This window comes from Actinoplanes sp. NPDC051475, from assembly GCF_040689425.1.
Classification (GTDB): Bacteria; Actinomycetota; Actinomycetes; order Mycobacteriales; family Micromonosporaceae; genus Actinoplanes.
Map to the genome: position 1 here is coordinate 1 of NZ_JBFAZZ010000013.1, position 113,827 is coordinate 113,827.

The following is a 113,827-nucleotide window of genomic DNA, read 5'->3' on the forward strand; positions in this document are numbered from 1 at the left end:
CGAACGGACCTACCACCGCCGCAGACGGCAGCGGTCCCTGTCCCGATTGACCCCTATCGACTACGAGACCATCATGACCCCACCGGCCAGTCAGGTCGCGTGACTGAAACTGTCACCTATCGGTGCAGCAGACCCAGCCCCAAAATTCGCGTCGCACGTGGCAACCGCAGCCAGGCTTAACGGCTGCCCGCCTCGCTTCGCGTCCTCGATCGCAATGGTCTGCCGCGCTCGGAACGGCATCCAACACGCCGCAGGGAACCAGTACAGCACTGAAGTACGGCAACCGTGACCACCGCGACGAACCCGTAGGCCCCTCGGCAGTCCCGTCTACCTCGCACGACGCCGCATCCGACCGGCTCGCGTCAACTTGACACGGAAGCGCCAGTCCGCCTTGGTCTAGAGACGGCAGAGTGGGACGTCGTCGTAGGCGAGTTGGCGGGCTGCGGCTCGGATCATCGCCGGCTCGTAGGTTCGCAGGCCAGCGACTTCACCGAGTCGGCGGAAGCTGATGAGTGTGGCGCCGTGTTCGGCTGCTCGACGTCGATGCGCGGTGATGCGGGCTTGGAGTTCCTCGGCAGTCGGTGCGGTGTAGGCAGTCTGTGCTAGTGCCGTTGCCTTCCGGCGCTCGTGGTTGAGCTCGGTTCGTCCGCAGACCTCTCGAGTGATGGCCTCCACGCCTGCGAAGGACCGAGAACCTACCAGGTGTTGGGCGACCTGGTTGAACGCGAAGACGGGCTGGCAGTCCGCTACGAGCAGGTCCGCGCTGGTGGCGTCGATGGGGACTAATGCTGCGCTGTCGCGGATCTCGGCGCGGCCTTCGATTCCCAGGGCTGCTGCGGAGAGAAGCGCGGTCGCCTCGGAGGGGTGCCAGTCGAGGGCGGAGATGTATGCCTTGACGTCGGCTGAAGTGACTCGGTGGGGACGGGCGTCGGCGTGGGCCATTCTCGCTCGTACGTAGGTGCTACTTAGTTCACCGTCGAGTCCGGGTCCGCCGACGGCGACCGTTCCTGGTATGGAGAGTCCTGCGACGGCCGCGAGGGCGAGTGAGTCGGCGAGCGGGCTGGACAGCTCGGGCTCGTACCCGGCCGCTGTGATGTCGCCGCCAACGTCGACGAGCGTGACCGCGGAGGCTGAGATCAGTTGGGTTAGCTCGGTTAGCTGCCGGAGCACTCCGTCAGCACCATCCGACGGGTCGAGGAGGAAGAAGCGGCCCTCGGTGCGTTGCGCGAGGATGGTGAGTCCTGAGGTTCCGCCTGCGCGGAGTCGGCTTGTTGAGGTCACCTCCCAGACATGCGGGGCGTGCTGGACCAGGCCGTCGAAGTCGTGAACTGTTCGAGGTCCGGGGGTGGGGTCGATGATGTATCGATCCCAGGAGAAGCTGGCCACGACCTGTTCCGACGTAGTTGTCGGATTCAGCGCGCGATCGGCGATGAGGGCTGCAAGGGCGTCGCCTCCGCCGCCTGCCGCGACAGTCAGTGTCGTAGTCACAGGGCTTACGGTACGGCGCTAAGCTACGGGTGGCCAATGGCCTATACCAAGTAGCGATATCTACCAGATTGCGTGCATCGTGCCGGAAATCAAGGTTGCCCTCCCTAAGTACCTGCAGATAGCCGGGCACATCCGCGATCAGATTCTGAGGGGTGATCTTCAGCCGGGCGACGAGGTGGACAGCGAACGCAAGATCGCGGAGTCCTGGAAGGTGGCACGGCCGACCGCGACTCGCGCCCTCGAAACGCTGCGGCGTGAAGGGCTCCTCGAGTCTCAGCAAGGTTCGGGCACCCGAGTCCGTGACGTTCGCGCGCACAGGCGCGCTTCGCACAGATACCACCGCTACCGCGCCCAGGGTGCACAGTACGCCCCGGATGAGTCCATGGAGATCCTCGGCGTCGGGATCGTTGACGCCCCCGATCACGTGGCCGAGGCGCTGAGCCTGGCTCGGCCGGCGCAGGCGATGAGTCGGCGGCGTCTGATCTCACGGGAGGGCACGGGACCCGTGGAGATAGCCACTTCGTGGTGGCCAGTAGCGCTGTCTGAACAAGCCCCGCGTCTGTTGGACCCGACCTCGCTAGGCGGCATCGGCAGTGTTCGCTACGTCGAGTCGACAACCGGTCGGACAGCTTCATACGCCCGGGATCGAGTCTCTGCCCGCCTCGCCACGAGTCAGGAGGCGGAACTCCTCCACCTTGAAGCGGTCCCCGCAGCGGTCCTGGCCTACCGGCACACGGTGTACGACTCGGCGGACCAGATCTTGGAGTATGCCGAGTCGATCTACCCGCCCGATGTGTGGAGCATCGAGCAGGAGTACCCGATCGAGGGGTAAGTCCTCCGTGTGGACGGGCCGTTTCCTCCTTCTGAAGCAAGTGGCATAGTCCACTATCCATCTCACTGGTATAGTCCACTTGCGGCGAGAGGAGGCGAAGGATGTATCGGAGCCCGTCTAGCAAGGACACGGTCGGGTTGGTGACGCTCGTGGAGCGTCCGATGTCGCAGTGGTACGCCCGGCGTGCCGGGGTCACGGCCCTGGTCGTGGGTTTGGCGTGCGATGCGCTGGTGACGGCGGTGTTGAGCGTGTTCTGCCCGCTGCTGTTGGCGGTGGTGCTGGGTGCGTTGGCCGGTGTCGTGTGCGCTCTGGTGGCGGCGGTGCTGGTGCGGGTTTGGCCGGTGTTGCGGACGCTGTGGTGGTGGTCGATCGAGATCGCGACCACGGTGGTCGTGGTGGGCGGCTGGGTCACGCTGGCGCACCTGACGACCTGGTGGATCGCTTCGGTCGTGCTGCTGGCGGTAGTGATCGCGGTGTTCGTGCCGCGTCGGCCGCGCCGGATCGTGTACGCGTGGTCGTGGTGCCTGGTGGTGCGTCATCGGCTGCGGCTGTCTTTCGCGACGTTGGTGCGTAGCGCGGCGCGGGTGTCGGGTGGTCGTCCGGCGGCGTTGCCGCTGCTGTTGTGGGCGCGTCCGACGCTCGCGGGTGAGCGGGTGTGGCTGTGGCTGCGCCCGGGCCTGGCGCTGGAGGACCTGGAGGGCAAGGCCGGTCTGATCGCGGTGGCGTGTATCGCCAAGCAGGTCCGGATCGCTCCTGCGTCGGAACGGTATGCCGCGTTGCTGCGCGTGGACATTGCCCGGCGTGACCCGTTGACGGGCCGGATTGATTCGCCGTTGGCGCTGCTGATCCCGAGCCTGCGCAACGCGGAAGCGGCGGATGTGCCGGTGTCGCCGGCTGTGCCGCCGGTCGGCCTGGAGTTGGCCGACATTGAAGAGCCTGCACCCGAACCGCCGCGTGGCGCTCGGCGATGAGTGCGGCGGACGGGTTCAGTTCCGGACAGCCCGCCATCGAGGTCGGCTTTCCGGCGGGATACGCGGGTTGGGGCGAGGTTCGCCTGACCACGAACTCCGCCCTACACATCTGGCTGGCCGATGTCGACCGGCTGTGGATGTGCCTGCACCGGGCGCGCCAACTGGCGTTCTGCCCGAAACCAGCAATCGATCCTGAGGAGTAAGAGCAATGGCTGGAGAAACCACGATCACCGTCGTCGGGAACCTGACCGATGACCCGGAACTGCGGTTCCTGCCGAACGGCACCGCGATGGTGAAGTTCACGATCGCGTCGACACCGCGCACCCTGGACCGCGAGTCCGGGCAGTGGAAGGACGGCGACCCGCTGTTCCTCAACTGCACCGCCTGGCGCGACATCGCCGAGCACATCGCCGAGTCCCTCGCGAAGGGCACCCGCGTCATCGCCTCCGGGCGGCTGCGGCTGTCGCGCTGGGAGGACAAGGAGACCAAGGAGAAGCGCTCCGCGTACGGGCTGGACGTCGACGAGATCGGCCCGAGCCTGCGGTTCGCGCAGGCCAAGGTGCAGCGGATGAACCGTTCCGGTGGCAAGGGCGACGGGTTCACCCCGGATGTGCCGAAGGACGACGCCTGGAGCATCGCCGCTCCGGCGACGGTCTAACGGGAGGCTGACTGATGCAGCCCGTCCTGGCCGCGAACACGGCACTCGGCCCGGTCAAGCCCGGCCTGCCCCTGTCGATCTTCGACCCGGTCCCGATCGGGATCGACGAGTTCGGCATGCAGGTGCTGATCCGGCTGATCTGGCGCAACCTGCTGATCGGCGGCGAGCCCGGCGCGGGTAAGTCGGCGTTGCTGAACGTGCTCGTCGCCTACGCGGCGCTGTGCGCGAACTGCAAGCTGATCCTGCTGGACGGCAAGCAGGTCGAACTCGGCCAGTGGCGCAAGTGCGCCGACGCGTTCGTCGGCCCGACCATCATCCAAGCACTGGTCCTGCTGAGCCGTTTGCAGACGATGATGGACAACCGGTACGCGTTCCTGCTCGACTGCGAACGCCGCAAGGTCGTCGAGAAGATCCAGACCCTCTCGCCGGTCACCGGCGAGATCAGCTGGGTGCCGGACGCGTTCCTGCCGTACGTGGTCGCGATCGACGAGATCGCCTACTACTCGGCCACGACCGGGGACAAGAAGCAGCGCGAAGAGTTCGCCGCGCTGCTACGCGACCTGGTCGCCCGCGGGCGGGCGGTCGGCATCATCGTCATCGCCGCCACCCAACGCCCCAGCTCGGACATCATCCCGACGTCGCTGCGTGACCTGTTCGCGTGGCGCTTCGCCGGACGCTGCACCAACGACTCGTCGTCGGACATCGTGCTCGGGCACGGCTGGGCGAACAAGGGCTGGTCCGCGAACACGGTCAGCCCGAACAACCCCGGCGCCGGTCTGCTGATTGCCGAGGGCGGCAGCCCGCAACTGGTCAAGACCGCCTACCTGGATGACCGCACCTGCGCGGCCATCGCCGCCTACGCGGCCGACATGCGCGCCACCAACGCCGACGATCGCCCGCGTCTGCGGCCGGTCCCGGCGGCGGCCTGACCGGCGCAACCCCGACCACCCCGCAAACCTATGCGGGCTGGAATCCATCCACATCTATCGAAGGAGATCGATCAATGAGCAAGCGTCTCCCGGACATTCGGCCCCCGGCGGTCCGGGTTGTGCACTACGTCGACCCGACCACCCCCGCCGAGCTGGCCTACCCGCTCAACCCCGCGGCCCAGCTCGCCGCCCGGCAGCGGCAGGAACGTCAGCAGCGCGCCCTCTACGCCCAGTGGAAGGCCCGCCAAGAAGTCATCGCCGAACGTGACCGCAAGCTGCGCCGGTTCTGGCTCGGCTTCGGCCTGATCGTCGGCCTGGCCCTGGTCGCCGCGCTCGTCACGGCGGGATGGCTGCTGTGGACCGGTATCGGCCTCGGCGCCCTCGCGGTGCCGGTGCTGATCGCCGTCGTCGCCGCGCTCGCGGTGGGCGGGCACCGCTGCATCACCGTCGTGCAGCACTGGCACTGACGGCCATGCGGCCACATCTGTCCTTGTCCCTACTACGGCAAGCCGACGACACCGGCACAAGCCCTGGAAAGCAGACCGGTGCCGTCGGCCCCAACCACTGATCCATCCCGCTAGGAGAGGAGTCAGCGTCATGCACGCTACCCAACCGCAGGGCGGAGCCTGCCCTGAACCCCGCGACACCGACCACGCAACGAACTTCTTCGTCGACCTGCTTGGCGACGACCAGCAGTTCCGCGCCTGGGTCGCATCGGCTGTCGGCATCGCCGCCAACCCGGTGACTCTGCCGGACAGCGCGGAGCCGGACGGCTACCCGTTGGGCACCTGCGAGATTTGCGGGACCGCCGGCACACCAGTGCGGGCTGACCCGGACCCGGATCCGCGCGTGCCGCACATCGTCTGTGTCGACCAATCCGCCTGTGCGGCCTGCTTCGCCACGGACGAGCCGACGGCAGCCCACCCGGTGATCCTGCCGGACAGCGCGGAGCCGGACGGCTACGTCGTCACCGACGCCGGACTCAAGGCCCTCGCCGATACCGGCGGGGCACCCGGCACCGTCGGATCGGTGCTGCGCTCGGCGGCGCTGTACCTGGAACGGCACGGCTGGGTCCAGGGCGCCTACTACGATCCGACCGCCACCATCTTCACTCCGGCGGCGGACATGGCCGGTGCGATCGGCATGGTCTGCTACGGCGGCCCTGTCGAGGCACCGGCGCAACACTTCGATGACCCCGGCTTCCTGGACTTCGAGGAGGCCGTGCTGCACCTCGACCGGTTCCTGCTGGCCGAGAACGGTAGCGAGTCGTACGAGTTCAACGACGCCAAGGGCCGCACCGTCGAGCAGGTCACCGACGTGCTCCGCCAGGCGGCGGCCCGCTCGGCTGAGGAGCTGATCGACGTTCTGCGTGCGCTCGGCACGTACGACGCGGACATGGCCGACAGGGTCAAGTTGCTCGTGCCCGGCGGCATCTGGGCCGAACCGGATGACGACCAGGGCGAGCTGAGCCTGCCCATCCTCTGGGCGACCCCGGACGACGACGGCCGGGGGCCGGTTGGTCACCTCGACCGGCCGCACCTGCCGGGCAACCTGTTCGGCTGCCCGACCTGTGAGGAGCGGTGCTTCTGCGCCGACCTGCCGTGGATATGCGTGCACTGCGCTCGCGCAGCCGCATGGGACAGCGCTGGGGGTTCGCAGGGCGGTGACGCCCGATGAGCAAGAACACCGTCAAGGCTGCCGTGACGCCGAAACCGCGTAAGCGGTCGCGGCGTGAGGTGGAGACCGCCGAGTTCGACGCGTTCGTGCGGCGGATCCTGCGCGCGTATGCCCGCCGGGTCGCCGCCGGTGACGTCGAGGCACTCCGCTCGCTCTCGCAGCTGTCCAGCGAGGTCGATGCAGTGACCCGCCTGGCCGTGGCCGGCCTCCGCGAAAAGCCCTATTCCTACTCCTGGTCCGAGATCGCCGACCGGCTTGGTATCAGCAAGCAGGCCGCGCAGCAGCGCTACGGCGACCGCACCGACCGCGGCGCCCTGGACCGCCGGCTGCTCGAAGCCGGGCAGTGCGTCACGGTGGCGACCCTGGTGCAGGTGTTCGCCGACCATCACCCCGGTGACCCGGCCGCTTCGGTGTGTCCGGGTTGCGGCTACCGCTATCCCGAGGGGCAGTGCGACTGCCCGAGCAACGCCACCGTCCGCCCGCTCCTGCGGCGACGGCGGCATGAGGACGACGCCGTGGTAGCCCGGCTGTCGCCTGTCCAGTTCGCCGACCTGATCGGCACCACCAAGCCCCGAACGCATAGGGCAGCGGCGGTCCGGCAGGCGGCGTACACCGCGCTGGTCCCGGACCGACCCGCAGCACTGTTCGACCTGTCCGGGAAGGAACCAGCCTGATGATCTCCTACTTCATCGCCTACAGCTTCGCCAACGAGACCGGGTTCGGCTTCGGTAACTGCCAGATCGATCTGCAGTATCCGATCCGATCCCAGAAGGACATCGTCGACGTCACCGACGTGCTGCGTCCGGAGGTCCCGGGCGAGCCGGTGATCCTGTCCTTCACCCGCTTCGAAGACGAAGCCGGGAACCGGGCGGCGCGATGAGCACCGACCGACCGGCGGTCTCCGTCCGGGCAACGTTCGAGCGGCTGACCGGCGAGTCCCGTAATCCGATGCTGCTCAGCGAGCATGCCGCGCACGCCAGGGTGAATGGCAGCTGGACCGCATCCGTGTCGTATCTGGACGGTCTCGAGGGATCGGCCGAGGTACAGCGATGCGAGCACTGCCCCTTCGTGTTCGTGGCCTGCGAGCACAGCCGGTGCTCGTGGGATGAGCACGGGATCGTCCTGACCTGCGACCTGTGCGGGAGGGACGTGACATGAGCGCCCCCCGGATGTCTGGCCGCTGGTGGGCGTACATCGGCGCCGTCCTGGGCGGCATCGTGTCGATCGCGGCGAACATCGCCCATTCCTACGTCCCGCCTGCCGGTGTGGCGCAGGACTGGACACCGCGTGGCGGCGCCGTGGTCGGTGCCGTGTTCTGGCCGGTGGCGCTGTTCGTCGCCACCGAGATCCTGACCCGGGTGGCGTGGCCGTCCGGGTGGACCTGGCAACTGCTGCGCTGGGCGGGCATGGTCCCGGTCGCGTTCGTGGCTGCCCTGGTGTCGTACCGGCACCTGTCCGGGCTGCTCGCCTTCTACGGCGAAGAACCCATCGTGTGCGTCCTGGGACCGCTCGCGGTCGACGGGCTCATGGTGATGGCCACCGGCGCGATCCTCGCCACCGGCCAGACCCAGCACACCACACCACACCCTGTGCCCGCCCCGGCCGTCCCAGGCTCTGTCCGGATCCCGGCCCCGACCCCGCCCGCCGTCCCGGCGCCCAGCACCACCGCACCGGCATTGGCGGACCCCATCAAGCCGCGCACGGAACCGGCGGCGACGCCGGAACCCGTGACGGCGACCCGGACCGATGTCGTTCCGACCCCGGCACAGGTTGCCGCCCGGGTCACCCCGAGCCCGACGACTATCCCGCTGCGACCGACCGCTACTCGGCCGGCTACCGCAGGCGCCTCGAAGCCCAAGCCCCGCAAGACCGAGCCGACCAAGACGGCTGAGCCGCTGGCCGCTCCCGCCACCGACACCCCTGTCACCGAGCCGGAGCCCGCACAGCTGCCCCTGCCGTACACCGTCGACCCGGCCCTGCTGGTCAAGGCCCGCGAGATCGCCGAGCAGTACCGCACCGAACACGGCGTTCCGATCAAGCCGGGACAGCTCGCCGCCCGCGCGCGGGTGAACTCCGAGCAAGCAGCTCAGGCCCTGGCCGTGCTCGACCTCGGCCCGGACAGCCCCACCACACCGATTCCGACCGTCAACGGCAAGCGCCCCTCGAAGGCGACCCGGTGACCGTCTCCACGTTGAGCGTCGTACCCGAAGCAGCCGCTTCGGGTACGGCCCCCTGCGCGGAGCCGACCTTCTACCTCGGCACCCACCAACCCCACTGGCTGCGACTCGGCGTGCCGCTGTTCGTCTCCGACCGGCGGCTACGCCGCTACCGCCGCCTGCCTCGCGCCGCCGCGTCGTGGGCGCTGGATTCCGGCGGCTTCACCGAACTCAGCCAGTACGGCACCTGGAACACCGGACCTACCCCGGCCGATTACGTGGCCCGGGTCCGGCGCTACCGCGACGAGATCGGCCACCTCGTGTGGGCGGCGCCGCAGGACTGGATGTGCGAACCGTTCATCGTCGCCAAGACCGGCCTCACCGTCGCCGAGCACCAAGCCCACACGGTCGACAACTATCTGCGGCTGCGCGGACTGGGCCCGGAGCTGCCGTTCGTGCCGGTGGTGCAGGGCCGGACCCCGGGCGACTACCTGCGCTGTGTCGACCGGTACGCCCGCGCAGGCGTCGACCTCAGCCGCAGCGGCCTGGTCGGTGTCGGGTCGGTGTGCCGCCGCCAGTCCACCACCGAGGTGGGTGACATCCTCATCGCCCTGCACCGGCACGGCGTCACCCGCCTGCACGGCTTCGGGTTCAAGACCCTCGGCCTGGCCAGCTGGGGTCACCTGCTCGCGTCGGCGGACTCGATGGCGTGGAGCGCCCAGGCCCGCCGTCAGCCCGCCCTGCCCGGCTGCCACACGCACCGCACCTGCGCGAATTGCCTCCGCTATGCGTTGCGCTGGCGCGACCGGGTCTTGACCACGATCGACGCCGCGACCCGGCAGCCGGCCTTGTTCGACATCGACCCGGCGGGGTGGTCGGCATGACCGTCGCCGCCACCGTGCCCTCGTGGTACCGGCACTCCAGCGACGTGCGCCTGCAAGCCATCGCCCGCGCCGCCCGCCCGGACTACGAGGCGTGGCTGTCGCACGTCAAGACCGCGTCGGCGTGTACGCGGCCGGTGCGGCTGGCCGGGACCATCGCCACCGTCGAGGCCGCGACCGGCCGCCTGCTGGCGGAGCGGTCCACGGCGGATATGCCGGACGGGGTGATCTACAAGCCGTGCGGCAACCGCCGCGAGTCGGTGTGTCCGTCCTGCTCGAAGCTGTACCAGCGTGACGCCTACCAGGTGGTGCGGGCCGGGCTGGTCGGCGGCAAGGGCGTCCCCGAACAGGTCTCCCACCACCCGGCGGTGTTCCCTACCTTCACCGCACCTGGCTTCGGCGAGGTCCACACCCGCGCCGTCAGGCGGCACACCTGCGCTAGGCGCAAAGACTGCGATTGCCGCCCTGAGCCCTGCCACGCCCGCCGTGACCTGAGCGTCTGCCCGCACGGCGTGCGCCTGGTGTGCTTCGCCCGCCACGCGGGCGACGATTCTCGGCTCGGGACGCCGCTGTGCCGTGACTGCTACGACTATGACACCCAGGCCGTGTGGAACGTGATGGCCGGGGAACTGTGGCGGCGTACCACCATCGCCATCAACCGCTACCTGCGGCGACTGGCCCGCCAGCGTGGCGTCCCCGAGTTCCGCGTCTACTACGTCGACAAGCAGGGCAGGCAGCGGTCCCGGCTGGTCCCTGCGTGGCGGCTGTCGTTCGGCAAGGCCGCCGAGATGCAACGCCGCGGTGTCGTGCACTTCCACGCCATCATCCGTCTCGACGGCTACCACCCCGACACCCCCGACACCGTCCTGGCGCCCCCGCCGGAGTTGGACGCGGCCGACCTGGTCGCCGCCATCGACCACGCCGCCGAGCAGGTCAGCTTCACCACTGACCCGCACCCGGCCAACCCCGGCGGCTGGCCGATCGGCTGGGGCGACAAAGGCGTTTTCACCAAGGTGATCACGGTGGCGGCGGAGGGCGAGGTGACCGATGCCCAGGTCGCGGCCTACCTGGCCAAGTACGCCACCAAGTCCACCGAGGTTACCGGGCACACCTCGGCCCGCCTCGACATCACCACGATCGGCCTGTACGCCGACCCGCACGGCAGCCACACCGAACGCCTGATCGCCGCTTGCTGGCGCCTCGGGCGGGCTCCCGAGAACGCCAGCACCGAGCACGGGCAGGGCTTACGCGCCTTCCGCGCGTACATCGGACCGCTCGACGCCACCTTCGGCCCTCTTCGCACCGACTCGGGTTGCGGCGGATGTACCCGCTATCGGATGTGCCCGACCTGCGCCGCGGAACAAGCCGCCGCAGCCACCGCCCGGCCGCCGTCAGAGCGCGTACGGGCGACCGATTCCGCCGCCCGGCTGCGCCGCTGGGCGCACATGCTTGGCTTCGGCGGCCACTTCCTTACCAAGTCCCGCCGCTACTCAGTTACCTTCGCCCTGCTCCGCGAGCAACGCGTCGTGTTCCGCCGCACCCAGAACAGCGGCCCCGAGACCACCGAGAGCGTGTCGGAGCCGATCACGCTGGTCGTCAACTTCCTCGAATTCGTCGGCGCCGGCTGGCACACCGCCGCCGACGCGTTACTCGCGAACACCTCCGCCGCGATGGCCCGAGAACACCAGCAGGCCGCCAGCCAGTACTTGTCCACAGTGGCCGCTTGAACGCCCGTCAACCGTCAAGCCGAGCTTGACGCCCAAATCGCGGAGGAGTCCCGAACCATGGACGGCGCACCGATGGCGCAGTCACAGCTCTACACGCCCGCTGAGGTGGCGTGTCGGCTGCGCTGCTCCGAATGGTGGGTCAAGGAGCAGGCCCGCCGACGCCGCATCCCGTTCTGCTGGATCGGCGGCAGCTACCGCTTCACCGAAGAACAGGTCGTCGCGACCGTGCGGCTTTTCGAAGTTCAGCCGGTCGAGCCACCGCTTGCGGTCGGTTCCGTCGTTCGTGCGATCAGCCGAGCAGCCCATTCCGACGAGGATGCATCCGGCCGCCTGCGGGCGCGGGCTCCGCGCCGGATGCGGGGCGCCGCCCCACCATCGACCACCGCAGCCTGAGAGGAGAAATAACAATGGGCTTCGCCGAAAAGCGCGGCGACTACTGGCGCGGCCGGTACAAGCGCAGCCCCGGTGTGTACGCCACGGTCACCGACGACCAGGGAAACACGATCAAATTCCGCACCCGTCGGGACGCGGAGCAGGCGGCGAACGACGCCGAGGCACAAGTGCGGTCCGGTGCCATGCGCGACATCGCGTCCGGGCGGGCGACGTTCGGCGAATACGCCAATATCTGGTACGACCGGCAGGACCTGGCCGCGTCCACGATGCAAAACTATCGGCGTCGTCTCGAGGAACACCTGCTGCCAACCTTCGAGGAGGACGCGCTGGCCGACATCACCCGGAAAGCGATCGCGGACTGGGTGAAGAAGGAACGGGCGGCCGGCTATGCGGCCGACAGCATCCGCTCGTGGCGTGCCCTGCTGCACCTGATCCTGGCCGATGCGGTGGACGACGGCCGGATCATGGTCAACCCCGCCGCACAGCGCAAGGGACGCGGCAAGCGGGGCGGGCGGTCCCAGCACCGGGGCGCCGAGAAGACCATCACCACCGCGCTCGGGGTGCTCCTGATCGCCGAGCGGGCCGCGTTGCTGTCCGGCCGTGACGATGAGTTCGCGGCCGTGGTCAGCGCGGGTTTCACCGGTCTGCGCTGGGGCGAGCTGGTCGGCCTGGAGACCAAGTACGTCCGGCCCGGCGCGCTCCGGGTGGAGTGGCAGCTCTACGAACTGGACAACGGCCAGTTCCACCGGTGCCCGCCCAAGGACGGCTCCCACCGGACGGTCGTGACGCCGGACTGGCTGACCGACCTGCTGATGGGACAGATCCGCCAGACCCGGCCGGAGCCGTGCCCATGCCACGGGTTCCGCTACGTGTTCCGGGGTTTCCGGCCGCCGAACCACGCGGCGCAGCAAACCGGGCCGAAGCTGATCGACGTCGCCCGCCATGCCGAGGTCGCGATCGGTACAGCGTCGGCCGTGCTCAACGACCGCGCGGTCGTGGCGGAGGCGACCCGGGCGCGGGTGATGGCGGCGATCGAGGAACTGGGCTACCGACGCGGCGGGCAGACCGGGATGGCCGCTCCGCACTGGCGGCGCAACGGATTCGCCATGTGGCTGTTTCGACCGGCCGCGACCGGTGGCTACCCGGCGAAGGCCCCGCGTCCGGCCCGACCGGTACCCGTGGAGGCTGATCCGTGGCCCGGCGTGCCGGTGCGAGGCCGCAACGCGCCGAGCCGAGCGGATGCCTGCTGGCTGCCGATCGCTCCGGGGCTGACTCCGCACGGGCTGCGGCACTCGTACAAGACCCTGATGATCGAGTTGGGTACACCGGCGACCCTGATGGACGCGCAGATGGGCCACGCGGACGGCTCGGTCCAGGCTCGCTACTCGCACGTCACCGATGGCATGACCGGGCGGCTGCTCGACGGCCTGACCGAGGTGTGGCGGGCGGCGTTGGACGAGCGCCGGAAGCTCAGTTCGCTGTCACCGGTGCCGCTGCTGGACCGGCTACTGGGAGAGGAGACCGGGCAATGATCGTCTCCCCGGTTCCAAGATCGTCTCCCAGATTTCTCCCAGAGCCGTCTCCCGACGAGAAACGGGTTTCGTCCCACCGGGACGAAACCCGTTCTGACCTGCTGTTTTGCTTGGTGGGCGATACTGGGATCGAACCAGTGACCTCTTCCGTGTCAAGGAAGCGCGCTCCCGCTGCGCCAATCGCCCTCGATCTAATGCCGAGGTGGAGACGGGATTTGAACCCGTGTACACGGCTTTGCAGGCCGTTGCCTCGCCTCTCGGCCACTCCACCGAGCCGGCCCCGCACGTAACCTGTGGCGGCCTCTCCGAGCGGACGACGGGATTCGAACCCGCGACCCTCACCTTGGCAAGGTGATGCGCTACCAGCTGCGCTACGTCCGCTTGTCCCTCCGGGTTCCCCCGGCGACGGAAGAAACATTAGCCGGTCGCCCCATGGCTTGCCAAACCGGGGTCCCCCGGCGCGTCGCATTTCGGCTGAGCCGCAGGTCACGGGCGACGGGCGGACGTTATCCACAGGCCGCGAAACTGTCGAGCGCCGACCGGCCGGGGCGGGTTGGATGGGGGCATGGAGATCCGACAGATCGCCGCCGACGAGCGCACCGACACGATGTTCCCCCTGCAGACGTACGCGTTCATGCCCTCGCCCTGGGCCGACGCCGAGCGGGAGACCTATGCCAAGCGGATGGTCTTCTACCGGACGGTGACCAGCCTCATCGCCGAGGAGGACGGGCAGACCCTCGCCGGGGTCGCCGCCTTCCCGATGCGGCAGAACGTGCGGGGCGTCGTGCACGACATGGCCGGTGTCGCATCCGTCTCCTCACATCCGGCCGCGCGGCGCCGGGGGTTGGTGCGTCAGCTCATGGGCCGGCTGATGCTCCAGATGCGGGATCAGGGCTGCGCCGTCAGCGCGCTCTATCCGTTCCGGCCGTCGTTCTACGGCAAGCTCGGCTACGTGGGGGTGCCGCGCGTGCGCACCGCCACCTTCGCGCCGGAGGGGCTGTCGCACCTGCTCAAGGCCGATCTGCCCGGCGAGGTCGATCGCCTCCACCTCTCCGAGGGGTTCGACGAATACGACGCCCTCACGCTGCGACAGCTCGAGGAACGGCACGGCTTTTCCGTGTACGACGAGACGCGCACCGCCGAATTCCGCGAGAGCCCTTCGTTGTGGGTGGCGATCGCCCGCGTGGACGGCGAAGTAGTGGGCGCCGTGACGTATCGGATCGATCAGTACGGCGGTGACCTCGTCGCGGGTGACCTGTTGACAACGGGCGCGTTGGGGCGCGCCCTGCTGTTGCAGTTCTTCGCGCGGCACACGGACCAGGTGGCGCGGATCGTGCTGAAGATCGGCACGGATGAGGTGCCCGAGCTGTGGGGTACGGATTTCGCCGTGCTCACGGAGGGCCGGGTGGAGCTCCCGCGCAGGGGCGCCCCGATGGTGCGGCTGCTGGCCATCGACGCCCTGAACGGGCTGCACGCCGGCGCGGAGGCTGCCGTCACCGTGGAGGTGGTGGACGACGAGCTGATCGGCGGCCGTTACCGGATCACCGGCGACGCGGGGAGGCTGGCGGTGGAGGCGACCAAGGACGAGCCTCAGGCCACGCTGACCTGCGCGGGGATCTCGGCGCTGGCCTACGGCGTGCTGGACCCGGTCGAAGTGGTGACGCGCGGGTTCGGCCGGGTGGAGGCTCCGGCGGTGGAGGCGCTCGGGGTCCTGTTCCCCCAGCAGATGCCGTACCTGTTCGCCGACTTCTGAGGTGCGGAGATGAGGTGGCAGGAACTCTCAGACCGCGGCGGGCAGCCCGGTGGTGGTGAACGCCCGCCCGTCGTCGGTCACCGCGGCCGAGTCGTAGCCCTCCGCCACCATCTTCGCGAGCCAGCTCAGCCCCGCCTCACCCATCGCCAGCGCCGCGGTCGCGTACGCATCGGCCAGGGCCAGATCCGGACCGACCACCGTGACCGACCGCAATCCCCGCGCCGGGGAGCCGGTGCGGGGGTTGAAGACGTGGTCGCCGCGTTCGTAGCTGCCCGATGTCGCCACCGCGCAGTCGGTGATGGACAGCACCCAGCTGACCTTGTCGGCTTCCCACGGGTGGCGGATGCCGACGCGCCACGGTTCGCCCTTGCGCGACAGGCCTCGGGCGCGGATGTCGCCGCCGGCGTTGATGCAGTGGTGGACCGAGCCCGCCTCTGCCAGCCGGGCCGAGGCGACCTCAACCGACCAGCCCTTCACGTAGCCGGACGGGTCCAGCGGGCCGCCGGCGTACGCGTCGAAGTAGCCGTCCGTCGACCGCCACAGGTCCGCGCAGGCCTCCAGGACGTGGCGCATGTCGTCCGAGCAGGCGGAGATGTCGATCTCGCCGCGGCGGAGGCGGCTGACCTCGCTGTCGTCGCGGTACGTGCTGAATCGCCGATCCACCTCGTGCAGCCACCGGCACACGTCGTCGATCATCGACTGCAGGGCCGGAGCGGGCAGCTCGTCGGCGAGGTCGATGCTGACGACCGTGCCCATCACGTGCTCGGCGTGGTGCATGCGCCGAACTTACGCGTTCGCTTCGTCGATGGCTGCCTGAAGGGACTTCACGTACGACTTGCTGGTGAACGTGGCGCCGGAGACCGCGTCCACGTCCGCGCTCTGGGCCTTGACGGTGGACTGCTTCAGCGAGGCGATGGCCGGCGGGTTGATGGTGGCGCTGTCATTCGTCGTCGGGTAGGTGGCGTCCGCAGCCGTGATCTTGCCGTCCTCGATCTTGATCGAGACCTGGATGATGCCGTACGGGTTCTTGACGGCCGCGCCCTTGTAGACGCCGTCCTTCAGGCCGCTGCCGCCGGCCTCACCCTGGGACGAGCCGCCGTCCGAGCCGGTATCCGAATCCGCGTCCGAGTCGCCGGAGGGCTTCTTGGCGCCGGGCTTCTTGCTCGGCTCGGGGGTGGCGTCCTGCCCCGAACCGGCCAGGTCGACGGCGGGCGGCGCGGCCGTCGGCACGGCCGGCGCGGAGACGCTCAGTCGCACGCCCACGATCAGGGCGGCGCCGGTCAACGTCCCTACGGCTGCTGCGGTGCTGCGTCGCATCAAAACTCCCGGACTGACAGATCGAAGCGGTCAACGGACTGGAACGGGTGGAAACGGTCCGGCGGGCGCCGGTCAGAACTCGAACGGATCCAGATGCATCTGGCTGTCGGGCACCTCGAGTTCCCGCAGCGTCTGCACCGCCGCGTTCACCAGGCCGGGGGGCCCGCACAGGTAGACGTCGCGCCGGTTCACGTCCGGCACCAGGCCGAGCAGCCCGTTCGCCGTGAACAGGCGGCGGGGGCCCGGGTCGTTCCGCGAGCCGACGATGTAGCGCACCCACGCGTCGCGGCGTTCCGCGAGATCCTCGAGCTCCTCCCGGAACACGAGCTCGTCGGGCCTGCTCGCCCGGTAGATCACGATGGTGTCCGGCGGCATGTCCTCGAGCAGGGCGCGGATCGGGGCGATGCCGCTACCACCCGCGATCAGCAGGGCGCGGCGGCGGGTGCGCCGCTGGGCGGTGAACGTACCGAACGGGCCCTCCGCCCACACCGGCGTTCCCGGCTCCATCTCCGCGAGCCTGGCCGTGTGGCCGCCGACCGCCGTCACGGTGAGGCGCAGCCACTGCGAGTTGGGCGCCGCGGAGAGCGAGAACGGGTGCGACTGCCACCAGCCGTTGCGGGTGAAGAAGCGCCAGCGCATGAACTGGCCGGCCTGCGCGGGCAGCTTGTCGAGGTTCTTGCCGTCGATGTAGATCGAGAACGTGTTGGTGCCCTCGGCGACCACCTCGGCGACCTCGAAGCGGTGCCGCACGTTCAGCCAGACCGGTTCGATCAGGCGCCCCCAGACCAGGGCCGCGATGACCAGGGCGCCGAGCGTCGGCCAGTAGAGGTCGGCGAAGTCGCCCGAGAGGTTGGCGCCCATCGCGATCTGGTGGCCGTAACCGAGCAGCAGCACCAGGTACGCGGTGAGGTGGATCAGATGCCACAGCTCGTACGGCATCTTGGTCCGGGCCGCCCGGATCGAGATGAGGCTGATGAACACCAGCAGCCCGGTGGCGACCGTGGCGCCTATCATGTCCGGGAAGGTGGTGATCATCGTCCAGCCCTGGTCGACGACGCCGGTCTCGGCGGTCAGCGCGTAGCCGTACACGATGAAGACGACGTGGGTCGCGACCAGCACGACCAGGGACGTGCCGAGCCAGCGGTGCCAGCGCAGCAGATCCCGGGCGCCGACCCACTCCTCGAGGAAGGAGACCCGGCTCATCATCAGCAGTTGGATGAACAGGACGTAGCCGCCTGCCAACCCGGTCAGCCGGCCGACCGCCATCAGCAGGGCCGGCGTGTCGTTGATCGTGCCGGCCTCGGTCTCGAAGAGCCAGAGCGCCAGGCTGGTCGCCAGGCCCGCGAAGAACAGCAGCACCGTGAGCAGCCGGTTGCCGGACGTGGCCTCGGCCGGCGGACGGTCGTCGGTGACGATCGCGGGGCCGGAGCCCTCCCAGCCGGTGGGGGCCCCGGGCGCCTCGGTGAGGATGTCGCCGCGCGGCACGCCCTCGTTGAGGTCGGGCTGCTCCCAGAAGTCACGGACCGGCCGCTGGTCCTCGAAGGTCTCGTACATCGTCGGCCCTGGTCGCGCCATCGGTCTCACCCGCTCGGCAGTCGTCTGTCCGTGCCCGGCCGTCACCCCCCGGCGACGGACGTGACGACCCGTCGGAGGAGGCCGTCGACGGGTACTACGCGGTTTCGCGGGCTAACGCTCAACGGAGCGACGAAAAACCTAGTTGTAACCGATCACCTTCTCGATCAGGCCGCTGCCCGGAAAGTCCAGCATGACGGCGCCGGTACGGGTCAGGCCGTGACCCTCGTTCAGGTACGTGAGCAGGAACGGATCCACCCCCTGCACCCCGAACGCCCCGCCCGCGACCTGCTGAGGCTGAGCGAACAGGCTCGCGCCGGAACCGAAGTTGACGTAGATCTTCGACGGGTCGCCCGCGTTGGTGGCATCGAGGAAACGCCGGACCTGATCGCGTTTCGTGGCAATGGCGCCGATGTTCGGTACCTGATAATTGTCCTGGACGTAGGTCGAAGACCCATCCGTCCAGGTAGCGAACTGGGCGAGGCCGTAGTGCTCGATCGGGCTCCCATGCGCGCCGTGCAGCACGGCGAGGACAACCTTGCCGCGCACCTGACCGAGCGTGGGCGTGGCCGCGGCCGAAGCCCGCGTCACCGAGGGCTGCCAGAACACCGGCGTCAGGTACGAGTCGAAGATGTCCGGAAAGCTTTTCTGGCCAGGTACGTCCGTACAGGAGCCGAGCTCGCCGGTGCACTCCTGCTTCAGGCGCATGATCACCGTCTCGGCCGGGTGGGCGGCGAGGAAGTCCGACAGCACCCGTACGACGTCGGAGAAGTTCGCGTTCTGATAGACGGCGCCGTGGTGGATCGTGAACGTGTTGCCGCCGTTGACCCGGGCGCGGATGTCGATCATGCGGATACCCGCGACGAGCTGCCGGGCCAGGGTGCCGCCGCTGTCGCCGAAGTCCTCCTGCGTCTGGGTGAGCCCCCCGCCGTGGATCGCCATCGTCTCGTGCGTGCCGGGGATCGAGAGGCCGGCCAGGCCGGTGCCGTCCGGCACCGAGCGCATCCAGTCAGGATGCTCAGCCGCGCCCAGCGTCCGGTAGGACGCGTCCGGAGCAGCGCGCCAGAAGGAGCCGGCAAGTCCGGAAGAGCCCGCAACTCGGGAGGAGCCGGCCAGTCGGGAGGAGCCGGCCAGTCGGGAGGAGCCGGCCAGTCGGGAGGAGCCGGCCAGTCGGGAGGAAGCGGCGGCGGGGTGCGGGGCGGCGGAGTCGGCGGCGGCGGTGGGGGAGGCGGCGAGGGCGGCGCCGGGGGTCACGACCAGGGTGGCGGTCAGGGTCGCGGTCAGGGCGGCAGCGGCGAGGGCGCGCTTCATGCAGTGAAAGATATCGATCCCCGGGGAGCGGCGGAAGGAGGCCGGTGGTCCGGCAGCTAACGTCACCGGCGTGACTGACAACCCCGCCGGGCTCACCGTGGTCGGCATCGGCGCCGACGGGTGGGCCGGTTTGTCGGGTACGGCCACCGCCGCGCTGAAGGCCGCCGACGTGATCCTCGGCGGTGACCGGCAGCTGGCCCTGCTCCCGGCCGAGGTGACCGGCGAGCGGGTGCCGTGGCCCTCGCCGCTGCTGCCCGCGCTCCCGGGGCTGCTCGACGAGCACCGCGGCCGCCGCATCGCGGTCCTGGCCAGCGGCGATCCGATGTTCCACGGCATCGGCGCCACCCTGTCGCGCCTCGCCACCACGCAAGGGACCACGGCCGAAACCCTGCGGGTCATTCCGCATCCGTCGTCGGTCTCGCTCGCCGCCGCGCGCCTCGGGTGGCCGCTCGCCGATGTCGACGTGCTGAGCCTGGTGTCCGCGCCGGTCGAGGAGCTGCATCTGCTGGTTCACCCCGGGCGCCGGATTCTGGTGCTGAGCCGGGACGCGGGTACGCCCGCCCTGGTCGCGGAGCTGCTGACCGGGCGCGGGTACGGCGACAGCACCCTCACCGTCCTCGCCCAGCTGGGCGGCGAGCGGGAGACCACCCGGACCGGGCCCGCCGCCTCGCTGGATCTGACCGGCGTCGATCCGCTCAACGTCGTCGCCGTCGAGTGCGGTCGCGGCGGTGCGGCGCGGCCGCTGACGCCCGGGCTGCCCGACGACGCGTACGACAGTGACGGCCAGCTCACCAAGCGCGAGGTGCGGGCCGTGACTCTCGCGTTGCTGGGACCGCAGCCGGGCGAACTGCTCTGGGACGTCGGCGCCGGTTCGGGCAGCATCGCGATCGAGTGGATGCGCAGCCATCGGGCCTGCCGGGCGGTCGCCGTCGAGTCGTCGCCCGAGCGGGCCGGGCGGGTGGAGGCAAATGCCGCTGCTCTCGGCGTACCCAAGCTCAAGGTCGTCGTGGGTCGCGCACCCGGCGGCCTGGCCGGGTTGCCGGCGCCCGACGTGGTCTTCATCGGCGGCGGTGTGACGCGCGACGGGGTCGTCGAGGCCGCGTGGGAGGCGCTGCCGGCGGGCGGCAGGCTGGTGGCTAACGCGGTCACGCTCGAGTCGGAGGCGGTGCTGGCCGCCTGGTACGCCAAGCTCGGCGGGGAACTGACCCGGGTCGCGGTCAACCGCGCGTCGCCGGTCGGCGGGTTCACGGGATGGAGAGCGATGATGCCGGTGACGATCTGGTCGGTGGTCAAGCCGTGACGGTGCGCGCAAGCGAGGTGGTCAAGCCGTGACGGTTCACTTCATCGGCGCGGGGCCCGGGGCCGCGGACCTGATCACGGTACGGGGACAGCGCCTGCTCGCTGCCGCGCCCGTCTGCCTGTACGCCGGCAGCCTGGTCCCGCGGGAGCTGCTCGACGTATGCCCGCCCGGCGCTCGCCTCGTCGACACCGCCAACCTTGACCTCGATCGGATCGTCGCCGAGATGGTCGACGCCACGAAGGCCGGGCACGACGTGGCCCGGCTGCACTCCGGTGACCCGTCGGTGTTCAGCGCGGTGGCCGAGCAGATGCGCCGGCTCGACGCGGCCGGCGTCCCGTACGACGTGGTGCCGGGGGTGCCCGCGTTCGCGGCCGCCGCGGCGGCGCTCGGGCGGGAGTTCACCGTGCCTGAGGTGGCGCAGACGGTCATCTTGACCCGTACGGCCGAGCGGGCGACCGCGATGCCGCCCGGTGAGGATCTCGCCACGCTGGGTGCGAGCCGCGCGACGATGGTGCTGCACCTGGCCGTCCAGCGGATCGAGGCGGTGGTCGCCGAGCTGCTGCCGAACTACGGTCCGCAGTGCCCGGTCGCCGTCGTGGCCCGGGCCAGCCGGGAGGACGAGCTGATTCTGCGGGGCACACTGGCCGACATCGCGGCGAAGGTCGTCGAGGCTGGGGTCAAGCGCACCGCCGTCATCGTGGTCGGTGCCGCGCTCACCGCTTCTCAGTTCCCCGACAGCCACCTGTACTCGACCGGTCGATGCCGGACCTGAGAGTTCTGGTCCTCGGCGGCACCACCGAGGGCCGGGCGCTCGCCGGCCGGATGCCGGTGATCAGTTCGCTGGCCGGGCGGACGTCCGCGCCGCTGCTGCCGCCGGGCGAGGTGCGCATCGGTGGGTTCGGCGGGGTCGACGGCCTGGTCCGCTATCTCCGGGAAGCACTGATCGACGCGGTGGTCGACGCCACGCATCCGTTCGCCGCGGCCATGACCGATCACGCGGCGCGGGCCTGCCCGGCTGCCGGGGTGCCGTTGCTGGTGCTGCGCCGCCCGGGCTGGACGGCGCGGCCCGAAGACGTGTGGCATCGGGTGCCGAGCCTGGCGGCGGCCGCGGATGTCGTGCCGGCGCTGGGCGAGCGGGTCTTCCTGACCACCGGGCGGCAGAGCATCGCCGCCTTCGCCGCGCTGGACGGGTGCTGGTTCCTTTCGCGATCCGTCGGGCCGCCGGCGCCGCCTGTGCCGCGGCGGCTGGAGGTGGTGCTCGACCGCGGGCCGTTCAGCCTGGAGGCGGAACGCGAGCTGCTGCGTACCCATCGCATCGACGTGCTGGTCACCAAGGACAGCGGCGGGGCGACCGCCAAGCTGGAGGCCGCCCGGGCGCTGCGGATCCCGGTGGTGATGGTGGACCGGCCGCCGCTGCCCGCCGGTGTGCCGACGGCCGCCACCGTCGACGAAGCCGTGCGGTGGGTCGGTCAGCTCGGGTAGCTGCGGGGGGTGAAGACCTGGGCCGAGCCGTCTCCCCGGGTCACCACGCGGGTCTGGCTGGACCCGATGATCAGCAGGCAGCGCATGTCGATCGTGGCCGGGTCCAGGTCGCCGAGCGTGGTCACGCGTACCGATTCCTGCGGGCCGCCCACGTCGCGGCCGACCACCACGGGCGTCTGCGGGTCGCGGTGCTCGAGCAGGAGGTCCCGTGCCCGGACGAGCTGCTCCTTGCGGCTCTGCGAGGCCGGGTTGTAGATCGCGATCACCAGGTCGGCGCTCGCCGCCGAGGCCAGGCGGGACGCGATCACGTCCCAGGGCTTCAGCCGGTCGGAGAGCGACATGATGCAGAAGTCGTGTCCCAGCGGCGCGCCCGCCCGGCTCGCCACGGCCTGTGCCGCGGTGAGTCCCGGCACGATCCGGATCGGTACGTCCTTCCAGTGCGGGTCCTCGCTGACCTCCAGCACCGCCGCGGCCATCGCGAACACGCCCGGGTCGCCGGACGACACGACCGCCACCCGGCGCCCGTGCTTGGCCAGGTCGAGGGCGAACGCCGCCCGCTCGGCCTCGACCCGGTTGTCCGACGCGTGCCGGCGCTGCCTCGGGTTGAGCGGCACCCGGTCCACGTACGGGGCGTAGCCGACCACGTCGTCCGCCTCGGCGAGCGCGGCCTGCGCCTCCGGGGTGAGCCATTCGCGCGCGCCGGGCCCGAGTCCGACGACTGTGACCTGCCCGGGGTGCGCGCCGGCCGGTTCGGCGGGGGCGACGAACGCCGCGGCGGCGGGGCTGGGGAGCAGGGCCAGGGAGAAGTACGGGACCGTCGCCGGGTCGATGTCCGCGACCCGGCCGTGGCGCTGCTTGTCGGTGGTGGCGCGCTCGACGTACCAGGCGTCGTCGAGGCGGCCGGCGCGGTCCAGGGCCTCGCGGACCCCCTCGAAGGTGCGGCCCAGCTTCATGATCGCGGCGGAGTCGGTGCCGGCGAGCTTGGCCGCCAGCTCGTCGGGGGGCAGCGTGCCGGGGAGCACGGTCAGCGTCTCGTCGCGTTCCATCAGCGGCCGCCCGAGCACCGCCGATGCGGCACTGACCGAGGTGACCCCGGGTACGACCTCAGCCTCGTACCGGTGCGCCAGCCGCTTGTGCATGTGCATGTAGGACCCGTAGAAGAACGGATCGCCCTCGGCCAGCACCACGACGTCGCGACCCGCGTCGAGGTGCGCGGCGAGGCGCTCGGCGCTCGCGGCGTAGAACTCGTCGATCGCCCCCTGGTAGCCACCGGGGTGGTCGGTGGTCTCGGTGGTGACGGGATAGATCAGCGGCTCCTCGATCTGCCCCACCCGCAGGTACGCCGCCGCGATCGCCCGCGCGTTCGAACGCCCGTGCCGGGCCGCGTGGTACGCCACCACGTCCGCGGCGGCGATGAGCCGGGCGGCCTTGACGGTGACCAGCTCCGGATCGCCCGGGCCGAGCCCGACGCCGTACAACCGACCCGCCACTGTCACTCCTCCTCCGAGGCGAGCGCGTTGACCGCCGCCGCCGTCATCGCGCTGCCGCCCCGGCGTCCGCGGACGATCAGATACTCGAGCCCGGACTCCGCCAGGGCGTCCTTCGACTCTGCCGCACCGATGAAACCGACCGGGATGCCCAGCACCGCGGCGGGCCGCGGCGCACCCGCGGCCACCAGCTCCAGCAGCCGGAACAGGGCGGTGGGCGCGTTGCCGATCGCGACGACGGCGCCGCCGAGCCGGTCACCCCACAGGTCGAGCGCCGCGGCGCTGCGCGTGTTGCCGATCGCGGCGGCCAGCTCGGGTACGGCCGGGTCCCGCAGCGTGCAGACGACCTCGTTGTCCGCCGGCAGCCGTTTGCGGGTCACCCCGGAAGCCACCATCGCGGCGTCACAGAGGATCGGTGCGCCCCCGAGCAGCGCCTTGCGCGCGGCCGTCACCACCCCCGGGCTGTACGCGATGTCGCGGACCAGGTCGACCATCCCGCAGGCGTGGATCATCCGAACCGCGACCCGCGCGACGTCGGCGGGCAGGCCGGACAGGTCGGCCTCGGCCCGGATGGTCGCGAACGACCGCCGGTAGATCTCCGCGCCGTCGCGCACGTACTCCATCTCAACCCTTCCTCAGGACGGCGATTACCGCCGCCACCTCGGCGACCGGCACGAGATCCGCCGCCCGCCCGTCGTCTTCCGGTTTGCGCGCCACGGCGTAGCCGGTGCCGGTGGCCTCGACCCGGACGTGCGGCCCCGCCGGGCTGCCGCAACCCCGGGCACATCCCACCCAGTGCACCGGCAGGCCGGAACCGGCCCGGGTCGCCGCATCGGCATCCGATCGCACGTCCGCGAGGGACTTCGCGCAGCCCGGCCGCCCGGCGCAGGCGGTGACGCCCGCCCACCGGGAATCCGCACCGACCTCCAGCCCGGCCCCGGCGAGCTTACGCATCCAGGCGTCGGCCTCCGCCGCTGGCAGGTTGGGGACGATCACGCCTCGCCAGGGGGTGATGACCAGCGCACGGGCCGTCTCCAGGGTCCGGAGCGCATCCCCGCCGAGCCGCCCGAGCGGCACGAGAGCTCCCACGGCCGTCCGCCCGTCGCGGTGCGGGATCGCCCCGATCGGCTCTCGCAGGGCCTGCCGGCGCACGGACGAATCGGATTCGAGCAGCGTGACGCCCAGGGCCGCGGCAGTGCACGCCGCCATGCGAGCGGGTCCGTCCGTCAGTTCCCGCACGCGCCACGGTCGCCGGCCGCTGGAAGACGCGTTCTGCTCGGCGAGAGCGAGGAACGCGTGGGCCGCGGCGAGCAGGGCGGGAACCGCCTGGCCGGCGGGCGCCCGCAGGCCCAGGTCGCGGCCGCCGAACAGGATCGTTCCGGACGGCAACGCCGCCACGTCGGCGGAGAAGGCCACGTCGCCGCTGCCGTCGTCGATGGCGAACAGGAAGCGTCCGGGCAGGGCCGCCAGGGCGGGATCCGCGCACAGCGCCGCGTCCAGCGCGGTGACCGGCGCGGGGTCGGTCAGCAGCGGCGACCCGGCGATGTTGCGGACCAGCTCGTGCGTCGGCGAGGGCAGAAGGCCGGCCGCCGCCAGCCGCTCCGCGAGCCGGGCGGGCGGCGCGCCGCCGAGAGCCCGAAGCTGGAGGTTGGCACGGCTGGTCAGCTCGAGATGCCCGTCACCCCACTCCTCGGCCAGCTCGCGCAGGGCGGCGAGCTGAACGCCGTTGACCCGCCCACCGGGGATGCGAACCCGGGCCAACGGCCCGTCGGCGGCATCGTGCAACCGCAGCGCGCCGGGGCAGGCGTCGGTCTCGGGGCGGGCGAGGGGGGAGGACACGGCCCGGATACTACGGATCGCCCCCGACACTTTCCCGCGGCCGGTCGGGATCGTCACATCCGCGCCCGCGGCGGTCAGCGGCGTCCGGTCGGGATCGTCACAACGCGTCACGTTGACTCGGCGTGCGGCGGTCGGCAGAGTGGAAGGCCACGTGCGGCGACGCCGCGGAGGAAGCCGGTGGAAGTCCGGCGCGGTCCCGCCACTGTCACCGGGTTCTGAGAGCCTGCCCGGGAGCCAGGAACTCCGGTCGCCGTCAATTCCTTCGACCCGGGGCGCGGACCCCGAGGGGAGAGCCGTGTTCCTGCTGCTGTCGACGTCCGACACCGACCTGCTCAGCGCCCGGGCCAGTGACCGGGAGTGGCGCCTGGGCAACCCCGCCCGGACCGCCGTCGCCGACCTTCCCCCGCTCACCGACGGCGTCGACCTGATCGTCGTAAGGATCCTGGGCGGGCGCCGGGCCTGGGAGGACGGGCTCGACGCGCTGCTCGCCGGGCCGGTCCCGGTCGTGGTGCTCGGCGGCGAGCAGGCCCCCGACGCCGACCTGATGAAGCTCTCCACGGTTCCCGCCGGCGTGGCGGCCGAGGCCCACGCCTACCTCGCGTACGGGGGTCCGGACAACCTCGCCGCCGTGCACGACTTCCTGTCGGACACCATCCTGCTGACCGGCAACGGCTTCGCGGCGCCCGTGCCCGCACCCGACTGGGGTGTGCTCGAGCGCGCGGCCGCCCCGGTCGACGGTCCGACCGTGGCGGTGCTCTACTACCGCGCCCACCACATGGCCGGCAACACGGCGTTCGTCGAGGCCCTCTGCCAGGCCGTCGAGGCCAAGGGTGCGCGGCCGCTTCCGATCTTCACCGCTTCTTTGCGTACGGCCTCAGCAGAGCTCCTGGCCGAGCTGCGCAAGGCGGACGCCCTGGTCGTGACCGTGCTCGCCGCAGGCGGCACGAAGCCCGCGACGGTCGGCGCCGGCGGTGACGACGAGGCGTGGGACGTCGGGGTGCTCGCCGATCTCGACGTGCCGATCCTGCAGGGGCTGTGCCTGACCAGCAGCCGCGAGGCGTGGGAGGCCAGCGACGACGGGCTGTCCCCGCTGGACGCCGCCACGCAGGTCGCGATCCCCGAGTTCGACGGCCGGATCATCACCGTCCCGTTCAGCTTCAAGGAGATCGACCGGGACGGGCTCTCCGTGTACGTCCCCGACGCCGAGCGCGCTGCCCGGGTGGCCGGCATCGCCGTGGCCCACGCGCGGCTGCGGCACGTGCCGCCGGCCGAGCGCCGGATCGTGGTCATGCTGTCGGCGTACCCGACCAAGCATTCCCGGATCGGTAACGCCGTGGGGCTCGACACCCCGGCTTCGACGGTACGGCTGCTCGCCGCGTTGCAGGAGTGCGGCTACCGGATCGGGCACTTCCCCGGCGTCGCCGAGCAGGACGGTGACGCGCTCATCCACGCGTTGATCGCGGCCGGCGGGCAGGACCCCGACTGGCTGACCGAGGAACAGCTGGAGAGCAACACGGTACGGATCAGCGGCGAGGCGTACGCGGCGTGGTTCGCGACGCTCGACGCCGACCTGCGCGAATCCATGGAGCGGCACTGGGGTCCGCCGCCCGGCGAGCTCTATGTGGACAAGGGCGACATCGTGCTCGCCGCGCTGCGGGACGAGAACACCGTGGTGATGGTGCAGCCGCCGCGCGGGTTCGGGGCCAATCCGGTCGCCATCTACCACGATCCCGACCTGCCGCCGAGCCACCACTATCTGGCCGCGTACAGGTGGCTGGCCGACGAGTTCGGCGCGCACGCGGTCGTGCATGTCGGCAAGCACGGCAACCTGGAGTGGCTGCCGGGCAAGAACGTCGGCATGTCCGCCGCGGACGGCACCGACGCGGCGCTGGGCGACCTGCCGCTGATCTACCCGTTCCTGGTCAACGACCCGGGCGAGGGCACCCAGGCGAAGCGCCGGGCGCACGCCACCCTGGTCGACCACCTGATCCCGCCGATGGCGCGGGCCGAGTCGTACGGCGACATCGCCCGCCTCGAGCAGCTCCTCGACGAGCACGCGAACATCGCGACCCTGGACCCGGCGAAGCTGCCGGCGATCCGCGCGCAGATCTGGACGCTGATCCAGGCCGCGAAGATGGACCACGACCTGGGCCTGGAGAACCGCCCCGGCGACGAGGAGTTCGACGAGTTCATCCTGCACGTCGACGGGTGGCTCTGCGAGGTCAAGGACGTGCAGATCCGCGACGGCCTGCACGTGCTGGGCGAGGCCCCGGCCGGAGAGGCCCGGATCAACCTGGTGCTGGCCATGCTGCGCGCCAAGCAGATGTGGGCCGGGCAGGTCGCGGCACTCCCGGGCCTGCGCGAGGCGCTCGGCCTGCGCGAGGGGGCCTCCACCGCCGACACGGACGCCGTCGAGGCCCGCGCGCGGGCGCTGGTGGCGGCGATGGAGGAGGCCGGCTGGCCCGAGGACGTCCCGGACATCACGGACGACGCGCAGGTCCGCGAGATCCTCGCCTTCGCGGCGCGGGAGGTCGTCCCGCGACTCGCGCGGACCACCGACGAGCTGACGAACGTGCTGCACGCCCTCGACGGCGGATACGTGCCGGCCGGGCCGAGCGGTTCGCCGCTGCGCGGGCTGATCAACGTGTTGCCGACCGGCCGCAACTTCTACTCCGTGGACCCGAAGGCCATTCCCAGCGCGCTCGCGTGGGAGACCGGCCAGGCGATGGCGGAGTCGCTGCTCAAGCGCTACCGCGACGACTACGGCGACTGGCCGAAGTCGGTCGGGCTCTCCGCGTGGGGCACCAGCGCCATGCGCACCGCGGGTGACGACATCGCTGAGATCCTCGCCCTGCTCGGGGTACGCCCGCTCTGGGACGCGGCCTCGCGGCGGGTCACCGGCATCGAGCCGATCGGCCTGGACGAGCTGGGCCGGCCGCGCATCGACGTGACCGTACGCATCTCGGGCTTCTTCCGCGACGCCTTCCCGCACGTGGTGGCGCTGCTGGACGACGCGTTCGGGCTGGTCGCCGGCCTGGAGGAGGCGCCGGAACAGAACTTCGTCCGTGCGCACGCGCTCGCCGACGCCGAGACGGGCAAGAGCTGGCGGCAGGCCACCACCCGCATCTTCGGCTCCCGGCCGGGCGCGTACGGCGCCGGCATCCTCCCGCTGATCGACAGCCGTAACTGGCGCGGCGATGCCGACCTCGCCGAGGTGTACGCGGTCTGGGGCGGCTTCGCGTACGGCCGGGACCTGGACGGCGTGGCGGCGCGTGCGGACATGGAGACCGCGTACAAGCGCATCGAGGTGGCGGCGAAGAACATCGACACCCGTGAGCACGACATCGCCGACTCCGACGACTACTTCCAGTACCACGGCGGCATGATCGCCACCGTACGGGCGCTGACCGGGCGCGCGCCGGCCGCGTACATCGGGGATTCCACCAACCCGGACGCGGCACGGACCCGCAGCCTGTCCGAGGAGACTGCCCGGATCTTCCGGGCTCGGGTGGTGAATCCCCGCTGGATCGCGGCGATGCGCCGGCACGGCTACAAGGGCGCCTTCGAGCTGGCCGCGACGGTCGACTACCTCTTCGGCTACGACGCGACGGCGGGCGTGGTCGCGGACTGGATGTACGAGCAGCTCGCGGCGGCGTACGTGCTGGACCCGGAGAACCAGAAGTTCATGACCCGGTCGAACCCCTGGGCGTTGCACGGCATCACGGAACGCCTGCTGGAGGCGGCGGACCGCAAGCTGTGGGAGGCCCCGGACCCGGACACGCTCGCCGCCCTCCAACAGGTCTACCTGGAGACCGAGGGCGACCTGGAAGGCGACGCCTAGCGGGCCAGCAGCTCGAGCAGGCCGGTGGGGTAGAGGATCGCCTCGCCCCGGGTGAACCGGCTCAGCGGCTGCCACGAGACCGGGCTGCCCTCGTCGATGATCCGGCCGACGTCGTCGCGCTCGTACAGCGACGGCTCGGCCAGGTCGGCGGCGTACACGAAGACGATCTCGTGGCCTTGCCGGCCGAACGCGGCGAAGATGTTCTCCAGCACGCCGAGCAGTTCCACTCGCGACAACTCCGCCGCGAGTTCCTCGCGCAGCTCGCGGCGCAGCGCCTCGACGGCCGGCTCGCCGAACTCGATGCCGCCGCCGAGCGGCCGGTAGAACGTCTCGCCCTTCGTGGCGTCGTGGCCCTCGAAGACGAGCAGGTCGTCGCCGCGCCGGACAGCCGCCAGCGCGATCGGGCGGATGGCCGTCACGGGCGGCGGCGGAGCAGGTACGTGTCCATGATCCAGCCGTGCCGCTCCCGGGCCTCGGCGCGGACCCGGCGGATCTCGTCGGCAACCTCCGCCAGCGGCCCGGAGATCAGCAGCTCGTCCGGGGTGCCGATGTACGCGCCCCAGTAGATGTCGACGTTCTCCGCGTCCACGGCGCCGAAGGTCTGGTGGGCGTCGAGCATCACGATCACGTCGTCGACGTTCGCCGGCCATTCCTCGGCGAGCCGGCGGCCGGTCGTCACCTGGAACGGCTGCCCGACCCGGTTCACGCCGATCCGGTGCTTGGCAGCGAGGGCCGAGACGCTGCTGATGCCCGGCACCACCTCGTAGTCGAAGTGCGTGTCGCCGCGGGCCAGGATCTCGTCGAGGATGGCGATCGTCGAGTCGTACAGGGACGGGTCGCCCCACACGAGGAAGGCGCCGGTCTCGTCCTCGAGCAGGTGCTCGCGGATCAGGGCCTCGGTCACCTCGGAGCGGCGGTGGCGCCAGTCGGCGATCGTGCCCTCGTAGTCGGCGGGGGTGCGGTTCCGGTCCGGGTCACGGCCCTCGGCGATGCGGCGGCCGGGTTTCCCGTACGCCTTGAGCACCCGGCGCCGGAGCTCGATCATGCTCTCCTTGGCCTCGCCCTTGTCCAGCAGGAAGAACACGTCGGTCCGGCCGATCGCCTTCGCTGCCTGCAGGGTCAGGTGGTCGGGGTCGCCGGCCCCTATTCCGATGACGTAGATCTTCCGCACGCCGTGCAGTCTGCCCCATCAGCCGGCGACGGCCGCCGCCCGGGCGTGTTCGACGGCCAGCTGCAGGGCTCCGGTGAGGGCGGCCTCCGTGCCGAGGGTGCCGTGCTCCAGCCGGAGCGGGCCGGGGAACGCCAGGCCGTCGCGGACCCGGGGGAGCAGCGCCGGATGGGTGCCCACCGGGCCGCCGAGCAGTACCAGGGCGGGGTCCACCACCGCCGCCACGGAGATGATCGCCCGTCCGACCGCCTCGGCGAGCACGGTCAGGGTGCGCTCGTCCCCGCGGTCCAGGGCCCGCAGCACCGCCGCCACGTCGTTGGACGGGGCGTCAGACCGGGCCAGGCCGCGCGATGCCAGGTCGCCCGAGAGCGTCGGGGCCGAGGCGCCGGGCAGGTAGCCGATCTCGCCGGCGAGCCCGTGCGCACCCCGGATCAGCTGGTCGCCGATGTAGAGGCCGACGCCGAGGCCGGCACCGACGTAGACGTACGCGAAGCTCGACGCCCCGGCGGCCTGTCCGGAGCGGTGCTCGGCCAGCGCGGCCAGGTTGACGTCGTTGTCCACCAGGATCGGGGCGGAGACCAGGTCACCGATCAGCTCCGTGGGGCTCAGCAGGCCCTCGGGGAACGGCGTACCCGCCAGCGGCACCGTCTGGTGGGTGACCGGGTCGACCGGGTTGGCGATCGAGACGCCGACCGCGCGCAGCGGGCCTTCGGCGCCGGTCACCGTGCCCACGACCGCCCGCAGGCTGGCGACCAGCGCGTCCACGTCGCCGGGTGGGGTCGGCGGCCGCCGCAGCTCGTCGAGGGTGCGCCCGGCGAGGTCGGCCGAGCGGGCGTGCACACCGGACTGGTCGAGCTCGAGCGCGAGCACCCACCCGGCCCGCGCCCCCAGCGAGTAGAACGTGCCGACCCGCCCGCGGCGCCCGGTCTCCTTGAGGCCGGTGGCGTCGAGCAGGCCGCCCTCGACCAGGCGGCGGACCGCCTCGGACACCGTCGGCCGGGAGTAACCGGTCACGTCGGCGAGCTCGGCGCGGGTGGTCCGCCCCTGCCGGATGGTCTCGTCGAGCAGTCGCCGGTCGGTGGCCTCGCGCAGCACGGTCTGCGGCAAAGCGCGGACAGTCACGCGTACCCACCCCTTGTGATCTTCGGCCTCCACCTCTTACATTAGGTCAAGGTTCTAGTTAGGTCACCTAATCAAATCTGCGAGAGGCAGGACGATGACCACCGCACCGGCCGACATCAGCGCCGCGATCCGCGACACCAAGACCACCCTGCGAGCCCGGATCGGCGACTACGCCGGTGCTTTCGCCCGCGCCGAGGAGCTGATGCGGGCCGAGGTCGCCGATCTCGTCGCCCGCCGCGACGCCGGCGAGGAGATCTGGCCGGTCGTGCAGTTCTCCGACGTCGCCGCCGGCACCGTGCCGGCCGAGCTGGTCGAGGCCGTCCGCCGCCGCGGGTGCGCGATCGTCAAGGGCACGTTCCCGCGGGAGCGCGCCGAGGCGTGGGACGGCGAGCTCGTCTCGTACCTGGACCGCAACGACTTCGCCGGGACCTACCGCTACGTCGACGACGGCGTCTTCGGAGGGCTCGCCGCGGGCAAGCCGTCGATCTTCCCGATCTACTGGTCGCGGCCGCAGATGGAGGCGCGCGAGGACGGCAACATGGTCGCCGTCCGTACCTTCCTCAACTCCTTCTGGAAGCACGAGTCCGAGGGTCGGGTGTGGTTCGACCCGACCCGTGACACCGCGTACCCGGACCGGGTCCGGCGGCGCGAGCCCGGCAGCAACTCCGCCGGCCTGTCGGCCCACACCGACTCCGGGTCCGTCGAGCGCTGGCTGCTCCCGGCCTACCAGAACGTGTTCCGGCACGTCTTCGGCGGCGACGTCGACGCGTACGACCCGTGGGACGGCGCGTACCGCACCGAGGTCGACGAGTACGAGTCGACGGTGATGTGCTCGGCCTTCCGTACCTTCCAGGGCTGGACCGCTCTGTCCGACATGGCCCCCACCGAGGGTGTGCTGCACGCGGTCCCGATCCCGGGCGCGATGTCGTACCTGTTGCTGCGCGCGCTCCAGGACGACGTCGCCGACGACGACCTCTGCGGCGCCGCGAACGGCCAGGCCCTGCCCGTCAGCGAGCGCTGGCACCCGGTGCTGATGCCGGCGCTGACCCCGATCCCCGCGGTCGAGCCCGGCGACACCGTCTGGTGGCACGGCGACATGATCCACTCGGTGGGCGCGGTCCAGGACCAGCAGGGCTGGGGCAACGTCATGTACATCCCGGCGAGCCCGTGGTGCGAGAAGAACGCCGCCTATGCCGCCGGGTGCGGCCAGGCGTTCCTCAAGGGAGTCAGCCCGAGCGACTTCGCGGCCGAGGACTACGAGGCGACCTGGGCCGGCCGGCCCGCCGCCGACGAGCTCAGCGACATCGGCCGCGCTCAGCTGGGCCTCTGAGGATCGCCGGGTCAGTCGGGCAGGATCGGCACCGACGGGTTCAGGTGGCGGCCCAGCGACGCCGCGCGGGTGACCGAGCCGGAGCCGAACCGGTCCCGGACCGCGTCGAGCGCCGTGTCGAGGCTGTCGTCGTGCGGATCCTCGAACGGCAGCTCGAGCTGCACGGCGCCGTCGCTGTCCAGATTGCCCACCGCGACCCCGACCAGCGTGATGCCGCGCTCCTCGATCAGCGGGCGGGCGGCCACCAGCAACGCCCGGGCGGTCTCCAGGATCGCCCGGGTCTGCATCGTCGCCTTGAGCAGGCTCCGGGAGCGGGTCGCCCGGGTGAAGTCGCCGAAGCGCAGCCGCAGCGTGACGGTACGCCCGGCCCGCTCCGCCGCCCGCATCCGCCGCGTGACCCGGTCGACCAGCGCCGCGAGCGTCGCGTCGATCTCCTCGAACGGGCGTGGCCGCCGCCCGAGCGCGCACTGCGAGCCGATCGAGCCGCGCCGGTGCCCGACGCGGACCCGCCGGGGGTCGCGGTTGTGCGCCAGGGCGTGCAGGTGCCGCCCGGCGTGCGCGCCCAGGATCGCCACCAGGGCCGCCTCGCCGATCCGGGCCACGTGCCCGACCGTACGGATCTGGCGCTCCCGCAGCTTGCCGGCGGTGATCGGGCCGACGCCCCACAGCCGCTCGACCGGCAGCGGATGCAGGAACGCCAGCTCCTGCCCGGGCGCCACCACGAGCAGGCCGTCCGGCTTGCCGACGCCGCTGGCCACCTTGGCCAGGAACTTGGTGCGGGCCACTCCCACGGTGATCGGCAGGCCCACCCGCTCCCGCACCTGTACCCTCAGCTCGGCGGCGATCGAGGGCGGCGCGCCCCGGATCCGCTCAAGGCCGCCGACCTCCAGGAAAGCCTCGTCGATGGAGATGCCCTCGACGATCGGCGTGGTGTCCCGGAACACCTCGAAGACCGCCTTGCTCGCCGCCGAGTACGCCTTCATCCGCGGCGGGACCACGATCGCCTGCGGGCAGAGGGCCCGGGCCTGGGCGATGCCCATGGGCGTCCGCACACCGAACGCCTTCGCCTCGTAGCTGGCGGCCAGCACCACGCCGCCGCCGACCAGCACCGGACGCCCGCGCAGGCCGGGGTCGTCACGCTGCTCGACCGACGCGTAGAACGAGTCGAGGTCGGCGTGCAGGATGGTCGCCCGGTCGTCCACGGCGCCATCTTAGAACACATGTACGACTGCTCGGGCTTCTGTGGGCGTCGAACAGCTCGCAGGGTCATGGTGTGACTGCGACCGTTGGTTGGCCATTGCAAGGCCTAGTTGGCCAGGGGGCGCTGAGCTCAAGTTTGTGTCAATACCTGCTGTGAGCCGCTGGGTGTGCCGATGAGGACCGCCTGTGTAGCCGTGCCTGGTGGGCCTCACGCACGGATCTTGTCGCGGGATTCGGCGAGGTCCGGGTGTTCAGGGCCCCGTCCAGGCCGACGGTTATCGACTACAAGCGGGGGGTGATTGTGTTCAAGGCGGTTTTCGGTTCGCGGCCGGCAAGTCGGCGTACCGGTGTCGTCGCAGCATGCGGTGCGGTCGCGATGCTGGCCGGGTTCGTCTCAGCGGCGCCGGCGCACTGGAACCCGATCAGCGGCTGGGCCGCCGCGCCACGGCCGGTCGGCTCGGGCCTGACGCTGCGCGGCATCATCGCGGCCGACGGCGCGAGCGCTCAATTCAAGCCGGCCCTGGCGGTCGACCTGGCACCCACCCCGAGCGACCCTGACGGCACCCACGAACTGGTCTTGCAGGACGCCGCGGGTGTGGTGTTGCACAGCGTGCGGTTCACCCCCGGGCACCAGGACGCCGACGCGGGGCCCGGCGGCGCCGGGGCCGGCCCGCAGGCGTCGCTTTTCAACGTCGTCGTCCCCGCCGACCTGACCGGCGTCGCCCGGGTACAGCTCCGCGCCGCCGACGGTCGCACCCTGGCCACCACGACCGCCACGACGGCCGCGCCGACGGTCTCAGTCGACGTCCCGGCCACCGGCAGCACCGAGCGGCTCACCATCTCCTGGTCCTCGCGCGACGCCGACGCGGCCTCGCTGGCCAACACCGTGCTCTACAGCGCCGACGGAGGCACCAGCTGGCAGGTCATCGGGGTCGACCTCACCGGCTCGTCGATGTCGGTGCCGCGGTGGTCGCTGCCCGGCAGCACCCACGCCCAGCTCAAGGTGATCGCCAGCGACGGAGTCCGCAGCACCACCGCGGTCTCCGAGACATTCTCGCTGCCCGACCTGGCGCCCATGGTCAGTGTGTCCGCCCCCGGCGCGGGGAAGGTGTTCACCGGCGAACAGGCCATCGTGTTCATCGCCCAGGCCCACGACGTCGAGGACGGCCACCTCGACGACACCGCGGTCCAGTGGTCCTCGGACCGCGACGGCCTGCTCGGCACCGGCGCCTGGCTGCCGTGGAACGCCGACCAGCTCAGCGAGGGCGAGCACGTCATCACCGTCACTGCCCGCGACTCGGCCGGCCACACGAGCACGGCCACGGTCCGGATCAGGGTGGTCTCTGCGTAGACCTTCAGCGGCTTCGAGGCGCCGGTGATGACTGCGGGGCCGACCGGCGTCAAGGCTGATAGCACCGTCCCGCTGAAGTGGTCGATCTCCGGTCCGGGCGTGAACGCCGGCACCATCACGTCGGCCAGGTTCCTGACCGGCGGCGCGAGCTACGCCGGATCGAGAAACACGCCGACGCCATCGTCGCCGCCGTTGAACTCGGCCTGTCCAACTCCGCCTCGAAGGCATCAACGCCAAGATCCGGCTGATCCAACGACGCGGCTTCGGCTTCCGAAACCTCGACGCCCTCACCGCAGCCATCTACCTCTGCCTCGGCGGAGTCATCCTGGATCTGCCCCTGGAAACCTGAGTAGTCGCACACATGTACGACTGACTGTCGCCTGCTCGTGACGTCAGCCGCTGACGTGGCGGAGGACGGCCAGGACCCGGCGGTTGTCGCTGTCCGAGGGCGGCAGGCCGAGCTTCGCGAAGATGTTCGCCACGTGCTTCTCCACGACCCCGGGCGTGATGACGAGGGCCGCCGCGATCCCGGCGTTGGACCGTCCCTCGGCCATCAGTGAAAGCACCTCACGCTCCCGGGGAGTCAGCGACGCCACCTCGGCCGTGTCCCGCCCGGCCCGCATCAGGTGGCCGACCACCTCCGGATCCAGCGCGGTGCCACCGGAGGCCACCCGGGTCAGCGCGTCCACGAAATCGGCGACGTCGGCGACGCGGTCCTTGAGCAGGTATCCGACGCCGGCCGGCCGGTCGGCGAGCAGGCGGGTCGCGTAGCGGGTCTCCACGTACTGGGAGAACACCAGCACGCCGACGCCGGGATGGTCGCGCCGGATGTCGATCGCGGCGCGCAGTCCCTCGTCGGTGTGCGTCGGTGGCATCCGGATGTCGATGATGGCCACCTCCGGTACGACCGCAGCGATCGCGGACCGCAACGCCTCCGCGTCGGCCACCGCCGCGCAAACCTCGAAGCCGCGGTCGGTGAGCAGCCGTACCAGTCCCTCGCGCATCATCGCGGCATCCTCCGCGATCACGACCCGCATGTCGTCGCCTCCGTTCACACGTGTGTGGGCAGCTCGATCTCGACCCGGGTCGGACCCCCGGCCGGACTGTGTACGCGCATCCGGCCGTCCACGACGGCGATGCGGTGGGCGAGGCCGGACAGGCCGGGACCGTCCGGCTTCGCCCCGCCGATGCCGTCGTCCTCGACGGTCACCGTCAGGTGTTCGCCGGATCGGACGACGCCGAGGTTGATGCGGGTCGCCCGGCTGTGTTTGGCCGCGTTCGCGAGCAGCTCGGAGGCGCAGAAGTAGGCGATGGTCTCGATCGCGGGTGCCGGACGGTCGGGCAGCTCGAGGTGGACCGCGACCGGGATGGCGCTGCTCGTCGCGAGCGTCGCCAGCGCGTCGCCGAGACCGTTGTCGAGGACCGGCGGGTGGATGCCGCGTACGAGGTCGCGCAGGTCGGCGAGGGCGTCCTTCGCTCCGCGGTGGGCGAGCGCGACCAGTTCGCGGGCCTGGGCGAGGTCGGGTGGCGGGCCGTCGGCACCGAGCTTCTCGGTGGCCATGCCGAGATTCATCGCCAGCGTGGCCAGCCGGATCTGCGCGCCGTCGTGCAGGTCCCGCTCCAGCCTGCGCATCATCGCGGCCGCGTCGTCGATCGCGCGGGCCCGGGTGACCTGCAGTTCGCGTACGCGCTCGGCGAGGCCGCGCGGACCGAGCAGCCGTCGCATCGCGGCAAGGTCAAGGGTCGTGCCGGCCCGCATCAACCATGGTGCGACCAGCAGCATGGCGAGGCCTGCCGCGGCTATGAGGAACGTTCCGGCGAACGTCCGCGTACCGATGGTGCCGAACGGCGTCAGCGCCCACACCGGCCCGAGGCGCGTCCCGGCCGGGTGGTTGCGGAACAGCGGCCACCACACCGGGTAGCTGAGGTTGACCACGCCGAACACGTAGCAGAACGCGCCGTAGCCCTGCGGGATGGCCAGCGGCACCTTGAGCAGGGCATAACCGACGGCGCGCCATCCCGGCCCGTCGGTGATCAGGGCCCGCCGGGGCGGAGGGGCGTCCATGTGCACGGAAAGCAGCCGCTCCGCGAGTCTGCGATGTACCGCTCCCATCGCCCGCCCGATCGGGGCGGCCAGGACGACCAGGAGCGCGATGGTCAGCGGGAACAGGACCAGGAACACCGGTGCGACGGCAGGTGCGGGCCGGCGGGACAGGGCCCCGGTCGCCCAGAGGAAGAGGACGCCCAGGGCCGGCACGACCGCGGGTACGGCCAGGATCGCGGCCGCACTGACCACGCCGGCGACGCAGTACACCGCCTGGCGCAGGGCCAGGGTGGTGAACGGCGCGCGCAGCGTGGTCATCGGCCCATTGTCGTCGGTCACGCGTCGCGACGGCGGAGCAGCATGCCGCCGCCCAGGATCGCCACCGCCGCGTAGCCGCACATCAACAGCGCGCTGATCCAGCCCGGGAACAGGCCGGGTACCGGCGAGGTCACCGCGATCGAGTTGAGCAGCATCAGCAGCGGGACGAAGCGGCCGACCTGGATCGCGCTCTCGCCGAACAGGCCGGCCACGATCATCGGGACGAACATCAGGGCGAACAGCGTGCCGATCGCGGCGCCCCCGTGCCGCACGATCGTCCCGATGCCGACCCCGATCAGCGCCGTGGCACCCAGATACACCCCGGTCAGCACGACCGCGCGCAGGATCGCCGGCTCCCCGAGGGACGCGGCCGGGATGGCGGTACCGCGGATCGCGAGCTGCCCGCTCAGATAGCCGGCGAAGCTCGCGAGCTGGCCGACGGTGAGAGCCGCGCCTCCGCACACGGCGACCTTCGCGGCCAGGACGATCCGGCGCCGCGGGACGGCGGCGAACGTCGACCGGATCATCCCCGTGCCGTACTCGCCGGTCACCACCAGGACGCCGAGCGCTCCGAGGAGCAGCTGGGCCAGGATGGCGCCGCCGAGGCTGTTGTTCAGGATCTGGGCGGCGGTGGGGACCGGGGCGTGCGACCGGTACCCGAGTCCCACCCCGGCCCCGGCCGTGGCCATCGAGACCACCGCCGCGATCGCCAGCCACCAGGTCGACCGGACGCTGCTCAGCTTGATCCGCTCCATCCGGGCCGCGTGCCGGAATCCGTACCCGTTCATGACGCTCCCGTTCCGCGATAGTCGGTGGCCTGCGAGGTGAGCTGGAAGAACGCGTCCTCCAGGCTTTCGGCGCCGCCGGCCAGTTCGGCGACCGTCGTCTCGGCCAGCAGCCGGCCGCGGCCGATGACCACCAGCCGGTCGGCGGTCAGCGCCATCTCGGCGATCAGGTGGCTGGACACGAACACCGTCCGGCCCTCGGCGGCGAGCCCGCGCAGCAGGTCCCGGATCCAGCGGATGCCCTCCGGGTCCAGTCCGTTGACCGGCTCGTCGAGCAGCAGGACGCCCGGGTCGCCGAGCAGGGCCACGGCGACGCCGAGCCGCTGGCGCATGCCGAGCGAGTACGTTCCGGCCCGCCGCGTCGCCGCGCCGGACAGGCCGACCATGCGCAGCACCTGCTCGACCCGGGAAGCGGGGATGTCGTTGCTCGCGGCCAGTGCGGCCAGGTGCGCACGCGCGCTTCGGCCGGGATGGAACGCCCCGGCGTCGAGGAGCGTGCCGACCTTCTTCAACGGCCAGTTCAGGTCCGGGTACCGGACGCCGTCGATCAGTGCCCGGCCGTGGTCCGGGGCGTCCAGGCCGAGGATCATCCGCATCGTCGTCGACTTGCCCGATCCGTTGGGGCCGAGGAAGCCGGTCACCACGCCCGGCTGGACCCGGAAGCTCAGCCCGTCGACGGCGACCCGGTCGCCGTAGCGCTTGGTCAGTTCATGAAGTTCGATCACAAGATCGACGCTAGGCGGCGCCGCCGGCGGTCAGAAGCCGGAAACCAACCGACTCCGCCTGGGGGTTTCCACCCCCGTCGCGCTATGGGGTAGACAAGGATCATGACGACCCGACCGCCGCTCGCCGAGGCCCTGGATCTGCGACCCCACCCCGAGGGTGGCTGGTACCGCGAGACCTTCCGGTCCGCGGTCGTCTTCGAACCGCAGGGGTACCGGGGCCCGCGTGCCGCCGCCACCGCCATCTACTTCCTGCTCCAGCCGGGGGAGTCCTCGGCGTGGCACGTGGTCACGTCGGACGAGCTGTGGCTCCTGCACTCCGGCGATCTCGAGCTGCGCCTCGGTGGCTCAGGGCCGGAACCGCGGGAGCCCGGTGAGGTCGTACGCCTCGACTCGCACGCTCCTCAGGCGCTGGTGCCCGCGGGGGTGTGGCAGAGCGCCCTGCCGGCCGGCGACGTACCGGTCCTGGTCAGCTGTGTGGTGTCACCCGGCTTCGACTTCGCCGACTTCCGTATGGCCTGAGGTCAGTGGCTGAAGGCGAAGTAGTTCAGGTTCAGGAGTTCGGTGCCGCTCTGGCTCGAGAACGTGATGAAGAGGGTGTGCATCCCGCTCACCGGCGTGATCACGGTGGACTGCGTCTGCCAGCTCTGCCAGCCGCCCAGATAACCCACCGTCAGGCCGCCGACCGAGGGTGCTGACGGGCTGTCGAGGTGGAGCACTAGCTGCCCGGTGACGCCGTCGCCGACGTCGGAAGCCACCCGCGCCGCGAAGCGGGTCGCCGGGGTCGCGCCGAAGTTGACCTGGTCGTAGCGCAGCCAGTCGCCGTTGTTCACCCAGCCGACGTTCCGGCCGCCGCCTTCGTCCTCGGTGTCCTCGTACTCCACGCCCTGTTGGTTGGTGGCGTTCTCCGCCTGGATCGTCGTGTACGCATCTGTCCCGCCCTCGGGGGCCGGCGGCGGCTCCGAGGACGGCGCCGCGGAAGGCGTGGATGCCGCGGCGGAGCCCTGCGGAATCGCGGCCGCGGCCGGGGCAGGATCGGCGGCACCGCCCTGGAGGCGGCCGATCAGATAGCCGAGCAGGGCGAGCGCCAGCCCGGCCGCGGCCAGCGCGGCCCGGTTGCGGGTGACCCTCGACCGGGAGGTGTAGACCCCCGGCGGCGGTGTGGCGGGCGTAGTCATCGGATCGAGAGGATAACCCAGCACGGTGATGATGAACGAGATAGCGCTCAGTGACCGGGCGCGAATTCGCCCGAATAATCCTCCACACTGGCCCTGAGCTGCACTGTCGTTCGAGAGTGCGAAACATTTGTATCTGTGATACGGGACGAAATGTATTGGTTGACATCTTTGAACCGCCATACGACAGTGGTTGAGAGCGCTCTCACAGCCGACGGCGATGCGGAGCGTGACGGCCAGGACGCATCCCCCTTCCCGTGTCCGCCTCCGAAGCGTTCCTGGCCGGTGTGGGATCCCTCTCGGCCCGGTGGCCGGGCCCGCGCCGAACCGGAGGCCGGACAGTGGAGTGCGAATGCGACTCAATCGGAAAACCATGCTGGGGCTGGCCGTGGCGGCCGTCGCCGTCCCCGCCGCCATCGCGGTCGTCCCCGCCGCCCAGGCGGCGACCGGACCGGACGTCCTCCCGCTGACGGTCACCAACAACTCCGGCCGCAACCAGGACGTGCACCTGTACGTGCTCGGCGAGTCCGGCGGCAAGCTCGGCTTCGTCACCGAATCGGGCACCTTCACCCCGTGGAGCGGCGGCGCGAACCCGCCCGTACCCGCTCCCGACGTGTCGATCGACGGCCCGGCGAACGGGGCGAGCAAGACCATCGGCGTCCCGCGGGGTCTCTCCGGGCGCATGTACATGTCCTTCGGCGACAAGCTCGACTTCAAACTCACCCAGGACGGCGGCCTCGTGCAGCCCGCCCCGTGGGCCGCCGGCGACGCCAACAGCGACGTGCTGTTCGACTGGAGCGAGTTCACGTACAACGACTCCGGGGTGTTCCTCAACAGCTCCCAGGTGGACATGTTCGCCGTGCCGCACGAGGTCAGCGTCACCGGCTCGAACGGGCAGACCCTGGCCACCGGCAAGCTCAAGCCGGGCGGCCGCGACGCCGTCGTCGACGCCATGCGGGCCGACGACGAGTTCAGCAAGCTCGTCCAGACCGCCGCCGACGGTACGGTGCTGCGGGTGCTCTCGCCCGGCAAGGGCGCCGACGGTGGCTCGTTCGACCCCGGGTACCTGGCGTCCTACATCGACAAGGCGTGGGTCACATATGTGACCACAGACCTGGTGGTGAAGCCGTTCGCCGAGCAGCCGGACAAGGTTTTCAAGGGCCGGACCGCCGGGGACGTCATGACCTTCACTGACGCGACCGGCGCGCAGGTCGCCACGTTCACGAAGCCGACCACGGCGAACGTCTGGGGCTGCGACGGCAACCTGGGCGCCCCGAACGACCTGGTCGTCGGCCCGATCGCGCGCAGCCTCTGCGCCGCCCTGCAGCGCACCACGCTGGGCACGCAGCCGGCGGAGCCGAGCACCGACTCGTCGACGTTCTACCGCAACGACCCGACCAACGAGTACGCGAAGGCGATCCACGAGCAGATGATCGACGGCAAGGCGTACGCGTTCGCGTTCGACGACGTCGCCAACCAGGAGTCGCTGGTGCACGACGGCAATCCGACGTCGATCGGCATCACGCTGACGCCGTTCGAGTAGGCGAGGCATCGGCGGCAGGGGCGGCCGGGAGGCCGCCCCTTTTCCGCGTACCGTCGTCAGATCTTCGGAATGAGGACCTTGGCGATCCGCTGGGCCTTGTCCATGTTCTCCTCGTCGCTGTCGCCGCGCGAGTAGACGTCGATCGAGACTGTGCCGTGCAGGACGTAGAGGTGACCGGCGAGCGAGAAGGCGTCCTCGCCGACGCCGTCCACCGGCTCGGCCTCGGCGATCTTGACCTGGAAGTCGGACTCGGTGGTCCGGGCGAGGAAGACCGCGAGCTGACCGCCCGGCTGCTGCCACTGGCAGAACCGGGAGACGTCACCGGCCTGGGCGCCGTCCTCGTCCCGCTGGCTGATGCCGCGGCCGGTGAGGTTCCTGACCTCGGCGTCGCTGAGCAGGGTGCAGGGATCCGGGATGTCGCCGGAGTCCTTGACGGAGTCGCCGAGCCCGGCGGCGGACGACGGCGTGGGCACGGACCCGCTCGCGGAGTCGGTGGCGGGCAGGACTCCGCAGCCGGTCAGGGCGGCGCAGGTGGCGAGGGCGGCGAGGAGGCGCTTCATGGACGTCAGGGTGCCGGGCGGCGGTGATCCCCCGGAAGAGTCGGCGACCCCGGCTGACACGTATGCGGGAGAAGATTCAGCCGTTCGGTGCCAGGGCGGTCAGAATCTGCTCGGCGCGTTCGCCAGCAGCGCGCGGGTCGGCATCCGGCGATCCGATGAACGGGTCCCAGTTGAGGTCGTAGAAGAGCTCGGTGACGCCGGCCTCGGCGTACAACTGGGCGCCCGCACGGATCTGCTCCCAGGTCCCGGAGAGCGGCACGGCGTCGTCCCGCAGCCCGGCGCGCACCACCCCGCGGACGACGATGCGGACCGAATCGGGATCCCGCCCGGCCTCCTCGGCGGCGCGGCGCACGATCTGGGCACCCCGGGCGATGTCCTGCAGGCCGGCCCGGCTGCTGCTCACCCAGCCGGCGGCGATCCGCCCGGCCCGGCGCAGCGCGCTGTCGGCGCTGCCACCCAGGAGGATCGGCGGCCCGCCGCGCTGCACCGGCGGCGGCCCCATCGTGCTCGGCGGCACCCGGTAGAACTCGCCGTCGAAGGCCGCGACCTCGTCGGTGAACAGGGTCCGCAACACCTTGAGGTATTCCTCCGTACGGCGGCCACGCGGATTCGGATCGGAGCCGGTCGCGGCGAACTCCACGTCGGACCAGCCCGTGCCGAGCCCGAGGTCGAACCGGCCACCGGAGAGCACGTCCAACGTGGTCGCCTGCTTCGCGAGGTACGCCGGCGACACGTACGGCAGGTTGATCACGGCCACGCCGAGGCGGATCCGGGTGGTACGGGCGGAGGCGTAGGTCAGGGCGAGCAGGGGGTCGAGGACGCTGCGGTAGACCGGCTCGAGGTCCTGGCCCGCACCGGCGAGCAGCCGCTGGAAGGCCCACATTCCGTGGTAGCCGAGCTCCTCCGCCCGCATCGCGAACCCGGTCACCGACAGGGGATCGGCCCACACCCCGGACACCGGACATCCGCAACTGGTCAACATCCGGTCACCGTACTGCGGCACCGCGCGCAGAGCCATCGATCCACATCGCATGCGGGTCCGAGGGCGGCTTCGGTCACGGGCGTGCGGTGATCTTGTGGTGACGGTGCGGCAGGTTGGTCCGGACTTCCTCAGAAGGCGCGGTTAACCGGGTGAACCGGCATCGCGGTCCCTCCGTGGGGGTACTCATGCGCCCCTCAATCGAGCCATCATCGGACCAACCGGTCCGATCCGACCCGAGGAGCACGACCGTATGACAGATCCGCCCCGCCCGCAGCGGCACCTTCCGCTCAGCGAGCAGGACGTTGCCGAGGGCGAGCAGTACGCCTCGGCGCATGATCCCGGGCCCGGCGAGCAGTACGCCGGTGACCCCGTTGCCGACCCCTGGGAGGAGGAACCGGATGGCCAACTGGATTCTGGTGCCGAGCCTGGTCTCACTCCGTAACGAGTTCAACCGGCTGGCGCCGAACCGGGACAAGGCCTCGGACGGTTCCATCGGCGACACGTCTCATGCGGCCAGTCCGTCGGATCACAACCCCGACGAGACCGGCCGGACGCCGTACGAGGACAGCGACCGCTCGAACGAGGTCCACGCGATCGACGTGGACGACGATCTGCGCAAGCCCGGCTGGACGATGACCAAGTGTGTGGAGATCATCGTCATCCGGCACCGCGAGGGCCGCGACAACCGGCTGCAGAACGTCATCTACAACCGCCGCATCTGGTCCCGGTCCTGGGGCTGGACGGCTCGCAGGTACACGGGCGCGAGCGCCCACACCGAGCACGCGCACTTCTCCGCGCGTTACACGACCGCCCAGGAGCGGGACACGCGTCCCTGGGGACTGCTGGAGGCAGACGACGTGACCAAGAGCGAGTTCAACGCCTGGATGACCGAGTGGGCGCGCAGCGCCGCCGGCCGGGAGGCCCTGGCCCGCGCGGTGCTGGCGTACGACCCCGGCAAGGACGCCAGTGGGAAGGTTCCCGCCGGAGGTATCGCCAATCCGGGGGCGGACGGCGCAGGGAACCCGACGGTCGGCGCCGCGTGGGCGCTGAACCGGGCTATCGTCGCATCGATCGTCGGCTACCAGATCAGGGACCGGGTCGACCACCTTCAGGCCGCGGTGGACGCCCTCGCCAAGGCCGGCCCCGTGCCGGTCGGGGAGCAGGTCAGCGCGCAGACGGCGCTGGATGCGATCGGGTCCGGGGGGCTGAGCCCCGAGGAGACCGCCGCGGCGCTGCGTGCGGCCCTCGGTGAGGATCGGGCCGCGAGCGTCGGGCGGCTGCTCGTGAAGTAGCCCGCGAGCGGGTCCGGGCCGGGCCGCCACCCGCCCGGGCCGGTGACGTCAGCCCTCGACCCCGGTCGCGGTGTGCGCCGTACCGACCGGCTTGGACTGCGAGGAGCCGCGTTGCCGCAGGTAGATGGCCAGGATCGCCATGGATGCGACCGCGAGCAGCTCGGACTGCCAGTTCTGCAGGGTCCGGTTCCAGAAGTCGGGCGCCATCAGGTACTGCCCCGGGCTCATCGGATCCTCGAGGTTGCGCAGCTGCTCCTCGTTGAAGGACGCCCGGCCGGCGATGAACTGCGCGAGCCAGGAGACCAGGAAGATCGCGCCCATGACGAAGCCCAGGGAGTTGGAGAAGAGGAAGAGCTTGAACCCATGGGCGCGGGCCCACTTCGGCGAATTCTCGTCGGCGTACGGGCCGACCTTCTGGTCCTTGTCCGATTCCCGGCCGACCTCGTCGAGCTTCTTCGACTCGGGGGAGCCCTTCTGGACCAGCCACACGGTCAGGAAGATGAAGAGGAAGAACTGCAGGTACTCCGACTGCCAGTTCTCCGCCACGTCCGCGGCGAAGCTCGCCGAGGTGATGTAGCGGCCGAACGAGATCTCCGGCAGTCCCGCGGTCAGCTGCTGCTGGTTGAAGTCGGCCAGCCCGGCGAACGCCTGGCCGATCAGCACGACCAGGAACAGCAGCCCGAACGTGAGTCCGAGGGCGTTCTCCTTGACGAAGCGCTTCACCGGTGCAGCACCCCCAGGGCGATGAAGTAGGCGAGCCCGGCCGTGACAATGACGAGCAGCAGGATGAACAGTGCGCGCATCGGTCAGCCTCCCTGCAGGGTGCAGTTGTACGGCTGGTCGCCACGGGACGTGCAGCCGGCCGCGACCACCCGCCATCCGCCCGGGAAGGCGGCGAGGAACAGGGTGTCGCCGGTGAGGCGGACCTGGGCCAGCTGACCGTAGACGTCGGTGCCGGTCACCGTGCCCGGCGAGGGCAGGTCCTCGTCGAGGATGGCCTTGTCGCAGGGCTGGCCGGCGGCTTCCTCCACCTCGGCGAGGGTGTCCGGGGCCAGCGTGGCGCAGGCGGCAGGCCCGTCGTCGCTTTCGACGGCGGTCAGGAGCCGCAGCGCCACGTCGTCGGCGGCGTCACCGCGGTCGCCGACCGACGTGCAGCCGGCCAGTCCGGCCAGCAGCATCGCGGGCAAGATTCGTTTGAGCACGTGGCGCGCTTTCCCCGCCATGACTGGTTTCAATCATCGGTCGCCGTCACCGCCCGGTCTCCGCTTCCTGGAGGAAGTGCTCGATCCAGCCGATGCGCTGCGGGCTCAGGCCGGCGTCGCGGGCCTGCTGCAGGGCCTGGCGGACGTGGGCCAGGCCCTGTTCGCGCAGCCCGTCGGCCAGCTCGGCGAGGCCCAGCGCCACCGTTCCCCCGGGGATCCAGCGCGGGTCGCCGAGCTCGGCGCGCAGGTCGTGGGAGATCTTGAGGTGGTGCAGGGCGAGATCGGACTGGAGGTCGCTCGTCGTGTGGTAGAAGCCGATGTGCCGGTGCACCTCCGAGCGCAGCAGCAGGTCGCCGTGCTTCTCCGCCAGCTCGAGGGCCTCGCGGTAGTACGGCATCGCCGCCGCCCAGTCGCCGCGCAGCACCTGGTGCACGAGGCCGAGGCCGAAGAGCGACTCCGCCGTGCCGTTCTCGTCGCCGATCTCCCGGCGGATGCTCAGCGCCTGCTCGAAGAGGCGCTGCTCGGTGTCGCTGTCCGCGTCCGCGAGGTCGCGCTCCAGCGCCTGGAAGTGCGCGAGCATGCCGAGCCGGTCCAGGGCGGCTGCCTCGAGTGCGCGGTCGCCGGACTCGCGGGCCTTCGCCAGCATGCCGGTGAAGGTCGCCTCCGCCTCGGCGTAGTCCCCGGTCCGGAACGCGGCCTCGTAGAGCGCCTCGTTGCCGCTCGTCAGTGTTTCCCCCGTTGTCCCCATAAGCGGAGGCTACTCACAGAGCGGCGATCGCGTCGGGGATGGGCGTCTCACCGCCGAATAGCTCGAAGGTGAGCCCGGTCGTCGCCGGCGTCGCCAGGACGTGGGCCAGCACCGCGGCCACGTCGTCGCGCGGCACGGGACCGCGGCCGCCGAGCTCGCGGCTGACCCGTACGAGGCCGGTGCCCGGGGCGTCGGTGAGCGAGCCCGGCCGCACGATGGTGGCGTCCAGGCCGGAGGCGCGGACGTAGTCGTCGGCCTCCGCCTTGGCCAGCAGGTAGGGCCGCATCGCGTCGCCCGCCGACTCCGGCCGGTCGGCGCCGATCGACGAGACCATGACGTAGCGGCGTACCCCTGTCGAGACGGCCGCGTCCGCCAGCTTGACCGCGCCGCCCAGGTCGACCGTCCGCTTGCGCTCGGGCCCGCTTCCCGGCCCGGCGCCGGCGGCGAACACCACGCCGTCCGCGCCTTGCGTGTACGCGTCCAGCGCGGCGTCCCGCTCGAGGTCTCCGAGCACGGGTACGGCACCCACGGCCCGCAGGTCGGCGGCGTGCTCGGGCGACCGGACGAGTCCGCGGGCGGTGTGGCCATGCGCGGCCAGGAGCTGGAGGAGGCGGAGCGCGACCCTGCCGTGGCCGCCGGCGACGAGGATGTCCATGCCCTCAGTCTTCACCCGTGCGGGGCGCGGTGAACGCGACGCCGGTCACGTCGGCCGCCACCTCGGTGAAGTCGGTGCCGTAGGCCTCCGGTTCCCGTACGCGCAGGACGAGGCAGAAGGGGCGCTGGTCGCCGTACGCCTGCTGGAGGTCGCGGTGGTGGTTCGCCAGGTGCCGGGCGGCCCCCAGGTTGCCGTCGGAGCTGAGCCCGCCGAGGAGGAAGACCGGCCGGACTGCGGACGGGGACAGGAAGCGAGCCAGGACGGCGTACCGGTCCTCCGCGGTGTTCACGTACTGCTTGCCGTCCGCGGTGAAGGAGAGTCCCTCGTAGGCGATGCCGGGCATGGCCGTGCGGAGGTGGACGGCCGTCCGCGCGTTGGCCGACGGGCCGCCGACGCAGAACTCCGTCATCCGGCCGAGCTCGTGCCGCAGATCGGTGCCGCCGACCAGGTCGGCGCGGGCGCCGCACTCCCTGGCCAGCGTGGTCAGCTCCACGAGGGCGGCGACGTCCCGGCGGTGCACGCTCTCGGTGCTGGGCGAGGCGAAGTGCCGGGAGGTGACCAGCAGGCACGTGGTGCCGTCGGCCAGGCCGAAGAAAGCGCGTTCCCGGTCGAGCCGGCGGCGCCGGATCGCGAACTGCGCGAGCCACACCGTGGCACCGGCGATGACGCTGGCGAGGAGATTGATCAGGAGGTCGCCCACGCAGTCATGGTGGCCTATGCCGTTCCGTGACGATCACGCGGACTCGCGGACCACCAGCGTGGGCTGGAAGGTGACCGACCGGGGCAGCCTGCCGGGCGAGGCGATGTGCGCCATGAGCACCTCCGCCATCTCGGCCGCCATCTCCTCGACGGGTTGACGGATCGTGGTGAGCAGCGGCCGGCAGTCCAGGGCCGCGCTGCTGTCGTCGAAGCCGACCACGGCCAGGTCGTCGGGTACGCGCCGGCCCAGGTCCTGCACCGCCCGCAGCGCCCCCTCCGCCATCAGGTCGCTGGCCACGAACAGCCCGTCGACGTCGGGGTGGTCGGCCAGCAGGCGCCGCGCGCCCTCCTCCCCGCCGTGCCGGGTGAAGTCGCCCTCGACCGACGGCACGCCGGGGAAACCCCGGTCGGCCAGGTACGAGCGGAACCCGTCCAGCCGGTCCAGGGCGGCCGGCATGTCCAGCGGCCCGCTGATCGTGGCGAGCCGCCGGCAGCCCCGGGCGAGCAGGCGATCGGCGGCGAGCCGGGAGCCGAGCCGCTGGTCCACGTCCACGAAGCTGGTCGCCAGCGGCGTCGCGGGTCGCGCCGACACCACCGCGGGGATGCCGAGGTCGTGCACCTGGCGGGGGAGCGGATCCTGCTCGTGGCTGCTGATCAGCAGGACGCCGTCCACGTGGCCCTGGCGCAGATAGCGCAGCACGTGGTGGTGGTCGGTCGAGTCGGTCGGGATGATCACCAGGTGGATGTCGTGCGGGCGCAGCGCGGCGGTCGCCCCGGCGGTGATCCGGCCGAAGTAGGGGTCGGTGAAGATCCGGTTCAGGAACGAGGAGTCGTACGGCCGGTCGGGCTCGGAGATGACCAGCGCGACCGAGTTGGACTTGCGGGTGACCAGCGAGCGGGCCGCGACGTTCGGCACGTACCCGGTCTCGGCGATGGCCCGCTCCACCATCTCGCGGATCCTGGCGTCGACGGTCGGTGCGCCGTTGATGACCCGCGACACCGTCGCCCGGGACACTCCCGCGGCCTCCGCGACCTGGTCCATCGTCGGATTCTGGCCGCCGCGACCGGCCCGGGTGCTCATGGGCTCTGTTATAGCATCGAGCTTGATCTCCTGGAGAGCGCTCTCTGGCCTCCCGCCGCCGGGGCCGCGCGCAGCCCCGGCGGCGGGAGCGGCCACGTCAGGGACGCCCGTCCGTGCCGCACTTCACGATGACGCGGATGCAGTCGTCGACCCGCCGGGCCATCTCCTCCACCGGCCACGCGTTGAAGAAGTCGCCGTGCATCGTGTAGCCCGCACCGGACGCGAGCCGGAACCCGGCCGGATTTCCGCTCACCGGATACCGCATGACCTGGCGCAGCTTCGGCACCACCACCGGGTGGGTGGCCGGGCAGGCGTTGTTCACCGGGTACGCCATGTGACTCTTGTGGTCCGCCGAGTCCAGGTGCACGCCGTCCCAGCAGTGCGGGAAGTCCAGGTAGGACTCCAGCATCGAGCCGGGCGGGCAGGTCACGAAGTCGTGCGAGGAGCCCACCTCGCCGGCGTGCAGGCAGGACCAGCGGGAGATGGTGTTGTCGTCGGGGCCGGTTGCCCGCGCGTTGCCGGCGACGATGCGCAGACCGAACGGCAACGGCTGGGTCTGGGCGATCAGCGCGTCGCTGACGCCCTCACCGAGGTAGTAGAAGACCCCCGTGGTCGGTTCGACCGGAACGTTGTTGTTGAAGAACGTCGGGATCCAGTACGACGACTTGTCGATGGACGGGTTGCAGTTGCTGTTGGCGTTGACGAGGTCGGTGACCGTCGTGGCGGCGTTGGTCACCTCGCTGCCGAAGAAGCTGTGCATGTGCGAGGCCCCGGGCATGTTCGGGAACACGATGGGGTCGTCGGGCAGCCGGTGGCTGAACGGGCAGTCGGCGAGGAACTCGGCCACGCGGACCGCGCCCGGCGGGATGGTCGGCGGGGGAGCCGAGCCGCCGCCCGTCCCGTACACCTGGAACTCGGTGAGCGACACACCCCACTGGGTGGCGCGGGCGACGGACTCGAGCCGCACGTAGCGGCCGGAACCGGAGACCGCGACCGTCTGCCGGCCGCCGGTGCCGGCGACGCCGGCCTTCAGATTCGTCCAGGTGCTGCCGTCGGCGGAGATCTGCAGGTTGAAGGTCTTCGAGTACGCGGCCTCCCAGTCGAGCACGATCGAGGAGACGGTGGCGGTGCCGCCCAGGTCGACCCGCAACCATTGCGGGTCGCTGAAGGCGCTGGACCAGCGCGTCCCGGCGTTACCGTCCACGGCGTTCGAGGCGGGGAAGGCGGCGGACTCGGTGGACGATGCGGTGGCCGTACGCCCCTGGGAGAGCAGGCCGTCCGCGGCGCTGGCACCGACTTGGGTGATGGCGAGGTACGCGGTCATGACGGCCGCCACCGATGCGGCGACGGTCATGCTCTTCTTGCGCATGGGGGAAACCTCACTGGTAGACGCGGACGTAGTCGACGAGCATCCGGGCGGGGAACGGGGTGGAGCCGTCGACGGGACCGGGGAAGTCGCCGCCGACCGCGAGGTTGAGGATGAGGTAGAACGGGTGGTCGAAGATCCACGGACCGCGGGTCGCCTCGACGGTGGCCTTGGTGGCGTAGAAGACCTGGTTGCCGTCGAGCAGGAACTTGATGCCCTTGCTGTCCCACTCGGCCGCCCAGACGTGGAAGTCCTGCGACAGGTCCACGGTGGCGTACTTCTGGCCGTAACCGCCGGCGCCGTTGTACTGCGGCGCGTGCAGCGTCGAGTACGCCTCACCCGTGTTGCGGCCCAGGACCTCCATGATGTCGACCTCGCCGTTGTACGGCCACGGGCGCCCGGTGAGGAAGTCGGCGCCCATCATCCAGAACGCCGGCCACAGCCCGTTGCCCTTCGGCACCTTGATGCGCGCCTCGACGCGGCCGTACTGGACGTGGAACTTGGTGCCGGTGTTCATCCGTGCCGAGGTGTAGTCACGGCCGTTGACGGCCTCCTTGCGGGCCTCGATCACCAGCTGGCCCTGGCCGTTCGTCTGCGCGTTGTTGCTGTTCTCGCTGTAGTACTGGACCTCGCCGTTCTGTGGGAAGCCCGGGTCGTACGTCCACTTCGCCGTGCTCGGCCTCGTGCCGGCCGGGTCGTTGAACTCGTCCTGGAACACCAGCCGGGTCGCCGGGAACACCGGGTCGGCGGGCCTGGCCGGCGGGGTGTTCGGCGCGCCGCCGGTGCCGTAGACGTCGAAGTCGTACAGCGAGTAGCCGTACGGGCCGGAGCGGGCGGTGCCGTACATCCGCACGTACCGTCCGGAGCCGGAGACCGTGAGGACCTCCTTGAAGCCCTTGCCGGTGGTCGTGGAGTAGATGTCGGTCCAGTTGCTCGCGTTCGGCGAGACCTGGATCCTGTACGCGGTCGCGTACGCCGGATCCCACTGCAGCTCGACCCGGCTGATCTGCGCGGTGGCGCCCAGGTCGACGTAGATCCAGCCCGGGTCCACCCAGCCGGTGGTCGAACTGGTGGCCCAGCGGCTGGCGGGGTCGAGGTCGAAGGCCTTCGCCGCGGTGCACGGGTTGCAGTTGACGTCGTTCTGCTCGCTGGAGGCCACGCCGGGCTTGTTGTACGAGAGCAGGGTCGAGTCGGTGGCGCCGCCGCCGGCGTACACCTGGAACTCCCACAGCGAGTAGCCGTACAGGGACAGGGCCCGCTCGGTGAGGTTGAGCCGCACGTAACGCGCGGTGCCGGCGACCGGGATGGTCTGCGCGCCCACGTTGCCGCGCAGGCTGCTCGTGGCGTTGGTGAAAGTGGTGCCGTCGGTGGAGAACTGGACGGTGAAGGCGGTGGCGTACGCCGCCTCCCAGTTCAGGTCGATCCGGCTGACCGCCATGGCAGAGCCGAGATCCACCTTGATCCATTGGCCGGCGGAGAACTGGCTGGACCAGCGGGTGCCGGTGTTGCCGTCGGTCGCGGCGGAGGCCGGGGTGCCCGCCCACTCGTCGGACGAGGAGGTGGTCGGTTTGCCCTGCGAGACGACGACCTCGGCCGCGGCCGCCTCGCCCACGATGGTCACCAGGAAGGTGCCGAGCAGGCCGAGCAGCGAGGCGCCGAGGGCTGCCATGCGCACGCGGCGGCGTCCTCGCCGGCCGCCACCTCGGAAGAGAGCTGAGCTCATGCGGAAGTCCTCCTTGCGGGGAATCAAGAAGTGAGGGGGATGGGGGATGCTGAGAAAGCGCTCTTTCGTACGCCACTGTGAACCGGCTTGTTAACAGGTGTCAATGCCTGGTCAGCGTCCGGGAAGCGCTTTCTTCGCCGCGTTCACCGCAGCGCTCGCTGTCTCCGCAGGTAGGCGCCATGAACCCGCCCGCCAGGTCCCCGGAAACTTCGACGCTCAGCGCACAGGCGACCGGGCGTCCAACGCCTCGGCGACGAAACCCGTGACGAGCCGCGTCCAGAACAGCGGCCGGCGCAACAACGCGTGGGTCTCGCCCGGCACGGGCACGAACGAGGCACCGATCCGGGCGGCGTACACCGCCGACGCCGCGGGACTCGTCACCCGGTCGGCGGCGCCGTGAGCGATCAGAACCTGCGCGCCCGGCCGCGGCTCCGGCTCCCCGGCCTTGAGCCACGGCGCCAGCGCACAGACGCCCACCACGTCCGGCTCCCCGGCCAGCCGCAACGCGGCCCGCCCACCCATGGAATGCCCCACCAGCACGACAGGAGCCCCCGGATGCCGCCGCCGCGCCTCGTCCAGCCCCCACCGGCCGTCCGCCACCGGATCCTCGGCGGAACCGTTCCATCCCCGTACGCGATACCGCAACAGCCAGGTGGCGACGTCGCGGCCGTGCAGTTCCGTCGCCACGGCCCGGACGAACGGCACCATCCGTAGGTAGGCCAGCCCTCGCCGGGCCGGGGCTTTGCTGGTCTCGCTGCCCCCGTGCAGGAACAGGACGACCGCGCGGGCATCGGCAGCGGGTCCGGAGACGGTGAGGCGGGGAGACGTCACGATCTCTTCCTTACCCGCTTCACCTGTGAACATCCCCTGGGGAAGCTGAGTGCAGGAGCAAAGGTGACGACGAACGTCAGGAGCCATCTTCCGCCGTGAGGGCCAGGTGGAAGCGGTCGTACGAGTCGAACGAGGCCACCATCGTGAACCCCAGCCGCCGGAGCAAGGCGACGGTGCGGTCGTTGCCGTGGGTCACCCCGGCGTAGACGTCGGTGGCAGCCAGCGTCCGGACGTGCTGCAGCGCGGATGCCACCGCCTTCGTCGCGTACCCCTGGCCGGTCGCATACTCGCCGAGCCAGTAGCCGAGCCCGTAGCGGGGCGGGTCGACGGGGATGAGGTCGATCCGGCCGATCAGCCGCTCTCTCAAGACGATGCCGTACCGCAGCGGTCCCGGCCCGGCCAGCCGTGCGGCGACCTCGTCCAGGGTCGCCGCCACCTCGTCGCGGTAATCGCCGAGCCGGGTCAGGTGGGCGGCGTTGCGTTGCACGAGGGCGTGGTATTCGGCCGCGTCCGAAGGCGTCAGGGGTCGAAGAACTGGTTCATCGATCACGACGCAAAAGCGTGCGTGCCGGCACCTCCGGCGGTCAACCGGGTTAGTACGAGTGCTTCTGCTGAGCGCTCATAGTGGGCCAATGCTAGGGCTCCTGAGCGGATTTCCGGGCGATCGGATCAGGCGGCGGGGCTGACGCCGGCGCCGTCCAGCAGCAGCCGGCCGGCCTCGCCGGCGGGTACCGGGCGGGAGAAGTAGAAGCCTTGGGCGAACGTGCAGCCCATCGCGCGGAGGGCGGCGAGCTGGCCGTACTCCTCGATCCCTTCGGCCACGGTGGACATGCCGAGACTCTGGCCGAGCTGCACGATCGTGCCGGCCAGGGCCGCGTCGTCGCCCTGCTCGCCGAGCCGCTCGACGAACGAGCGGTCGATCTTGAGGGTGTCCACCGGGAAGCGGCGCAGGTATGCCAGCGACGAGTAGCCGGTGCCGAAGTCGTCGATCGCCAGCGTCACCCCGAGCGCCTTGAGGCTGACGAGCTGGGCGAGGTTCTCCTCGGTGTCGGTCATCAGCACGCTCTCGGTCATCTCGAGGCAGAGCTTGTCGGCCGGCATGCCGGTCTCGGTCAGCACCTCGCGGACCACCGCGGCCAGGTCGATGCGGTCGAACTGGCGGACCGAGACGTTCACGGCCATCTTCACGGGCGGCTGCCCGCTGCGCCGGGCCCACTCCATCGTCTGCCGGCAGGCCTCGGTGAGCACCCAGCGGCCCAGCGGCACGATGAGGCCGGTGGCCTCGGCGAGCGGGATGAACGCCATCGGCGAGATCAATCCGCGGGTCGGGTGCCGCCAGCGCACCAGCGCCTCGAACCCGACGACACGGCTGTCCGCCATGTCGATCGTCGGCTGGTAGTGCACTTCGAGTTCGCCACGGGTCAGCGCCAGGCGCAGGTCGGCCTCGAGCTCGAGGCGCTCGACGAGGCCGGCCAGCATCTGCGGGTCGTAGACCGCGAAGCCGCCACCGCCGGTCGTCTTGGCCCGGTACATGGCCAGGTCGGCGTTGCGCATGAGCTGCTCGGCCGCGTCCTCGTGCCCGTCGCCACCGAGGTCCGTGTACGCCGCGAGCCCGATGCTGCCGCGTACGTGCAGCTCCCGCTCGTCGATGCGGAACGGCTCGTGCAGGGCGTCGACGATGCGCTGCGCCACGCCTTCGGCGTCGCCCGCGCCGAGCTCGGAGCGGATGAGCACGGCGAACTCGTCGCCGCCGAAGCGGGCCACGGTGTCACCCTCGCGGATCGCCTCGCGCAGCCGGTCGGCGACCTGCACCAGCAGCTTGTCGCCGGCGAGGTGGCCGAGGCTGTCGTTGACCTCCTTGAACCCGTCGAGGTCCAAGAAGAGCACGGTGACGTCGTCGGCGCCACGGTTCTCGAGGGCCTCGGCGACCCGCTCGCGGAAGAGCGCCCGGTTGGCGAGCTGGGTGAGCGCGTCGTGGTACGCCTCGTGCACCAGCTGCTCCTGCAGCTCCTTGCGCTCGCTGATATCGCGCGTGTTCAGCACCAGACCGCCGACGTTCGGGTCGGTGAGCAGGTTGGTGATGGTGATCTCGGCCTGGCGCTGCCGGCGGTCGCGGTGGCGCAGGGTCAGTTCCAGGACCGTGCTCGCGTACGGGCGGCCGCTGACCGAACGCAGGGCGTCGGCGAGGCGCGCGGCACTCTCCCGGCCGATGACGCTCGTGAGGCGGCGGCCGGTGACCACGTGCGCCGGGAATCCGAAGACGCGCTGCACGGACTCGCTCTGGTACAGCACCTCGGAGTCGATGCCCACCACGGTCACCACGTCGGAGCTGTGCTGGACGAGGGCCTGGAAGCGCTGCTCGCTGGCGTACAGCTCGGCGGTGCGCTCGGCGACGCGGGCCTCGAGGCCACGGGTCAGGTTGCGGTTCTCCAGCAGGGTGAGCAGTTGGCGGCCGACCATGAACAGCATCAGCGCGGACGACCCGTACGCGACGAACGCGCTGCTCTGCCCGGTCCGCGCGAACCACACCACGCTGGTGACCAGGGCGGCGAGCACCGCCACGTAGGGCAGCAGCACCCCGAAGGGCTGCCCGGTGTCGCCCGGCGCCGCGGTGCCGGTTCCGCCGCCGGCGAAGGGCCGGGCGGCGGCGAGCAGGATGAGGCAGAAGCCCGCGAACCAGCCGATGTCGGTGGCCCCGCCCGCGACGTAGGCATCGACGAGGTGCAGGTAGGCGTACATGATGTCGGATACGGCGAATGCCACGCTGCCGGCACCGACCAGCGCGAGGTGCGCGAAGTTGTGCCCGCGGCGGCGCTGCAGGGCCAGCATGTAGACGACGATCGTCACGAGGACCACGTCGCCCAGCGGGTAGGCGAGGCTCACGGTGAGGGCCAGAGCGCTGTCACTGCCGGCCGTGATGAGCGGATCCACGACGAAGATCCACGAGATCAGCATGAGCGCCGCGGCCACCATCAGGCCGTCCAGCACGCTCCGGGCGCGGTTGGCGGCACCCTGGCTGGCGACCGGAAGCGCCAGCAGGCCGGCCGGAGCCAGCACCACCATGCCGAGGTAGCCGATGTCCGCCGGCGAAGGCAGCGGCTGGAAACCGGCGAAGATGTACATCCAGACGCCGTACGCCTGGCCGAGGCCCCAGGAGAGGACGCCGAGGCCGATCAGTCCCCATCCGGCCCGCGTCCGTCCCCGCAGGGTGGCCGCCCGGACCAGGCAGACGATCGCGGCGCAGACCGCCGAGGCGCACAGGCCGAGGTTGGAGATCGTCTCGGCGGTGTGGGGGCCGCCCACGCCGGTGCTGAGGATCAGGCCGAACGTCGCCACCACCACGGCCACCGCGATGCACAGCCGGGCCCACAGGCGCGGCGCGTCCTTCGCCAGCGGGGTGGGGGCCATCGGCTGTCTCCGGTCTGCCAGCGCCGGCCCAGAGGTGGGACGGCCGCGTCTGCCGTGATCGGGTCGCCGGTGCCCGAACTTGAGGACTTCCGCCGCTCGAGAGACAGCTCAGCGGGCGGCGCATTGACACGGATCTCTGCGACGTGACAACGTTGTCACGGGACGATGACGTCGTTGACCGGAGGTTTCTTCCATGACCCGTCGGTTCCTTGCGGCCTCGACCGCCCTGCTCCTGGCTGCCGCGGTGCTGCACGCGAGCCCGGCGGCGGCCGCCGAACCCGCCCCGGTCGACCTCGTGCACCCCTTCGTGGGCACCCAGAACTTCGGCAACACCTTCCCCGGCGCGAGCGCGCCGTCCGGCATGGTCCAGGTCAGCCCCGACACCGGCGGACAGGGCGGCTACGACTACCAGCAGACCAGCATCTACGGCTTCAGCCAGACCCACCTCTCCGGCGTCGGCTGCGGGGTGGCCGGCGAGCTGCCCATGATGCCCACCACCGGCGAGGTGAGCACGGTCGACCCCAACGCCTACCGGTCGCCGTACTCGCACGCCGACGAGGAGGCGTCGCCGGGCTACTACCGGGTGGGCCTGTCGAAGTACCAGACCCGGGCCGAGCTGACCGCCACCCCGCGCACCGGCTGGCAGCGCTACACGTTCCCGGCCACGGCCGCCGCCAACGTGCTGTTCAACACCGGCAAGGCCAACCAGTCCGTCTTCGACTCCGAGATCCACGTCGTCGGTGACCGTACGGTCGAGGGCCGCGTCCACGCGGGCAACTTCTGCGCCGGGAAGGACGACCACACCGTCTACTTCACCGCCACCTTCGACCGCCCGTTCACCGCCTTCGGCACCTGGCGCGGCTCGGCGATCACCAAGGACTCGCGCGACGCGGCGGGCAGCGGCGGCAACGGCGCCTACGTCACCTTCGACGCGACGGCCGACCGCGACGTGGTGGTCAAGGTGGCGCTCTCCTACACCGGTGCCGACGGCGCCCGCCGCAACCTGGCCGCCGAGACCGGCGACTCGTACGACTTCGACGCCACCCGCGCGAAGCTGCGCGACACGTGGGTGGACGAGCTCGGCCGCATCGAGATCGACGGCGGCCCGGCCGACCGGCGCAGCGCGTTCTACACTGCGCTCTACCACTCCCTGTTGCACCCGAACCTGGCCGGCGACGTCGACGGCCGGTACGTCGGCTTCGACCGGCGGGTGCACGCCGCCGACGGCTACACGCCGTACCAGAACTTCTCGCTGTGGGACACGTACCGGCCGCAGAACCAGCTCCTGGAGCTGCTGGCGCCGGACGTCGCCCGCGATGTCGCGCTCTCGGTCGTCGCGATCGGGCGCGACGGCGGATGGCTGCCCCGCTGGGCCCTCGCGAACAGCGAGACCAACATCATGACCGGCGACCCGGTCACCCCGTTCCTGGTCGAGGCCTGGTCGAAGGGTCTGCTCGCCGGGCACGAGGAGGAGGCGTACGCGCTCCTGCGCAAGAACGCCACCGCCCAGCCGCCGGCGGAGTCGCCGTACAACGGGCGCACCGGGCAGGACTACTACGCCGACCGGGGCTACATCCCGTCCGGGCTGGTGCTGGGCAAGGACTGCGTGCACAAGGGCGGCGACAACGACTGCAACCACCCCGCGTCCGCGACCCTCGAGTACGCCGCCGCCGACGCCGCCCTCGCCCTGATGGCACAGGGACTCGGCAAGACGGGCGACGCGACCCTGTTCGCCGGGCGCGGCCAGTGGTACCGCAACCTGTGGGACTCGTCGATCAAGCAGTTCCGGCCGCGGACCGTCGACGGGACGTGGCTGACGCCGTACGACCCGGTCGCGGCGGGGGAGCAGTTCCACGAGGGCGGGGCGTACCAGTACCAGTGGCTGGTGCCGCAGGACCCGGCCGGGCTCGTGACGCTGATGGGCGGCCGGGCGGCCACGGAGAAGCGGCTCGACGACTTCTTCGTCTACGACAAGCTGCTCACCGACCCGGCGGGCACCGCGCGCACCGACTGGATCGCCAGCCCGTACGACTACTACGCCAAGGCCACGTACAACCCCAACAACGAGCCTGACCTGCTGGCGCCGTACATGTACCACTGGGCGGGTGACCCGGCGAAGACCGCGACCGTCGTGCGGGCCGCGATGACGCTCTTCACCACCGGCCCCGACGGCATGACGGGCAACGACGACCTCGGCACGATGAGCGCCTGGTACGTCTTCTCGTCGCTGGGCCTCTACCCGACCATGAGCGGCGCCAACTTCCTCGCGGTCTCCAGCCCGCAGTTCCCGGCCGCCAGGGTCCGGACCGGCGGCGGCACCCTCACGATCACCGCCCCGGGCGTCTCGGACACCAGCCGCTACATCCAGCGGGTCCGGCTGAACGGCAGGAACCTGGCCAAGAGCTGGGTCGACTGGTCGCAGATCGCCCGGGGCGGCACCCTCGCCCACACCGTCAGCACCACCCCGTCGTCCTGGGGCACCTCGATCGCCGCCCAGCCGCCGTCGGTGAACCAGGCTCCCGCGGACGGCCGTACCCATGTCGACGCGGCCCTTCGCCCGGCGAGCGCCGCCCTCCCCGCCGGCTCGGCCACCACCCAGAAGGCGACCTTCGAGGTCGACGTGGTCGCCCAGGCACCGCTCGCGATCGCCCCGAGGGTCACCGCGACGGCCCCGGCGGGCTGGAAGGTGACGGTGTCGCCGAGGCTGCCGAAGATCCTGGTGACCCGCCACCTGCCGATCGGCACGACCGCCACGGTCAGCGTGCAGGCTCCGGCCGGGACGGGCGTGGGGGCGTACCCGATAGAAGTGCAGGTCGGCGCCCCCGGAGCGAACACGGTGAAGCGAACCGCGACCATCGCGGTCGTGCCCCCGACGACCTGCGTCGCCGACGGCGACGTCTGCCGGATCGACCTGACAGCGGAACGCAACATCGACGGTACGGCCACCGTCGCGTCCCCGGCCGAGGGCGACTTCGACGGCGGCGGCTGGAGCTACGACGGCGACCTGCTGCCCCCGGCCGGCCCGGTGACTTGGGGCGGCGTGACCTACGAGGCGCCCGACCCGAGGGGCACGGCGAAGAACTTCGTCCAGGCCCGCGGCCAGTCCCTGCTGCTGCCGGCCGGCGACCACGGCACGGTGAAGCTGATCGCCACGACCCACAACGGACCGGTGACCGCGGCCCTGACCATCGGCTACACCGACGGCACGTCCGCCCCGGCGACGCTCACGATCGCCGACTGGTGCGGAAGCCCGGCGCCGGGCACGACGGCGGTGTTGTCCATGCCCCACCGGATCAAGGCGGGGCAGGGAGTGGACGGTCCGCCGGTGAGCCTGTTCGGGGCGTCGCTGCCCGTCGCCGCGGGCAAGCAGATCCGGTCCGTCACGCTGCCGGACGACCCCCGGTTCCACCTGTACGCCGTGACACTGGCCTAGATCTGTCCTGCTGGTCACGACGGGCCCACCTTCCGGCTCGCCGCCAAGCTGGACTCCGTCTCGGCGTCGCCATGACCGGCCCCGGCACGCCAGGGCGGTAAGGTCGGGGCGTGCAGAGGCTAGCCGGGGAAACCCTGACGGCGATCGGCCGCATGACCGTCGCGGCCACCGAGCTCGAGCACCTGCTCGCGTGGATCGGCGCCGACCGGGCCGGAGGCGACGCCGCGGCGGTCTTCGCCCACCCCGGCGAACCGTTGCGGGCCGCCCGCGGCTCGGCCGAGTTCGCCCCGCCGGCGCACCGGGACGAGTTCATCGCCCACATCGAGGGCGCCGCCACCCAGCTCGCCCTGAGCCAGGCCGCCCTGCGCGCGCTCTGGCGCGAGGACGGCGGCCGCCGCGACCCCGAGATGTACAACGAGATCGCCGGCCGGCTGCTCCGCTGCTGCGACGCCCTGCAGACCCTGCTCCAGGAATCCGTGGGGGGCCGCCGATGACGTTCGCGGTCAAGCGCGTCCATGAGGAGCCGTCCCCGGAGGACGGTTTCCGGGTGCTGGTCGACCGCCTCTGGCCGCGCGGCGTCTCCCGGCAACGGGCCCGACTGGACCTGTGGCTGAAGGAGGTCGCGCCGAGCACCGACCTGCGGACGTGGTTCCACGCCGAGCCCGGGCGCTTCGACGAGTTCGCCGCCCGCTACGAGGCCGAGCTCTCGGACAACCCGGCGGTGGACGAGCTGCGGGAGATCGGTGCGCGGCATCCGGTGGTGACTTTGCTGTACGCCGCCCGCGCCGCGCCCGACCGCAACCACGCCGCGGTGCTGGCCCGATTCCTGCTCGCTCCGGATCACGGCCGTGGTTGAGCGTTGCGCATCCGGATGTTGCTGAACTCGACCGAGGCCGCGACGACCGCGTCGACGTAGGGCCACAGGGACGGCGTCAGGCGTAACTCCACATCGTGCTCTGCCAGCGCGGTGAAGCAGTCGTCGACCTGACGCACGCCATGCACTCGCACTCTCTGCCCAGTCACCCAGTAGCCGGCGGTGGCATCGAGCAGCGTGAACCCGTGCGGTTCGAGATCGTGCACCTTGAGTCCGGCGGCGACCAGGCGATTCGCCCACGCGTGCTCGACGACCACGACGCGGGCGGCAGGCGAGCTGAGCACCCCTCGGCTGCCCGCCGGAGTGGCCCAGCACACCCGGGGACACTGCCGCGGCACGAGATAGTGCGGCAGGCGCCTCTCGTCGACGGCCCAGACCCACTCGCGTCCCTCGTACGGTGTCCCGGGCGGTGACGGGCGCGGGCTCATGATCGTGAGCGGACCGTCCTCGCTGACGTGGTACAGCCGGGGCCGGCTCGGGGCTGCCGGCCGGCCGGGCGGCCTCGTCATTCCGGTTTGCGGCCCCAGGCCGCGATCATCGGAGAGGTGGCGAGGTCCAGGATTCCCGCCGCGACGTTGCCGAGATGCTCATCGATCTCCTCGTTCGTGGCCAGCTCCGCCGCGACCAGCCGGTCCCGGATCTGGTGCACTGTGGCCTCTTCGAGCAGGTTGCAGGCCGGACCGGTGATCGGGAAGAAGGCGTCGGCCTCGACGTCGACGAGTTCCGCCTCCCGCAGCATCCGGGGCAACGTGCGGCCGTAGGCCAGGTCCACACCGCGCTGGGCCATCAGCGTGCGGAAGTCCCGCTTGAGCTTGTTGGCCAGCTGCTGGGGCCGGCCGGACTCGTCGGGGCAGACCAGCGGCTGCATCATCGGGTCGGCCTCCTCCACCAGCAGCCGGCCGCCCGGTCGCAACGCTGAGACCATCGCCGCCAGTGCCTGGGCGCGCTGGGGCACGTGGACCAGGACGAGGCGGGCGTGCACCAGGTCGAAGCCGCCGCCCGGCGGGGGATCGGCGCCGACGTCGTGGCGGCGGACCTCGAAGCCGCCGGCGGCGGCTGTCAGCCATGACACGTCGATGTCGGTGGCAACGACCTGTCCCGCCGGACCGACGCGCGCCGCCAGCCAGGACGGCACGCTGGGGCCGCCGGCGCCGACCTCCCAGCATCGCCAGCCGCCGGCGATGCCGAGCGCGTCGATGTGCCGGAAGGTGGCGGGGTCGAACAGCCTCGCCAGGGCGTCGAAGCGGGTTCCCGCTTCGGCCTGGTTGTTGTTCAGCAGGTAGCCGGAGTCTTCGGTCATGGGCGGGGTCAGGGCATCAGCCAGCCGTAGAGGCGCTCGACTTCCAGCCTCAGCACCACCCGCCCGTCGGCCACCATCGCCCGGCGGTAGTCGGCCCAGTCCGGGTGCTCCTTCCCGCCGATGAGGCGGTAGACCTCGATGAGCTCCTCGACCGTGGCGTCGTGCTCGTCCGCTGCGGCCGGCGAGAACGACGCCGTTGCCTCAGCGATGACGTAGCCGCCGCCCGGCGGACCGACCCGCAGCGTCGCGCGGGGGTCGCGGCGCAGGTTGTGAACCTTGGCGAGGGAGGCGCGGGTGGAGGTGCGCAGGACCCGGGTCGCCGGGTCGGCCGTGTAGTTGACGTCGGACAGCTGGGGCCGCCCGTCCTTCTTGATCGTGGCGAGAGTGCACAGGTCGGCCGCGACGACGGCGGCCCACAGATCATCGTCGGACATGTCTCCACCCTAGGTTCACGAAGGGAACGCCGCGGTCCCGGCGGGGACCGCGGCGCTCATCGGTCAGCGGATCGTAAGAATCACCCGCTTGGATCATTCATAGAATCGAACCCATGTTCGAATCGCCGTCAGATCCTGGCGCACTGGCCCAGGCGAACCCCGGTGCCGGTGGTGTGCAGTCCGTTGTTCACCGGCGCCGGCTGGTTGCCGGAGCAGGTGAGCGGACCGTTCACTGTGTCGGCCGCCACGACGGTCGCCGTGCGGTTGTTCAGCAGCGTCACAGGGCCCTTGATGGTGGACCCCTCCAGCAGGACCGGGCCCGAGCCGGTCACCGTGACCGGGCCGTTGACCGTGGCGTGCAGCAGCGACACCGTGCCCGCGCCGGTCGCGGTGACCGCCGCGCGCAGGGTCGCCCCGGAGACATAGAGCGAGGCGCCCTTGGAGACCGTCACCAGGCCGGTCACGGTCGCCCCCTCCTTGATGCAGGTGACGCCCGACTTCACCGAGACCGCGCCGACCACCTTGTCGGCGATCGTGGTGGTGCAGGCCGGGGCCGGCTTGCCGAGCAGTTCGATCTCGGCCAGCGTGGTGCTCGCCTCGCCGGTGTTCGCCGTGACGTCCAGCTTGTAGTGCGCATAGCGGCCCGGCTTGGCGATCTTGTAAGGCTTCGTCTGCAGTCGCCAGTCGAACGTCTGGTTCGTGCGCTCGTCGATCGTCGTCCAGGTCGTGCCGTCGTAGGAGCCGGAGAGCTTCCACGCTTTCGGGTCGCCGGCCACCGCACCCGAGGTGAGGGTGTAGTAGTCGGCCTGCTCGCCGCCGCTCGCGAACTGGTAGTGCCACGACGACGCGGGCGCGCGGGTGTTGGAGGTGTCGTCGACCAGCGCCGGGTCGGACGCCGTGCCCTTGCCCGGGCCGGTCAGATCCCGCAGCGGGCTCGGCACCGCGTCACCGGTGGTGATCGACGGCGGTGCCGCGTCGGCACTCGTGCCCCAGGAGGACGGTTCCGGACCCATGGCGAAGTCCAGGACCGCGCCGCCGGCGAGCAGCGAGTGCGGCAGCGACGTCGACGTGTAGGCCTTCCCGTTGACCTTCAGCGACTGCACGTAGACGTTCTTCGCGCTGTTGCCCGGGGCGTTGATCACGATCTTCTTGCCGCCGGGCAGGTTGATCGTCGCCTTGGTGAAGAGCGGGGACCCGATCGCGTAGGCCGGGCTTCCCATCTGCAACGGGTAGAAGCCGAGCGAGCTGAAGACGTACCAGGCGCTCATCTCGCCGTTGTCCTCGTCGCCGGGGTAGCCCTGCCCGATCTCGCTGCCCAGGTAGAGCCGGGACAGCGCCTCGCGGACGATCTTCTGGGCCTTGGCCGGCTGACCCGCGTAGTCGTACATGTAGGGGATGTGGTGCGACGGCTGGTTGCTGAAGCCCCACTGACCCATCCGGACGTCGCGGGCCTCGAGCATCTCGTGGATCGTGCCGCCGTACGAGCCGGGGAAGCCGGCCGTCTCCGGCGTGGCGAAGAACGTGTCGAGCTTCTTCGCGAGCTTGTCCTTGCCGCCGTAGAGGTTGGCCAGGCCCTGACCGTCCTGCGGCACGTGGAACGCCATGTTCCAGCCGTCGGTCTCGGTGTAGTCGTAACCCCAGACCCGCGGGTCGTAGGCCGACGGCGGGTTGCGCCAGTTGCCGGCGGAGTCCTTGCCCTGGAAGAAGTCCACCGACGGGTCGAACATGTTCACGTAGTTCAGGGCCCGGTTGCGGAAGTACTCGGCCTGCTCGGCGTACTCCTCCGCTTTGGGTCCGCCCTTCTTCGCCAGCGCCGCGGCCATGTTGGCGATGCCGAAGTCGTTGATGTAGCCGTCCATGGCCCACGACATGGCCTCGCCGGTGACGTCGCTCGGGGTGTAGCCCTTGAAGATCGACGTCGCCAGGCCCTTGCGGCCCACGTTCTGGTTCGGCGGGGTCACGGTCGCGTTCTTCACCGCGGCCTGGTAGGCCGACTCGGCGTCGATGTCCGGTACGCCCTTCAGGTACGCGTCGGCGAACGCGACGTCGGAGCTGGTGCCCACCATCAGGTTGGCGTACCCGGGCGACGACCACCGGGAGATCCAGCCGCCGTCCTTGTACTGCTGGACGAAGCCGTTGACCATCTCACCGGCCGCGTCCGGGGTCAGCAGCGAGTACGCCGGCCACGTGGTGCGGTAGGTGTCCCAGAAGCCGTTGTTGACGTACACCTTGCCGTCCTTGACCGGCGCGCCGGTCTCCGTCGGCGAGCTGGGCGGGCTGGTGACGGCCGACTGGACGGTGTGCTTGTAGGCGGGGTTCTCTGCGGTGCCGGTGTTCTCGTAGGCCGAGTTGGGGTAGAGGAACAGCCGGTACATGTTGGAGTAGAGAGTGACGAGCTGGTCCTCGGACGCGCCCTCCACCTCGACCGTGCCCAGCTTGGCGTCCCAGGCGGCCTGCGCCTTGTCCCGGACCGACGCGAGGGTGGCGTCGCCGGGCAGCTCCAGGTCGAGGTTGTGCTTGGCCTGGTCGACGCTGATCAGCGACGTCGCCATGCGCAGCGTCACCGTCTTGTCCTGCGCGGTGTCGACCTTGACGTATCCGGTCGACGGGCGGTTGCCGGTGGGCAGCATGCCGCTCGCGCTGATCGGGGCGTCGATGGTGGCGTAGAGGAACATCCGGGTCCAGCCGGCGGAGAGCCCGCCGCTGTTGATGTCCGACCAGCCGGTGATCGTACGGGTGGCTGCGTCGATGGTCAGGCCCGACCGGCTGTCGACGTTGTCGAAGACGAGGTTCGAGCTGTCCCCGGTGAACGTGAAATGGAACAGCGCCGCGTGATCGGTGGGCGCGAGCTCCGTCTTGATGCCGTTGTCGAACGTGACGCCGTAGTAGTACGGCTTCGCGATCTCGTTCTCGTGCCCGAAGGCGAGCGCCCTGTTGGCGCGGTTGGCGTCGGGCGTGCCGGTGGCGGCGGAGGGCATGACCTGGAACGTCTGCCGGTCACCCATCCACGGACTGGGCTCGTGGCTCGTCGAGAACGCCTGCAGCGCCGGGCGGTTGGCCGCGTTGTTCTGCCGGTGGTATTCGTACAGCCACGACGTGGAGCCGGCGTTGGTCACCGGGGTCCAGAAGTTGAAGCCGTGCGGCACCGCGGTCGCCGGGTAGTTGTTGCCGCGGGAGAACTCGCTCGAGGACTGGGTGCCGCGCCGCGTCTCGGCGTAGTCGGAGAGGTGGGCCTTGGGTCGCGCGGGCGCCACCGGAGCGATGGTGATGTCGTCGAACCAGGCGCGGAAGCTCGTCGGGCCGCCCGGCTTGTCGTAGCCGACCAGGATCCGGTCGATGGTCTTGCCCTCGGCGACAGCGCCGATCCGCGCGGTCCGCTTGTTCCACTGCGCGGTGTAAAGCGTCTTCGATGCGCCCTGCGCTGCGGGGCTGACCACCACGCCGTGCTGGTCCACGGCCTTGAGATCCGACAGGTACGTGCCGTCGGTGAACGCCAGGTCCACCGCCGTGTACGTGGCCGGGTTGCTCAGGTCGTCGCGGTTGAACTCGGGCAGCACCAGGTACGACAGCTCGGTGTCCCCGGTGACCGCCACGTCGACGTCGAAGACTTTGTTGTACGAGTACCCGTGGCCCTCGGCGGTGTGCCGCCCGGCGATCTGGAACGCCTTGAGCCCGGTGTAGCCCACGCCCGCCTTGGCCGTGGGGGAGCTGGCCGGACCGTTGCCGACCCGGCTCTGCATGGGCCCGGCGGGCGGCGTGGTGACGTTGGCGTCGGCGAGCTCGAGGTCCGCGAGCTGGGTGAGGTTGCCCGACGGGTGGCCGCTGATGCTCAGGCGATAGATCGGGAACGACGCCGGGTGCGCCACCGTGTAGGTCTTCGTCTGGAACCGCTGATCGAACGTCTGCCCGGTCTGCGTGTCGACCGTGGTCCAGTCCGTGCCGTCGGCAGAACCCTCCAGCGTCCAGTCCCGCGGATCCCGCTCGGGGGCGTCGTTGGCGGAGGTGAGGGCGTACTTCACCACCGTGGCAGGGGCGTCGAGGGTGTAGCGGGCCCAGCTGGTCGGGGTGTCGACGAGCCACTTCGTGGCAGCGTCACCGTCGTTGAGGTTGGTCACCCCCTCGTTGGGATTCGGCTCGGCGTTCGCCGCGATCGCGGTGACGTGCTGGCGCAAGCTGCCCGGCATGCCGACGACCACGGTGCCGTCGACGCCGCTGGTGCGGTCGCCCTCCACCGAGTCGGTCCAGGCCGGCTGCGGGTCGTCGGCCTCGAAGGACGACCGGAACGAGGCGGCGGCCGCCGCTTGGGCCGCGCCGCCTGTGGCGACGGCCGCGGCCGCCGCTATCAGGCTCACGGATAACAGGGCGACACCCCATCGTGGCCGGTGCATGCCGTCTCCTTCGCAGGGTGGGGGAAGTGGGCTCGGAACATCCGCGACACATCGTCACGTGCAACTGCATCGATCCGCAAGGCTTCCCTGACATCGATGTCATTCGCCGCCTCTCCGCCGCGTCTCCGCCCCGCTCGGCCGCCCCCTTCCCCGAGGCGCAGCCCTACGAGGGCGTCCACCCCGACTTCGTGCCGCCCCGCTCCGCCCCGCTCCGCTGTGCCGCCGTCTGGCCGTGCCGTGCGCCGTCGTCCGCCGTCCCGCTTCGCCGCCTTCGGCCCGAGTTCGTCCATCGGCCCGCCGTCTCGCCGGCCATCAGGCCGCCGTGCGCCGTGCCGCGGGCCGCCGAGGCGGGGCCGGATCGCCCCCAGGATCGGGTGGCACGCGACACGGGCTGGGTCCGATGGTCGAGGGATTGCGACCTGCCGGTGCGGGTCAGCGCCCGACCAGGCCCTCCTCGTACGCGACGATCACCAGCTGGATCCGGTCCCGGACGCCGAGCTTCGCGATCGCCCGGGTGATGTGCGTCTTGGCCGTCAGCGGGCTGATCACCAGCGTCCGGGCGATGTCCTCGTTCGACAGGCCGGTGGCGACCAGCCGGACGATCTCCCGCTCCCGAGCGGTCAGCACGGCCAGGCGCTCCCCGCCGGCGGGTGCCGGCGCCGGGCGGTGCGCGAACCGGGTCACCACGCGCCGGGTGACGCTGGGGGAGAGCAGCGCCTCCCCGGCGGCGACGACGCGGACGGCGTGCCGCAGGCCTTCCGGCTCGACCTCCTTGGTGAGGAAGCCGCTCGCTCCGGCGGCCAGCGCGGCGAACACGTACTCGTCGGTCTCGAACGTGGTCAGGATGACCACCCGGCAATAGGATGACCACCCGGCAATGCGGCAGCTGCGGATCGGCCACGATCCGCCGGGTGGCCTCGATGCCGTCCAGCCCGGGCATGCGGATGTCCATCAGCACCACGTCCGGCCGCAGGGCGCGGGCCGTGCGGACCGCCTCGTCGCCGGTGGCCGCCTCCCCCGCCACCACGATGCCCTTGTCCCGCTTCAGCAGGCTGCGGAACCCGGCACGGACCAGGTGCTGGTCGTCGGCGAGCAGGACGGAGACGGTCACGGCCGGGCCGCCACCGGGATCGTCGCGCGGACCGCAAACCCGCCGCGCGCCTCGAGGCCGTCGGCCAGAGAGCCGTCGGTCAGGAGGCCGGCGGAGAGGGTGTCGGCGGAGAGGGGGCTGGCGGACGGGGTGTCGGCGGACAGCGGGCCGGTGGAGAGGGGGCTGGCGGACGGGGTGTCGGCGGACAAAGGGCTGGCGGAGAGAGGACCGGTGGAGAGAGGGCCGGCGGACAGGGTTCCCCCGAGCGCGGTCACCCGTTCCCGCATGCCCACGATGCCGTGCCCCTCCGTAGCCTCCCCGCCCCTGCCGTCATCCACGACCTCCACCACCACCTCACCCGCCCCGTACCTCAGCATCACGGCCACCTGCGTGGCCCCTGAATGGCGGACGGTGTTGGTCAACGCCTCCTGGACGACCCGGTGGACGGCCGTCGCCACCGGTGCCGGCACCGAGACCCGGTCGCCGTGTTCCGTGAGGCGGACGTCGATGCCGGCGGAGCGTACCCGTCCCACCAGGTCGTCAATGCGGTCCAAACCAGGCGCCGGCTCCCCGCCGTCGAAGCGCAGCACGTCCACCAGCGCCCGGAGGTCGGTCATCGCGCGTCCCCGTACGTCCTGGGCGAGGCGTACGGCGTCCCGCGCCTCGTCCGGCTCCTCGTCGAACGCGTCCAGCGCCACGTTGAGGTGCACGCCCACCACGGCGAGTGTGTGCGACACGACGTCGTGCAGGTCCCGGGCGATGTCGACGCGCTCCTCCGCGCGGCGCCGGCGGGCCTCGAGTTCCTGCTGTTCGAGTGACTGGCGCAGCCGTGCGGCGACCTCGTCCTGCCAGCGGCGGGTGCTGCGGTACGCGTGCGCCAGCCCCACCACCGCCGCCAGCCACAACGCTTCGCCGCCGACCCGGCCGATCGCGTGGTCGAATGTGGACGTCTCGACGAAGTAGTCCCAGATGAAGCCGTACCAGAGGACCAGCGTGCCGGTGACGACGGCCGTGCGCACCCGCCCGGCCAGTACGACCGCGACGAAGGCGGCGGTCGCCGGCCACACCCAGCCCGCCCCGATGAGGTCCGCGCCTCGCAGGGCGGGCGACCCAGCAGACCGAGACGATGAGCACCGTCACCGGCCACCGCCGGAGCAGCAGCGTCAGCAACGCCAGGGTCCAGGCCAGCGCCCCGGTCACCGCGGTGTCGACGTTCCCGCCGGTGAGGGCCAGGCCGGCCGGCACCCCGATCAGGGTGAGCCCGGCGGCAAGCCACAGCATGGATCCGCGCACGACGTTCACCTCCCACCCGTCGCGGCCCGCGCCGCGCCGCCGAGCCGCAGGGCGGCGAAGGTGAGCCAGCCCGCGGCCGTCCACAGCATGATGCGGGCGCCCGTCGAGGGGAGCGTCTCACAGGGGTCGATGCCGAGGCACGGACCGGTCAGCACGCCGAGCCGGGCGACGGTGAGCAGGGCGAGCAGGCCGAGCGCCGTGGCGGTGGCCAGGCGCAGCATCACGACAAGAGTTCGCATGCCTCGCAAGCTAGGCGCGGACAAGGCCGTTGCGCGTCGTCCCGCAGGCGTCTCTGCCGTCTGCTCTTTCCGGGTACGGGACTACGCCGATCGGTGTACGCCGGCGCCTAACCGAGGGCCGTGGCGACGGCGTCCACGAGCGGCGTGAGGCCGACCTCCGGCGGGACGTGGTCGGGGTTCACCTCGGTCAGCGTCATGCCGGCGAACTGGGGGCTGGCCACCAGTACCGACAGGGTCTCCACCAGTTCCTGGAGGGTCAGCCCCGCCGGCTCCGGCACGTCGGCGAACGGCGCTTGCGCGAACGCCAGCACGTCGACGTCGACGTGCACCACGAAGCTCGGCGCCAGGGCCTCCGCGGTGAACCGGGCCCGGGCCGCCGCCTTCGCCGGGCCGGTACGGACCTCGTTGCCCGGCACGTACGTCATGGGCAGGCGGTCCACCAGGATCCGCTGCGGGTCGCCCGGCGGCAGGTCGAAGCCGTACGCGACCACGCGCTGGGGTGGCAGCGAGGCGATCGACGCCACCAGCGGGTCGCAGCCCGGCAGCCCGACCAGGTGGGCCAGGACCATCGCGTCGAGGTTGCCGTGCGGGCGGGTGTCGGGGGTGTGGAGGTCCGGGCCGCCGGCGATGTAGATCAGGGCCGGGCTCCCGGTGGCCGCCACGAGGCCCAGCGTGACGGTGCAGTCGCCGCCGAGCACCAGCGGGACGCCCGGCGCCGCCGCGACGACCTTGGCCACGTCGGTCGCCACCCGGGCCACTGCGGCGGCGTTCTGCGCCGTGGGGCGTGACGGGTCGGGACGCCAGCGGAACCCCGGTACGTCGCCGAGATCGTGCACCAGCAGGCCGCGGTCGTCGAGCGCGGACAGCAGGCCCGCCGCGCGCAACGCCGCGGGGGCCCGCTCCACACCGGGCGTGTGCGCGCCGGCACTCGACGGCGCGCCGATCACACTCCACCGGGGAACCATGCGCCCATGCTGCCTGATGGGCCGCGGGAATCACACCGGCACGACGTCGGCGACCACGCAGGCCACGTTGTCGGGGGCGCCGGCGGCGTACGCCTCGTCGACCAGCCGGGTCACCGTCGCCTCCGGATCCGCTCCCGCACGCAGCGCCCCGGCTAGGTCGGGCACGGTGGTCCACACACCGTCCGTGCAGAGCAGGTACCGGTCGCCCGGCAGTGCCGTCCGCAGCGAGAGGTCCGCCTCGCCGCCGGCGCCCAGCGCCCGGACCAGGAGCGGCCGCTGGGGATGCGCCGGCAGGTCCGCGGCGGCGAGCTCGCCGGCATCGACCAGCTGCTGCACGTACGTGTGGTCGTCGGTGAGGCGGGACAGCTCGCCGCCCCGCAGCAGGTACGCCCGGCTGTCGCCGACGTGCGCCACACCGATCCGCGAACCCGACCACACCAGGGCGGTCAGGGTGGTGATCGGGCGCTCCTCGCCCGCGGAAGGCAGCGCCCGCACGGCTCGCTCCGCGTCACGGACACCACCTTCCAGCGCGCGAAGCAGATCGGTGCCGCCTTCCAGAGGGCGGAGCAGGTCGGTGCCGCCCGTCAGCCCGCGGAAGACCTCCACGGCCGCGGCCGCGGCGCGGTCACCGCCCGGCCCGGCGCCATCCGCGACGGCGAGCAGGGTGCTTCCGGCGTACGCGAAGTCCTGGTCTGTCTCGCGGACCTTGCCGATCGCGGACCGCGCGGCGAATCGCAAACCCAGGGCGGGTGCGTGCTCGGACATGGGTGTCCCCTTTCCGGTGAGGTAGTCGGTGAGGAATCCGGCGAGCCGGCCGCGGGCCTCGAGTTCCGCCTCGAGCTCCGCCATGTACGCCGTGACCGCCTTCGCCGCGGCCGCGCCGGACAGCTCGCAGGTCGAGCGGATGCGGTCCAGCGGCATGCCGAGGCGGCGCAGCCAGGCGACCAGGCGGGCCCGGCCGAGCTGGCCCGGGTCGTAGTAGCGGTAGCCCGAGTCGGCGTCAACGGCCGCCGGGCGCAGCAGCCCCAGCTCGTCGTAGAGCCGTAACGCCTTCGGCGACAACCGGGCGGCACGCGCGAAGGCGCCGATGGTCAACATGGTTACGTAGCTTGGGGCTTCACCCAGGGTGAAGGTCAAACGGTCGCCGCGGCGTGAGCCCGATCCGACATCGATGTCATACTTTTGTCCTTCACCTCTGCAGAACTCGGAGCACGATGTCCGCATCCCGGTCCGCCGACGCCGCTGTCGACGGGGCGAACCTGCGCCGTCCCACGTTGACCCAGGTCGCCGCGATGGCCGGCGTGAGCCTCAAGACCGCGTCGCGGGCGCTCAACGACGAGCCCAACGTCGCCGAGGCCACCGGCCGGCGTGTCCGCGAGGCGGCGGACGTGCTCGGCTACCGGCTCAACGGCATCGCGCGGGAGCTGCGCCGCGGTGCCACCTCGGCGCTCGTCGGCCTGATCAGCGGGGACCTGACCAACCCGTTCTACAGCGCCGTCGCCAGCGGCATCGAGCGTGAGTTGCGCCAGCACGGGCTCCAGCTGCTGACCGCCAACAACGACGAGGACGCCGAACTCGAACGGGCCCTGGTCGACGCGTTCCTGCAGCGGCGGGTCCGCGCCCTGCTCGTGGTGCCGAGCGGCGACCGCCACGAATACCTGGCGGCCGAGGCCAACCACGGGGTCCCGTTCGTCTTCCTGGACCGGCCGCCGGACGGCCCGGCGGCCGACGCCGTGCTCATCGACAACGCGGGCGGCGCCCGTGCCGCGGGCGCGCATCTGCTCGCCGGCGGCCACCGGCGCATCGCCCTCGTCACCGACCTGGCCCGGATGGCGCCGCAGCGCGACCGCTACGACGGGTTCGTCCAGGCGATGGCGGCGGGCGGGAACGACGAGTGGCGGCCGTACCTGCGGACCGACGTGCACGACGTGGGCCGGGCCGAAGAGACCGTGCGCGAGCTGCTCGCGCTCGACCCCGCCCCGACCGCGCTGTTCACCACGAACAACCGGCTCACGACCGGCGCGCTGCGGGCGCTGCGCGGGCGCCCCGGCGCCCCCGCCCTCATCGGCTTCGACGACTTCGACCTGGCCGACGTGATCGGCACGACGGTGGTCGCCCACGACCCGGTCGCCATGGGCCGGGAGGCCGCGCGGCTCGCGTACGAGCGGATCAGTGGTTTCGCCGGACCGGCGCGGACGGTGACGATCGGCACGACTCTGATCGCCCGCGGCAGCGGAGAGCGACCCCCGGCCGCCCCGGAGGAGTGACCGCTCGACGGGCGACGGCGCGCCGCCTCCCCTAGAGTGCTTCTCGTGACGCTGGAGATCGAGCGGTCGCCCCTGACCCGCGGGAACATGGTGCATCGGACCGCGCAGGAGGTCCGGGAGGACCGGCGGGCCGCGGCCCGGCGCGCCGAGGCCGCGCTGCACATCCTGCTCGTCACGCTGCTCTGGCTCGTGTCCGTGCCGTTCCTGCTCGGTTGGGGGCTCCTGGGCGCCGAGCCGCAGCCCGGCACGCTGTTCCTCGCCGCCCTGCTCGCGGTGGTGCTCCCGTTCGTCGGCGCGGTCATCGCCACCCGCAGCGCCCTGTATTTCACCGGTGGGTGTTACGCCGTGCTGACCCTGGTCATGGTGCTTCCCGCGATCAGCATGGTGCGGGCAGGATGAGGCCATGGCGGCGGAGAAGGAAGAACGCGACGGCGTACCCCTGACCAACCTCGACCAGGAGCTCTTTCCCGGCGCCGGCGCGACCAAGCGCGACCTGGTGGACTACCTCGACGCGGTCCGCGACCGGATCGTCCCGGTGCTGCGCGACCGGCCCCTGTCGGTGGTGCGCGTGCTGCGTGGCCAGGACAAGTTCATGCAGAAGAACCTGCCGAAGTACACGCCCGAGTGGGTGCCCCGCACCAAGGTCTGGGCCGAGGCGTCCCACCGCGAGGTCCTGTACGCCCTCTGCAACGACCGCAGAACCCTGCTGTGGTTCGCCAACCAGCGCGCGGTCGAATACCACCCGACGCTCATGACGACCACCGACCACGACCACCCGACCCACCTCATCATGGACCTCGACCCGCCGGAGGGCGGCGCCTTCACGCTGGCGGTGCAGGCCGCCCGGCTGGTCCGGCAGGCCCTCGCCGACGCCGGGATGGACGGCGCGGTGAAGACGAGCGGGTCCAAGGGCGTGCACGTCTTCGTTCCCCTCGACGGCACCGCCGCCACCTGGGACGTGGCCGCGGCGACCCGGGCGGTGGCGGCCCGCGCCGAACGGCTCGACCCGGCCCTGGCCACGACCGCGTTCATCCGTGAGGACCGCCACGGCAAGGTCTTCCTCGACGCCACCCGGTCCGGCGGGGCCAGCGTGGTGGCCGCGTACAGCCCGCGGGTACGGCCCGGGGTGCCGGTGTCCTTCCCGGTGGCGTGGGACGAGCTCGACGGGGTCACGCCCGCGGACTTCACCGTGCACACCGCGCCCGGCCTGCTCGGAGACGGGGACCCGTGGGCGTCGGCGATGCCCGCCCCGCAGAAGCTCGACGCCGGGCTGGTCGAGGAGGGGCACACGATCCCGGTCGCCCGGGTCGCGGCCATGCACGAGGGCAAGCGCCGGGCGCGGGCGCGGCGGACGGAAACGCCCGAGTCGCCCTGACAGCGGGATGCGCCACATTCGGCGCACTTGTCGACCGAACGGGGTACGCCAATCGGGCTATAGCTCCTGGTCGATGCCCTTGGCGAGAATCATGTTCATGACCGCCCCGGCAAACGACGCCCTCCTGATCACGCTCCTCGCCTCGTTCACCGCCTGTGCCGGGTACGCGGCGGGCCGCCTGCACCAGTGGTACCGGACCGGTCTGGACCGCGACGAGGCGTACCGGGACGGCTACGACACCGCCACCCGCAGCGTGTTCAGCATGGCGGCCCGGTTGATCGGGCCCCGCCGCGCGGTCCGCGGTACGGCGGCCGTCACGTCGGCCGTGATCACGACGACGCCGGTGGTGCCGGGCGGCGAGGTCGTGCCCGGCGGGGAGGTGGTGCCGGGTGGCGAGGTTGCGCCGGGTGGCGGGCGCCATCTCGTGCCGGACGAGCTGGTGCAGGGGCCCACGTATCGCCTCACGCCCGACCGCGTCGCCCGGGCCAAGGTCCGCGACATCGAGGCGGCCGACGAGAGTGAGCAGCAGACGACGAGGCTGCCCTCGGTGCCGCGCCCCCGCTCGTCCTGACGGAGTGAGTGTCATACCCCCGCGTTAGCGTCCCGGGCATGGTGACGGTCGAACAGGTGAGGGCGGTGGCGCTCCGGCTGCCCAGGACGACGGAGCATCTGATCCGGGACAGGGTGAAGTTCCGGGTGGGGAAGATCGTCTACGTGGCGTTCTCCCGGGACGAGACGGTGATGGGCTTCGGATTTCCCAAGGTGGAACGCCAGGGGCTGGTCGAGGCGCGGCCGGACGTCTTCCACCTGCCGGGCGAATCCGACATGCGGTTCCAGTGGGTGCAGGCCCGGATGTCGGCCCTCGACCCGGAGGAGATGGAGGAGCTCGTCACCGACGCGTGGCGCATGGTCGTCCCGAAACGCGTGGCGGCCGCATATGTGGCCGGCCTGCCCGACCGGCCCGCTGTGCTCAGGCCGGACTGATCAGGCGGTAGCCGTCCTTCGCCAGGTGCCGGCCCTGCTCCTCGTAGGCCTCCGGACGCTGCGGTGCGACCGTCGCGAGCCCGTCGACGTAGCGGTTGTACATGCAGAACGCGGCCGCGATCAGCACGGTGTCATGGATGGTGCGGTCGTCGGCGCCCTGCTTCCGCGCGGCCTCGACGTCGGCGGCCGTGACGGTGCGGCCGTCCACACGCACCTTGTCCGCGATGGCGAGCAGCGCTTGCATCTTCGGGTCGCTCTCGACGGTGGCCGGCGTCCGCCCCTCGTCCTCGAGGAGAAGGTGCGCGACCGCGGCGTGGCTTCCGGTGCAGAAAGTGCACTGGTTGCCCCGGGAGACGTGGGCGGCGATGGTCTCCCGCTCGCCCGGGGTCAGCGGGGACGGCGCCCGGAGCAGGGCCTCGGCCAGGTCGTTCAGGGGCCCGCCGGTGTGCGGGTAGCGAGCCAGCGGGCCGACGATGCCGGGCAGGTCGGGAAGCTCGATGTGCGGCATGGTCCTCATCGTCCTCGCGGCCGGGACGCCGGGCCACTCCGTCCGTGCGACGAGGCCGCCGGGCTATGCGGGTCGTCGTGGCGGGCCGGCCTCGATCCGGTGGCGGATCTCCCGCATGCGTTCCGGCGTGTGATGGGGCATCTCCCACCTGGTCTCCATCCACCAGGTGCAGCCCGCCTCCGCCCAGGGTTCGACGTGCTCCCACGCCGCGGCCGGGTCGCCGGCCGGCGTCTCACCCTCGGCGAGGATGTCCAGGCCGGATGGCGCGCCGCGCTCGGTCAACCACGCCCGCATCGCCCGCATCTCCTCGGGGCCGCCGCCGTGACCGGGGATGACGCCGTCGCACTTGAGCACCCGGCGCAGTGACTTCGGGCGGGGCCAGACCGCCACCACCCAGATCGGAATGCGCTCCTGCACCGGCCGGCCCACCTCGGCCAGGTCGTCGCGGTCCACCCGGTAGTCGTAGTGGGGCCCGTGGTGGCTCGTGCCGCCGGCCCACACCGTACGCATCAGGTCGATGGCGTCGTCCATCATCGCGGCGCGCTGCCGCAGATCGGTGACCTCCCCGGTCTCCGGCAGGTCGGTGGTCAGGGCGCCGACGCCGATGCCCAGCACGGCCCGGCCGCCGGAGAGCTGGTCGACGGTGGCCACCTGGCTCGCCACCTTCCAGGGCCGCCGCCACGGGAGCGGCGTCAGCATGGTGCCGAGCCGGATCCGCGTCGTCCGCGCGGCGACGGCGGCGAGGAGGCCCCAGGCGTCCACCCCGGACGCCGCCTCCCAGACGAAGACGCCGTCCCAGCCCGAGCGTTCCGCGAGGACGGCCTGGTCGAGCTGCTCCGGGGCCGTGCCGCCGGGAAGGATCACGCCGTAGCGCATGGGCGGGGCGCCGTTCGAAGGGGCCATGGTGGAACGTTAGCGGGGACGCCGTCCGAGCAGGGTGAGGATGCGGTCGAGCGGCCCGCTGCCCGGGTCCGGGAGGCCGGGTGCGAAGGCGGCACCGGGCGCGAGGCGGGCTTGACCGCCGGGCACTGCCTGCGCGATCGGGAGGGCCGCGGCGAGGAGGTCGTCGTCCAGCTCGTACGGCACGCCGATCGTGCGGGCGACGTCCCAGCCGTGCACCACGTAGTCGATGAAGTGGAAACCGATCGCCGTGTGCCCCGGTATCGGGCGCGGACCGATCTCGGGCAGGTCGAACGGGGCGTCGAGGCTGCCGGGTGCTGCGAAGGCGCTGATCACGGCCTCGGCGGCGGCCGCGTACACCGAGAGGTCGGGCGGCCCCGGCACCCAGATCTTCCGGTCGCGGCCGTTGCCCTCGGCCGCCGCCGCGAAGCCCCGGTGCTGGGCGGTCATGTGGGCGAGCAGCGCGCCGAGGTCCCATGCCGAGCACGGCGTGGGCAACGAAAGGTCGGCCGCCGAGACCTGAGCGACGACGGTCACGGTCGCCCGGACCGCGCGGGCGTCGAAGGGTCGCAGATCAATGGTACGCATGAGCTTACGATCTGCCTCCGCGTACGGTAAGTCAAGCGGTATCGTCCCCGCCGTGCCCGACCGCCCCGACCTCGCCGCGATGATGGTGCGGCTCTCGCGTGCCCTCGTGGCGGCCGAACGCCCGGTGCTGGAAGCGCACGGGGTGTCGATGTGGGGATACATCGTCCTGAGCGCGCTGGCGGAGGAGCCGATGCGTACCCAGGCGGCGCTGGCCCGGGCGATCGGCGCGGACAAGACGCGGATCATCGCGGACCTCGACGACCTCCAGGAGCGGGGCCTGATCGAGCGCGAACCTGACCCGGCGGACCGGCGCGTCCGGCTGCTGCGCCTGACCGCGGCGGGACGCGAGCTGCACGCCGCGGTCCGTGGGGCGATCCGCGCCGAGGAGGACCGCCTGATGAGCGACCTGCCGGCGGCGGACAGGCGGCTCTTCCTGCAGATCCTCCAGGCCCTGGACCCGGGCGCGCCCTGACGGTGGTCAGCGGGCGGCCAAGGCCTCCTGCAGGCCCCGGGCGGCGAGACGGTCGGCCCGCTCGTTCTCCGGGTGCCCGGCGTGGCCCTTCACCCAGTGCCACTGCACGTCGTGGCGGCGTACCGCGGCCTCGAGGCGCTGCCAGAGGTCCACGTTCTTGACCGGCTGCTTCGCCGAGGTCTGCCAGCCGTTCGCCTTCCACCGGGGCAGCCACTTCGTGATGCCGTCACGCACGTAGATGCTGTCGGTGTAGAGCAGGACGGAGAGGGGCGCGCGGGTCAGGCTTTCGAGGGCCCGGATCGGCGCCATGAGCTCCATCCGGTTGTTGGTGGTCGGGGTGGCCTCGCCGCCGCAGAGGTCCTTCTCGGCGGTGCCCCAGCGCAGCACGGCGCCCCAGCCGCCGGGTCCGGGGTTCGGCACGCAGGCGCCGTCCGTGAAGATCTCCACCGCGGTCACCGAGCCCGTCATGGCCAGCACCCTACCCAGGCGCCGCGGGGTGGCAGCGACGGCCCGGTCGCCTGCGTGACGATGCAGGCTCCGGGGGGAACCGGTCCGGGCCGACGGCCTGCCCCCGCGATCCCGGGGCGCTTGGGAGCGCTCCCAGAAGGGTGAGCGTAGCAGGACGCAGGTCACAGCGGCTCGGCCAGTACAGTTTCGGCATGGTCGAGGCCGCCGTCGAAGTGCAGGACGTCGTCGTCAGGTACGGCGCCGTCACCGCCGTCGACGGGGTGTCGCTGACCGTGCCGCGCGGCTCGATTCTGGCCCTGCTGGGCGACAACGGGGCGGGCAAGACCAGCCTGTTGCAGGTGTGTGAGGGGTTCCGCGGGCCGGACGGCGGCTCCGTCCGGGTGCTGGGGCTCGACCCGATCGCCGACCACGACGCGCTCATGCCCCGGCTGGGGATCATGCTCCAGTCCGGCGGCCTCTACCCGTGGGCCACGGCGGGGGAGATCCTGCGGCTGTTCGCCTCGTACGCGGCCCATCCGCTCGATGTGGACATGCTGCTCGACCGCCTCGGCCTGCGGAAGTTCGCCAAGACCACCTTCCGTCGCCTCTCCGGCGGGGAGCAGCAGCGGCTGTCCCTCGCGGTGGCGCTGGTGGGCCGGCCGGAGCTGGTGTTCCTCGACGAGCCCACCGCCGGCATGGACGTCGGCGCCCGGCAGACCACCTGGCAGCTCGTCGACAGCCTCCGCGCTGACGGCGTCACCGTGCTGCTCACCACCCACCTGCTCGACGAGGCGGAGAGCCTCGCCGATCACGTCGTCATCATGGACGGCGGCGTGGTGGCCGCCACCGGCACCCCGGCCGAGCTCACGGCCGCGGCCGGCATCGACCTCCTCCAGATACGAGCGGAGCCCGGCCTCGCCCTCACCGGCCTGGCCGCCCGCCTCGACGCGAAGGTCGCCGAGGAGTCGCCGGGCGAGTACACGGTGGCGGGCGCCCTCGGCACGGAGTCGATCGCGGCGGTGCTGGCCTGGTTCGCCGAGTCCGGCGTCCACGTCACCGCGGTCAACACGCGGCGCCGCACCCTGGAAGACGTCTACCTGGCCCTGACGGCGGGAGTCACCCGATGAGCACCGGCACCTTCGCCCCCGCCCCGGGCCGCGCCCCCATGCGGACCATCCTGCGCCGGCAGGTCCGGATGGAGCTGATCCTCACCGCCCGGCGCGGTGAGGCGGTCGTCCTGGCCATGGGCGTACCGCTGCTCGTCCTGCTCGGCGCGGGGCTGACGAAGGCGACCAACGTGCCCGGCGACGACCGCCTGGGCTACGTCGTCCCCGGCGTCCTCGCGCTGACCGTCATGTCCACCGCGTTCACGGGACAGGCCATCACCACCGGGTACGAGCGCAGCTACGGCGTGCTCAAGCGCCTCGGCGCCTCGCCGCTCACCCGGCCCGGCCTGCTCTTCTCCAAGACCGCGGCCGTCCTGTGCCTCGTCGCCGTCCAGGTGCTGGCGCTGGCGCTGGTCGGCGTCGCCGCGGGATGGCGCCCGGAGCTTTCCCAGGTCCTCCCGGCGATCGGCGTGACGGTCCTGGCCACCGCCGCGTACTGCGGGCTGGCCCTGCTCATCGCCAGCCTGCTGCGACCGGAGACGGTGACGGCCATGGCCACCCTGATCTACGTGCTGATGCTGGCGGCCGGTGGGATCATGTTCGCCGCGCCGGACCTCGGCACGGCGGGCTACTTCGTGCTTCCCCTGGCCGCGCACGCCGAAGCGCTGCGCGACACGCTGACCGGCGGCTCGGCCGTGCCCGGCGCCGTCTGGCTGAGCCTCACCCTCTGGGCCGCGGTCGCCCTCACCGCGGCCGCCCGCACGTTCCGCTGGGAGTAGGCGTCCACCGATCGGTGGACACCGGCTGACCCTCGCCCGGTCGTCCCGCCGGCACCCTCCCGCCCGCGAAGCTCTTTCCCATGACAGCGATCCACGTACGCGGGCTCCGCAAGACCTATGGCGACCACCTCGCCGTCGCGGGCGTCGACCTCGACGTCGCCGAGGGCGAGGTCTTCGCCCTCCTCGGCCCGAACGGCGCCGGCAAGACCACCACCGTGGAGATCCTCGAGGGTCACCGGCGCCGCACCGGCGGCGAGGTCCGCGTCCTCGGCGAGGACCCGCAGCGGCCCTCCCCGGGCTGGCGGGCCCGCATCGGCATCGTGCTCCAGTCGGCCTCCGACGCCTCCGACCTCACCGTCGCTGAGATCGTCCGGCATGTGGCCGGGTTCTATCCGGATCCACGCCGCCCCGCCGAGGTCATCGACCTGGTCGGGCTCGGCGACCGGGCGCGGGCCCGGGTCGGCGCCCTCTCCGGCGGCCAGCGCCGGCGGCTGGACGTGGCGCTGGGGATCGTCGGGCGCCCCGAGATCGTCTTCCTGGACGAGCCGACGACCGGGTTCGACCCCGAGGCGCGGCGCCGGTTCTGGGAGCTGATCCGGGCGCTGGCCGGCGAGGGCACCACGATCCTGCTGACCACCCACTACCTGGACGAGGCCGAGGCCCTGGCCGACCGGCTCGCCGTCGTCGTGGGCGGCGTGGTCGTCGCCGAGGGGACGCCCGCGACGCTCGGCGGGCGGGCCGGCGCCGGGGCCGTCGTGCGGTGGGGCGCGTCCGAGGAGGCCCGCACCGCCGATCCGTCCGCTCTCGTCACGCGGCTCGTGGCCGAGGGCGCCGATCTCAGCACCCTCACCGTCACCCGCCCGACGCTCGAAGACACGTACCTCAGCCTGATCGGAGAGAACCGATGACCAGTACGCTCACGATCGGCCGGCGACGCGGTGGCGTGGAGATCCTGCAGTTCGTCCGCGACCGCACCGCCATGATCTTCACCTTCTTCTTCCCGGCGCTGTTGCTCCTGCTCTTCGGCACGATCTTCGCCGACTCCTACGACCACCCCGGCGTGAGCGCGGCCCGGGTGTTCTCCGCCAGCATGATCGCGTACGGGATCGTGTCGACCGCCTTCATCACGATGGGTGTGGGGATCGCAACCGACCGCGAGGACGGGACGCTCAAGCGGCTGCGGGGCACACCGGTCAGCGCGTCGGCGTACTTCCTCGGCAAGCTGATCCTCGTCGGCGCGCTGGCCGCCGCCGAGGTGGCCGTGCTGCTGGCCGTCGGGGTGCTCATCTTCGACGTGCCGCTGCCGTCGGACGCCGGCCGCTGGCTCACGTTCGGCTGGATGTTCCTGCTCAGCGTCGTCGCCTGCGGCCTGCTCGGCATCGCCGCGAGTGCGCTGGTGCGCTCCGCGCGTACGGCCGGAGCGGTCCTCAACGTGCCCGTGGTCGCCCTCCAGTTCGTCTCCGGGGTCTTCATCCACCCGATCACCCAGCTGCCCGGCTGGATGATCACCGTGGCGTCGTTCTTCCCGGTCAAGTGGATGGCGCAGGGCTTCCGCTCGGTGTTCCTGCCGGACTCCGCGGCCGGGCTGGAGGCGGGCGGTGCCTGGGAGCCGGGGCGGACCGCCTTGGTGCTGGGTGCCTGGTGTGTGATCGGATTGGTGCTGTGCCTGGCGACGTTCCGGTGGACCGACCGCCGCGACTCATGAGTGACCGGTCCCTCTGGGACGTGTTCTGCGCCGTCGTCGCGGCCGCGGTGGCGGCTGCGGTGGCGGCGCAGGACCAGCCCGGCCGGCCGTACGCACTCGCCGCCGTCGCGGTGGTCGCCCTGCTCTACGCGGTGTGGGGACGCCGGCTCGGGCGGGAGGACTGGCTGAGCGTCGCGTACGTCGCCGCCACCCTCGCCGTCTTCGCCGCCGGGACGCTGGCCGACTCCACGGTCAGCTACCTGCTCTTCGCGATCTGCCCGGTGGTCTTCCTGGTGCTGCCGTTGCGCCGGGCACTGGCCGCGGTGGTGCTCGCCAACGCCCTGCCGGTGGTCACCGGGGTCGCCGGCGGCGATCACGACCGGTGGCACCTGGCCCACGACGGGCCGATCTTCGTGATGGGGGCGGCCTTCTCGTCCCTGTTCGGCGTCTGGATCACCCGGGTCATCCGGCAGAGCCAGGAACGCGCCGACCTCATCACCGAGCTGGAGAACAGCCGGGCGGAGGTGGCTCGGCTGTCCCACGAGGCCGGGGTGGCCGCCGAGCGGGCGCGGCTCGCCGGCGAGATCCACGACACCCTGGCCCAGGGCTTCACCAGCATCATCACCCTGCTCCAGGCCGCGGACCCGGCGCTCGCCGACGAGCGGCTCGCGCTCGCCGTGCGTACCGCCCGGGAGAACCTGGCCGAGTCGCGGGCCCTGGTCGCGGCCCTCGCGCCGTCCGCGCTGGGGTCCGGGTCCCTGCAGGATGCGGTACGCCGGCAGGCGGCGCGGATGTCCGAGGAGACCGGGGCGACGGCCTCGTTCCGCACGTCGGGGCAGCCACGGCCGCTGCCGACGGCGGTCGAGGTGGTGCTGCTGCGGGCCGCCCAGGAGGCCCTGACGAACGTACGGCGGCACGCGGGAGCCCACGAGGTGGGGGTGCTGCTCGCGTACGGTGAGGAGTCCGTGCGCCTGGTGGTGCGCGACGACGGTTGCGGCTTCGCCCCCGGCCGCTCGCGCGGTTTCGGGCTCGAGGGCATGCAGGCGCGCGCCGGCCAGGTGGGCGGGACGCTGGCGGTGCGCAGTGTCCCGGGCACCGGTACGACGATCGAGCTGGAGGTGCCGGCGTGATCCGGATCCTGCTGGTGGACGACCACCCGGTGGTGCGGCACGGGCTCCGCGGCATGCTGGAGGCCGAGCCTGATCTGACGGTGGTGGGTGAGGCCTCCTCGGGCATCGAGGGCGTCGCGAAGGCGGTCGAGCTCGTCCCCGACATCGTGCTCATGGACCTGCGCATGCCCGGCGGGGACGGCGTAGAGGCCACGGCCCGGATCCTCGCCGAGGCTCCCGGCGTACGCGTGATGGTGCTGACCACGTACGAATCGGACCGGGACATCCTGCGCGCGATCGAGGCCGGTGCCGGCGGCTACCTGCTCAAGGACGCGTCGCCGGCGGAGCTGGCCGGCGCGGTGCGGGCCGCCGCCCGGGGTGAGACCGTGCTCGCGCCGAGCGTCGCCTCCACTCTGGTCCGGCAGGTCCGCAGCCCGGCGCCGCCGAGCCTGTCGCAGCGCGAGGCGGAGGTGCTGCGGCTGGTCGCCCGCGGTCTGACCAACGCGGACATCGGCCGCGAGCTCTTCATCTCCGAGGCCACGGTGAAGACGCACCTGCTGCGCGCGTTCCAGAAACTCGACGTCGCCGACCGTACGGCGGCCGTGACCAGGGCGATGTCCCTCGGCATCATCTGACGGCACACCCGGGGGTGCGGTGTCAAGCCGCCGATCGACGGGCGTGCCTCCCGATCCGCCCGTCTGTCCAGTACGGACAGATGGGACGAATCGATGATCACCGCTGCCCCGTGACCGCACCGCGGGGTGGTCGTGTTACCGTGCGACGCCGGAGATTACCCGGTTGGGCAAATCACGGACGCCAATGCGTGAAATTCGGGCATACGGCCGCTGGGGCGGCAAGTCTTCCGTTACTCGCGGTGCAGCTGATACTTTGTCCGATGTGGACCTGAGTTCACCCGAATTGAGGGTGGATGCCGCCCGCACCGACATCCGAAAATCCGCGGAGGCCGGAGTAAAGATTGCGACACGCGGGGTCGGCTTTAACCTGATCCTCGTCTAGCGTTCACCCTCGGGCGTCCTTGCGCTTGTTTGTCGTGGGCCAAGGGGTGTGGGGGGCTGGAAAGAGTGGTGTGCGCGGAATTGCCGTGTGGGCGTGGGGTCTCACCGGAGGCAGAGGCGTCGTGACAGCGACGGGAACGGCGGGAAACGCCGATACGCAGGACATTCCCAAAATTGCAGATTCTCCGGACGTCGCCGACGGGGATCTCGGCGGCGGCTGGGGGCGTGGCCACGCGGACCGCTGGGTCTGGGAGGCGCGCTACGTCAAGCTGCTCCTGGGGGTCGACTTCGGAGCGACGCTGGTGGCCACCTTGGCCGCCTTCGTGCTGCGCTTCCAGGGCGCGGCCTACGCCGACTGGTATCTGGCCCTGTCGGGGCTCGTCCCGCCGGTGTGGGTGGGCGTGCTGGCGCTGACGCACGCCTACGAGCGCCGGGTCCTGTTCGTCGGCGGCGAGGAATACCAACGGGTCCTCCGAGCCGGCGTGCGCCTGACCGTGGCGATGGCGCTGGCGTCCTACGTGGCCAACGCCGACCTGGCCCGCGGCTACCTGCTCATCGCCCTGGTGCTGACCACGGCGCTGTCCCTGGCGGGGCGGTTCGTGCTGCGCAAGATCCTGCACCGGGCCAGGCGCCGCGGCGCCTGCATGCACCGGGTGCTGGTGCTCGGGCACGCGCCGGCGGTCGCGCAGATCACCCGGCAGCTGCACCGCCGCCGCCATCACGGCCTGCACGTCATCGGCGCGTGCCTGCCCGCCGGCCAGCTTGCCGACGCGGCGCGGACGGTCGACGTGCCGGTGTTCGGGGCGCTGGGAGCGGCCGCCAACTCGGCGGCGGCGGCCGGTGCCGACACGGTGATGGTGCTGTCCTGCCCGGAGCTCGACGGTGCGATGCTGCGCCGGCTCGCGTGGGAGCTGGAGCGCGACGACATCGACCTCATCGTCTCGTCGTCGCTCGTGGACACCGCGGGGGACCGCATCACGGTGCGCCCGGTCGACGGGCTGCCGATGATGCACATCGAGCACCCCCGGCTCTCCGGCGGCCGGCGGCTGATCAAGTCGGTCTTCGACGTCTCGTTCGCCGCGCTGCTGCTGGTGCTGCTGGCCCCCGTCTTCCTGGCGATCGCGCTGGTCATCAAGCTGGATACCGGCGGGCCCGTTTTCTTCCGGCAGGTCCGGGTGGCCCGCGGGGGAGAGCTGTTCCGGATGGTCAAGTTCCGGACCATGCACACCGACGCGGAGGCCCGGATCGCCGCGATGCGGGAGCAGAACGAGCACGCCGGGGTGCTGTTCAAGATCCGCGACGACCCGCGGGTCACCCGGACCGGCCGCTACCTGCGCCGGTACTCGCTCGACGAGCTGCCGCAGCTGGTCAACGTGCTGCTGGGCGAGATGTCGCTGGTGGGCCCGCGCCCGCCGCTGCCCAGCGAGGTCGAGCAGTACCCGCAGGACATGCGCCGTCGGCTGATGGTGAAGCCGGGGATGACCGGGTTGTGGCAGGTGAGCGGACGGTCGGATCTGTCCTGGGAGGACTCGATCCGGCTGGACCTGCGGTACGTGGAGAACTGGTCGCTCACCTTCGACCTGGTCATTCTCATGCGGACCGCGATGGTCGTCATGCGGGGCGCAGGCGCGTACTAGACGCGCCGCGGGGTCAAGGGAATCGTGCGGTCGGGACACCGCTCGGGAATATGGGGACGGTTCGGTGGTAGTGCTGTATTTCGTGGCGGCCTTCGCGGTCGTCGTGCCGGCCGTGGCCGGTCCGCTGCTCGCGTACGGGCCGGGCCGCAGGCTCGCCGGCGGCCGCCTGGTGGGCAAGACCAGGGAGGCCATCGCAGGGCTGGTCACCACGCTCGGCCGGCCGCTGACGGCCCTGGTCTTCCTGCTGTTCTGGGCTGCCCTCGTCATCGCGGTCTTCTGGCCGGTCGGGCTGTTCGCCCACAGCCTCGAGGACGCGGTCGACTGGCCGGTCCTGCTCTGGGTCACCGACCGCCGCCACCCCGGCTTCGAGGACTTCAACTGGTTCTACACCGCCCTGGGCGACCGTGATCCGCTGAAGAAGATCGTGGTGGTCGGCGCGGTGGTGTTCGCCGTGCTCTGGCGCAAGCGGTTCTGGATCCCGCTGACCGCGATCCTGCTCAGCTTCCCGCTCGAGCAGTACGTCCAGGCGATCCTCTCCGCCATGGTGAACCGCGGGCACCCGCCGACCGGGCTGGGGTCGTACCCCTCGGGCGGGATCGCGCGGATCGTCATGACCTTCGGGGCGATCGCCCTCTTCGCCGCCCTCACCTGGAAGCTGAGCCGGCGCTGGCACGTCGTTCTGGGCACGGTCGTGCTCGTGCTGGCCTGCTACGAGGGCTACTCGCGGCTCTACGTGCAGAAGCACTGGCTCACCGACGTCATCAGCGGCATCTTCTTCGGCCCGGCCCTGTTCCTGGGGTACGCGATCGCCGTGTGCATCCTCGCCGGCCGTTACCCCCGCGAGGCCGAGGCCGCCCCGGCCGCGGAGGCCGCGCGGAGCCGGCGCGCCAAGGCGGTGCCGGCGGCGTGACGACCCTGCTCGTCGCCTCCACCGGCGGCCACCTGGCCGAGCTGCACGACCTGAGGCCCCGCCTCGGGATCGGCGCGCGCCGGTGGGTGACCTTCGACAGCCCGCAGAGCCGCTCCCTGCTCGAGGGCGAGGACGTCGTGTTCGTCCCGCCCACCACCAGCCGGGACGTGCCCGGGGTGCTGCGCGACCTCGTCATCGCCCGGCGCATGTTCAAGGCGGAGCGCTTCGAGCACGTCATCAGCACCGGCGCCGCCGTGGCCATGGCGTTCTTCCTGCCGGCCGCCGCGTCCGGCGTCCGCTGCTCCTACATCGAGAGCGCCACCCGCACCGGCGGGCCGTCGCTGACCGGCCGGCTCGCCGCGCGGGTGCCCCGCATGCGGCTCTACACGCAGTATCCGGCCTGGGCGGGCGGCGCGTGGCGGTACGGCGGGTCCATCTTCGACGCTTTCGAGGCCGAGGCCCGTACTGAGCTTTCGCCGATCTGCAAGGTCGTGGTGACCCTGGGTACCCACCAGCGGTACACGTTCCCGCGCCTGCTCACGCACCTGATCGGGCTCCTGCCGCCCGAGTGGGACGTCCTGTGGCAGGTCGGTGCGACGGTCATCGATAGGATGCCCGCCGGCGCCCGCAGGCAGGTGCCGGCCGCCGAGATGCGGCAGGCGCTGGCGGAGGCCGACGTCGTCATCTCCCATGCCGGGGTGGGCTCGGCGCTGGCGGCCATGCAGGCCGGCAAGCGCGCGGTCTACGTACCGCGGCGCAGAGTCCACGGAGAGCACGTCGACGACCACCAGGTCGAGATGGCTCGGGAACTGGAAGGCAGGAAACTCGTCGTGGCCCGCGAGGTGGAGGACCTCACCCTCGCGGACCTGGAAACCGCCGCAGCATGGTCGGTGCGGGCCGCCCCCGGTGTCGCCCCGTTCCGGCTGGCGCCCTCATGAACCGCCGGAGTCCGGTGCCCGTCCTCAGTGCACTCGACGCGGTGGCCGATGGGCGTCTTCTGTAGTCCGTACGGTCGATAGCGAACCGCCCGGCACCGCACCAGGCTGCGTCAAATCCCTGAAATTCCGATTAGGAGGGCTCGTGTCCTTGAAACGTCGACTCCGGCCACGGCCGCTCACCAGAGTCCTGGTGCCGGCCGCGGTGACGAGTCTGACGGTCGCTCTGACCGCCATCCCGGCGAGCGCCGTGTTCGTCCCGCCGAGCGAATCGGCCTCCATCGTCACGGCGAACCCCGCGGACAACACGCCGCACGCCCAGAACGGCAGCATGCGCGCGTTCGCGCAGATCGGTAACACGGTCTACGCGGGCGGGTCGTTCTCCGGCGTCAAGGCGGCCGGCGCCACCGCCTGGTCGCCCGCCGCCAACCTCATCGCATACGACGTCAGCACCGGTGCGATCAGGACCGGCTTCACCCCGGCGCTCGACGGCGCGGTGCAGACCCTGGCGGTCAGTCCCGACAACAAGCTGATCGTCGGCGGCAGCTTCGGCACCGTGAACGGTGTCGCCCGCAAGAACCTGGTCGAGCTCGACCCGGCGACCGGCGACACGGTCACCAGCTGGGCGGGCCGGGGCGACGGTGGCGTGGTCCGCCGCGCGATCGTGCACGGCAATCAGCTCTACATCGCCGGCGCGTTCCACTGGGTCAACGGCACCGAGCACTCGCTGCTGGCGCGACTCAACGCCACCACCGGCGCCGTCGACCCGGGCTTCCAGGTCGACGCGAGCGGTGCCCGCTCGTACCCGAACTCGACCGAGCTGGTGTGGGGCCTCGCGGTCGCACCGGACGGCGACACGGTCGTGGCGGTCGGCAACTTCACCGACGTGAACGGCGCCAAGCGCAACCAGGTCGTCATGATCGACACCGTGGGTACGCCCACTGTCGCGGACTGGAACACCGACCGCTACGTCGCCGGCTGCTACAGCGACTCGTTCCCGTTCTACGCGCGGGACGTCGATTTCTCCGACGACGGTGACTACTTCGTCATCATCGCTGACGGGGGCCGCGGGGACGCGTACTGCGACGCCACCGCGCGCTGGGAGACCGCGGACCGTGGGTCCAACGTCAAGGCGACCTGGGTGGACTTCACCGGTACCGACTCGGTGACCTCGCTCGAGGTGGCCGACGGCATCGTCTACGTGGGCGGTCACTTCCGCTGGCAGAACAACGCCAACGGCAACGACGCCCAGGGTGCCGGCGGCGTCAGCCGGTACGGCATGGCCGCGCTGGACCAGCAGAACGGCGTCCCGCTGAACTGGAACCCGACCCGCTCGCCCGGCAGCCAGCTGCCGGCCGGCGGCACCAACTGGGGCCCGATCATGTGGGAGATCTGGAAGGGGCCGTCCGGCCTGTTCATCGGGCAGGACTCCGACGGTCTCGGCAACGAGTACCACGGGCGCATGGGCTACTTCCCGAAGTCCGGCGGGCGCACCATCGGCGTCCAGGACGCCCCGCAGGCCGCGTCGGGCTACCTCTACCTCGGCGCCGGCAACGGCCAGGTCACCAAGGTTGCGTACGGCGCGGGAGAGCTCGGGACGCCGGCGACGGTCAGCCAGCCGCAGCTCACCAACGCCAAGGCGGCCTTCGCACTGTCCAACAAGGTCTATTGGGCGAAGACGGATTCCTCGGCGCCGAGCGGAAGCGTGCTGAACGTCTCCACGCTGACCGGGGGCACGATCGGCGCGCCATGGGTCGGCAGCGGTTACAACTCGTGGTTCACGGCGGCGAGCATGACCGGCGCATTCTTCCTGCAGGGTCGTATGTATTACACGACCTCGAGCAGCAATTCGCTTTTCTATCGATATCTCACGCCGGACGGTTCCGTCATCGGCTGCACCGCATTCACGTTGCCTACGTCGGGTATTGACTGGCGTACTGTCCGTGGTCTTACCTGGGTGGCGGGGAAGCTCGTCTATGGTTCCACGAACGGATCGCTGCGCACGGTCGACTTCGACCCGGCCGCGGCCACGGCGGTCAACGGTTCCACGGCGACCGTGGTGGCGACCGGCACAGCGGCGGCAACCTGGAACAACCCCACGCTGTTCTTCGCCACCTCGTAGCGGAGAACGTCGGACGCGTCGGCGTCCCCGGCCGGGCAGCGCAGCCCGGCCGGGGGTGTCGCGGGAGAACCGGAACACAACTGCAGACGTCGGGGAGAGACGACACATGGACGTGACTGATTCCGTCGCCGCGAGCCGGCAGCGGGTCGTCGGCTTTGCGGACGTCGTACGGATACCGTTGCGCCGCTGGCGCATCGTGGTGACCGCCACCGCGGTCGTCACGACCGCCGTGCTCGCCTACCTGTTGTTCTTCCCAGCCACCTACCGGGCCACCACGGTCGTCGTGCTGCGGCCGGTGGTGACCGACCCGTTCACGCTGCCCTCCAGCGGCGCGGACCGGGCCATCAACATGACCGCCGAGAACGGCATCGCCCTCGGCAACGACGTCATCGACTCGACCGCGCGCATCCTGAACCGCGATCCCGAGGACGTCCGCGAAGCGCTCACCACCGAGGTGCCCACCGGCGGTCAGGTGCTGCGGTTCCAGTACGCGGACGACACCGAGGACAGCGCGATCACCGGCGCCAACACCGCCGCCGAGACCTACCTGCGGGTCCGTGAGGACATCTACAAGCAGCAGCGGGCCGCGCTGATCCTGTCGTACGACAACACCGTCAAGTCGGTGACCGCCCAGCGCCTGTCCGCCCAGAAGGAACTCCCGTCGAACTCGTCGTCGGATTCGGACTCCGTGTCGCCGCGGACCCAGGCCATGCTCGACCAGGTCAGCGCGCTCAACGACCAGATCGCCCAGCTCGCGAATGCCCGGGCGAAGGTGGCCTCGGCCGACCTGACCCCCGGCTCGATCGCCGCCGCGGCCCGGGCGCCGGTGCCCTCCAGCCACGACGCCGCGGTGCTGTACCTGGCCGCCGCCGTGCTCGGCGGCCTGCTCCTCGGCATGGTCCTCGCGCACGCCCGTGAGGCGCTGGACCGCCGCATCCGCTCCATCGACCAGGCCGCCGACATCATCGGGGTGCCGGCGCTCGGCGTGGTCCGGGCCGCCGGCCGGCACCACGAGGCGGGCGCCGCGGCCGACGCCCGCTACGTGTCCCTCGCCGTGCTCAAGTGGATCGACCGGCACCCGGACCGCTCGCTCGTCGTGCTCTCCGTACGCGACGACGAGGGCCGCACGACCGTGAGCGGCAACCTCGCGGTCGCGCTGGCCGAGGCCGGCCAGGACGTCACGATGGCCGCGCCGGTGGAGGCCCAGGAGGAGCTGAAGCGCATCCTCTTCGCGGCACAGAAACGTACGCCGCCACGGCCGAGGACGGTTCCGGCCTCCGGCGCGGGGCTCAACGGCGCCGCCACGGCCGGCGGCGCCGGTCGCGGCCCGGCCGGCGGGGGCACCGTGGCCGCTCCCGGCGTGACCCGGATGCCGGGGTCGTCCCTGCGCCTCGCCGAGGTGAAGGCCACCTCCGAGGATCCCGAAGCCACCCTGATCATGGACACGACGAGCGGGCGTGCCGTTCCGTCGCCCGTCGTCACGCAGGCGGTGCGGTCCAAGGCCGATCCCGACGGCCGCGCGCCGCTGGTGGTGCTCATCGGCGGCGGCGTGGTGCGGCTCTGCACGCTCGGCGAGGAGCCGGACACCGGCGTCGTGGTCGTCGACGCGCCGCCGTCGGACACCGACGAGCGGGGGGTGCGAGCCGCGCAGACCGGCGTCGCCGTCCTGGTCGTGGCGCGCGACCGCACCCGCAACGCCGAGCTCGGCCGGCTGGTGGACCGGCTGCGGTCCGCCGGCGCCCAGACGGTCGGGTTCGTCCTGACAGGAGGCCGTAGTGCCTGACAGCTACCCCGTCGTCAGCGTCATCGTCGCCACCCGGGACCGCCCCGGCCTGCTCGAGCGCGCCGTCGCCAGCATCCTCCAGCAGGACTATCCCGGCGCGATCGAGTGCATCGTCGTCTACGACCACGTCGACGTGCGGGACCTCGACATCGAGGCCGGGCCGGACCGGTCCCTCAAACTGATCAACAACACCCACCGGCAGGGCCTGCCGGGCGGCCGCAACAGCGGGGCCGACGCGGCCACCGGCGACCTGCTCGCCTTCTGCGACGACGACGACATCTGGCTGCCGGCCAAGCTGCGGCGGCAGGTGGAGTTGCTCGCCGACCCCGCGATCGGCGCGGTCAGCTGTGGCCTGCGGCTGCGCGGTCCCGGCATCGACAAGGAGCGGGTGCTCGACCGGGACACCGTGACGCACGAGGAGTTCCTCGCCGACCGGGTGATGGAGGTGCACTCCAGCACCATGCTCGTGCGCCGCACCACCTGGGAGGCGGCCGGCGAGGTCGACGAGCAGATCCCCGGCGGCTACAGCGAGGACTACGAGTGGCTGCTGCGCGTCTCGGCGCACACGCCGATCGCGGTCGTGCGCCAGGCCCTCGTCATCGTCGACTGGCACGGCGGCTCGTTCTACTTCGGCCGGTGGGCCACCATCGTCGAGGCCCAGCGCTACCTCATCGCCAAGCACCCGGACCTGGGCCGGAGCCGCGCCGGCCTGGCCCGGCTCCGGGGGCAGATCGCGTTCGCGCTCGCCTCCGGCAACCGGCGGACGGAGGCGGTGCGGGAGCTGGCGGCGGTGGTCCGGCTCAACCCGCGGGAGAAGCGCGTGCTGGTGACCGTACCCGTGATCCTGCGGCTGATGACCGGTGAGCGGGTCCTGCGGATGGCGCAGAAGCGCGGCAGGGGGATCTGAGGTTGGCCCGGACGTCCGTGCGGCCGAGGGCACGAGCGACCGCGCCGGCCCGGGCGCGGGCGGTCGCCGCCGTCGAGCCGGGAGTGCTCGACCCGCGCGCCTGGCGGATACGCACCGCGAAGCTGCCGGTCTGGCCGCTGGCCGGCATGTTCGCGCTGATGCCGCTCTGGTGGGGGCTCGGGGTCTGGTACTTCGCCTGGCCGTTCTTCGGGGTGGTCCTGCTGGCCCTGCTCACCACGCGCGGCGACGTACGGCTGCCGACCGGGACGTGGCTCTGGCTCATCCTGCTCGGCATCATCGCGATCAGCGCCACCCGGCTGGAGCGCGTCACGTCGCTGTTCGTCTTCGGCCTGCGGCTCGGGCACCTGTTCACGGCCCTGATGGTCGGCATCTACGTGTACAACCTGGCCCGCGACCGGGTCTCGTGGGTCCGCATCGCCAACCCGCTCGCCGTCTTCTGGCTGGCCATGGTGGTGCTGGGCTGGCTGGGCGTGCTCGCGCCCAAGTTCAGCACGGCGAGCCCGTTCCAGATGGTGCTGCCGCACAGCGTGCAGGGCGAGCGCTTCATCACCGACATTTCGCGCCTGGACGCCACCGAGTTCAACCCGTTGAGCCGCAACCCGATCTACCGGCCGGCGGCGCCGTATCCGTACACGAACAACTGGGGCACGGCGTACTGCTTCCTGGTGCCGTTCGTGCTGTCGTATCTGACCTCGGTGCGGCGGGGCCGGATGCGGGTGGCGCTGCTGGTGTCGCTGCCCCTGTCCATCGTGCCGGCGTTCCTCACGCTCAACCGTGGCATGTTCATCGGGCTCGGCGCGGGGGTGCTCTACCTGCTGGGCCGGGAGATCGCCCGCGGCCGGGTGCGGCTGCTGCTGCCGATCGCCGGCATCGTGCTGGCCGGCTGGGTGGTCACCCTCTTCATCCCGGTCGTCGACCTGATCACCAACCGCACTACGACGACGGACACCACCTCGGACCGCTTCGACCTGTACGTGCAGACGTGGGCCGCCGTCCTGCACTCGCCCCTGCTCGGCTTCGGCCAGCCCAACTCGGTGGACACCACGCACGCCGCCGAGCCGCTCGGCACCCAGGGCATGATCTGGCAGCTGCTCTACAGCCACGGGATCCCCGCCACGGTGTGCTTCTACGTGATCCTGCTGGTGCTCACGCGCCGGCTCGCCGCCGCCGTGACGCCCACCGGGCTGTGGCTCAGCTGCCTGCCGGTCATCGCCGCGATCGTCACGCCGTTCTACTCGTACATCGATCCCAACATGTCGGTGCTGCTCTTCGCCGTCGGCCTCGGGCTGGCCGCGGTGGACGGACCCGTCAACCGCGAACCGAAGGAGTCCCGTTCATGACGGCGGTCACCGAGGTGCGTCGCAGCACGCGCAGCGGCGCGATCGGCCTGGCCGGAGCGGCCGTCAACGGTGCCTTCGGCTTCGTGCTCACCACCGTCATCGTGCGGACGTTCGGCGCGGACGGCTCCGGCGCCCTGTTCAGCGTGATCGGGCTCGTCACGATCGTCGGCGCTATCTGCTGCCTCGGCGCTGACACCGGGCTGATGTGGGCGCTGCCGCGCCGCCGGGCGGGCCGTGACGGCGACGCCGCCCGCCTGCTTCCGCTCGCCGTGCTGCCGACGTTGGGGCTGGCCCTGGTGGTCGCCATGGGCGGGATCGCCGCTGCCGGGCCGATCTCCCGGGCCCTGCTCGACGAACCGGCCGGCACCGCGCTGGTCCGGCTCGCGTTCGCGGGCGTACCGGTCATCGTCGCCGCGACGGTGCTGCTCGCGGCGGTCCGCGCGACCCGGCCCGTGTCGGCGTACGTGGCCGTGCAATTCCTCTTCGTGCCGATCGCCCGGCCGGCGCTGATGATCGCCGGGGTGGTGGCAGGCGGCGGCGTGCTGCTCGGCTTCGGCGGCTGGCTGCTGCCGATGGCGGTCGCACTGCTCATCGCGCTCGCCCTGGTCGCCGCGCCCCTCGGGATCGGGGCCGGTGCGTCGCTGCGGCCCGAGTCCGCCGACTGGCGCTGGTTCTGGGGATTCGCCCTGCCGCGGGCCGCGTCGGTGGCCGTCGACGCCAGCAGCATGTGGGTCGGCGTCCTGCTCACCGGTGCGCTGGCCACCCAGGCCGAGGCCGGCGTGTTCGCCGCGGTCGGCCGGTACGCCCTGGCGGGCCTGCTCATCATGCAGGGCCTGCGCGTTGCCGTCGCCCCGCAGCTCTCCCGCCTGCTGGGCGACGGGCAGCGGCACCAGGCGGCGCAGGTCTACCGCCGGACCACCCTCGGGATCGTGCTGCTGTCCTGGCCGGCGTACCTGATGCTGGCGGTCTTCGCTCCGGCCTTCCTGGCGCTGTTCGGGGCCGAGTTCCGCTCCGGGGCCACGCCGATGGCCGTGCTGGCGGTGGCCATGCTGGTCAACGTCGGCGTGGGGCTCGTCCAGACGGTCCTGCTGATGAGCGGCAACAGCCGGGGCCACCTGCTGGCCACCCTCGCCGGGCTGACCCTCAACGTCGTCGCCTGCCTCGTGCTGGTGCCGCGGCAGGGTGCCCTGGGAGCCGCGATCGCCTGGTCGATCGGGATCGTCTGCGAGAACGTCCTGGCCGCCGTGCTCGCCCGCCGGGCATTGGGGGAGGCCCTGTTCGGCCGTACCCTCGTCGTCTCCGCCCTTGCCGTGACCGGCGCGACCGGCGTCGCCGCCGCGATCGGCACTCTGGTCGCCGGCCGGGGCCTGCCCGGCCTCGCCGTCGCGCTCGGCCTCGTCGCCGCCGGCTGCCTCGCGATGCTCGCCGACCGCCGGGTCCGCGCGGCCATCGCCGCCATCCGTCACCAGCTCAAGCCCGCGAGATGAGAAGGATCGCCATGACCGTGAAGGACCGGATCAAAAGCGTCGCCCCGCGGGCCGCCCGGGAGCAGGTCCGGGAGCTGATGGTGCGCTACGGCGAGCGGACCAGCGACCATCGGCCACTGCCGGACTTCCTCGTCATCGGTACGAAGCGCGGCGGCACCACCTCGCTCTGGCGCTACCTGATCCAGCATCCCCTCGTGCCGCGGCTCTTCCCTGCGTGGAACACCAAGACCTCGCACTACTTCGAGGAGAACTGGTCGCGCGGCGAGGCCTGGTACCGGTCGCACTTCCCGACCCGCAGGCAGCGCGCCGCGCTGGAACGCAAGCACGGCGGACCGTCCAAGGTGGGCGAGGCCGCGCCGCTGTACATGTTCCATCCGCTGGTGGCGGGCCGGGTCGCCGACCTCATACCGCAGGCCCGGATGATCGTGCTCCTGCGCGACCCGGTGGAGCGGGCGTACTCGCACTGGAAGGAACGGCGCGGCGAGGGCGTGGAGCCGCTGGACTTCGCCGACGCCCTGGCGGCCGAGGAGAGCCGTACGGCGGGGGAGCGGGAACGGCTCCTTGCCGATCCGGGCTACCACTCCGAGGCGTACGACTGGTACACGTACCGGGCGCGAGGCCGCTACCTGGAACATCTCGAGCCGTGGCTGGACCGCTTCGACCGCTCCCAGCTGCTCTTCGTCGCCAGCGAGACGCTGTACAGGCGGCCGGCCGAGACGTACGCGCAGATCCTGAGATTCATCGGCCTGCCGTCGTACGAGCTGCCCGCGTACGACGTCTTCAACGACCGGCCGAGCAAGGGCATGGACGAGGACGTACGAGCGGAGCTGAGCGCGTACTACAAGCCCTTCAACGCGGCGCTGGCCGACCGGCTGGGGATGACCTTCGACTGGTCCTGAGCCGCGGCGTCGACGAGCCGGGCCAGGTGGAGCATCTCGCGGCTGTCCGGGTAGCTGCTCCACGGCCGCTGTTCGAGCTCCTCGATGGCGTACGTGAGCATCGATTGCTGCACCGAGGTGAGCGTGCCGCCGGAGGACAGCACGGCCAGAGCGCTGGCCCGCACCCGGGCGGCCGCCGGATCACCGCGGGTCAGCAGGCGCGCTATTCGTTCCCGGTACCACCTCTCGACGGCCAGCAGCGCACTCATCGGGGCAGGCGGGTGGCGAGCACGTCGAGCAGCGCCGGGTGCAGCTTCGGGTTCCAGCCCGCGCCGCCGCCGGACAGCTCGTATGTGCGCAGCCACAGCTCCACCAGGTAGGCATCGGCCACGAAGCGCTGCCCCGCCGCGTCCAGTCCCAGCGCCGGCCCGTGCTCGCGCAGCGCCTCGTCGACCGCCACCGCGCACTCGGCCGCGGGCCGCCGGTGGGTCGACAGGGCCGTCTGGAACGCCTGGTGGGCGAGGTCGAAGCCGACCGGTACGCCCGCCGCCCGGTTCTCCCAGTCCCAGACCAGCAGCCGTCCCCGGTGCCGGGCCATGTTCCACGGCACCCAGTCGCCGTGCCAGTCCCCGAACTCGAGCTCCTGACCGGTGTCCAGCGCGTCGATGAAGGCGTGGATGCGAGGGTCGGCGCCGGTCGCACGCTGCCGCCAGGCCGTCAGCAGCTCGGTGACCGGGCGCGGGGGAGTGGCCGGTCCGCCGCGCCGGGCGACCGCCAGCATGGCCTCCAGGCGCGGCCGGTCGGGCCGCCGGATGCGCCGGACCGTGCGCGGCATCGGCTCGATGATCGCGATCTCGCGGCCGTGCCACTGGGTGTGCAGGACGAGCCGCGGCGCGGGCGGGAAGCCGCCACTTGCCGGCAGGTCGGCCAGGGTGGCGGCCTCCGCCCGGACCATCGCGCGGGTGCCGTCGTTCCAGCCGATCTTCGCGTAGCCGCGGGGCCGGCCGCGGTCGTCGAAGAGCTGCAGGGTCGGCTTGTGGTGCGGGTCGGGCGGGCGGATGCCGATGGCGGCGTGCAGCCGGTCCACGCCGAGCCGCTCCGCCAGGAAGGCCGCGAGGAGCTCGCGCGGCTCCCGGGCGTGCACGGACAGGATCGGTGCCTTCGTGAGGCCCAGCAGCCCGAACCGGGCGAGCATGCCCACCGCCGCCCGGCCCGCCCGGACCTTTGGCGGCCGCAGCGCGTTGTACGCCAGCAGCGACGCCGCGGTGACCCGCCTCGACGCCAGCGGCAGCAGGAACCGGGCACCGGCCAGCGACGGGATCACGGCGTACCGGACGGTCGCGGAGGGATCATCGCCCACCGCGACCGTCACACCGGGGTCTCCGAACACGGCCCGGGTGACCCAGCCGAGCCCGTCTTCGAAAACCAGAGACTCTTTCAGCACGCCCTAGACCATAGGTGAGCGTCGTTCAGCGTTGATAGACCCGTACGTAGTCCACGAGGAAGTCCGCCGGGAACTGCGTGCTGCCGTCCGGGTCGCCGAGCCAGCCGCCGACCTGGAAGTTCAGCCGGATGTTGTACGGCTTGTTGAACGCCTTGTCGTACCACGGGGTGGTGCTCCGGTCCCGGGTCCAGACCAGCTTCCCGTCGATGTACCACTTCAGCGCGGTGGCGTCCCATTCGGTGGTGTACGTGTGGAAACCGTCCGCCGGGTAGCCGCCGGTGGGCAGGTTGATGCGGGTGTCCTGCTTGACCGGGGTGTAGTCCCAGAAGATGGCCGCGGTGGACTTGTCGTACCAGTCCTCGCCGCCGGGGAGCTCGGTGACGTCGATCTCACCGTTGCCGCCGTCGTCGGGGCGCAGCCAGAACGCCGGCCACAGGCCCTTGGACGTCTCCGGCTTGTTCGGGGACTTGGCGCGCATCTCGAAACGGCCGTACTTCCACGACGCCTTGCCGATGGTGTCGAGGTACGACTGCGTGTACTGGCGGTTCTCCGAGCTGCAGGAGGAGTTCTCCCGCAGGGCGCGCAGCGTGAGGTTGCCGCCGCCGACGAAGGTGTTCTTCGCGTTGTCCACGTTGCAGCCGGCGTCGATGTCGCGGCCTTCGCCGTCGCGCAGATTCCACTTCGACTTGTCGACGCTGCCGCCGTTGAAGTCGTCGCTCCAGACGAGCTCCCAGCCGGCCGGCGGCGCCGGTGCCGTGGTGGCGGCCGGCGGCTTGCTGGTCGGTGCCGCGGTGGTCTTCGTCGGCTCCGCGGGTTTGCTCGCCGGCGGCGTGGTGGCCGGTGCCGTGGTGGGCGGCGGCAACGCGGTCGCCGGCGTAGTGGGCGCGGCCGTGGGCTTGCCCTGCGTCTCGTACGCCAGCACGAGCTCGGGGTGCAGGTTCTCCTTGGAGTTCTCCCGCGACGCCCAGTAGACCCGGGTGTTCAGGTTCTCCTGGGAGAGCGCGAACGTGTAGGTGCCGTTGCGCTGCACCGACGCGGAGACGTCGAACTCGTTGTAGCCCTGCTTGACCGTGTCCAGCGCCTGCACGCTGCCGGCCGTGGCGAGCTGTGCCGGGGTGCTCGCCGCGGTCAGGTCGCCGGGCAGCGTGCGGGCCAGGATGCGGGCGGCGACGTCGTGCCACGCGTACACGCGCAGGGTCGTCTTCACTTTGGTGGCGTTGACCGGCAGCTTGTCCACCGCGAACTGCAGGGTGGCGTCCCGCCGGCCGTGCGCGTTGTTGTCGCAGAGCGAGGGGCAGCTCGCCAGCGTGGTCTTGACGTTGTTGTCCCCGTCCTGCGGCACCTGGGTGATGGTCGTGTCCGCCACCGGGTGCAACGTGAGCCCGTCCTCGTCGCCGGCGAAGACCGGCACGAGCGTCGCGGCTGTGACAGTCACCACGGCGATCCCGATGACCGTGAGCGAGCGGGTGCTGCGGATCCCCCGTCGCGGTGCCGGTGCGTGGGCCGGCGCGTGCGCCCTGCGCAACATCAACTCTCCTTTGTGGTTCGTCGATGTCGGAGCGTATAGGTGCGGGCACATAGATCACAGCCGCACAAAAGGCTCGCTAATGCTGGCTTAAGGCGGACCTAATGCCAATCCTCCGGTGGCGGTGGGTTCCTAGGCTCGGCGCATGCTGCGCAGGATCGCCGCCGTCGTGGTCACCCTCATCGCCCTGGTGGCAGGGGTTCGCCTGGTCACGGCCCCCGACCCCGCGGGGGTACGCCGGCAGCTGACGTTCCTGCGGGCGGCCCTCGACGACGACGCGGCCACGGACGCCCAGCAGCTCTTCCCCGAGGGCTACTTCTTCTTGTACGCCCTCTACGGTCTTGCCCGGGTGGACCTCGGCGACGAGCAGGAGGCCCGCTGGGCGCTCGAGCATCTGGAGACACCGGAGGGCCGGGCCCCGTTCAGTGCCGGCCTCACCCCCGCGTACGGCGTCTTCTACCAGGGGTGGACGAACTGGCTGCGCGGCGGCATCCTCTCGCTGCGTCCCGACCCCTTGCTGCGCGAGCGGTTCGAGGCCTCCTCCGCCGCCCTCGCCTCGGCCTTCGACGCGGCGCCGACGCCGTACCTCGCCGCCTACCCGGGGCAGGCGTGGCCGGTGGACTCGACCGTGGCGGTGGCCTCGCTGCGCCTGCACGACCGTCTCCTCCCTCCCCGGTACGGCGCCACGGTCACGCGGTGGCTGGCCGGCGTACGCGTGCGCCTGGACCCGGCGACCGGGCTGATGCCGCACACCGTCGACCCGGTCTCCGGGGCGCCGACGTCGGGCGCCCGCGGCTCGTCGCAGAGCATCATCCAGCGCTTCCTCACCGACATCGACCCCGCGTTCGCCCGCGAGCAGTACCAGCGCTTCCGCTCGCTGTTCGTGACCCGGCCGCTGCGCCTCGGGCCCGCGGTCCGGGAGTATCCGCCCGGTGTCTCCGGGGCCGGTGACGTGGACTCCGGGCCGCTGGTGCTGGGAGTCAGCCTGTCGGCCACGGCCGTCACGCTGGGGGCCGCCCGGGTCCAGGGAGACGCGACGCTGGCGCGGGCGCTGGAGAACTACGGGGAGCTGGTCGGCGTACCCGTGACCACGCCGTGGTCGAAGCGCTACGCCGGCGGCCTGCTGCCGATCGGTGACGCCTTCCTGGCTTGGTCGAAGACGGCTCGGCCGTGGGTCTCGGACCCACCGGCGCCGCCGGAGCGGGAGCTGACCCGCTGGTGGCGGGTGCCGCTGGTCGCGGTGCTGGCGTTGGCCGTCCTGTTGTCCTGGATTCCGGTGGCCCGCGCGGCCTCTTCAAGAAGGGAACAGCAGCGCCAGCGCGCGCCGGGCCAGGTCCTCGACGTCCTCCGGTGACTCCTGGAACGCGCCCCCCAGCGCGAGCGAGGCGATGCCGTGCACCAGCCCCCATGCGGCGATCATCGCCGCGGTCGGGTCGCCGGTCCCTTGTGCACGGATGCCGTCGCGCAGCGGCGCGATCGCCGTGGCACGTGTGGCGATCACCTCCGGGTCGTCGTCATCCAGCAGGTCGGTGCGGAACATGACCGTGAAGTGGCCGGGGTGGTCGAGGGCGAACCGCACGTAGGCGACTCCCACGTCGCGGAACTCCCCGGCGCCGGCCGCCGCGGTCAGCTCGTCGGCGAGCCACCGGTTGCCCTGCACCGCGAGCCCGTCGAGCACGCCCTCGCGGCTGCCGAAGTGCCGGCGGAAGGCGGTGTGGCTCACTCCGATGTCTGCGGCGATCGCGCGCAGGCTGAGCCCGCCGATGCCGTCCCGCGCGATGGCGGAGGCGGCCGCGGCAAGGATCGCATCCCGCAGGTTTCCGTGGTGATAGCCGGCCACGCGCGGATGTTACCGCCGGACACTTTTAGCCGTCAGATTTCCCGTGAATGTCGGACGAAAGATTGATCACCGGCGACCCGAGTCGGCACAAAACCGCGCTGACAGGGCTATCCGACCTAAAAGTCCATTTCCGGTACACCGCCCCAAATCCGTGGTTACAGTACGACCGGCGCAGTTCCCAAGTGCGAGCTTTGTCCCCGTGCTTCCGACCGCGCCGAACCGGCTTCATGGCCGGCGCTCCACCCGCCGTCGCGTGCGGCACCGAGAAAAGGCAAACCCGTCGAAAGGCGGGGACGCAAAGCCAGGGACCTCCCGAGCGGGAGGCGGCCCAGCCGCCGAAGGAGACAGAAGTACATGCGCTATCAACCAGCCCATGCAGCCAAGAGCGGCTCGGTACCGTTCATGCTGCGTGGACCCAAGTCGGTCCGTACGGTCCTGTCGGCCGCCGTCGCCGGCGTCGTCGGCCTCGTGCCGACCGTCCTCGTCGCGTCGCCCGCCATGGCCGCCGTCACGGCTGGCACCTACTCGATCGCCGACGCCTCAGGCGCCGAGGGCGGCTCGGTGACGTTCACCATCACCCGCACCGCGCCCTCCGTCGGTAACACACTCGGCGAGGAGACCCTCACCTGGGCCACGTCGGACGGCGATGCCACTGCAGGCGCCGACTACACGGCCGTGACGACCGGGAGCATCACCTTCCCCGCCTACACCAACACGGCCAGCGCGCAGACCCGGACGATCACGGTCCAGACGCTGCAGGACACCACCGACGAGGCGGACGACGAGGACTTCGTCGTCACCCTCAGCAAGCCGGGCGGCTCGCCCATCACCCTCTCCGACGCGACCGCCACGGGCACGATCGTCGACGACGACAACCCGACGTTCACGCTCGCGGCCACTCCGAACCCCGTCAACGAGTCGCTGGCGAGCGACGCGGCCCGTCAGGCGACGATCACCGCGACGCTGTCGAAGACCTCGACGTCCACCATCACGATCCCGATCTCGACGTCCAACGGCACCGCCACGGCGGGCCAGGACTACACCGCGGTCGACGACGTGATCACCATCGATCCCGGTGACCCTTCGGGCACCATCAAGGTGCCGGTCCTCGACGACGAGGTCGACGAGCCGGCGATCCAGAGCTTCACCGTCAACACGACGGCGGGAGCGAACGTCGCGGGCACCCAGTCGGCGACCGTCAACATCGCCGACAACGACGCCGCCCCGGTGATGAAGATCGCCGCGGCCGGTAACGTCACCGAGGGCGGGACCCTCACCTTCGCCGCCACGCTGGTGGGTACGTCGGAGAACACCGTCACCGCTCGCTGGGACACCAAGGACGGCCCAGTCGTCGCGGACGACACGCACGGGATCGCCAAGGCCGGCGACGACTACACGGCCGTCGCCAGCGGCACGGTCACGTTCGCCGCGGGCGCCACGACGCCCACCACGCCGATCACGGTCAAGACCCTGACCGACAACGTCGACGAGATCGACGAGGACCTGCAGGTCAAGCTCTCCGAGCCGTCGAACGCCACGCTCTTCACCACCTCGGCGGCGACCGGCACCATCCAGGACAGCGGCACCACGCTCGGTCCGCAGGTGACGCTGGCCCCCACCGAGATCACCGAGGGCAGCGCGACCACCAGCCGCGCCCGGACCTTCAAGGTCACGCTCTCCAAGGCGTCCGGTCGCGAGCAGCAGGTCGGCTACGCGGTCGCCGACGGCACGGGCAACGGCGGCACCATCGGCGACGCCGAGGACGGCAAGGACTTCGCCGCCACCACCGGCACGCTGACCTTCGCGGCCGGTGAGACCGAGAAGACCTTCACCGTCGACGTCATCGGCGACAACGTCGACGAGGCCAGCGGCGAGAACATGCTCGTCACCCTCACCGATGTGGGCGGCGGCCTCGCGGCCGGTCTGTCGCTGGGCGGCAACCAGGTGACCATCACCGACGACGACGCCAAGCCGATCATCAGCCTGAACAAGACCGACATCACGATGCCCGAGGGCGACGGTCCGTCCGCGGTGCTGTTCGAGATCAAGCTGTCGAACCCGAGCGCCAAGGCGATCGACTGGACCGCCACCCGCTCCAGCACCCCGGCGGGCACGGCGGCCGAGGTCGGCGACGCCGGGTCGGACCCCGGCGACGACGACTACGAAGAGCTGACGGCCCTGACCGGCACGTTCGATGCGGGCACGACCTCGCAGTACGTGCTGTTCGTGGTCAACGGTGACGAGGTGTTCGAGCCGGCCGAGACGATCCGCTACACGATCGTGCGCGACGGCGTCAACGAGGACGAGGCGACCGGCGGCCCGCTGACCGCACAGGTCACGCTCACCAACGACGACGCGGCGCCGCAGCTGGAGGTCACCTCCGCGGACGCCACCGAGGGCAAGGCACTCACCCTGAACGGCCTGATCACCGGTGTCGCCCAGGGCGACACGCCGCTGAACCTGACGCTCGTCGGCAAGGCGATGGACGGCAAGGCGGCCGCCTCGGCAGCCGACTTCACCCCGACGTCGTTCACGATCACGATCCCGGGCGGTACGGCCACCGGCACCAACTGGGCGATCGGCAGCGTGACGATCGCTGACGACGACGCCGCCGAGCCCGCCGAGACGATCCTCGTCAGCGGCGTCGGCTTCGGCAACACCGGTTCGGTCAAGGACGGCGTCATCACCATCGCGGCCAGCGACACTGACGCGCAGCCCGGTGACATCTCGCTCAAGTCCTCGGCCAGCTACCGGCTGGGTGTCGGCTCCCTCAAGCTGAGTGGTACGGCCCTGGCCAGCACCGAGCTCAGCCTGATGGGCAAGCCGATCGGCGCCGCCGATGACGCCGAGTGGGAGAGCCTGGGTACCACGACCTCGGACGAGGACGGTGCGTACTCCTTCTCGCCGAAGTTCACCACGACCGGCTGGTGGTTCAAGGTGACCGACGGCGACAACGAGTCCGACGCGATCAAGGTGTACCTCAAGCAGGACCCGGACTTCTACGTCCGGTCCTCCAGCAAGGGCGCCGCGACGCTGTCGGTCTTCGGTGACCCGCGGGTCGCCGGCCTCTCGGTCCGGCTGCTGCGCGCCAACAGCGACGGCACCTGGAGCACGGTCGGCACCGGCCGGCTGAACTCCGAGGGCAAGTACATCCGGACGCTGACCGGACTCAAGTCCGGCAAGTCGATCCTCTACAAGGCGACGGTTTACGGCGACGGCGACGTCGGCATGCTGACCAACACCTCGCATAGCGCACGCGTCACGATCCGCTGAACCACCTGGCAATGACGAAGGGGGCGGCCCACCGGGCCGCCCCCTTCCGCTTGTTTCCCCTGGACTAATCCACCTCGACGGCCGCCTGGGCGAACTGCGCCGAGTACAGCCGGGCGTACGCCCCGCCGGCCGCGATCAGCTCGTCGTGGCCGCCCTGCTCGACGATCGCGCCGTCCTCCATCACCAGGATCACGTCGGCGTCGCGGATGGTCGACAGCCGGTGCGCGATGACGAACGACGTGCGGCCCGTGCGCAGCGTGTTCATCGCCCGCTGGATCAGCACCTCGGTGCGGGTATCCACCGAGCTCGTCGCCTCGTCCAGGATCAGGATGCTCGGCTCCGCGAGGAACGCCCGGGCGATCGTGACGAGCTGCTTCTCGCCGGCGGAGACGTTGGAACCCTCCTCGTCGATCACCGTCTCGATGCCGTCCGGCAGGGACCGGACGAAACGGTCCACGTGGGCCGCCTCCGCCGCCGCGGCGACGTCCGAGGTGGACGGATCGTCCGCGCCGTACGCGATGTTGTCGGCGATGGTGCCCCCGAACAGCCACGTGTCCTGCAGCACCATGCCGATGTGCTCGCGCAGCTCGGCCCGGGGCATCGTGGCAATGTCGACGCCGTCCAGCGTGATCCGGCCCGACGAGACGTCGTAGAACCGCATCAGCAGGTTGACCAGCGTCGTCTTGCCCGCCCCCGTGGGCCCGACGATCGCCACGGTCTGGCCGGGCTCGACGCTGAACGACAGGTCCTCGATCAGCGGCTTGTCCGGCAGGTAGCGGAACGAGACGTGCTCGAAGGCGATCCGGCCCTCCACCCGGCGTGCGCCCGCCGACGCCGGCTCGGGCGACTGCTCGGCGGCGTCCAGCAGGGCGAAGACCCGCTCCGCCGAGGCCACCCCGGACTGCACGAGGTTGGCCATGCTCGCCACCTGGGTCAGCGGCTGGCTGAACTGGCGCGAGTACTGGATGAACGCCTGCACCTCGCCCAGCGACAACGAGCCGGAGGCCACCCGCAGGCCGCCGACCACGGCCACCAGCACGTAGTTGATGTTGCTGATGAACAGCATCGCCGGCTGGATCAGGCCCGAGATGAACTGGGCGCGGAAGCTGGACGCGTACAGCTTGGAGTTGTGGTCGTCGAAGGTCTGTGCCGCCTCCCGCGAGCGACCGAAGACCTTGACCAGCGCGTGGCCGGTGAACATTTCCTCGATGTGCCCGTTCAGCCGGCCCGTCGTCGCCCACTGCGCGACGAACTGCGGCTGCGCGCGCTTGCCGATGCGGGTGGTGACCCAAACCGAGATCGGCACGGTGACCAGCGCGATCAGCGCCAGCAAGGGCGAGATCCACAGCATCATCGCGAGCACGCCGACGATCGTCAGCAGCGACGTGACGAGCTGGGCGAGCGTCTGCTGCAACGTCTGCGCGATGTTGTCGGTGTCGTTCGTGGCGCGGCTGAGCACCTCGCCCCGGGCCTGCTTGTCGAAATAGGACAGCGGCAGCCGGGACAGCTTCGCCTCCACGTCCTGGCGCAGCTGGTACACGGTCGCCTGGACGACGCGGGCGGTGAGCCGGCCCTGGAACACGCCGAAGACCCAGGCCGCGAGATAGATCGCCAGCACCCACAGCAGGATGTGGCCGAGCCGGGTGAAGTCGACGCCCTGACCGGGGACGAAGTCGATGGCGGAGAGCATGTCGGCCCGGTTGTTCTCGCCGCGGGCCCGCAGCTGCTCGACGATCTGTTCCTTCGAGACGCCGGAGGGCACGCTCTTGCCGACGACGCCGGCGAAGATGACGTCGGTGGCGTGGCCGAGGATGCGGGGGCCCACCACCGACAGCGTCACGGCGGCGATGCCGAGCAGCAGCACCGCGCCGACCAGCATCCGCTGGGGCCGCAGCATGCGCAGCAGACGTTTGCTGGAGCCCTTGAAGTCCTGCAGTTTCTCGGTCGGCATGCCGCCGCCGCCCATCATCGGCCGGGGCCCGCCCATGGGCGCCCCTCCCGGCCGGCCACCAGGAGCCGTCACGCTGCTGCCTCCTGCTCCGTGAGCTGGGAGAGAACGATCTCCCGATACGTTTCGTTGGTGTCCATGAGTTCGGTGTGCGTGCCGGTGCCGACGACCCGGCCCTCGTCGAGCACGAGGATCCGGTCGGCGTCGCGGATGGTGCTGACCCGCTGGGCGACGATCACCACGGTCGCGTCCGCGGTCTGCTGGGCGAGTGCCGTCCGCAGCGCCGCATCGGTCGCGTAGTCGAGCGCCGAGAAGGAGTCGTCGAAGAGGTAGATCTCCGGCCGGTGCACGAGGACCCGTGCGATCGCCAGCCGTTGCCGCTGACCGCCCGAGACGTTCGTCCCGCCCTGCGCGATCCGCGCCTTGAGCCCGCCCTCCATCCGCTCCACGAAGTCGCGGGCCTGCGCCACCTCCAGCGCCGCCCACAGCTCCTCGTCGGTGGCGTCCGGGTTGCCGTAGCGCAGGTTCGACGCCACCGTGCCGCCGAACAGGTACGGCTTCTGCGGCACCAGGCCGACGAGCCGCGACAGCAGCCCGGGGTCGAGCCGGCGTACGTCCACGCCGTCGACGAGAACCTCGCCACCGGTCGCGTCGAAGAGTCGCGGCACGAGGTTGAGCAGGGTCGTCTTGCCCGAGCCGGTGCTGCCGATGACGGCGGTGACCTCGCCCGGCCGGGCCGTCAGGTGCACGTCGCAGAGCACCGGCGCCTCCGCTCCCGGGTAGTGGAAGGCGACGTCGCGCAGCTCGAGTTCGCCGTGCCGGGTCAGCTGCGTGACCGGGTTCGCCGGGACCAGAACCGACGTCTCGGCGGCCAGCACCTCCTCGATGCGCTCGGCGCACACGTCGGCCCGCGGGATCATGACGAACATGAACGTGGCCATCATGACCGCCATGAGGATCTGCATCAGGTAGCTCAGGAACGCGGTGAGCGCGCCCACCTGCATCGCGCCGCTTTCGATGCGATGCCCGCCGAACCACAGCACGGCGATGCTGGAGAGGTTCACGATCAGCATGAGGCTGGGGAACATGACCGCGATCAGCTTGCCGACCCGCAACGAGACGTCGGTCAGCTCGTCGTTGGCGGCGCCGTAGCGGGCCTGCTCGTGTTCGTCGCGGACGAAGGCGCGGATGACCCGGATGCCGGTGATCTGCTCGCGCATGATCCGGTTGACCTTGTCGATGCGCACCTGCATGCGGCGGACAAGCGGGCGGATGAGGCGGATCAGGATCAGCACCACGATCAGCAGCAGCGGCAGGATCACCAGCAGCAGCCCGGACAGCGGCACGTCCTGGCGCAGCGCGAGCAGGACGCCGCCCACGCACATGATCGGTGCGGAGATCGTCAGCAGGAAGCCCATCAGCACGAGCATCTGGACCTGCTGCACGTCATTGGTGATGCGGGTGATGAGCGAGGGCGCGCCGAACTGCCCGACCTCGCGGGACGAGAAGTCCATCACCCGGGAGAAGATCGCCGCCCGGATGTCGCGCCCGGCGCCCATGGCCGTCTGCGCGCCGAAGTAGACCGCCGCGACCTGCGCGGCGATCTGCACCAGCGACACGCCGAGCATCCCCGCGCCGACGCGCATGATGTAGCCGGTGTCGCCGGGCACGACCCCTTTGTCAATGATGTCGGCGTTCACGGTGGGCAGATAGAGCGTGGCCAGCGTGGCGACGAACTGGAAGAGCACGACCAGCAGGATCGACTTTCCGTACGGCCGCAACCGCGCACGCAGTAGTCGGATCAGCACCTTTCAGGCACCTCTCGGATCGGTTTCGGATGGGACGAGCAGGCCGTCGAGCAGGAGCGAGACCATCTCGTCCCCGTCGAAGCGGGCGGGATCACCGAACGGCCCGAAGGAGTTCGCGCCGCAGAAGAGCAGAAGCAGCCCCGCGACCGTGGCCGGCGGGCGCCGCAGGAGGGCGGCATCGGGCGTGATCAGCTCGGCCAGGACCGCCTGCAGCCGCTCACGGGACCGGGCCATCCGCTCGGCCGCCTCCGGATGACTGCCGGAGGCCAGCACCAGCTTGCGGGCGCCGGCCATGAGATGGGCGTTCTCGGCGAAGCGCTCGTTGATCAGCGTGGCGGCGCTGGAGAGCCGCGCGCGCAGCCCGGCGCCCGGGTCGATGGCCGCGATCGCGTCCAGGGTGGGCTGCGGGTCGAGCGTCTCCAGCAGGGCCGCCACGATCAGCGACTGCTTGTCGGGGAAGACGCCGAAGATCGTGCCCTCTGCTACCCCGGCCGCCTCGGCGATCCGCCGCGTGCTGACCTCGAGCCCGAACTCGAGCAGCAGGGGAACGGTCGCGGCGATGAGGGCGGCCCTGCGGTCGTCGGGTGCCATCGCGGGCACCCGACGCCGGCGCACCTGCCCGGGCGTGGAACTCATGCCGGCGACACTACTGAGCGAGCACTCACTCAGCCACTGATATTTGTCATGGCTTTCGGTCGGATTTCAGTCTTAGGCGTCGGAGAGGGTGGCTCCGGGCCGCCGGCGCCGCGTGCTGCACGGCGCCGGGGCTCAGACGTCGGCGAGGGCGGCCCGGGCCGCCGGCACCGCACGCTCGCGGTCCGCCGGGACCAAGCCGAGGCGGGTGCGCCGATCCAGCAGATCGTCCTCGGTCACCGCGCCCTCGTGGCGTACCGCGAAGAGCAGCTCGGCGCCCGTCACCTCGACGCCCGGCGCCACCGGCTCCCGCAGGGCCGGATCCGTCGTGCCGAGGGCGTGCACGGCCGGGGCCTCGGCGCCGTAGCGGGCGATCAGCCGGGCCGGCGCGCTCAGCCTGGCCAGCCGGGCAGCCGGTGCCGCCCCGACCAGCGGCAACCGCGCGGTCCGGCACGGGCCGGCGCTCAACCCCGCATAGGACACCGCAGCGTCGACCGCGTCGGCCGCCATCCTCCGGTACGTCGTGAGCTTGCCGCCCACCACAGTGGTGACGCCCGAGGCGGAGGTGCGTACGGCATGGTGCCGTGACAGGTCGGCGGTGCTGTCCGCCCGTCCCGCCAGCAGTGGCCGCAGGCCGGCGAACGTACCCACGACGTCGGCCTCGGTGAGAGGGGCCTCCAGCGCGGTCGCGAAGACGTCGAGCAGGAAGCCGACCTCCGCCGGACTCGGCTGCGGCACGTCGCTCACCGGGCCGTCGACCGGCTCGTCGGTGATACCGGCGTAGACGAGCCCGCCTGCCTGCGGAAGCGCGAAGACGAACCGGTTGCTCTCGCCCGGCACGGGTACGGTCAGCGCGGCCGTGGGGTGGCCGAGCGCCGCGGCGCGCAGCACCAGGTGGGTGCCGCGGGACGGGCGCAGGCGTACGGTCGGGTCGAGCTCGCCGGCCCAGACCCCGGTGGCGTTGACCACGGCCCGCGCCCGAAGCTCGTGGCGTTCGCCGGTCAGCGTGTCGCGGACGGCGGCGCCCCGCCCGTGCAGGTCTTCGACGGCGCAGTGGGTCACGATGCGCGCGCCGAAGCCGGCCGCCGTACGGGCCAGCGCCACGACCAGCCGCGCGTCGTCGACCAGCTGGCCGTCCCACTGCATCAGCCCGCCGCGCAGGCCCGAGCGGCGTACGGCGGGTGCCAGCCGCCGCACCTCGACGGCCGAGATGCGCCGGGAGCGGGGAAGGGCGGCGCGCGGCGTGCCGGCCGCGATGCGCAGGGCGTCGCCCGCGGCGAAACCGGCCCGCGTCAGCCAGGCCTTCGGCGCCGGGACGAACGGGGTGAGCGGCAGCACGAACGGCAGCGCGCTGACCAGGTGCGGGGCCGTACGCCGCAGCAGCACGTCCCGCTCGGTGGCGCTCTCGTACGCCAGCCCGATGTGGCCGCCCGCGAGGTAGCGCAGTCCACCGTGGACCAGCTTGGAACTCCAGCGGGAGGTGCCGAAGGCGAGGTCGGCGGCGTCGACGGCGGCCACCGACAACCCGCGGGACGCGGCGTCCAGGGCCACCCCGGCGCCGGTCACGCCCAGGCCCACGACCAGCAGATCGACCGTCGTGCCGCCGGCCAGCTCGGCGAGGTCGCGGCGGCGGCGGGCCGCGGACAGCGAGGTGGCGCTCACGGCCGCAGGTGCCGGTCGAGGAGCAGGCGCAGCTCGTCGTCGAGCGCGTCCTCGGTGATGTCGCCGTCCGCCCCGGTCATGGTCGAGGCGGAGATGACGAAACCGTGTACGGCCAGGACCGCCGTACGCGCCAACAGCACCGGGTCCTGCCGGCGCAGGGAGCCGTCGCCCTGGCCTTCCGTGATCGCCGCCACGAGGTGCTCGAGGATGGCGTCCTGCACGCTGCCACGACGATCCACCAGGTAGGGGAGCAACACTTCGGGATCGAGCTCGACCACGCGCCGGAACATCGCGTGCCGGCGCAGCGCCCGCGAGCCGCGGACGAGGCCGTCGACGATGCGCTCGCGTGCCGTCTCACCCACGGCGTCCGATTCCGCCGCGAAGGCCAGCGTGCTCCACTCGCGGGTCATCAGATCGGCCATCAGCGTCGCCATGTCCGGCCAGCGCCGGTACATCGTCATGCGGGAGACGCCGGCTCGCCGCGCCACGTCGGTGAGCGTCGTGCGTCGCAGGCCGACCGCGAGCACGCACTCCCGGGCCGCGTCGAGCAGCGCGTCATCACCTCGCTCACGGGCAGGGGTGTTACGAGTTGACGTCATGTGTCACAGTGTAACGCATGACCACCTTCCGCTGGGGAGATCCCGCCGACGCCGTCACCCTGCCCGCCACCGTGCGCGACCTGCTCGCCGCCGCGCTGGGCGTGACCGGGCCCCGCCCGGCGGCCGAGCCGGTGCTGCCCGAACCCGCGCCCCTGCCGGACTTCCCTGGCCTCGACGTCTCGCCGGCCGCCCGCCTGTGCCACGCCGCCGGAATGTCCACCGAGGACCTTCTCACCGCCCGCGGTGGCTCGGTGCCTGACGCGCCGGACGGCGTCGCCCGGCCGACCTCGCACGAGGAGGTGCTGGAGGTGCTGCGGCTGGCGGCCGAGCACCGGGTGGCGGTCGTGCCGCACGGCGGCCGTACCTCCGTCGTCGGCGGCCTGCGGGCGGTCCGCGACGGTTATGCCGGTGTGGTAGCCCTCGACCTGAGCGGCCTCGACCGGCTCCTGCGCCTCGACCGGACCTCCCGGACGGCCACCTTCCAGGCCGGCGTGCGCGGACCGCGCGCCGAGGAGATGCTCGCCGCCGAAGGCTTCACCCTGGGCCATTTCCCCCAGTCGTTCCAGTACGCGACGCTCGGCGGTTTCGCCGCCACCCGCTCCAGCGGCCAGGCGTCGGCGGGCTTCGGCCGGTTCGACCAGATGGTCGTCGGCCTGCGGGCCGCCACCGGCGCGGGAACCCTCGACCTGGGCCGGGCGCCGCAGTCCGCCGCCGGGCCCGACCTGCGCCAGCTGCTGCTCGGCTCGGAGGGCGCCTTCGGCGTGCTGACCGAGATCACCGTGCGCATCCGTCCGCAGCGAGAGCTCCGGTACGCCGGCTGGGCCTTCCCGTCGTTCGAGGCGGGGATGCGGGCGGTGCGCGCCCTCGCCCAGGACGGCCCGCTGCCGGCGGTGCTGCGGCTCTCCGACGAGGCCGAGACGGCTATCAACGCGGCGACCGGGTCGGGCGCGGAGGCCGGTGGCGGCTGCCTCGCCATCGTGGGCCACCTCCCCGGCGCGGACCCGGCCGAACGGCTCGCGGAGTACGGGGGCGAGCCGCTCGGGGAGGAGCCGGGCAAGGCGTGGGAGGCCGGCCGGTTCCGGGCGCCGTACCTGCGCGACGCCCTGCTGGACGCGGGAGCGCTCGCCGAGACGCTGGAGACGGCCACCTTCTGGGACCGCCTCCCCGAGACGTACGCCGCCGTCCGGAACGCGCTGGTCGGGACCCTCAGTGCGGCCGGGACGCCGCCCATGGTCATGTGCCACATCTCCCACGTGTACGAGACCGGCGCCTCGCTCTATTTCACCGTCGTGGCCGCGCAGGCGGAGGACCCGATCGCCCAGTGGCGGGCAGCGAAGGCGGCGGCGGGCGAGGCGATCGTCGCGTCCGGCGCCACGATCAGTCACCACCACGGCGTCGGCCGCGACCACCGCTCCTGGTACGGCGAGGAGATCGGCCCGGTCGGCACCGCCGTGCTGCACGCGGTCAAGCGGGCCATGGACCCGCACGACGTCCTCAACCCGGGAATCCTGCTCCCGTGATGCGCGAGACGTTCACCGCGGTCGTCAACCCCGCCGCCGGTGCGGGGACCGCCGCGGCGACGATGATCACTCTGGCCCGGGCGCTGCGGGAGAGCGGGGCCTGGGTGCGGGTCACGTACAGCCGGGGTCTGAAGCATGCCACCGAGCTGGCCGCCGCGGCCGCCGCCCGGGGTGAGACGGTGCTGGCGGCCGGCGGCGACGGCATGGTGGGGGCGGTGGCGGCCGGCCTGATCGGCACGGCGGCGGACTTCGGGGTGGTGCCGGCGGGCCGGGGCAACGACCTGGCCCGGGCGGTGCCGCTGCCGCGGGACGACCCGGCGGCCTTCGCCGCGGCCCTGCGGGAGCGTCCGAGCCGGCCGGTCGACGTGGCGATGGTGGGGGACCGCGTCGTGCTCGGCAGCGTCTGCGCGGGCCTGGACGCGGCCGCGAACGCCGCGGCCAACCGGTGGCGTCTGCCGCGCCGGCCGATCGCCTACCAGATCGCCGCGGCCGGCGTGCTGGCCCGCTGGCGGCCGGTCACCTATGACCTGGTGGTCGACGGGCAGCCGCAGCGGCTGGTCGGCAACACCGTCGTCGTGGCCAACTGCGCCTGGTACGGCGGCGCGCTGCGGGTCGCCCCGGCGGCACGGCTGGACGACGGGCTGCTCGACCTCGTGACGATCGGCGAGATGGGGCGCCGCCGGCTCGTGCCGGTCCTCGCCGCCATGCGCCGCGGCGAGCATGTGACCATGCCGGGCATCGCGTCCCGGCCGGTCCGCGAGGTCACCATCGCCACCGACCGCCCGACGCCCTTCTATGCCGACGGCGAGCCGCTGCCGCCCGGTCCGGCGACGGTGACGGTACGCCCGGGCGCCCTCCGGATGATCGGCGCCTGAGCGGGGATCACCGGAGCGACGCGTCCAGCCGGCGGATCAGCTCTCCGACGCGCCCGCCGCCGGGCGGGGCCGGAGGATAGCGCCGCAGGACGTCCACCACGACGGGACTCGCGAGGAGCCGGGCCTGCGCGATGCGCTCGGCTCCGACGGCGGGATCGTCGCCGGCGTCGAGCTCGAGCGCCCGGGCGGCATGGGCGGCCGCGCCGAGGATGTGCTTGACCTGGGTGGCCCTCGCCAGTGGGTGCAGGTACGCCGCACCGGCCGCCGCCAGGGCCGCTCGGGCAGCGTCGCTCGCCGCGGCATGCCCTGCGTCGCGGGTCTCCTGGGCCGCGCGCTGGGCCGCCCACGCGCAGTCCCGCAGCGCCTTGGTGCGCTCGCCTCCCTCCGCGAACGCCCGCGCGGCGTCGATCGCGGCTCGGGGGCGCCCGTCGTCAGGGCGTACCCGTTCGAAGATCGCCAAGGCCGGCCCCGCGCATGCCGCCGCATAGTCGGCAACCTCGCGGAGCTCGGACCGGGTGAGGTCATCCATGGCGTCATCTTTGCGTACGGGTCGGTATTCCCTCGGCGTATACTCTCAGCGTATAGTCGGCCGCATGACCGTGCCGCTGACCCTTCTGGGGCTCCTCGAACGCGAGCCCAGCCATGGCTACGACCTCAAGCGCGACTACGACGCCTACTTCGGACGCGGCAAGCCACTGTCGTTCGGGCAGGTCTACTCCACGCTCAGCCGGCTCGCCCGCGACGGCAAGGTCGTCATCAGCGAGGTCGGACCCGGCGAAGGCCCGGACCGCAAGCGCTACATCATCACCGACGCCGGCGCCACCGAAGTGGACACCTGGCTCACCGAGCCGGTCGAGCCCGAACCGCACCTGCAGACCACGCTGTTCGCCAAGGTCACGCTCGCGCTGATGCTGGGCCGCCCGGCCGAGGCGTACCTCGACACCCAGCGCGCCGCGCACCTGCGCCGGATGCGGGAGC

106 protein-coding genes, 3 tRNA genes, 2 pseudogenes and 2 riboswitches (1 of these 113 cut by a window edge) are annotated in these 113,827 nt (G+C 71.6%); of the genes and pseudogenes, 55 read left to right on the forward strand and 56 right to left on the reverse strand.

Annotated features, from left to right (window positions below):
- Window positions 1-396: 396 nt before the first annotated feature.
- A complete protein-coding gene (locus AB0368_RS25235) occupies window positions 397-1,488 on the reverse strand; it encodes a DUF1152 domain-containing protein (protein ID WP_366156425.1) in 1,092 nt (363 codons plus the stop codon).
- A gap of 79 nt (window positions 1,489-1,567) precedes the next feature.
- Between AB0368_RS25235 and AB0368_RS25240 the strand changes: the two genes are divergently transcribed.
- The 15 genes and pseudogenes from AB0368_RS25240 to AB0368_RS25310 all read left to right on the forward strand — a co-directional run bounded on the left by AB0368_RS25240 (window position 1,568) and on the right by AB0368_RS25310 (window position 13,244).
- The gene (locus AB0368_RS25240) at window positions 1,568-2,320 is read left to right on the forward strand and encodes a GntR family transcriptional regulator (RefSeq protein ID WP_366156426.1); all 753 of its coding nucleotides are present in this window, start codon (window positions 1,568-1,570) and stop codon (window positions 2,318-2,320) included.
- A 140-nt stretch (window positions 2,321-2,460) separates the two neighbouring features.
- Window positions 2,461-3,291, forward strand: a complete 831-nt coding sequence (locus AB0368_RS25245; RefSeq protein ID WP_366156427.1) for a hypothetical protein — start codon at window positions 2,461-2,463, stop codon at window positions 3,289-3,291.
- Window positions 3,288-3,494, forward strand: coding sequence for a hypothetical protein (locus AB0368_RS25250; protein ID WP_366156428.1), 207 nt, complete (start codon window positions 3,288-3,290; stop codon window positions 3,492-3,494). Before AB0368_RS25245 ends, AB0368_RS25250 begins: the two co-directional genes overlap by 4 nt.
- A gap of 5 nt (window positions 3,495-3,499) precedes the next feature.
- Window positions 3,500-3,949 (forward strand): single-stranded DNA-binding protein, encoded by a 450-nt coding sequence (locus AB0368_RS25255; protein ID WP_366156429.1) that lies wholly within the window; start codon window positions 3,500-3,502, stop codon window positions 3,947-3,949.
- A gap of 14 nt (window positions 3,950-3,963) precedes the next feature.
- Window positions 3,964-4,878 carry an FtsK/SpoIIIE domain-containing protein gene (locus tag AB0368_RS25260; protein WP_366156430.1) on the forward strand — a complete coding sequence of 305 codons (915 nt, stop codon included), beginning with the start codon at window positions 3,964-3,966 and terminating at the stop codon, window positions 4,876-4,878.
- A 74-nt stretch (window positions 4,879-4,952) separates the two neighbouring features.
- Window positions 4,953-5,345, forward strand: coding sequence for a hypothetical protein (locus AB0368_RS25265; protein ID WP_366156431.1), 393 nt, complete (start codon window positions 4,953-4,955; stop codon window positions 5,343-5,345).
- A gap of 130 nt (window positions 5,346-5,475) precedes the next feature.
- A complete protein-coding gene (locus AB0368_RS25270; RefSeq protein WP_366156432.1) occupies window positions 5,476-6,555 on the forward strand; it encodes a hypothetical protein in 1,080 nt (359 codons plus the stop codon).
- Window positions 6,552-6,854 (forward strand): annotated as a pseudogene (locus tag AB0368_RS25275) (hypothetical protein); the annotation flags it as partial. The gene AB0368_RS25270 and the pseudogene AB0368_RS25275, both read left to right, overlap by 4 nt.
- A gap of 374 nt (window positions 6,855-7,228) precedes the next feature.
- Window positions 7,229-7,435: a hypothetical protein gene (locus AB0368_RS25280; RefSeq protein ID WP_366156433.1), complete on the forward strand. Its 207-nt coding sequence runs from the start codon at window positions 7,229-7,231 to the stop codon at window positions 7,433-7,435.
- Window positions 7,432-7,713 carry a hypothetical protein gene (locus tag AB0368_RS25285; protein ID WP_366156434.1) on the forward strand — a complete coding sequence of 94 codons (282 nt, stop codon included), beginning with the start codon at window positions 7,432-7,434 and terminating at the stop codon, window positions 7,711-7,713. Before AB0368_RS25280 ends, AB0368_RS25285 begins: the two co-directional genes overlap by 4 nt.
- Window positions 7,710-8,735 carry a hypothetical protein gene (locus tag AB0368_RS25290; RefSeq protein ID WP_366156435.1) on the forward strand — a complete coding sequence of 342 codons (1,026 nt, stop codon included), beginning with the start codon at window positions 7,710-7,712 and terminating at the stop codon, window positions 8,733-8,735. Before AB0368_RS25285 ends, AB0368_RS25290 begins: the two co-directional genes overlap by 4 nt.
- Window positions 8,732-9,595 carry a hypothetical protein gene (locus AB0368_RS25295; RefSeq protein ID WP_366156436.1) on the forward strand — a complete coding sequence of 288 codons (864 nt, stop codon included), beginning with the start codon at window positions 8,732-8,734 and terminating at the stop codon, window positions 9,593-9,595. The genes AB0368_RS25290 and AB0368_RS25295 overlap by 4 nt, the downstream gene beginning before the upstream one ends.
- Window positions 9,592-11,319: a replication initiator gene (locus AB0368_RS25300; RefSeq protein ID WP_366156437.1), complete on the forward strand. Its 1,728-nt coding sequence runs from the start codon at window positions 9,592-9,594 to the stop codon at window positions 11,317-11,319. Before AB0368_RS25295 ends, AB0368_RS25300 begins: the two co-directional genes overlap by 4 nt.
- A 57-nt stretch (window positions 11,320-11,376) precedes the next feature.
- A complete protein-coding gene (locus tag AB0368_RS25305) occupies window positions 11,377-11,712 on the forward strand; it encodes a helix-turn-helix domain-containing protein (protein WP_366156438.1) in 336 nt (111 codons plus the stop codon).
- A 14-nt stretch (window positions 11,713-11,726) separates the two neighbouring features.
- A complete protein-coding gene (locus tag AB0368_RS25310; RefSeq protein ID WP_366156439.1) occupies window positions 11,727-13,244 on the forward strand; it encodes a LacI family DNA-binding transcriptional regulator in 1,518 nt (505 codons plus the stop codon).
- Window positions 13,245-13,355: 111 nt separating this feature from the next.
- Here the strand turns inward: AB0368_RS25310 and AB0368_RS25315 are convergent.
- From AB0368_RS25315 to AB0368_RS25325, 3 genes are all read right to left on the reverse strand, one after another.
- Window positions 13,356-13,430, reverse strand: a tRNA-Val gene (locus tag AB0368_RS25315).
- Between the two features lie 14 nt (window positions 13,431-13,444).
- A tRNA-Cys gene (locus AB0368_RS25320) sits at window positions 13,445-13,515 on the reverse strand.
- Window positions 13,516-13,552: 37 nt separating this feature from the next.
- Window positions 13,553-13,625, reverse strand: a tRNA-Gly gene (locus AB0368_RS25325).
- 184 nt (window positions 13,626-13,809) lie between these two features.
- Here AB0368_RS25325 and AB0368_RS25330 point away from each other — a divergent pair.
- Window positions 13,810-14,997, forward strand: a complete 1,188-nt coding sequence (locus AB0368_RS25330; protein ID WP_366156440.1) for a GNAT family N-acetyltransferase — start codon at window positions 13,810-13,812, stop codon at window positions 14,995-14,997.
- A 27-nt stretch (window positions 14,998-15,024) separates the two neighbouring features.
- Here the strand turns inward: AB0368_RS25330 and AB0368_RS25335 are convergent, their stop codons facing one another.
- The 4 genes from AB0368_RS25335 to AB0368_RS25350 form a co-directional block, all read right to left on the reverse strand.
- A complete protein-coding gene (locus AB0368_RS25335; protein ID WP_366156441.1) occupies window positions 15,025-15,774 on the reverse strand; it encodes an FAD:protein FMN transferase in 750 nt (249 codons plus the stop codon).
- 9 nt (window positions 15,775-15,783) lie between these two features.
- On the reverse strand, window positions 15,784-16,314 hold the full coding sequence (locus tag AB0368_RS25340) for an FMN-binding protein (protein ID WP_366156442.1): 531 nt from the start codon (window positions 16,312-16,314) through the stop codon (window positions 15,784-15,786).
- A gap of 72 nt (window positions 16,315-16,386) precedes the next feature.
- Complete coding sequence (locus AB0368_RS25345) at window positions 16,387-17,889, reverse strand: ferredoxin reductase family protein (protein ID WP_366156443.1); 1,503 nt, start codon at window positions 17,887-17,889, stop codon at window positions 16,387-16,389.
- A 138-nt stretch (window positions 17,890-18,027) separates the two neighbouring features.
- On the reverse strand, window positions 18,028-19,197 hold the full coding sequence (locus tag AB0368_RS25350) for a phosphatidylinositol-specific phospholipase C (protein ID WP_366156444.1): 1,170 nt from the start codon (window positions 19,195-19,197) through the stop codon (window positions 18,028-18,030).
- Window positions 19,198-19,267: 70 nt separating this feature from the next.
- Between AB0368_RS25350 and cbiE the strand changes: the two genes are divergently transcribed.
- The 3 genes from cbiE to AB0368_RS25365 are packed head-to-tail and all read left to right on the forward strand — an operon-like array spanning window position 19,268 to window position 21,979.
- Complete coding sequence (gene cbiE, locus AB0368_RS25355; RefSeq protein WP_366156445.1) at window positions 19,268-20,497, forward strand: precorrin-6y C5,15-methyltransferase (decarboxylating) subunit CbiE; 1,230 nt, start codon at window positions 19,268-19,270, stop codon at window positions 20,495-20,497.
- Window positions 20,498-20,525: 28 nt separating this feature from the next.
- Complete coding sequence (gene cobM / locus AB0368_RS25360) at window positions 20,526-21,269, forward strand: precorrin-4 C(11)-methyltransferase (RefSeq protein ID WP_366156446.1); 744 nt, start codon at window positions 20,526-20,528, stop codon at window positions 21,267-21,269.
- Entirely contained in the window at window positions 21,257-21,979 is a 723-nt protein-coding gene (locus AB0368_RS25365) for a cobalt-precorrin-6A reductase (RefSeq protein WP_366156447.1), read from the forward strand. The genes cobM and AB0368_RS25365 overlap by 13 nt, the downstream gene beginning before the upstream one ends.
- Here AB0368_RS25365 and AB0368_RS25370 read toward each other — a convergent pair.
- Genes AB0368_RS25370 through AB0368_RS25380 form a run of 3 tightly spaced genes read right to left on the reverse strand, consistent with a single transcriptional unit; the run spans window position 21,967 to window position 25,305 of the window.
- Window positions 21,967-23,469 carry a precorrin-2 C(20)-methyltransferase gene (locus AB0368_RS25370; protein ID WP_366156448.1) on the reverse strand — a complete coding sequence of 501 codons (1,503 nt, stop codon included), beginning with the start codon at window positions 23,467-23,469 and terminating at the stop codon, window positions 21,967-21,969. The genes AB0368_RS25365 and AB0368_RS25370 overlap by 13 nt on opposite strands.
- A gap of 2 nt (window positions 23,470-23,471) precedes the next feature.
- Complete coding sequence (locus tag AB0368_RS25375) at window positions 23,472-24,089, reverse strand: precorrin-8X methylmutase (RefSeq protein ID WP_366156449.1); 618 nt, start codon at window positions 24,087-24,089, stop codon at window positions 23,472-23,474.
- A 1-nt stretch (window position 24,090) separates the two neighbouring features.
- Window positions 24,091-25,305: a precorrin-3B synthase gene (locus AB0368_RS25380; RefSeq protein WP_366156450.1), complete on the reverse strand. Its 1,215-nt coding sequence runs from the start codon at window positions 25,303-25,305 to the stop codon at window positions 24,091-24,093.
- A gap of 167 nt (window positions 25,306-25,472) precedes the next feature.
- Window positions 25,473-25,549: riboswitch (cobalamin riboswitch) on the forward strand.
- A 51-nt stretch (window positions 25,550-25,600) separates the two neighbouring features.
- Here AB0368_RS25380 and cobN point away from each other — a divergent pair.
- Complete coding sequence (gene cobN / locus AB0368_RS25385; RefSeq protein WP_366156451.1) at window positions 25,601-29,146, forward strand: cobaltochelatase subunit CobN; 3,546 nt, start codon at window positions 25,601-25,603, stop codon at window positions 29,144-29,146.
- Here cobN and AB0368_RS25390 read toward each other — a convergent pair.
- Genes AB0368_RS25390 through AB0368_RS25400 form a run of 3 tightly spaced genes read right to left on the reverse strand, consistent with a single transcriptional unit; the run spans window position 29,143 to window position 31,436 of the window.
- Window positions 29,143-29,565, reverse strand: coding sequence for an NUDIX domain-containing protein (locus AB0368_RS25390; RefSeq protein ID WP_366156452.1), 423 nt, complete (start codon window positions 29,563-29,565; stop codon window positions 29,143-29,145). The genes cobN and AB0368_RS25390 overlap by 4 nt on opposite strands.
- Entirely contained in the window at window positions 29,562-30,317 is a 756-nt protein-coding gene (cobF, locus tag AB0368_RS25395) for a precorrin-6A synthase (deacetylating) (protein ID WP_366156453.1), read from the reverse strand. Before cobF ends, AB0368_RS25390 begins: the two co-directional genes overlap by 4 nt.
- Before the next feature lie 18 nt (window positions 30,318-30,335).
- Window positions 30,336-31,436, reverse strand: coding sequence for an ROK family transcriptional regulator (locus AB0368_RS25400; protein ID WP_366156454.1), 1,101 nt, complete (start codon window positions 31,434-31,436; stop codon window positions 30,336-30,338).
- Window positions 31,437-31,530: 94 nt separating this feature from the next.
- On the opposite strand from AB0368_RS25400, the gene AB0368_RS25405 reads away from it, so the two are divergent.
- Window positions 31,531-32,766 (forward strand): YbiU family protein, encoded by a 1,236-nt coding sequence (locus tag AB0368_RS25405; protein WP_366156455.1) that lies wholly within the window; start codon window positions 31,531-31,533, stop codon window positions 32,764-32,766.
- A gap of 11 nt (window positions 32,767-32,777) precedes the next feature.
- Here AB0368_RS25405 and dinB read toward each other — a convergent pair whose 3' ends face one another.
- Window positions 32,778-33,968: a DNA polymerase IV gene (gene dinB / locus AB0368_RS25410; RefSeq protein ID WP_366156456.1), complete on the reverse strand. Its 1,191-nt coding sequence runs from the start codon at window positions 33,966-33,968 to the stop codon at window positions 32,778-32,780.
- A 293-nt stretch (window positions 33,969-34,261) separates the two neighbouring features.
- Here dinB and AB0368_RS25415 point away from each other — a divergent pair, with 293 nt between their 5' ends.
- Both AB0368_RS25415 and AB0368_RS25420 read left to right on the forward strand, forming a co-directional pair.
- The gene (locus tag AB0368_RS25415) at window positions 34,262-35,317 is read left to right on the forward strand and encodes a hypothetical protein (RefSeq protein WP_366156457.1); all 1,056 of its coding nucleotides are present in this window, start codon (window positions 34,262-34,264) and stop codon (window positions 35,315-35,317) included.
- Between the two features lie 226 nt (window positions 35,318-35,543).
- Complete coding sequence (locus AB0368_RS25420; RefSeq protein WP_366156679.1) at window positions 35,544-35,666, forward strand: hypothetical protein; 123 nt, start codon at window positions 35,544-35,546, stop codon at window positions 35,664-35,666.
- A 43-nt stretch (window positions 35,667-35,709) separates the two neighbouring features.
- Here the strand turns inward: AB0368_RS25420 and AB0368_RS25425 are convergent, their stop codons facing one another.
- From AB0368_RS25425 to AB0368_RS25440, 4 genes are read right to left on the reverse strand one after another with little or no spacing between them, the layout of a single operon-like run.
- Window positions 35,710-36,354, reverse strand: a complete 645-nt coding sequence (locus AB0368_RS25425) for a response regulator transcription factor (protein ID WP_366156458.1) — start codon at window positions 36,352-36,354, stop codon at window positions 35,710-35,712.
- 14 nt (window positions 36,355-36,368) lie between these two features.
- The gene (locus tag AB0368_RS25430; protein ID WP_366156459.1) at window positions 36,369-37,679 is read right to left on the reverse strand and encodes a sensor domain-containing protein; all 1,311 of its coding nucleotides are present in this window, start codon (window positions 37,677-37,679) and stop codon (window positions 36,369-36,371) included.
- Window positions 37,680-37,696: 17 nt separating this feature from the next.
- Window positions 37,697-38,467 carry an ABC transporter permease gene (locus AB0368_RS25435; RefSeq protein ID WP_366156460.1) on the reverse strand — a complete coding sequence of 257 codons (771 nt, stop codon included), beginning with the start codon at window positions 38,465-38,467 and terminating at the stop codon, window positions 37,697-37,699.
- The gene (locus tag AB0368_RS25440) at window positions 38,464-39,189 is read right to left on the reverse strand and encodes an ATP-binding cassette domain-containing protein (protein WP_366156461.1); all 726 of its coding nucleotides are present in this window, start codon (window positions 39,187-39,189) and stop codon (window positions 38,464-38,466) included. Before AB0368_RS25440 ends, AB0368_RS25435 begins: the two co-directional genes overlap by 4 nt.
- 102 nt (window positions 39,190-39,291) lie before the next feature.
- Here AB0368_RS25440 and AB0368_RS25445 point away from each other — a divergent pair, with 102 nt between their 5' ends.
- On the forward strand, window positions 39,292-39,708 hold the full coding sequence (locus AB0368_RS25445; protein ID WP_366156462.1) for a cupin domain-containing protein: 417 nt from the start codon (window positions 39,292-39,294) through the stop codon (window positions 39,706-39,708).
- A 2-nt stretch (window positions 39,709-39,710) separates the two neighbouring features.
- On the opposite strand, the gene AB0368_RS25450 is transcribed toward AB0368_RS25445, so the two are convergent.
- Window positions 39,711-40,364, reverse strand: a complete 654-nt coding sequence (locus tag AB0368_RS25450; RefSeq protein WP_366156463.1) for a carbohydrate-binding protein — start codon at window positions 40,362-40,364, stop codon at window positions 39,711-39,713.
- Between the two features lie 349 nt (window positions 40,365-40,713).
- Here AB0368_RS25450 and AB0368_RS25455 point away from each other — a divergent pair, with 349 nt between their 5' ends.
- Window positions 40,714-41,904: a beta-1,3-glucanase family protein gene (locus tag AB0368_RS25455; RefSeq protein ID WP_366156464.1), complete on the forward strand. Its 1,191-nt coding sequence runs from the start codon at window positions 40,714-40,716 to the stop codon at window positions 41,902-41,904.
- A gap of 56 nt (window positions 41,905-41,960) precedes the next feature.
- On the opposite strand, the gene AB0368_RS25460 is transcribed toward AB0368_RS25455, so the two are convergent.
- Both AB0368_RS25460 and AB0368_RS25465 read right to left on the reverse strand, forming a co-directional pair.
- Window positions 41,961-42,464, reverse strand: a complete 504-nt coding sequence (locus AB0368_RS25460; RefSeq protein ID WP_366156465.1) for a DUF3558 family protein — start codon at window positions 42,462-42,464, stop codon at window positions 41,961-41,963.
- Between the two features lie 76 nt (window positions 42,465-42,540).
- The gene (locus tag AB0368_RS25465) at window positions 42,541-43,422 is read right to left on the reverse strand and encodes a TIGR03619 family F420-dependent LLM class oxidoreductase (RefSeq protein WP_366156466.1); all 882 of its coding nucleotides are present in this window, start codon (window positions 43,420-43,422) and stop codon (window positions 42,541-42,543) included.
- 422 nt (window positions 43,423-43,844) lie between these two features.
- Here AB0368_RS25465 and AB0368_RS25470 point away from each other — a divergent pair, with 422 nt between their 5' ends.
- On the forward strand, window positions 43,845-44,738 hold the full coding sequence (locus tag AB0368_RS25470) for a hypothetical protein (RefSeq protein ID WP_366156467.1): 894 nt from the start codon (window positions 43,845-43,847) through the stop codon (window positions 44,736-44,738).
- A gap of 48 nt (window positions 44,739-44,786) precedes the next feature.
- Here the strand turns inward: AB0368_RS25470 and AB0368_RS25475 are convergent, their stop codons facing one another.
- From AB0368_RS25475 to AB0368_RS25525, 11 genes are all read right to left on the reverse strand, one after another.
- Window positions 44,787-45,461 carry a DUF6766 family protein gene (locus AB0368_RS25475; protein ID WP_366156468.1) on the reverse strand — a complete coding sequence of 225 codons (675 nt, stop codon included), beginning with the start codon at window positions 45,459-45,461 and terminating at the stop codon, window positions 44,787-44,789.
- 83 nt (window positions 45,462-45,544) lie between these two features.
- Window positions 45,545-45,940, reverse strand: a complete 396-nt coding sequence (locus AB0368_RS25480; protein ID WP_366156469.1) for a hypothetical protein — start codon at window positions 45,938-45,940, stop codon at window positions 45,545-45,547.
- A gap of 46 nt (window positions 45,941-45,986) precedes the next feature.
- Window positions 45,987-46,688, reverse strand: coding sequence for a tetratricopeptide repeat protein (locus AB0368_RS25485; protein WP_366156470.1), 702 nt, complete (start codon window positions 46,686-46,688; stop codon window positions 45,987-45,989).
- A gap of 13 nt (window positions 46,689-46,701) precedes the next feature.
- The gene (locus AB0368_RS25490) at window positions 46,702-47,343 is read right to left on the reverse strand and encodes an SDR family oxidoreductase (RefSeq protein WP_366156471.1); all 642 of its coding nucleotides are present in this window, start codon (window positions 47,341-47,343) and stop codon (window positions 46,702-46,704) included.
- 4 nt (window positions 47,344-47,347) lie between these two features.
- Window positions 47,348-48,043 carry a hypothetical protein gene (locus AB0368_RS25495; protein ID WP_366156472.1) on the reverse strand — a complete coding sequence of 232 codons (696 nt, stop codon included), beginning with the start codon at window positions 48,041-48,043 and terminating at the stop codon, window positions 47,348-47,350.
- 33 nt (window positions 48,044-48,076) lie between these two features.
- The gene (locus AB0368_RS25500; protein ID WP_366156473.1) at window positions 48,077-49,123 is read right to left on the reverse strand and encodes a LacI family DNA-binding transcriptional regulator; all 1,047 of its coding nucleotides are present in this window, start codon (window positions 49,121-49,123) and stop codon (window positions 48,077-48,079) included.
- Window positions 49,124-49,220: 97 nt separating this feature from the next.
- Window positions 49,221-50,492, reverse strand: coding sequence for a DUF1996 domain-containing protein (locus AB0368_RS25505; protein ID WP_366156474.1), 1,272 nt, complete (start codon window positions 50,490-50,492; stop codon window positions 49,221-49,223).
- A gap of 10 nt (window positions 50,493-50,502) precedes the next feature.
- Entirely contained in the window at window positions 50,503-52,158 is a 1,656-nt protein-coding gene (locus tag AB0368_RS25510; RefSeq protein ID WP_366156680.1) for a discoidin domain-containing protein, read from the reverse strand.
- Between the two features lie 270 nt (window positions 52,159-52,428).
- Window positions 52,429-53,043: an alpha/beta fold hydrolase gene (locus AB0368_RS25515; RefSeq protein ID WP_366156475.1), complete on the reverse strand. Its 615-nt coding sequence runs from the start codon at window positions 53,041-53,043 to the stop codon at window positions 52,429-52,431.
- 76 nt (window positions 53,044-53,119) lie between these two features.
- Window positions 53,120-53,593: a GNAT family N-acetyltransferase gene (locus AB0368_RS25520; RefSeq protein ID WP_366156476.1), complete on the reverse strand. Its 474-nt coding sequence runs from the start codon at window positions 53,591-53,593 to the stop codon at window positions 53,120-53,122.
- A 119-nt stretch (window positions 53,594-53,712) separates the two neighbouring features.
- Complete coding sequence (locus AB0368_RS25525) at window positions 53,713-56,451, reverse strand: EAL domain-containing protein (protein WP_366156477.1); 2,739 nt, start codon at window positions 56,449-56,451, stop codon at window positions 53,713-53,715.
- A gap of 193 nt (window positions 56,452-56,644) precedes the next feature.
- Between AB0368_RS25525 and AB0368_RS25530 the strand changes: the two genes are divergently transcribed.
- The 3 genes from AB0368_RS25530 to AB0368_RS25540 all read left to right on the forward strand — a co-directional run bounded on the left by AB0368_RS25530 (window position 56,645) and on the right by AB0368_RS25540 (window position 60,740).
- Entirely contained in the window at window positions 56,645-59,884 is a 3,240-nt protein-coding gene (locus tag AB0368_RS25530) for a GH92 family glycosyl hydrolase (protein ID WP_366156478.1), read from the forward strand.
- Window positions 59,885-59,994: 110 nt separating this feature from the next.
- A complete protein-coding gene (locus AB0368_RS25535) occupies window positions 59,995-60,378 on the forward strand; it encodes a hypothetical protein (protein WP_366156479.1) in 384 nt (127 codons plus the stop codon).
- A complete protein-coding gene (locus AB0368_RS25540; protein WP_366156480.1) occupies window positions 60,375-60,740 on the forward strand; it encodes a DUF488 family protein in 366 nt (121 codons plus the stop codon). The genes AB0368_RS25535 and AB0368_RS25540 overlap by 4 nt, the downstream gene beginning before the upstream one ends.
- Here AB0368_RS25540 and AB0368_RS25545 read toward each other — a convergent pair.
- The 9 genes and pseudogenes from AB0368_RS25545 to AB0368_RS25585 form a co-directional block, all read right to left on the reverse strand.
- Complete coding sequence (locus AB0368_RS25545; protein ID WP_366156481.1) at window positions 60,725-61,267, reverse strand: DUF6886 family protein; 543 nt, start codon at window positions 61,265-61,267, stop codon at window positions 60,725-60,727. The genes AB0368_RS25540 and AB0368_RS25545 overlap by 16 nt on opposite strands.
- Window positions 61,264-62,058 (reverse strand): methyltransferase domain-containing protein, encoded by a 795-nt coding sequence (locus AB0368_RS25550; protein ID WP_366156482.1) that lies wholly within the window; start codon window positions 62,056-62,058, stop codon window positions 61,264-61,266. Before AB0368_RS25550 ends, AB0368_RS25545 begins: the two co-directional genes overlap by 4 nt.
- Before the next feature lie 8 nt (window positions 62,059-62,066).
- A complete protein-coding gene (locus AB0368_RS25555) occupies window positions 62,067-62,492 on the reverse strand; it encodes a PPOX class F420-dependent oxidoreductase (RefSeq protein ID WP_366156483.1) in 426 nt (141 codons plus the stop codon).
- Window positions 62,493-62,620: 128 nt separating this feature from the next.
- On the reverse strand, window positions 62,621-66,880 hold the full coding sequence (locus tag AB0368_RS25560) for a GH92 family glycosyl hydrolase (RefSeq protein ID WP_366156484.1): 4,260 nt from the start codon (window positions 66,878-66,880) through the stop codon (window positions 62,621-62,623).
- A gap of 432 nt (window positions 66,881-67,312) precedes the next feature.
- A pseudogene (locus tag AB0368_RS25565) lies at window positions 67,313-67,991 on the reverse strand (response regulator transcription factor).
- Window positions 67,988-69,037 (reverse strand): histidine kinase, encoded by a 1,050-nt coding sequence (locus AB0368_RS25570; protein ID WP_366156485.1) that lies wholly within the window; start codon window positions 69,035-69,037, stop codon window positions 67,988-67,990. Before AB0368_RS25570 ends, AB0368_RS25565 begins: the two are co-directional and overlap by 4 nt.
- 231 nt (window positions 69,038-69,268) lie before the next feature.
- Window positions 69,269-69,502: a hypothetical protein gene (locus tag AB0368_RS25575; protein WP_366156486.1), complete on the reverse strand. Its 234-nt coding sequence runs from the start codon at window positions 69,500-69,502 to the stop codon at window positions 69,269-69,271.
- A gap of 107 nt (window positions 69,503-69,609) precedes the next feature.
- Complete coding sequence (locus AB0368_RS25580; RefSeq protein WP_366156487.1) at window positions 69,610-70,467, reverse strand: arginase family protein; 858 nt, start codon at window positions 70,465-70,467, stop codon at window positions 69,610-69,612.
- 30 nt (window positions 70,468-70,497) lie between these two features.
- Entirely contained in the window at window positions 70,498-71,565 is a 1,068-nt protein-coding gene (locus AB0368_RS25585) for a MerR family transcriptional regulator (RefSeq protein WP_366156488.1), read from the reverse strand.
- A gap of 116 nt (window positions 71,566-71,681) precedes the next feature.
- Here AB0368_RS25585 and AB0368_RS25590 point away from each other — a divergent pair, with 116 nt between their 5' ends.
- From AB0368_RS25590 to AB0368_RS25610, 5 genes are all read left to right on the forward strand, one after another.
- Entirely contained in the window at window positions 71,682-72,734 is a 1,053-nt protein-coding gene (locus AB0368_RS25590) for a LacI family DNA-binding transcriptional regulator (protein WP_366156489.1), read from the forward strand.
- 45 nt (window positions 72,735-72,779) lie between these two features.
- Window positions 72,780-73,133, forward strand: coding sequence for a hypothetical protein (locus tag AB0368_RS25595; RefSeq protein WP_366156490.1), 354 nt, complete (start codon window positions 72,780-72,782; stop codon window positions 73,131-73,133).
- Window positions 73,134-73,137: 4 nt separating this feature from the next.
- A complete protein-coding gene (gene ligD, locus AB0368_RS25600) occupies window positions 73,138-74,109 on the forward strand; it encodes a non-homologous end-joining DNA ligase (protein ID WP_366156491.1) in 972 nt (323 codons plus the stop codon).
- Window positions 74,110-74,206: 97 nt separating this feature from the next.
- Window positions 74,207-74,680 carry a hypothetical protein gene (locus AB0368_RS25605; RefSeq protein WP_366156492.1) on the forward strand — a complete coding sequence of 158 codons (474 nt, stop codon included), beginning with the start codon at window positions 74,207-74,209 and terminating at the stop codon, window positions 74,678-74,680.
- Window positions 74,681-74,718: 38 nt separating this feature from the next.
- Window positions 74,719-75,093, forward strand: coding sequence for an MmcQ/YjbR family DNA-binding protein (locus AB0368_RS25610; RefSeq protein WP_366156493.1), 375 nt, complete (start codon window positions 74,719-74,721; stop codon window positions 75,091-75,093).
- On the opposite strand, the gene AB0368_RS25615 is transcribed toward AB0368_RS25610, so the two are convergent.
- From AB0368_RS25615 to AB0368_RS25625, 3 genes are all read right to left on the reverse strand, one after another.
- Window positions 75,080-75,601: a carboxymuconolactone decarboxylase gene (locus AB0368_RS25615; RefSeq protein WP_366156494.1), complete on the reverse strand. Its 522-nt coding sequence runs from the start codon at window positions 75,599-75,601 to the stop codon at window positions 75,080-75,082. The genes AB0368_RS25610 and AB0368_RS25615 overlap by 14 nt on opposite strands.
- Before the next feature lie 63 nt (window positions 75,602-75,664).
- Window positions 75,665-76,504: an LLM class flavin-dependent oxidoreductase gene (locus AB0368_RS25620; protein ID WP_366156495.1), complete on the reverse strand. Its 840-nt coding sequence runs from the start codon at window positions 76,502-76,504 to the stop codon at window positions 75,665-75,667.
- 9 nt (window positions 76,505-76,513) lie between these two features.
- A complete protein-coding gene (locus tag AB0368_RS25625; RefSeq protein ID WP_366156496.1) occupies window positions 76,514-77,089 on the reverse strand; it encodes a TIGR03086 family metal-binding protein in 576 nt (191 codons plus the stop codon).
- Window positions 77,090-77,141: 52 nt separating this feature from the next.
- Between AB0368_RS25625 and AB0368_RS25630 the strand changes: the two genes are divergently transcribed.
- A complete protein-coding gene (locus tag AB0368_RS25630) occupies window positions 77,142-77,561 on the forward strand; it encodes a MarR family transcriptional regulator (protein ID WP_366156497.1) in 420 nt (139 codons plus the stop codon).
- Between the two features lie 6 nt (window positions 77,562-77,567).
- Here the strand turns inward: AB0368_RS25630 and rnhA are convergent, their stop codons facing one another.
- Window positions 77,568-78,029 carry a ribonuclease HI gene (gene rnhA / locus AB0368_RS25635; RefSeq protein ID WP_366156498.1) on the reverse strand — a complete coding sequence of 154 codons (462 nt, stop codon included), beginning with the start codon at window positions 78,027-78,029 and terminating at the stop codon, window positions 77,568-77,570.
- Between the two features lie 191 nt (window positions 78,030-78,220).
- Here rnhA and AB0368_RS25640 point away from each other — a divergent pair, with 191 nt between their 5' ends.
- The 15 genes from AB0368_RS25640 (at window position 78,221) to AB0368_RS25710 (ending at window position 95,743) form a co-directional block, all read left to right on the forward strand.
- The gene (locus tag AB0368_RS25640) at window positions 78,221-79,135 is read left to right on the forward strand and encodes an ABC transporter ATP-binding protein (RefSeq protein WP_366156499.1); all 915 of its coding nucleotides are present in this window, start codon (window positions 78,221-78,223) and stop codon (window positions 79,133-79,135) included.
- Complete coding sequence (locus tag AB0368_RS25645; RefSeq protein ID WP_366156500.1) at window positions 79,132-79,893, forward strand: ABC transporter permease; 762 nt, start codon at window positions 79,132-79,134, stop codon at window positions 79,891-79,893. Before AB0368_RS25640 ends, AB0368_RS25645 begins: the two co-directional genes overlap by 4 nt.
- Window positions 79,894-79,973: 80 nt before the next feature.
- Window positions 79,974-80,801 (forward strand): ABC transporter ATP-binding protein, encoded by an 828-nt coding sequence (locus AB0368_RS25650; RefSeq protein WP_366156501.1) that lies wholly within the window; start codon window positions 79,974-79,976, stop codon window positions 80,799-80,801.
- Window positions 80,798-81,598, forward strand: coding sequence for an ABC transporter permease (locus AB0368_RS25655; RefSeq protein WP_366156502.1), 801 nt, complete (start codon window positions 80,798-80,800; stop codon window positions 81,596-81,598). Before AB0368_RS25650 ends, AB0368_RS25655 begins: the two co-directional genes overlap by 4 nt.
- Entirely contained in the window at window positions 81,595-82,707 is a 1,113-nt protein-coding gene (locus AB0368_RS25660; RefSeq protein ID WP_366156503.1) for a sensor histidine kinase, read from the forward strand. Before AB0368_RS25655 ends, AB0368_RS25660 begins: the two co-directional genes overlap by 4 nt.
- Window positions 82,704-83,321: a response regulator transcription factor gene (locus AB0368_RS25665; RefSeq protein ID WP_366156504.1), complete on the forward strand. Its 618-nt coding sequence runs from the start codon at window positions 82,704-82,706 to the stop codon at window positions 83,319-83,321. Before AB0368_RS25660 ends, AB0368_RS25665 begins: the two co-directional genes overlap by 4 nt.
- A gap of 503 nt (window positions 83,322-83,824) precedes the next feature.
- Complete coding sequence (locus AB0368_RS25670) at window positions 83,825-85,339, forward strand: sugar transferase (protein ID WP_366156505.1); 1,515 nt, start codon at window positions 83,825-83,827, stop codon at window positions 85,337-85,339.
- 64 nt (window positions 85,340-85,403) lie between these two features.
- Window positions 85,404-86,249 (forward strand): phosphatase PAP2 family protein, encoded by an 846-nt coding sequence (locus AB0368_RS25675; RefSeq protein WP_366156506.1) that lies wholly within the window; start codon window positions 85,404-85,406, stop codon window positions 86,247-86,249.
- On the forward strand, window positions 86,246-87,187 hold the full coding sequence (locus tag AB0368_RS25680) for a glycosyltransferase (protein WP_366156507.1): 942 nt from the start codon (window positions 86,246-86,248) through the stop codon (window positions 87,185-87,187). The genes AB0368_RS25675 and AB0368_RS25680 overlap by 4 nt, the downstream gene beginning before the upstream one ends.
- Window positions 87,188-87,377: 190 nt before the next feature.
- A complete protein-coding gene (locus AB0368_RS25685; protein WP_366156681.1) occupies window positions 87,378-89,306 on the forward strand; it encodes a delta-60 repeat domain-containing protein in 1,929 nt (642 codons plus the stop codon).
- Between the two features lie 106 nt (window positions 89,307-89,412).
- Window positions 89,413-91,089: a hypothetical protein gene (locus AB0368_RS25690; RefSeq protein ID WP_366156508.1), complete on the forward strand. Its 1,677-nt coding sequence runs from the start codon at window positions 89,413-89,415 to the stop codon at window positions 91,087-91,089.
- On the forward strand, window positions 91,082-91,996 hold the full coding sequence (locus AB0368_RS25695) for a glycosyltransferase family A protein (protein ID WP_366156509.1): 915 nt from the start codon (window positions 91,082-91,084) through the stop codon (window positions 91,994-91,996). Before AB0368_RS25690 ends, AB0368_RS25695 begins: the two co-directional genes overlap by 8 nt.
- Window positions 91,997-91,998: 2 nt before the next feature.
- The gene (locus tag AB0368_RS25700) at window positions 91,999-93,357 is read left to right on the forward strand and encodes an O-antigen ligase family protein (RefSeq protein ID WP_366156510.1); all 1,359 of its coding nucleotides are present in this window, start codon (window positions 91,999-92,001) and stop codon (window positions 93,355-93,357) included.
- Window positions 93,354-94,844: a lipopolysaccharide biosynthesis protein gene (locus AB0368_RS25705; RefSeq protein WP_366156511.1), complete on the forward strand. Its 1,491-nt coding sequence runs from the start codon at window positions 93,354-93,356 to the stop codon at window positions 94,842-94,844. Before AB0368_RS25700 ends, AB0368_RS25705 begins: the two co-directional genes overlap by 4 nt.
- 11 nt (window positions 94,845-94,855) lie before the next feature.
- On the forward strand, window positions 94,856-95,743 hold the full coding sequence (locus AB0368_RS25710; protein WP_366156512.1) for a sulfotransferase domain-containing protein: 888 nt from the start codon (window positions 94,856-94,858) through the stop codon (window positions 95,741-95,743).
- Here the strand turns inward: AB0368_RS25710 and AB0368_RS25715 are convergent.
- From AB0368_RS25715 to AB0368_RS25725, 3 genes are read right to left on the reverse strand one after another with little or no spacing between them, the layout of a single operon-like run.
- Window positions 95,683-95,991 carry a hypothetical protein gene (locus AB0368_RS25715; protein WP_366156513.1) on the reverse strand — a complete coding sequence of 103 codons (309 nt, stop codon included), beginning with the start codon at window positions 95,989-95,991 and terminating at the stop codon, window positions 95,683-95,685. The genes AB0368_RS25710 and AB0368_RS25715 overlap by 61 nt on opposite strands.
- Window positions 95,988-97,166 carry a hypothetical protein gene (locus tag AB0368_RS25720; RefSeq protein ID WP_366156514.1) on the reverse strand — a complete coding sequence of 393 codons (1,179 nt, stop codon included), beginning with the start codon at window positions 97,164-97,166 and terminating at the stop codon, window positions 95,988-95,990. Before AB0368_RS25720 ends, AB0368_RS25715 begins: the two co-directional genes overlap by 4 nt.
- 25 nt (window positions 97,167-97,191) lie before the next feature.
- Window positions 97,192-98,694, reverse strand: a complete 1,503-nt coding sequence (locus tag AB0368_RS25725) for a family 16 glycosylhydrolase (RefSeq protein ID WP_366156515.1) — start codon at window positions 98,692-98,694, stop codon at window positions 97,192-97,194.
- A gap of 142 nt (window positions 98,695-98,836) precedes the next feature.
- Between AB0368_RS25725 and AB0368_RS25730 the strand changes: the two genes are divergently transcribed.
- Entirely contained in the window at window positions 98,837-100,045 is a 1,209-nt protein-coding gene (locus tag AB0368_RS25730; protein ID WP_366156516.1) for a hypothetical protein, read from the forward strand.
- Here AB0368_RS25730 and AB0368_RS25735 read toward each other — a convergent pair.
- A complete protein-coding gene (locus tag AB0368_RS25735) occupies window positions 99,986-100,531 on the reverse strand; it encodes a TetR-like C-terminal domain-containing protein (RefSeq protein ID WP_366156517.1) in 546 nt (181 codons plus the stop codon). The genes AB0368_RS25730 and AB0368_RS25735 overlap by 60 nt on opposite strands.
- A gap of 260 nt (window positions 100,532-100,791) precedes the next feature.
- A riboswitch (cyclic di-GMP riboswitch) is annotated at window positions 100,792-100,871 on the forward strand.
- 14 nt (window positions 100,872-100,885) lie between these two features.
- Here AB0368_RS25735 and AB0368_RS25740 point away from each other — a divergent pair.
- Window positions 100,886-103,804 carry a Calx-beta domain-containing protein gene (locus AB0368_RS25740; protein WP_366156518.1) on the forward strand — a complete coding sequence of 973 codons (2,919 nt, stop codon included), beginning with the start codon at window positions 100,886-100,888 and terminating at the stop codon, window positions 103,802-103,804.
- Between the two features lie 64 nt (window positions 103,805-103,868).
- On the opposite strand, the gene AB0368_RS25745 is transcribed toward AB0368_RS25740, so the two are convergent.
- From AB0368_RS25745 to AB0368_RS25765, 5 genes are all read right to left on the reverse strand, one after another.
- On the reverse strand, window positions 103,869-105,791 hold the full coding sequence (locus AB0368_RS25745; protein ID WP_366156519.1) for an ABC transporter ATP-binding protein: 1,923 nt from the start codon (window positions 105,789-105,791) through the stop codon (window positions 103,869-103,871).
- A 32-nt stretch (window positions 105,792-105,823) separates the two neighbouring features.
- Window positions 105,824-107,560, reverse strand: a complete 1,737-nt coding sequence (locus AB0368_RS25750; protein ID WP_366156520.1) for an ABC transporter ATP-binding protein — start codon at window positions 107,558-107,560, stop codon at window positions 105,824-105,826.
- A gap of 3 nt (window positions 107,561-107,563) precedes the next feature.
- Entirely contained in the window at window positions 107,564-108,196 is a 633-nt protein-coding gene (locus tag AB0368_RS25755; RefSeq protein ID WP_366156521.1) for a TetR/AcrR family transcriptional regulator, read from the reverse strand.
- A 132-nt stretch (window positions 108,197-108,328) separates the two neighbouring features.
- Window positions 108,329-109,855 carry a glycerol-3-phosphate dehydrogenase/oxidase gene (locus tag AB0368_RS25760; protein WP_366156522.1) on the reverse strand — a complete coding sequence of 509 codons (1,527 nt, stop codon included), beginning with the start codon at window positions 109,853-109,855 and terminating at the stop codon, window positions 108,329-108,331.
- Window positions 109,852-110,454, reverse strand: coding sequence for a TetR/AcrR family transcriptional regulator (locus tag AB0368_RS25765; protein ID WP_366156523.1), 603 nt, complete (start codon window positions 110,452-110,454; stop codon window positions 109,852-109,854). The genes AB0368_RS25760 and AB0368_RS25765 overlap by 4 nt, the downstream gene beginning before the upstream one ends.
- A 17-nt stretch (window positions 110,455-110,471) precedes the next feature.
- Here AB0368_RS25765 and AB0368_RS25770 point away from each other — a divergent pair, with 17 nt between their 5' ends.
- Window positions 110,472-111,974, forward strand: coding sequence for an FAD-binding oxidoreductase (locus tag AB0368_RS25770; protein ID WP_366156524.1), 1,503 nt, complete (start codon window positions 110,472-110,474; stop codon window positions 111,972-111,974).
- Window positions 111,974-112,849 (forward strand): diacylglycerol kinase family protein, encoded by an 876-nt coding sequence (locus AB0368_RS25775; protein WP_366156682.1) that lies wholly within the window; start codon window positions 111,974-111,976, stop codon window positions 112,847-112,849. The genes AB0368_RS25770 and AB0368_RS25775 overlap by 1 nt, the downstream gene beginning before the upstream one ends.
- A gap of 7 nt (window positions 112,850-112,856) precedes the next feature.
- On the opposite strand, the gene AB0368_RS25780 is transcribed toward AB0368_RS25775, so the two are convergent.
- Window positions 112,857-113,378, reverse strand: a complete 522-nt coding sequence (locus AB0368_RS25780) for a putative immunity protein (protein WP_366156525.1) — start codon at window positions 113,376-113,378, stop codon at window positions 112,857-112,859.
- 64 nt (window positions 113,379-113,442) lie between these two features.
- On the opposite strand from AB0368_RS25780, the gene AB0368_RS25785 reads away from it, so the two are divergent.
- Window positions 113,443-113,827, forward strand: partial view of a PadR family transcriptional regulator gene (locus AB0368_RS25785; protein ID WP_366156526.1) — the 5' portion only. It continues 140 nt past the right edge of the window; only the first 385 of its 525 coding nucleotides appear in the window; it begins with the start codon at window positions 113,443-113,445; its stop codon lies off the right edge, out of view.

Coding starts and splice junctions, on each gene's coding strand:
- AB0368_RS25255 (WP_366156429.1), top strand. CDS start 3,500: ATGGCTGGAGAAACCACGATCACCGTCGTCGGGAACCTGACCGATGAC.
- AB0368_RS25510 (WP_366156680.1), bottom strand. CDS start 52,158: ATGGCAGCCCTCGGCGCCTCGCTGCTCGGCCTGCTCGGCACCTTCCTG.
- AB0368_RS25285 (WP_366156434.1), top strand. CDS start 7,432: ATGAGCACCGACCGACCGGCGGTCTCCGTCCGGGCAACGTTCGAGCGG.
- AB0368_RS25525 (WP_366156477.1), bottom strand. CDS start 56,451: ATGGCCCCCACCCCGCTGGCGAAGGACGCGCCGCGCCTGTGGGCCCGG.
- AB0368_RS25755 (WP_366156521.1), bottom strand. CDS start 108,196: ATGAGTTCCACGCCCGGGCAGGTGCGCCGGCGTCGGGTGCCCGCGATG.
- AB0368_RS25580 (WP_366156487.1), bottom strand. CDS start 70,467: ATGGTTCCCCGGTGGAGTGTGATCGGCGCGCCGTCGAGTGCCGGCGCG.
- AB0368_RS25450 (WP_366156463.1), bottom strand. CDS start 40,364: ATGACTACGCCCGCCACACCGCCGCCGGGGGTCTACACCTCCCGGTCG.
- AB0368_RS25745 (WP_366156519.1), bottom strand. CDS start 105,791: ATGGGCGGGCCCCGGCCGATGATGGGCGGCGGCGGCATGCCGACCGAG.
- AB0368_RS25590 (WP_366156489.1), top strand. CDS start 71,682: ATGTCCGCATCCCGGTCCGCCGACGCCGCTGTCGACGGGGCGAACCTG.
- AB0368_RS25335 (WP_366156441.1), bottom strand. CDS start 15,774: ATGCACCACGCCGAGCACGTGATGGGCACGGTCGTCAGCATCGACCTC.
- AB0368_RS25345 (WP_366156443.1), bottom strand. CDS start 17,889: ATGGCGCGACCAGGGCCGACGATGTACGAGACCTTCGAGGACCAGCGG.
- AB0368_RS25500 (WP_366156473.1), bottom strand. CDS start 49,123: ATGAGCACCCGGGCCGGTCGCGGCGGCCAGAATCCGACGATGGACCAG.
- AB0368_RS25690 (WP_366156508.1), top strand. CDS start 89,413: ATGGACGTGACTGATTCCGTCGCCGCGAGCCGGCAGCGGGTCGTCGGC.
- AB0368_RS25705 (WP_366156511.1), top strand. CDS start 93,354: ATGACGGCGGTCACCGAGGTGCGTCGCAGCACGCGCAGCGGCGCGATC.
- AB0368_RS25435 (WP_366156460.1), bottom strand. CDS start 38,467: ATGAACGGGTACGGATTCCGGCACGCGGCCCGGATGGAGCGGATCAAG.
- AB0368_RS25780 (WP_366156525.1), bottom strand. CDS start 113,378: ATGGATGACCTCACCCGGTCCGAGCTCCGCGAGGTTGCCGACTATGCG.
- AB0368_RS25610 (WP_366156493.1), top strand. CDS start 74,719: ATGGTGACGGTCGAACAGGTGAGGGCGGTGGCGCTCCGGCTGCCCAGG.
- AB0368_RS25455 (WP_366156464.1), top strand. CDS start 40,714: ATGCGACTCAATCGGAAAACCATGCTGGGGCTGGCCGTGGCGGCCGTC.
- AB0368_RS25405 (WP_366156455.1), top strand. CDS start 31,531: ATGACCACCGCACCGGCCGACATCAGCGCCGCGATCCGCGACACCAAG.
- AB0368_RS25540 (WP_366156480.1), top strand. CDS start 60,375: ATGACGTTCGCGGTCAAGCGCGTCCATGAGGAGCCGTCCCCGGAGGAC.
- AB0368_RS25615 (WP_366156494.1), bottom strand. CDS start 75,601: ATGCCGCACATCGAGCTTCCCGACCTGCCCGGCATCGTCGGCCCGCTG.
- AB0368_RS25545 (WP_366156481.1), bottom strand. CDS start 61,267: ATGACGAGGCCGCCCGGCCGGCCGGCAGCCCCGAGCCGGCCCCGGCTG.
- AB0368_RS25490 (WP_366156471.1), bottom strand. CDS start 47,343: ATGGACATCCTCGTCGCCGGCGGCCACGGCAGGGTCGCGCTCCGCCTC.
- AB0368_RS25770 (WP_366156524.1), top strand. CDS start 110,472: ATGACCACCTTCCGCTGGGGAGATCCCGCCGACGCCGTCACCCTGCCC.
- AB0368_RS25425 (WP_366156458.1), bottom strand. CDS start 36,354: ATGCGGGTCGTGATCGCGGAGGATGCCGCGATGATGCGCGAGGGACTG.
- AB0368_RS25640 (WP_366156499.1), top strand. CDS start 78,221: ATGGTCGAGGCCGCCGTCGAAGTGCAGGACGTCGTCGTCAGGTACGGC.
- AB0368_RS25270 (WP_366156432.1), top strand. CDS start 5,476: ATGCACGCTACCCAACCGCAGGGCGGAGCCTGCCCTGAACCCCGCGAC.
- AB0368_RS25765 (WP_366156523.1), bottom strand. CDS start 110,454: ATGACGTCAACTCGTAACACCCCTGCCCGTGAGCGAGGTGATGACGCG.
- AB0368_RS25725 (WP_366156515.1), bottom strand. CDS start 98,694: ATGTTGCGCAGGGCGCACGCGCCGGCCCACGCACCGGCACCGCGACGG.
- AB0368_RS25715 (WP_366156513.1), bottom strand. CDS start 95,991: ATGAGTGCGCTGCTGGCCGTCGAGAGGTGGTACCGGGAACGAATAGCG.
- AB0368_RS25485 (WP_366156470.1), bottom strand. CDS start 46,688: ATGGGGACAACGGGGGAAACACTGACGAGCGGCAACGAGGCGCTCTAC.
- AB0368_RS25775 (WP_366156682.1), top strand. CDS start 111,974: ATGCGCGAGACGTTCACCGCGGTCGTCAACCCCGCCGCCGGTGCGGGG.
- AB0368_RS25300 (WP_366156437.1), top strand. CDS start 9,592: ATGACCGTCGCCGCCACCGTGCCCTCGTGGTACCGGCACTCCAGCGAC.
- AB0368_RS25350 (WP_366156444.1), bottom strand. CDS start 19,197: ATGAAGCGCGCCCTCGCCGCTGCCGCCCTGACCGCGACCCTGACCGCC.
- AB0368_RS25660 (WP_366156503.1), top strand. CDS start 81,595: ATGAGTGACCGGTCCCTCTGGGACGTGTTCTGCGCCGTCGTCGCGGCC.
- AB0368_RS25655 (WP_366156502.1), top strand. CDS start 80,798: ATGACCAGTACGCTCACGATCGGCCGGCGACGCGGTGGCGTGGAGATC.
- AB0368_RS25265 (WP_366156431.1), top strand. CDS start 4,953: ATGAGCAAGCGTCTCCCGGACATTCGGCCCCCGGCGGTCCGGGTTGTG.
- AB0368_RS25445 (WP_366156462.1), top strand. CDS start 39,292: ATGACGACCCGACCGCCGCTCGCCGAGGCCCTGGATCTGCGACCCCAC.
- AB0368_RS25710 (WP_366156512.1), top strand. CDS start 94,856: ATGACCGTGAAGGACCGGATCAAAAGCGTCGCCCCGCGGGCCGCCCGG.
- AB0368_RS25620 (WP_366156495.1), bottom strand. CDS start 76,504: ATGGCCCCTTCGAACGGCGCCCCGCCCATGCGCTACGGCGTGATCCTT.
- AB0368_RS25430 (WP_366156459.1), bottom strand. CDS start 37,679: ATGACCACGCTGCGCGCGCCGTTCACCACCCTGGCCCTGCGCCAGGCG.
- AB0368_RS25340 (WP_366156442.1), bottom strand. CDS start 16,314: ATGCGACGCAGCACCGCAGCAGCCGTAGGGACGTTGACCGGCGCCGCC.
- AB0368_RS25505 (WP_366156474.1), bottom strand. CDS start 50,492: ATGCGCAAGAAGAGCATGACCGTCGCCGCATCGGTGGCGGCCGTCATG.
- AB0368_RS25730 (WP_366156516.1), top strand. CDS start 98,837: ATGCTGCGCAGGATCGCCGCCGTCGTGGTCACCCTCATCGCCCTGGTG.
- AB0368_RS25290 (WP_366156435.1), top strand. CDS start 7,710: ATGAGCGCCCCCCGGATGTCTGGCCGCTGGTGGGCGTACATCGGCGCC.
- AB0368_RS25460 (WP_366156465.1), bottom strand. CDS start 42,464: ATGAAGCGCCTCCTCGCCGCCCTCGCCACCTGCGCCGCCCTGACCGGC.
- AB0368_RS25550 (WP_366156482.1), bottom strand. CDS start 62,058: ATGACCGAAGACTCCGGCTACCTGCTGAACAACAACCAGGCCGAAGCG.
- AB0368_RS25740 (WP_366156518.1), top strand. CDS start 100,886: ATGCGCTATCAACCAGCCCATGCAGCCAAGAGCGGCTCGGTACCGTTC.
- AB0368_RS25330 (WP_366156440.1), top strand. CDS start 13,810: ATGGAGATCCGACAGATCGCCGCCGACGAGCGCACCGACACGATGTTC.
- AB0368_RS25625 (WP_366156496.1), bottom strand. CDS start 77,089: ATGCGTACCATTGATCTGCGACCCTTCGACGCCCGCGCGGTCCGGGCG.
- AB0368_RS25365 (WP_366156447.1), top strand. CDS start 21,257: ATGCCGGACCTGAGAGTTCTGGTCCTCGGCGGCACCACCGAGGGCCGG.
- AB0368_RS25575 (WP_366156486.1), bottom strand. CDS start 69,502: ATGCGAACTCTTGTCGTGATGCTGCGCCTGGCCACCGCCACGGCGCTC.
- AB0368_RS25645 (WP_366156500.1), top strand. CDS start 79,132: ATGAGCACCGGCACCTTCGCCCCCGCCCCGGGCCGCGCCCCCATGCGG.
- AB0368_RS25650 (WP_366156501.1), top strand. CDS start 79,974: ATGACAGCGATCCACGTACGCGGGCTCCGCAAGACCTATGGCGACCAC.
- AB0368_RS25605 (WP_366156492.1), top strand. CDS start 74,207: ATGACCGCCCCGGCAAACGACGCCCTCCTGATCACGCTCCTCGCCTCG.
- AB0368_RS25305 (WP_366156438.1), top strand. CDS start 11,377: ATGGACGGCGCACCGATGGCGCAGTCACAGCTCTACACGCCCGCTGAG.
- AB0368_RS25310 (WP_366156439.1), top strand. CDS start 11,727: ATGGGCTTCGCCGAAAAGCGCGGCGACTACTGGCGCGGCCGGTACAAG.
- rnhA (WP_366156498.1), bottom strand. CDS start 78,029: ATGACGGGCTCGGTGACCGCGGTGGAGATCTTCACGGACGGCGCCTGC.
- AB0368_RS25375 (WP_366156449.1), bottom strand. CDS start 24,089: ATGGAGTACGTGCGCGACGGCGCGGAGATCTACCGGCGGTCGTTCGCG.
- AB0368_RS25260 (WP_366156430.1), top strand. CDS start 3,964: ATGCAGCCCGTCCTGGCCGCGAACACGGCACTCGGCCCGGTCAAGCCC.
- AB0368_RS25250 (WP_366156428.1), top strand. CDS start 3,288: ATGAGTGCGGCGGACGGGTTCAGTTCCGGACAGCCCGCCATCGAGGTC.
- AB0368_RS25555 (WP_366156483.1), bottom strand. CDS start 62,492: ATGTCCGACGATGATCTGTGGGCCGCCGTCGTCGCGGCCGACCTGTGC.
- AB0368_RS25470 (WP_366156467.1), top strand. CDS start 43,845: ATGGCCAACTGGATTCTGGTGCCGAGCCTGGTCTCACTCCGTAACGAG.
- AB0368_RS25280 (WP_366156433.1), top strand. CDS start 7,229: ATGATCTCCTACTTCATCGCCTACAGCTTCGCCAACGAGACCGGGTTC.
- ligD (WP_366156491.1), top strand. CDS start 73,138: ATGGCGGCGGAGAAGGAAGAACGCGACGGCGTACCCCTGACCAACCTC.
- AB0368_RS25530 (WP_366156478.1), top strand. CDS start 56,645: ATGACCCGTCGGTTCCTTGCGGCCTCGACCGCCCTGCTCCTGGCTGCC.
- AB0368_RS25585 (WP_366156488.1), bottom strand. CDS start 71,565: ATGTTGACCATCGGCGCCTTCGCGCGTGCCGCCCGGTTGTCGCCGAAG.
- AB0368_RS25560 (WP_366156484.1), bottom strand. CDS start 66,880: ATGCACCGGCCACGATGGGGTGTCGCCCTGTTATCCGTGAGCCTGATA.